125 protein-coding genes, 1 tRNA gene, 8 pseudogenes and 2 riboswitches (2 of these 136 cut by a window edge) are annotated in these 115,343 nt (G+C 34.8%); of the genes and pseudogenes, 26 read left to right on the top strand and 108 right to left on the bottom strand.

Translation table 11 applies throughout. The annotated features are described in order from the left end of the window. Window positions 1–1,061: the 5' portion of a sigma 54-interacting transcriptional regulator gene (locus AC0L8O_RS06265; protein ID WP_473446997.1), read on the bottom strand. 1,012 nt of this gene lie to the left of the window's left edge; only the first 1,061 of its 2,073 coding nucleotides appear in the window; it begins with the start codon at window positions 1,059–1,061; its stop codon lies off the left edge, out of view. 254 nt (window positions 1,062–1,315) lie between these two features. Here AC0L8O_RS06265 and AC0L8O_RS06260 point away from each other — a divergent pair. Next, window positions 1,316–1,534: pseudogene (locus AC0L8O_RS06260) on the top strand (DUF2627 domain-containing protein); the annotation flags it as partial. Between the two features lie 58 nt (window positions 1,535–1,592). Here AC0L8O_RS06260 and AC0L8O_RS06255 read toward each other — a convergent pair. Beyond that, window positions 1,593–2,333 (bottom strand): glycerophosphodiester phosphodiesterase, encoded by a 741-nt coding sequence (locus tag AC0L8O_RS06255; protein ID WP_473446996.1) that lies wholly within the window; start codon window positions 2,331–2,333, stop codon window positions 1,593–1,595. Window positions 2,334–2,570: 237 nt separating this feature from the next. Between AC0L8O_RS06255 and AC0L8O_RS06250 the strand changes: the two genes are divergently transcribed. From AC0L8O_RS06250 to AC0L8O_RS06235, 4 genes are all read left to right on the top strand, one after another. Beyond that, a complete protein-coding gene (locus tag AC0L8O_RS06250) occupies window positions 2,571–2,717 on the top strand; it encodes a YycC family protein (RefSeq protein WP_473446995.1) in 147 nt (48 codons plus the stop codon). A gap of 191 nt (window positions 2,718–2,908) precedes the next feature. Further along, on the top strand, window positions 2,909–3,883 hold the full coding sequence (locus AC0L8O_RS06245; RefSeq protein ID WP_473446994.1) for a beta-ketoacyl-ACP synthase 3: 975 nt from the start codon (window positions 2,909–2,911) through the stop codon (window positions 3,881–3,883). 93 nt (window positions 3,884–3,976) lie between these two features. Then, window positions 3,977–4,195 (top strand): helix-turn-helix domain-containing protein, encoded by a 219-nt coding sequence (locus tag AC0L8O_RS06240; protein WP_034331831.1) that lies wholly within the window; start codon window positions 3,977–3,979, stop codon window positions 4,193–4,195. Window positions 4,196–4,606: 411 nt separating this feature from the next. After that, window positions 4,607–5,038, top strand: a complete 432-nt coding sequence (locus tag AC0L8O_RS06235) for a YkvA family protein (protein WP_473446993.1) — start codon at window positions 4,607–4,609, stop codon at window positions 5,036–5,038. Between the two features lie 182 nt (window positions 5,039–5,220). On the opposite strand, the gene AC0L8O_RS06230 is transcribed toward AC0L8O_RS06235, so the two are convergent. From AC0L8O_RS06230 to AC0L8O_RS06095, 28 genes and pseudogenes are all read right to left on the bottom strand, one after another. Continuing rightward, window positions 5,221–5,541 carry a hypothetical protein gene (locus AC0L8O_RS06230; RefSeq protein ID WP_473446992.1) on the bottom strand — a complete coding sequence of 107 codons (321 nt, stop codon included), beginning with the start codon at window positions 5,539–5,541 and terminating at the stop codon, window positions 5,221–5,223. A 140-nt stretch (window positions 5,542–5,681) separates the two neighbouring features. After that, the gene (gene spo0A, locus AC0L8O_RS06225; RefSeq protein ID WP_026558863.1) at window positions 5,682–6,470 is read right to left on the bottom strand and encodes a sporulation transcription factor Spo0A; all 789 of its coding nucleotides are present in this window, start codon (window positions 6,468–6,470) and stop codon (window positions 5,682–5,684) included. Between the two features lie 322 nt (window positions 6,471–6,792). Then, a complete protein-coding gene (spoIVB, locus tag AC0L8O_RS06220) occupies window positions 6,793–8,070 on the bottom strand; it encodes a SpoIVB peptidase (protein WP_473448702.1) in 1,278 nt (425 codons plus the stop codon). Window positions 8,071–8,361: 291 nt separating this feature from the next. Further along, complete coding sequence (gene recN / locus AC0L8O_RS06215) at window positions 8,362–10,062, bottom strand: DNA repair protein RecN (protein ID WP_473446991.1); 1,701 nt, start codon at window positions 10,060–10,062, stop codon at window positions 8,362–8,364. A gap of 32 nt (window positions 10,063–10,094) precedes the next feature. Then, a complete protein-coding gene (ahrC, locus tag AC0L8O_RS06210; protein WP_026558860.1) occupies window positions 10,095–10,544 on the bottom strand; it encodes a transcriptional regulator AhrC/ArgR in 450 nt (149 codons plus the stop codon). Between the two features lie 222 nt (window positions 10,545–10,766). Continuing rightward, window positions 10,767–11,615 (bottom strand): TlyA family RNA methyltransferase, encoded by an 849-nt coding sequence (locus AC0L8O_RS06205; protein ID WP_473446990.1) that lies wholly within the window; start codon window positions 11,613–11,615, stop codon window positions 10,767–10,769. Beyond that, window positions 11,612–13,514 (bottom strand): annotated as a pseudogene (gene dxs, locus AC0L8O_RS06200) (1-deoxy-D-xylulose-5-phosphate synthase). Before dxs ends, AC0L8O_RS06205 begins: the two are co-directional and overlap by 4 nt. A 327-nt stretch (window positions 13,515–13,841) precedes the next feature. Next, window positions 13,842–14,726, bottom strand: a complete 885-nt coding sequence (locus AC0L8O_RS06195) for a polyprenyl synthetase family protein (RefSeq protein WP_473446989.1) — start codon at window positions 14,724–14,726, stop codon at window positions 13,842–13,844. Continuing rightward, complete coding sequence (locus AC0L8O_RS06190) at window positions 14,723–14,977, bottom strand: exodeoxyribonuclease VII small subunit (RefSeq protein ID WP_026558856.1); 255 nt, start codon at window positions 14,975–14,977, stop codon at window positions 14,723–14,725. The genes AC0L8O_RS06195 and AC0L8O_RS06190 overlap by 4 nt, the downstream gene beginning before the upstream one ends. Next, complete coding sequence (gene xseA, locus AC0L8O_RS06185) at window positions 14,970–16,322, bottom strand: exodeoxyribonuclease VII large subunit (RefSeq protein WP_473446988.1); 1,353 nt, start codon at window positions 16,320–16,322, stop codon at window positions 14,970–14,972. Before xseA ends, AC0L8O_RS06190 begins: the two co-directional genes overlap by 8 nt. A gap of 96 nt (window positions 16,323–16,418) precedes the next feature. Then, window positions 16,419–17,276, bottom strand: coding sequence for a bifunctional 5,10-methylenetetrahydrofolate dehydrogenase/5,10-methenyltetrahydrofolate cyclohydrolase (locus tag AC0L8O_RS06180; RefSeq protein ID WP_473446987.1), 858 nt, complete (start codon window positions 17,274–17,276; stop codon window positions 16,419–16,421). A gap of 24 nt (window positions 17,277–17,300) precedes the next feature. Further along, window positions 17,301–17,687 carry a transcription antitermination factor NusB gene (gene nusB, locus AC0L8O_RS06175; RefSeq protein ID WP_473446986.1) on the bottom strand — a complete coding sequence of 129 codons (387 nt, stop codon included), beginning with the start codon at window positions 17,685–17,687 and terminating at the stop codon, window positions 17,301–17,303. 568 nt (window positions 17,688–18,255) lie between these two features. Further along, the gene (locus tag AC0L8O_RS06170; protein WP_473448700.1) at window positions 18,256–18,639 is read right to left on the bottom strand and encodes an Asp23/Gls24 family envelope stress response protein; all 384 of its coding nucleotides are present in this window, start codon (window positions 18,637–18,639) and stop codon (window positions 18,256–18,258) included. A 48-nt stretch (window positions 18,640–18,687) separates the two neighbouring features. Then, window positions 18,688–20,040: an acetyl-CoA carboxylase biotin carboxylase subunit gene (accC, locus tag AC0L8O_RS06165; RefSeq protein ID WP_473448698.1), complete on the bottom strand. Its 1,353-nt coding sequence runs from the start codon at window positions 20,038–20,040 to the stop codon at window positions 18,688–18,690. A 12-nt stretch (window positions 20,041–20,052) separates the two neighbouring features. Next, on the bottom strand, window positions 20,053–20,556 hold the full coding sequence (gene accB, locus AC0L8O_RS06160) for an acetyl-CoA carboxylase biotin carboxyl carrier protein (RefSeq protein ID WP_473446985.1): 504 nt from the start codon (window positions 20,554–20,556) through the stop codon (window positions 20,053–20,055). Window positions 20,557–20,827: 271 nt separating this feature from the next. Next, window positions 20,828–21,547, bottom strand: coding sequence for a SpoIIIAH-like family protein (locus AC0L8O_RS06155; protein ID WP_473446984.1), 720 nt, complete (start codon window positions 21,545–21,547; stop codon window positions 20,828–20,830). Further along, a complete protein-coding gene (spoIIIAG, locus tag AC0L8O_RS06150) occupies window positions 21,548–22,207 on the bottom strand; it encodes a stage III sporulation protein AG (protein ID WP_473446983.1) in 660 nt (219 codons plus the stop codon). After that, window positions 22,208–22,849: a stage III sporulation protein AF gene (spoIIIAF, locus tag AC0L8O_RS06145; RefSeq protein ID WP_473446982.1), complete on the bottom strand. Its 642-nt coding sequence runs from the start codon at window positions 22,847–22,849 to the stop codon at window positions 22,208–22,210. A gap of 15 nt (window positions 22,850–22,864) precedes the next feature. Further along, the gene (gene spoIIIAE / locus AC0L8O_RS06140; protein ID WP_026558846.1) at window positions 22,865–24,076 is read right to left on the bottom strand and encodes a stage III sporulation protein AE; all 1,212 of its coding nucleotides are present in this window, start codon (window positions 24,074–24,076) and stop codon (window positions 22,865–22,867) included. A 68-nt stretch (window positions 24,077–24,144) separates the two neighbouring features. After that, window positions 24,145–24,543, bottom strand: coding sequence for a stage III sporulation protein AD (spoIIIAD, locus tag AC0L8O_RS06135; protein ID WP_026558845.1), 399 nt, complete (start codon window positions 24,541–24,543; stop codon window positions 24,145–24,147). 7 nt (window positions 24,544–24,550) lie between these two features. Next, the gene (spoIIIAC, locus tag AC0L8O_RS06130; RefSeq protein ID WP_026558844.1) at window positions 24,551–24,757 is read right to left on the bottom strand and encodes a stage III sporulation protein AC; all 207 of its coding nucleotides are present in this window, start codon (window positions 24,755–24,757) and stop codon (window positions 24,551–24,553) included. A gap of 19 nt (window positions 24,758–24,776) precedes the next feature. Continuing rightward, a complete protein-coding gene (spoIIIAB, locus tag AC0L8O_RS06125) occupies window positions 24,777–25,292 on the bottom strand; it encodes a stage III sporulation protein SpoIIIAB (protein WP_473446981.1) in 516 nt (171 codons plus the stop codon). After that, window positions 25,293–26,210: a stage III sporulation protein AA gene (gene spoIIIAA, locus AC0L8O_RS06120; protein WP_473446980.1), complete on the bottom strand. Its 918-nt coding sequence runs from the start codon at window positions 26,208–26,210 to the stop codon at window positions 25,293–25,295. Window positions 26,211–26,315: 105 nt separating this feature from the next. Further along, window positions 26,316–26,597, bottom strand: coding sequence for a YqhV family protein (locus AC0L8O_RS06115; RefSeq protein ID WP_078432638.1), 282 nt, complete (start codon window positions 26,595–26,597; stop codon window positions 26,316–26,318). 199 nt (window positions 26,598–26,796) lie between these two features. Beyond that, on the bottom strand, window positions 26,797–27,354 hold the full coding sequence (efp, locus tag AC0L8O_RS06110) for an elongation factor P (protein ID WP_078432637.1): 558 nt from the start codon (window positions 27,352–27,354) through the stop codon (window positions 26,797–26,799). Window positions 27,355–27,446: 92 nt separating this feature from the next. Beyond that, the gene (locus AC0L8O_RS06105; protein ID WP_473446979.1) at window positions 27,447–28,508 is read right to left on the bottom strand and encodes a M24 family metallopeptidase; all 1,062 of its coding nucleotides are present in this window, start codon (window positions 28,506–28,508) and stop codon (window positions 27,447–27,449) included. Continuing rightward, complete coding sequence (gene aroQ, locus AC0L8O_RS06100; protein ID WP_473446978.1) at window positions 28,505–28,948, bottom strand: type II 3-dehydroquinate dehydratase; 444 nt, start codon at window positions 28,946–28,948, stop codon at window positions 28,505–28,507. The genes AC0L8O_RS06105 and aroQ overlap by 4 nt, the downstream gene beginning before the upstream one ends. Before the next feature lie 233 nt (window positions 28,949–29,181). Continuing rightward, complete coding sequence (locus AC0L8O_RS06095) at window positions 29,182–29,631, bottom strand: YqhR family membrane protein (protein ID WP_473448695.1); 450 nt, start codon at window positions 29,629–29,631, stop codon at window positions 29,182–29,184. A gap of 452 nt (window positions 29,632–30,083) precedes the next feature. On the opposite strand from AC0L8O_RS06095, the gene AC0L8O_RS06090 reads away from it, so the two are divergent. Together AC0L8O_RS06090 and AC0L8O_RS06085 are read left to right on the top strand one after the other, a co-directional pair. Continuing rightward, window positions 30,084–31,031 (top strand): DUF1385 domain-containing protein, encoded by a 948-nt coding sequence (locus tag AC0L8O_RS06090; RefSeq protein WP_264144358.1) that lies wholly within the window; start codon window positions 30,084–30,086, stop codon window positions 31,029–31,031. Window positions 31,032–31,075: 44 nt separating this feature from the next. Continuing rightward, window positions 31,076–31,456, top strand: a complete 381-nt coding sequence (locus AC0L8O_RS06085) for an SA1362 family protein (protein ID WP_026558835.1) — start codon at window positions 31,076–31,078, stop codon at window positions 31,454–31,456. Here the strand turns inward: AC0L8O_RS06085 and AC0L8O_RS06080 are convergent. The 9 genes and pseudogenes from AC0L8O_RS06080 to AC0L8O_RS06040 all read right to left on the bottom strand — a co-directional run bounded on the left by AC0L8O_RS06080 (window position 31,453) and on the right by AC0L8O_RS06040 (window position 42,877). After that, window positions 31,453–32,339 (bottom strand): annotated as a pseudogene (locus AC0L8O_RS06080) (patatin-like phospholipase family protein). The gene AC0L8O_RS06085 and the pseudogene AC0L8O_RS06080 sit on opposite strands and share 4 nt — an antisense overlap. A gap of 159 nt (window positions 32,340–32,498) precedes the next feature. Further along, window positions 32,499–33,399, bottom strand: a pseudogene (nikC, locus tag AC0L8O_RS06075) (nickel transporter permease). An 18-nt stretch (window positions 33,400–33,417) separates the two neighbouring features. Then, window positions 33,418–34,425, bottom strand: a complete 1,008-nt coding sequence (locus tag AC0L8O_RS06070; protein WP_473446977.1) for an ABC transporter permease — start codon at window positions 34,423–34,425, stop codon at window positions 33,418–33,420. Window positions 34,426–34,617: 192 nt separating this feature from the next. Then, entirely contained in the window at window positions 34,618–36,231 is a 1,614-nt protein-coding gene (locus AC0L8O_RS06065) for an ABC transporter substrate-binding protein (RefSeq protein WP_473448693.1), read from the bottom strand. Window positions 36,232–36,276: 45 nt separating this feature from the next. Further along, window positions 36,277–37,244 (bottom strand): annotated as a pseudogene (locus AC0L8O_RS06060) (ABC transporter ATP-binding protein). Next, window positions 37,219–38,172, bottom strand: coding sequence for an ABC transporter ATP-binding protein (locus tag AC0L8O_RS06055; protein WP_473446976.1), 954 nt, complete (start codon window positions 38,170–38,172; stop codon window positions 37,219–37,221). The pseudogene AC0L8O_RS06060 and the gene AC0L8O_RS06055 overlap by 26 nt, the downstream one beginning before the upstream one ends. A gap of 390 nt (window positions 38,173–38,562) precedes the next feature. Then, window positions 38,563–38,985 carry a transcriptional regulator MntR gene (gene mntR, locus AC0L8O_RS06050; RefSeq protein ID WP_026558828.1) on the bottom strand — a complete coding sequence of 141 codons (423 nt, stop codon included), beginning with the start codon at window positions 38,983–38,985 and terminating at the stop codon, window positions 38,563–38,565. Between the two features lie 132 nt (window positions 38,986–39,117). Beyond that, a complete protein-coding gene (locus AC0L8O_RS06045) occupies window positions 39,118–41,676 on the bottom strand; it encodes a vitamin B12-dependent ribonucleotide reductase (RefSeq protein ID WP_473446974.1) in 2,559 nt (852 codons plus the stop codon). A 364-nt stretch (window positions 41,677–42,040) separates the two neighbouring features. Next, window positions 42,041–42,877, bottom strand: coding sequence for a lipoate--protein ligase family protein (locus tag AC0L8O_RS06040; protein ID WP_473446973.1), 837 nt, complete (start codon window positions 42,875–42,877; stop codon window positions 42,041–42,043). A gap of 197 nt (window positions 42,878–43,074) precedes the next feature. On the opposite strand from AC0L8O_RS06040, the gene AC0L8O_RS06035 reads away from it, so the two are divergent. After that, entirely contained in the window at window positions 43,075–43,443 is a 369-nt protein-coding gene (locus AC0L8O_RS06035; RefSeq protein WP_232230085.1) for a rhodanese-like domain-containing protein, read from the top strand. A gap of 200 nt (window positions 43,444–43,643) precedes the next feature. Then, entirely contained in the window at window positions 43,644–44,888 is a 1,245-nt protein-coding gene (locus AC0L8O_RS06030; protein ID WP_473446972.1) for a CNNM domain-containing protein, read from the top strand. A gap of 32 nt (window positions 44,889–44,920) precedes the next feature. Here the strand turns inward: AC0L8O_RS06030 and AC0L8O_RS06025 are convergent, their stop codons facing one another. Continuing rightward, window positions 44,921–45,598 carry a MerR family transcriptional regulator gene (locus AC0L8O_RS06025; protein ID WP_473446971.1) on the bottom strand — a complete coding sequence of 226 codons (678 nt, stop codon included), beginning with the start codon at window positions 45,596–45,598 and terminating at the stop codon, window positions 44,921–44,923. Window positions 45,599–45,839: 241 nt separating this feature from the next. Here AC0L8O_RS06025 and AC0L8O_RS06020 point away from each other — a divergent pair, with 241 nt between their 5' ends. Continuing rightward, window positions 45,840–46,130, top strand: a complete 291-nt coding sequence (locus AC0L8O_RS06020; protein WP_473446970.1) for a hypothetical protein — start codon at window positions 45,840–45,842, stop codon at window positions 46,128–46,130. Continuing rightward, window positions 46,075–46,674 (top strand): methyl-accepting chemotaxis protein, encoded by a 600-nt coding sequence (locus tag AC0L8O_RS06015; RefSeq protein WP_473446969.1) that lies wholly within the window; start codon window positions 46,075–46,077, stop codon window positions 46,672–46,674. The genes AC0L8O_RS06020 and AC0L8O_RS06015 overlap by 56 nt, the downstream gene beginning before the upstream one ends. A gap of 56 nt (window positions 46,675–46,730) precedes the next feature. Here the strand turns inward: AC0L8O_RS06015 and gcvPB are convergent, their stop codons facing one another. The 3 genes from gcvPB to gcvT are packed head-to-tail and all read right to left on the bottom strand — an operon-like array spanning window position 46,731 to window position 50,677. Beyond that, a complete protein-coding gene (gene gcvPB / locus AC0L8O_RS06010) occupies window positions 46,731–48,188 on the bottom strand; it encodes an aminomethyl-transferring glycine dehydrogenase subunit GcvPB (RefSeq protein WP_473446968.1) in 1,458 nt (485 codons plus the stop codon). Further along, window positions 48,181–49,527, bottom strand: coding sequence for an aminomethyl-transferring glycine dehydrogenase subunit GcvPA (gcvPA, locus tag AC0L8O_RS06005; RefSeq protein ID WP_473446967.1), 1,347 nt, complete (start codon window positions 49,525–49,527; stop codon window positions 48,181–48,183). The genes gcvPB and gcvPA overlap by 8 nt, the downstream gene beginning before the upstream one ends. A 49-nt stretch (window positions 49,528–49,576) precedes the next feature. Further along, window positions 49,577–50,677, bottom strand: coding sequence for a glycine cleavage system aminomethyltransferase GcvT (gene gcvT / locus AC0L8O_RS06000; RefSeq protein WP_473446966.1), 1,101 nt, complete (start codon window positions 50,675–50,677; stop codon window positions 49,577–49,579). Window positions 50,678–50,875: 198 nt separating this feature from the next. Further along, window positions 50,876–50,965: riboswitch (glycine riboswitch) on the bottom strand. A gap of 319 nt (window positions 50,966–51,284) precedes the next feature. Between gcvT and AC0L8O_RS05995 the strand changes: the two are divergent. The 4 genes and pseudogenes from AC0L8O_RS05995 to AC0L8O_RS05980 all read left to right on the top strand — a co-directional run bounded on the left by AC0L8O_RS05995 (window position 51,285) and on the right by AC0L8O_RS05980 (window position 54,813). Then, window positions 51,285–52,971: pseudogene (locus tag AC0L8O_RS05995) on the top strand (DEAD/DEAH box helicase). Between the two features lie 15 nt (window positions 52,972–52,986). Continuing rightward, window positions 52,987–53,787, top strand: coding sequence for a YqhG family protein (locus AC0L8O_RS05990; protein ID WP_473446965.1), 801 nt, complete (start codon window positions 52,987–52,989; stop codon window positions 53,785–53,787). Between the two features lie 321 nt (window positions 53,788–54,108). Further along, window positions 54,109–54,193, top strand: a riboswitch (cyclic di-GMP riboswitch). A 33-nt stretch (window positions 54,194–54,226) separates the two neighbouring features. Then, a complete protein-coding gene (locus AC0L8O_RS05985) occupies window positions 54,227–54,376 on the top strand; it encodes an anti-repressor SinI family protein (protein ID WP_473446964.1) in 150 nt (49 codons plus the stop codon). Between the two features lie 101 nt (window positions 54,377–54,477). Then, window positions 54,478–54,813: a helix-turn-helix domain-containing protein gene (locus AC0L8O_RS05980; protein WP_473446963.1), complete on the top strand. Its 336-nt coding sequence runs from the start codon at window positions 54,478–54,480 to the stop codon at window positions 54,811–54,813. A 170-nt stretch (window positions 54,814–54,983) separates the two neighbouring features. On the opposite strand, the gene AC0L8O_RS05975 is transcribed toward AC0L8O_RS05980, so the two are convergent. The 9 genes and pseudogenes from AC0L8O_RS05975 to AC0L8O_RS05935 all read right to left on the bottom strand — a co-directional run bounded on the left by AC0L8O_RS05975 (window position 54,984) and on the right by AC0L8O_RS05935 (window position 60,631). Then, complete coding sequence (locus AC0L8O_RS05975) at window positions 54,984–55,193, bottom strand: hypothetical protein (RefSeq protein WP_473446962.1); 210 nt, start codon at window positions 55,191–55,193, stop codon at window positions 54,984–54,986. 248 nt (window positions 55,194–55,441) lie between these two features. Continuing rightward, window positions 55,442–55,582 carry a DUF5658 family protein gene (locus tag AC0L8O_RS05970; RefSeq protein ID WP_473446961.1) on the bottom strand — a complete coding sequence of 47 codons (141 nt, stop codon included), beginning with the start codon at window positions 55,580–55,582 and terminating at the stop codon, window positions 55,442–55,444. Window positions 55,583–55,866: 284 nt separating this feature from the next. After that, entirely contained in the window at window positions 55,867–56,643 is a 777-nt protein-coding gene (locus tag AC0L8O_RS05965; protein WP_473446960.1) for a class I SAM-dependent methyltransferase, read from the bottom strand. Between the two features lie 133 nt (window positions 56,644–56,776). Then, a complete protein-coding gene (locus tag AC0L8O_RS05960) occupies window positions 56,777–58,573 on the bottom strand; it encodes an ABC transporter ATP-binding protein (protein WP_473446959.1) in 1,797 nt (598 codons plus the stop codon). Between the two features lie 131 nt (window positions 58,574–58,704). Beyond that, a pseudogene (locus AC0L8O_RS05955) lies at window positions 58,705–59,171 on the bottom strand (lasso peptide biosynthesis B2 protein). A 34-nt stretch (window positions 59,172–59,205) separates the two neighbouring features. Next, entirely contained in the window at window positions 59,206–59,493 is a 288-nt protein-coding gene (locus tag AC0L8O_RS05950) for a lasso peptide biosynthesis PqqD family chaperone (RefSeq protein WP_473446958.1), read from the bottom strand. Then, entirely contained in the window at window positions 59,483–60,226 is a 744-nt protein-coding gene (locus AC0L8O_RS05945; RefSeq protein WP_473446957.1) for an aldolase, read from the bottom strand. Before AC0L8O_RS05945 ends, AC0L8O_RS05950 begins: the two co-directional genes overlap by 11 nt. Window positions 60,227–60,288: 62 nt before the next feature. Next, on the bottom strand, window positions 60,289–60,417 hold the full coding sequence (locus AC0L8O_RS05940; RefSeq protein ID WP_473446956.1) for a hypothetical protein: 129 nt from the start codon (window positions 60,415–60,417) through the stop codon (window positions 60,289–60,291). A 67-nt stretch (window positions 60,418–60,484) separates the two neighbouring features. Further along, on the bottom strand, window positions 60,485–60,631 hold the full coding sequence (locus AC0L8O_RS05935; RefSeq protein WP_473446955.1) for a paeninodin family lasso peptide: 147 nt from the start codon (window positions 60,629–60,631) through the stop codon (window positions 60,485–60,487). Window positions 60,632–61,072: 441 nt separating this feature from the next. Between AC0L8O_RS05935 and AC0L8O_RS05930 the strand changes: the two genes are divergently transcribed. After that, window positions 61,073–61,420: a helix-turn-helix domain-containing protein gene (locus AC0L8O_RS05930; RefSeq protein ID WP_473446953.1), complete on the top strand. Its 348-nt coding sequence runs from the start codon at window positions 61,073–61,075 to the stop codon at window positions 61,418–61,420. Window positions 61,421–61,451: 31 nt separating this feature from the next. Beyond that, window positions 61,452–61,595 carry an anti-repressor SinI family protein gene (locus AC0L8O_RS05925; protein WP_473446952.1) on the top strand — a complete coding sequence of 48 codons (144 nt, stop codon included), beginning with the start codon at window positions 61,452–61,454 and terminating at the stop codon, window positions 61,593–61,595. A 225-nt stretch (window positions 61,596–61,820) separates the two neighbouring features. On the opposite strand, the gene AC0L8O_RS05920 is transcribed toward AC0L8O_RS05925, so the two are convergent. The 26 genes from AC0L8O_RS05920 to AC0L8O_RS05795 all read right to left on the bottom strand — a co-directional run bounded on the left by AC0L8O_RS05920 (window position 61,821) and on the right by AC0L8O_RS05795 (window position 85,977). Beyond that, window positions 61,821–62,066, bottom strand: a complete 246-nt coding sequence (locus AC0L8O_RS05920) for a helix-turn-helix domain-containing protein (protein WP_473446951.1) — start codon at window positions 62,064–62,066, stop codon at window positions 61,821–61,823. Window positions 62,067–62,238: 172 nt separating this feature from the next. Then, entirely contained in the window at window positions 62,239–62,394 is a 156-nt protein-coding gene (locus AC0L8O_RS05915) for a paeninodin family lasso peptide (RefSeq protein ID WP_473446950.1), read from the bottom strand. Between the two features lie 5 nt (window positions 62,395–62,399). Next, window positions 62,400–62,921 carry an asparagine synthase-related protein gene (locus tag AC0L8O_RS05910; protein ID WP_473446949.1) on the bottom strand — a complete coding sequence of 174 codons (522 nt, stop codon included), beginning with the start codon at window positions 62,919–62,921 and terminating at the stop codon, window positions 62,400–62,402. A 62-nt stretch (window positions 62,922–62,983) separates the two neighbouring features. After that, complete coding sequence (locus tag AC0L8O_RS05905; protein WP_473446948.1) at window positions 62,984–63,250, bottom strand: hypothetical protein; 267 nt, start codon at window positions 63,248–63,250, stop codon at window positions 62,984–62,986. A 232-nt stretch (window positions 63,251–63,482) separates the two neighbouring features. Then, on the bottom strand, window positions 63,483–64,343 hold the full coding sequence (locus AC0L8O_RS05900; protein ID WP_473446947.1) for an asparagine synthase-related protein: 861 nt from the start codon (window positions 64,341–64,343) through the stop codon (window positions 63,483–63,485). 147 nt (window positions 64,344–64,490) lie between these two features. Beyond that, window positions 64,491–65,861 carry a sugar phosphate nucleotidyltransferase gene (locus AC0L8O_RS05895; RefSeq protein ID WP_473446946.1) on the bottom strand — a complete coding sequence of 457 codons (1,371 nt, stop codon included), beginning with the start codon at window positions 65,859–65,861 and terminating at the stop codon, window positions 64,491–64,493. A 19-nt stretch (window positions 65,862–65,880) separates the two neighbouring features. Continuing rightward, window positions 65,881–67,698, bottom strand: a complete 1,818-nt coding sequence (locus AC0L8O_RS05890; RefSeq protein WP_473446945.1) for an ABC transporter ATP-binding protein — start codon at window positions 67,696–67,698, stop codon at window positions 65,881–65,883. A 27-nt stretch (window positions 67,699–67,725) separates the two neighbouring features. Further along, window positions 67,726–68,874, bottom strand: a complete 1,149-nt coding sequence (locus AC0L8O_RS05885; protein ID WP_473446944.1) for a nucleotidyltransferase domain-containing protein — start codon at window positions 68,872–68,874, stop codon at window positions 67,726–67,728. 78 nt (window positions 68,875–68,952) lie between these two features. Continuing rightward, window positions 68,953–70,137: a glycosyltransferase family 4 protein gene (locus AC0L8O_RS05880; RefSeq protein WP_473446943.1), complete on the bottom strand. Its 1,185-nt coding sequence runs from the start codon at window positions 70,135–70,137 to the stop codon at window positions 68,953–68,955. 25 nt (window positions 70,138–70,162) lie between these two features. Further along, window positions 70,163–70,777: an LbetaH domain-containing protein gene (locus AC0L8O_RS05875; protein ID WP_473446942.1), complete on the bottom strand. Its 615-nt coding sequence runs from the start codon at window positions 70,775–70,777 to the stop codon at window positions 70,163–70,165. Between the two features lie 15 nt (window positions 70,778–70,792). Next, on the bottom strand, window positions 70,793–71,941 hold the full coding sequence (locus tag AC0L8O_RS05870) for a glycosyltransferase family 4 protein (RefSeq protein WP_473446941.1): 1,149 nt from the start codon (window positions 71,939–71,941) through the stop codon (window positions 70,793–70,795). 30 nt (window positions 71,942–71,971) lie between these two features. Beyond that, window positions 71,972–73,279, bottom strand: a complete 1,308-nt coding sequence (locus tag AC0L8O_RS05865) for an oligosaccharide flippase family protein (RefSeq protein WP_473446940.1) — start codon at window positions 73,277–73,279, stop codon at window positions 71,972–71,974. Window positions 73,280–73,310: 31 nt separating this feature from the next. Further along, window positions 73,311–74,174 carry a glycosyltransferase family 2 protein gene (locus tag AC0L8O_RS05860; protein WP_473446939.1) on the bottom strand — a complete coding sequence of 288 codons (864 nt, stop codon included), beginning with the start codon at window positions 74,172–74,174 and terminating at the stop codon, window positions 73,311–73,313. A 17-nt stretch (window positions 74,175–74,191) separates the two neighbouring features. After that, window positions 74,192–74,746: a glycosyltransferase gene (locus tag AC0L8O_RS05855; protein ID WP_473446938.1), complete on the bottom strand. Its 555-nt coding sequence runs from the start codon at window positions 74,744–74,746 to the stop codon at window positions 74,192–74,194. Further along, window positions 74,733–75,362 carry a glycosyltransferase gene (locus AC0L8O_RS05850; protein WP_473446937.1) on the bottom strand — a complete coding sequence of 210 codons (630 nt, stop codon included), beginning with the start codon at window positions 75,360–75,362 and terminating at the stop codon, window positions 74,733–74,735. The genes AC0L8O_RS05855 and AC0L8O_RS05850 overlap by 14 nt, the downstream gene beginning before the upstream one ends. Window positions 75,363–75,411: 49 nt before the next feature. Beyond that, window positions 75,412–76,020 carry a glycosyltransferase family 4 protein gene (locus AC0L8O_RS05845; RefSeq protein ID WP_473448691.1) on the bottom strand — a complete coding sequence of 203 codons (609 nt, stop codon included), beginning with the start codon at window positions 76,018–76,020 and terminating at the stop codon, window positions 75,412–75,414. Continuing rightward, complete coding sequence (locus AC0L8O_RS05840) at window positions 76,020–76,469, bottom strand: hypothetical protein (RefSeq protein WP_473446936.1); 450 nt, start codon at window positions 76,467–76,469, stop codon at window positions 76,020–76,022. The genes AC0L8O_RS05845 and AC0L8O_RS05840 overlap by 1 nt, the downstream gene beginning before the upstream one ends. Window positions 76,470–76,471: 2 nt before the next feature. Next, on the bottom strand, window positions 76,472–77,602 hold the full coding sequence (locus tag AC0L8O_RS05835) for a glycosyltransferase (protein WP_473446935.1): 1,131 nt from the start codon (window positions 77,600–77,602) through the stop codon (window positions 76,472–76,474). Next, window positions 77,599–79,029 carry a hypothetical protein gene (locus tag AC0L8O_RS05830; protein ID WP_473446934.1) on the bottom strand — a complete coding sequence of 477 codons (1,431 nt, stop codon included), beginning with the start codon at window positions 79,027–79,029 and terminating at the stop codon, window positions 77,599–77,601. Before AC0L8O_RS05830 ends, AC0L8O_RS05835 begins: the two co-directional genes overlap by 4 nt. 37 nt (window positions 79,030–79,066) lie before the next feature. After that, entirely contained in the window at window positions 79,067–80,158 is a 1,092-nt protein-coding gene (locus AC0L8O_RS05825) for a glycosyltransferase family 4 protein (protein WP_473446933.1), read from the bottom strand. 77 nt (window positions 80,159–80,235) lie between these two features. After that, a complete protein-coding gene (locus AC0L8O_RS05820; RefSeq protein ID WP_473446932.1) occupies window positions 80,236–81,153 on the bottom strand; it encodes a glycosyltransferase family 2 protein in 918 nt (305 codons plus the stop codon). Window positions 81,154–81,166: 13 nt separating this feature from the next. Next, a complete protein-coding gene (locus tag AC0L8O_RS05815) occupies window positions 81,167–81,856 on the bottom strand; it encodes a sugar transferase (protein ID WP_473448689.1) in 690 nt (229 codons plus the stop codon). Window positions 81,857–81,909: 53 nt separating this feature from the next. Beyond that, the gene (locus AC0L8O_RS05810) at window positions 81,910–83,235 is read right to left on the bottom strand and encodes a UDP-glucose dehydrogenase family protein (RefSeq protein ID WP_473446931.1); all 1,326 of its coding nucleotides are present in this window, start codon (window positions 83,233–83,235) and stop codon (window positions 81,910–81,912) included. 20 nt (window positions 83,236–83,255) lie between these two features. Next, window positions 83,256–84,149, bottom strand: coding sequence for a UTP--glucose-1-phosphate uridylyltransferase GalU (gene galU, locus AC0L8O_RS05805; protein ID WP_473446930.1), 894 nt, complete (start codon window positions 84,147–84,149; stop codon window positions 83,256–83,258). Between the two features lie 396 nt (window positions 84,150–84,545). Further along, window positions 84,546–85,241: a CpsD/CapB family tyrosine-protein kinase gene (locus AC0L8O_RS05800; RefSeq protein ID WP_473446929.1), complete on the bottom strand. Its 696-nt coding sequence runs from the start codon at window positions 85,239–85,241 to the stop codon at window positions 84,546–84,548. Then, the gene (locus tag AC0L8O_RS05795) at window positions 85,219–85,977 is read right to left on the bottom strand and encodes a YveK family protein (protein WP_473446928.1); all 759 of its coding nucleotides are present in this window, start codon (window positions 85,975–85,977) and stop codon (window positions 85,219–85,221) included. The genes AC0L8O_RS05800 and AC0L8O_RS05795 overlap by 23 nt, the downstream gene beginning before the upstream one ends. 434 nt (window positions 85,978–86,411) lie before the next feature. On the opposite strand from AC0L8O_RS05795, the gene AC0L8O_RS05790 reads away from it, so the two are divergent. Beyond that, on the top strand, window positions 86,412–89,201 hold the full coding sequence (locus AC0L8O_RS05790) for a PA14 domain-containing protein (RefSeq protein WP_473446927.1): 2,790 nt from the start codon (window positions 86,412–86,414) through the stop codon (window positions 89,199–89,201). Between the two features lie 87 nt (window positions 89,202–89,288). On the opposite strand, the gene AC0L8O_RS05785 is transcribed toward AC0L8O_RS05790, so the two are convergent. Next, window positions 89,289–89,495, bottom strand: a complete 207-nt coding sequence (locus AC0L8O_RS05785) for a hypothetical protein (protein ID WP_473446925.1) — start codon at window positions 89,493–89,495, stop codon at window positions 89,289–89,291. A 164-nt stretch (window positions 89,496–89,659) separates the two neighbouring features. Here AC0L8O_RS05785 and AC0L8O_RS05780 point away from each other — a divergent pair, with 164 nt between their 5' ends. Next, window positions 89,660–90,010 (top strand): DUF3889 domain-containing protein, encoded by a 351-nt coding sequence (locus AC0L8O_RS05780; protein WP_473446924.1) that lies wholly within the window; start codon window positions 89,660–89,662, stop codon window positions 90,008–90,010. Between the two features lie 10 nt (window positions 90,011–90,020). Here AC0L8O_RS05780 and AC0L8O_RS05775 read toward each other — a convergent pair whose 3' ends face one another. The 10 genes from AC0L8O_RS05775 to comGA are packed head-to-tail and all read right to left on the bottom strand — an operon-like array spanning window position 90,021 to window position 94,760. Beyond that, window positions 90,021–90,215 (bottom strand): YqzE family protein, encoded by a 195-nt coding sequence (locus AC0L8O_RS05775; RefSeq protein WP_026558772.1) that lies wholly within the window; start codon window positions 90,213–90,215, stop codon window positions 90,021–90,023. A gap of 35 nt (window positions 90,216–90,250) precedes the next feature. Then, window positions 90,251–90,766, bottom strand: coding sequence for a shikimate kinase (locus AC0L8O_RS05770; protein WP_473446922.1), 516 nt, complete (start codon window positions 90,764–90,766; stop codon window positions 90,251–90,253). A 41-nt stretch (window positions 90,767–90,807) separates the two neighbouring features. Then, a complete protein-coding gene (comGG, locus tag AC0L8O_RS05765; protein ID WP_473446921.1) occupies window positions 90,808–91,188 on the bottom strand; it encodes a competence type IV pilus minor pilin ComGG in 381 nt (126 codons plus the stop codon). Then, window positions 91,185–91,592, bottom strand: a complete 408-nt coding sequence (gene comGF, locus AC0L8O_RS05760) for a competence type IV pilus minor pilin ComGF (RefSeq protein ID WP_473446920.1) — start codon at window positions 91,590–91,592, stop codon at window positions 91,185–91,187. Before comGF ends, comGG begins: the two co-directional genes overlap by 4 nt. A gap of 19 nt (window positions 91,593–91,611) precedes the next feature. Further along, window positions 91,612–91,959 (bottom strand): competence type IV pilus minor pilin ComGE, encoded by a 348-nt coding sequence (comGE, locus tag AC0L8O_RS05755; RefSeq protein ID WP_473446919.1) that lies wholly within the window; start codon window positions 91,957–91,959, stop codon window positions 91,612–91,614. After that, window positions 91,925–92,371, bottom strand: coding sequence for a competence type IV pilus minor pilin ComGD (comGD, locus tag AC0L8O_RS05750; protein ID WP_473446918.1), 447 nt, complete (start codon window positions 92,369–92,371; stop codon window positions 91,925–91,927). Before comGD ends, comGE begins: the two co-directional genes overlap by 35 nt. Continuing rightward, window positions 92,361–92,663 (bottom strand): competence type IV pilus major pilin ComGC, encoded by a 303-nt coding sequence (comGC, locus tag AC0L8O_RS05745; protein WP_473446917.1) that lies wholly within the window; start codon window positions 92,661–92,663, stop codon window positions 92,361–92,363. Before comGC ends, comGD begins: the two co-directional genes overlap by 11 nt. A gap of 12 nt (window positions 92,664–92,675) precedes the next feature. Then, the gene (locus tag AC0L8O_RS05740) at window positions 92,676–93,035 is read right to left on the bottom strand and encodes a type II secretion system F family protein (RefSeq protein ID WP_473446916.1); all 360 of its coding nucleotides are present in this window, start codon (window positions 93,033–93,035) and stop codon (window positions 92,676–92,678) included. A gap of 8 nt (window positions 93,036–93,043) precedes the next feature. Beyond that, a complete protein-coding gene (locus tag AC0L8O_RS05735; protein ID WP_473446915.1) occupies window positions 93,044–93,706 on the bottom strand; it encodes a type II secretion system F family protein in 663 nt (220 codons plus the stop codon). Then, window positions 93,696–94,760 (bottom strand): competence type IV pilus ATPase ComGA, encoded by a 1,065-nt coding sequence (gene comGA / locus AC0L8O_RS05730; RefSeq protein ID WP_473446914.1) that lies wholly within the window; start codon window positions 94,758–94,760, stop codon window positions 93,696–93,698. Before comGA ends, AC0L8O_RS05735 begins: the two co-directional genes overlap by 11 nt. Before the next feature lie 213 nt (window positions 94,761–94,973). On the opposite strand from comGA, the gene AC0L8O_RS05725 reads away from it, so the two are divergent. Continuing rightward, window positions 94,974–95,045 (top strand) — tRNA-Gln (locus tag AC0L8O_RS05725). Between the two features lie 41 nt (window positions 95,046–95,086). On the opposite strand, the gene AC0L8O_RS05720 is transcribed toward AC0L8O_RS05725, so the two are convergent. Further along, complete coding sequence (locus AC0L8O_RS05720; RefSeq protein ID WP_156931802.1) at window positions 95,087–95,467, bottom strand: Spx/MgsR family RNA polymerase-binding regulatory protein; 381 nt, start codon at window positions 95,465–95,467, stop codon at window positions 95,087–95,089. A gap of 351 nt (window positions 95,468–95,818) precedes the next feature. On the opposite strand from AC0L8O_RS05720, the gene AC0L8O_RS05715 reads away from it, so the two are divergent. Next, on the top strand, window positions 95,819–96,067 hold the full coding sequence (locus AC0L8O_RS05715; RefSeq protein ID WP_026558763.1) for a DUF2626 domain-containing protein: 249 nt from the start codon (window positions 95,819–95,821) through the stop codon (window positions 96,065–96,067). Window positions 96,068–96,112: 45 nt separating this feature from the next. Here the strand turns inward: AC0L8O_RS05715 and AC0L8O_RS05710 are convergent, their stop codons facing one another. Then, the gene (locus AC0L8O_RS05710) at window positions 96,113–96,745 is read right to left on the bottom strand and encodes an MBL fold metallo-hydrolase (protein WP_026558762.1); all 633 of its coding nucleotides are present in this window, start codon (window positions 96,743–96,745) and stop codon (window positions 96,113–96,115) included. A gap of 263 nt (window positions 96,746–97,008) precedes the next feature. Here AC0L8O_RS05710 and AC0L8O_RS05705 point away from each other — a divergent pair, with 263 nt between their 5' ends. Further along, window positions 97,009–97,182: a DUF2759 domain-containing protein gene (locus AC0L8O_RS05705; protein ID WP_026558761.1), complete on the top strand. Its 174-nt coding sequence runs from the start codon at window positions 97,009–97,011 to the stop codon at window positions 97,180–97,182. A gap of 55 nt (window positions 97,183–97,237) precedes the next feature. Here the strand turns inward: AC0L8O_RS05705 and AC0L8O_RS05700 are convergent, their stop codons facing one another. The 6 genes from AC0L8O_RS05700 to AC0L8O_RS05675 all read right to left on the bottom strand — a co-directional run bounded on the left by AC0L8O_RS05700 (window position 97,238) and on the right by AC0L8O_RS05675 (window position 103,489). After that, a complete protein-coding gene (locus AC0L8O_RS05700) occupies window positions 97,238–97,546 on the bottom strand; it encodes an MTH1187 family thiamine-binding protein (protein ID WP_026558760.1) in 309 nt (102 codons plus the stop codon). Window positions 97,547–97,566: 20 nt separating this feature from the next. Next, entirely contained in the window at window positions 97,567–98,688 is a 1,122-nt protein-coding gene (locus tag AC0L8O_RS05695) for a YqgU-like beta propeller domain-containing protein (RefSeq protein WP_473446913.1), read from the bottom strand. Between the two features lie 247 nt (window positions 98,689–98,935). Next, on the bottom strand, window positions 98,936–99,865 hold the full coding sequence (locus AC0L8O_RS05690; RefSeq protein WP_473446912.1) for a M14 family metallopeptidase: 930 nt from the start codon (window positions 99,863–99,865) through the stop codon (window positions 98,936–98,938). 127 nt (window positions 99,866–99,992) lie between these two features. Continuing rightward, a complete protein-coding gene (locus AC0L8O_RS05685) occupies window positions 99,993–101,894 on the bottom strand; it encodes an LTA synthase family protein (protein ID WP_473446911.1) in 1,902 nt (633 codons plus the stop codon). A 346-nt stretch (window positions 101,895–102,240) separates the two neighbouring features. Next, entirely contained in the window at window positions 102,241–103,197 is a 957-nt protein-coding gene (locus AC0L8O_RS05680; protein ID WP_026558757.1) for an ROK family glucokinase, read from the bottom strand. A 97-nt stretch (window positions 103,198–103,294) separates the two neighbouring features. Next, complete coding sequence (locus tag AC0L8O_RS05675) at window positions 103,295–103,489, bottom strand: YqgQ family protein (protein ID WP_026558756.1); 195 nt, start codon at window positions 103,487–103,489, stop codon at window positions 103,295–103,297. Between the two features lie 424 nt (window positions 103,490–103,913). Here AC0L8O_RS05675 and AC0L8O_RS05670 point away from each other — a divergent pair, with 424 nt between their 5' ends. After that, on the top strand, window positions 103,914–105,344 hold the full coding sequence (locus tag AC0L8O_RS05670) for a carbon starvation CstA family protein (RefSeq protein ID WP_473446910.1): 1,431 nt from the start codon (window positions 103,914–103,916) through the stop codon (window positions 105,342–105,344). Window positions 105,345–105,393: 49 nt separating this feature from the next. On the opposite strand, the gene AC0L8O_RS05665 is transcribed toward AC0L8O_RS05670, so the two are convergent. Next, complete coding sequence (locus AC0L8O_RS05665; RefSeq protein WP_034331817.1) at window positions 105,394–106,857, bottom strand: spore germination protein; 1,464 nt, start codon at window positions 106,855–106,857, stop codon at window positions 105,394–105,396. A gap of 150 nt (window positions 106,858–107,007) precedes the next feature. Here AC0L8O_RS05665 and AC0L8O_RS05660 point away from each other — a divergent pair, with 150 nt between their 5' ends. Continuing rightward, complete coding sequence (locus AC0L8O_RS05660) at window positions 107,008–107,877, top strand: hypothetical protein (protein ID WP_026558753.1); 870 nt, start codon at window positions 107,008–107,010, stop codon at window positions 107,875–107,877. On the opposite strand, the gene AC0L8O_RS05655 is transcribed toward AC0L8O_RS05660, so the two are convergent. The 8 genes and pseudogenes from AC0L8O_RS05655 to AC0L8O_RS05620 all read right to left on the bottom strand — a co-directional run bounded on the left by AC0L8O_RS05655 (window position 107,874) and on the right by AC0L8O_RS05620 (window position 113,064). Next, window positions 107,874–108,242 (bottom strand): tetratricopeptide repeat protein, encoded by a 369-nt coding sequence (locus AC0L8O_RS05655; protein ID WP_473448687.1) that lies wholly within the window; start codon window positions 108,240–108,242, stop codon window positions 107,874–107,876. The genes AC0L8O_RS05660 and AC0L8O_RS05655 overlap by 4 nt on opposite strands. 147 nt (window positions 108,243–108,389) lie before the next feature. Then, a pseudogene (locus AC0L8O_RS05650) lies at window positions 108,390–108,670 on the bottom strand (rhomboid family intramembrane serine protease); the annotation flags it as partial. 866 nt (window positions 108,671–109,536) lie between these two features. After that, a complete protein-coding gene (locus AC0L8O_RS05645; protein ID WP_198025669.1) occupies window positions 109,537–109,704 on the bottom strand; it encodes a hypothetical protein in 168 nt (55 codons plus the stop codon). Between the two features lie 55 nt (window positions 109,705–109,759). Continuing rightward, window positions 109,760–110,536, bottom strand: a complete 777-nt coding sequence (locus AC0L8O_RS05640; protein ID WP_473446909.1) for a DUF92 domain-containing protein — start codon at window positions 110,534–110,536, stop codon at window positions 109,760–109,762. Then, window positions 110,537–111,094 carry a 5-formyltetrahydrofolate cyclo-ligase gene (locus tag AC0L8O_RS05635; RefSeq protein WP_473446908.1) on the bottom strand — a complete coding sequence of 186 codons (558 nt, stop codon included), beginning with the start codon at window positions 111,092–111,094 and terminating at the stop codon, window positions 110,537–110,539. It lies immediately after the preceding gene. A 60-nt stretch (window positions 111,095–111,154) separates the two neighbouring features. After that, window positions 111,155–111,304 carry a 50S ribosomal protein L33 gene (gene rpmG, locus AC0L8O_RS05630; protein WP_026558749.1) on the bottom strand — a complete coding sequence of 50 codons (150 nt, stop codon included), beginning with the start codon at window positions 111,302–111,304 and terminating at the stop codon, window positions 111,155–111,157. A 103-nt stretch (window positions 111,305–111,407) separates the two neighbouring features. Then, entirely contained in the window at window positions 111,408–112,607 is a 1,200-nt protein-coding gene (locus tag AC0L8O_RS05625; RefSeq protein WP_473446906.1) for a glycosyltransferase family 4 protein, read from the bottom strand. Next, window positions 112,600–113,064: a hypothetical protein gene (locus tag AC0L8O_RS05620; protein ID WP_026558747.1), complete on the bottom strand. Its 465-nt coding sequence runs from the start codon at window positions 113,062–113,064 to the stop codon at window positions 112,600–112,602. Before AC0L8O_RS05620 ends, AC0L8O_RS05625 begins: the two co-directional genes overlap by 8 nt. A 178-nt stretch (window positions 113,065–113,242) precedes the next feature. Here AC0L8O_RS05620 and AC0L8O_RS05615 point away from each other — a divergent pair, with 178 nt between their 5' ends. Continuing rightward, window positions 113,243–113,602: a hypothetical protein gene (locus AC0L8O_RS05615; RefSeq protein ID WP_026558746.1), complete on the top strand. Its 360-nt coding sequence runs from the start codon at window positions 113,243–113,245 to the stop codon at window positions 113,600–113,602. Further along, window positions 113,599–114,114, top strand: coding sequence for a hypothetical protein (locus tag AC0L8O_RS05610; protein ID WP_473446905.1), 516 nt, complete (start codon window positions 113,599–113,601; stop codon window positions 114,112–114,114). Before AC0L8O_RS05615 ends, AC0L8O_RS05610 begins: the two co-directional genes overlap by 4 nt. 66 nt (window positions 114,115–114,180) lie before the next feature. Here the strand turns inward: AC0L8O_RS05610 and phoU are convergent, their stop codons facing one another. Next, window positions 114,181–114,837 carry a phosphate signaling complex protein PhoU gene (gene phoU, locus AC0L8O_RS05605; protein ID WP_026558744.1) on the bottom strand — a complete coding sequence of 219 codons (657 nt, stop codon included), beginning with the start codon at window positions 114,835–114,837 and terminating at the stop codon, window positions 114,181–114,183. A 118-nt stretch (window positions 114,838–114,955) separates the two neighbouring features. Further along, window positions 114,956–115,343 carry the 3' end of a phosphate ABC transporter ATP-binding protein PstB gene (gene pstB, locus AC0L8O_RS05600; RefSeq protein ID WP_232230083.1) on the bottom strand. It continues 416 nt past the right edge of the window, so 388 of the gene's 804 nt are visible here — the last part of the coding sequence; its start codon lies off the right edge, out of view — the gene reads right to left on this strand; the stop codon is at window positions 114,956–114,958.

Genomic DNA, 115,343 nt, shown 5'->3' with positions numbered 1-115,343 from the left:
TGTCGAGCCCGGTTTAGTTCAGTTGTTAAGGTCTGTATTTCAGACATATCATGAATAACTCCAACACTTCCTTTTAGCTTACCGCTAACAATGACTGGTGCAACATTAACAATTACATCTTTTTTAGCCGGTCCAACTTTCATTCTTGCCCCGCGGACAGCACGCCTCGTTTGTAAAACCCTCATATGCATACTCTCACCCTCTGAAATATCGGCTGTTGCAGGTTTACCTATTACTTGATCTTCAGTTAACCCTGTTAGCCTTGAATATGCACGGTTAATAAGAATTCCTCTACCTTCCTCATCAACAACCGAAATAGCTTCTTCAGAAGATTGAATAATCGCTTCTAGCATCATCTGTATATCTTTTAAATTTGTGACTTCCTCTGCTAAATTTACAACCTCAGTAATATCTTTAAACAACGACAATGCACCTAGCAGATTTCCAGATTCATCAATCATTGGAATTCTCGTTGTAATAATCTTTAAACCATTTTCCAGTACTTGTTCTTGATTTATTTCAACTTCACGGGTTTTTAATGTTCTTCCAAGCTTACTTGATGAGATTACCTTTTTTATATTTAAGCCTATTGCTTTTTCTCGAGGAAAACCGGTGATTTTTTCAGCCATTTTATTAAACAAAATGATTTTTTCGTTAATATCAATAACAATCATTCCATCATTTGTCGAATTAAAGATCGTTTGCTGTTTATACGTTTCTTCTTTTAGCCTTGCAATCAATTCCTCTTTTTCTTCAACAAGCTCAGAAATGATTAGAGCTACAGATCCGGGAATGATCATCATGTCAGAATGCTTTACTTTTTGTAATTTTTGCATCACTTCGTTAGAACCTGTTGCCTCAATAATGATATTGAGGTTAGAATTCACGAACGGTTCCCATTTTGTACTTGTTTGTATGCCTCGCTTTTTTGCATATTCTATCCCTGGCGCTAGCTCATTTTGGTCAATAACAGCAACTACTTTCATTATTGACGTTTCAACCATTCTCTTTAATAGTGCCAAACCAGCTTTACCTGCCCCAACTATCATAACTCGCTGCATAAAAATCTATCCCCTTTGTACACATCGGAATGACCGTACTCTTAAATTCAAACATTTGCAATTTTTTGCACACCTTTATCATATCGCATACGAATGCTACTTGACAAACAAGGAGAAGAAACAGACAATTATTTATAGTTTGAGAAACTTAGCTTGTCGCCAAGTTTTAATTGAGGAAAACCTCAGTTTCCTTATACTATCATCCATAAAATATATATAATTTCTGATCGTATAGAAGAAAGGACGCCTGCTCTATGTCAAGAATCATTGCTCTAATTATTATGGTTATTCCAGGATTATTTGCTGCTTTTGGTATTAAACTTATGCGTGATATGACATTTGGAATTCTTCAGCCTCCTATCCCCTTTTTATGGGTGCAGTTTTTAATAGGACTACTATTCTTTCTTGGCGGTCTTTCATTTGTAGCAGGATTTATTTTTTACAGAGACCGAAAACGAAATAAAGTCCAAAAAAATTTAGCAGAGTTCAAAAATAGAATTCCAATCAACAAAAAGAGTGACCAAAATTTGATCACTCTTTTTGTTGATATTTTTTTCTCTGCTCGACAGCCCTGTCGGGAAAGTCCGTAATGAAAGCGTCACAATCATTTTCCATTAAATCGATCATTATCTTCTCTTCATTGACTGTAAACGGTCTTACGGAAACTTGATGAAGTTTAGAATTCTCAATAATCCCCCGGTTTACAGCGTAATAATGCGGGTGCAGCCCTGAAGCACCAACATCCTTCGCGTATTCCCAAGGCTTATATAGCCCCTCCATATACAATATAGCCGTTTCGATCTCACCTGAAAGCTCCGCACATTTCACTAAGCTATAATGATTAAAAGAGGATATGATCGTCCGTTTTTCAAGATTGAATTTTTGAACTAGTTCAATCGTCCTTTCCTCAATCATAGGATATTCAATTATTCCATTCTTTAATTCAATATTGATTAAAAATGAAGGAAGAGTTTCTACCCATTTTAACACTTCCTCAAGAGTAGGAATTTTGACTTGTCCAGTATATTGTGAAAAGGTATAGCTAGCGTCTAACTTTAGAACGTCTGATAATAACAACTCACCAACAAAACCGGACCCATCTGTTGTTCGATCAACTGTTTCATCGTGAATAACAACAAGTTCACCGTCTTTTGTCATTTGAACATCTAACTCAATACCATCAGCACCAGCTTGATACGCTGCAATAAACGAAGTCATCGTATTTTCAGGGTAAGTACCAGCTGCTCCCCGATGTCCAAAAATCAATGTCATCTTGAATACACCTTCTTTTCATGTAAAAATAAAGTGAGACTCCCATCAGTGGGGTTTTCTTCCTCCCCCACTGATGGTTAGCGAAACTTATCACACTCAAAGCCCCATTCCCTGTGGCTTCACCTGACTTGGACGTCCTGTCCTTCGTCGATTCTTTACGGGCAGTAACTCTCTCGAATTCTGAAGATAGTGTCATACTGCGCTTTAAGAATGGAATAAATGTAGGAGGTTGATCTTATGAGACCATTGCAAATTTCTGCTGAGACAGCTCAGAAGCTGGCCAAATCACTTAATGTTCCTCTCGAACAAATTATGCATATGCCACAGCATATCCTGATTTCAAAGCTTGCTGAACTTAACAAAAGCGAAGAGGAAAAGAAATAATCCTGCAAACCCCTTATTTTTATACTAAAAGTAAGGGGTTTTCTATATATTTCTTCCTCATTTTATTTCCCTTATAACATTCTCCGCACATATCATTTTTTCCTTTTTGACAACAATTATTATCAAAATTAGTACCAAGTAATAGAAATAGATGTTATGATAAGGTTATTAAACCCGATGAGGTGAATCAAATGTTTTCAAAGGCTCGAATAACAGCTATTGGATCTTATGTCCCTGAACGAGTGATAACGAACCATGATTTCGAAAAAATGATCGATACAAATGATGAGTGGATAACAAAGAGAACAGGCATTAAAGAAAGAAGATTCGCAGCAGATAATGAATTTACAAGTGATCTATGTATAAAGGCAATAGAAGATTTAATCAGACGCTACAACAAAGAAATTAGTGATGTTGATTTTATAATTGTAAGTACCATTTCACCGGATTATCAAACACCAAGTGTGGCTTCCTATATACAAGGAAAATTAGGCATTCGAAATGCAGGAGCAATTGATTTAAACGCGGCATGTGCAGGCTTCACCTATGGACTTCATATGGCAAATGCATTAATTACTAGTGGACTTCATAAAAAGGTTCTTGTCATTGGAGCAGAAACCATCTCAAAAATGACAGACTTTTCTGATCGAACCACTTGCATCTTATTTGGAGATGGTGCAGGAGTAGTACTTGTTGAAGAAGAGCAGGAAGGGCATTTCCTTGCCTCCTCTGTTCATTCCGAAGGAGAAAAAGCGATTCACCTTTATAGTACAAATTTATCACACACTATGTTTCAACAAAATCTCGAACATAAAAGCCAACTTGTCCAAAATGGAAGAGAAGTATATAAATGGGCTGTTACAACTGTCCCTAAATATATGAATATCCTGCTTTCAACAACAAACTTGACAATAGACGATATTGATTGGTTTATTCCACATAGTGCGAATTTAAGAATGATCGAATCCATCTGTGAAAAAAGCGGATTTAGTATAGAAAAGACTATTTACAGTATGGTCAATTACGGAAATACATCAGCAGCTTCAATCCCATTATCTCTAGATTTAGGAATTAAAGAAGGACAAATAAAAGTTGGAGATACATTATTACTCTACGGCTTTGGTGGTGGTCTTTCTCATTCCGGTCAGGTTATAAAATGGGGTTAGTTTCAGCAAATCACAAAAAATGTAAAAATACCATATGAAAGTTTCAATATTTTCCTTATTGTGCTATGCTTGACTAGAAGCGAGGTGTCAAATTTGGCAGCATATAAAGCAAAGAAAAGTAATTTAAAAGCACTTTTAACCAAAAGTAACACTGAGCTTGATGTTTTGGCGGCAAATACAAACATTCCACTGGAACAATTACATGGCTATTTAGATAAAAAAGTCATGAACTTGAACAATGCAATGACAGTCTCAAAAGCACTAAATTGTAATATAGAAGACCTTTATGTTTGGAAGGTTGCCGGAGAGTGATTAGATTCACTCTTTTTTTGTAAAACAAAAAGGTCTCCTTATTTCTCAATGTTCTTCTTTATTGACTTGTGTATGGTGTATTTAGTGGTCAGTTGTATCGTATCTAAATTGAATTGAGCATATAATAGTAAATTCCTACAATATAAAAGTTAATTATTATTTTTCATAAACTGCTTCAACATTATTAATATTGGACATCCACAATATACCTTTGTGGATATTAACAACTTACCCTTTACCTCTTATCGATTTGCAAACCTCAATAACACCAAGGGTTTAAAACCACTTCTAAAGAACTCTTTTTTCATCATTTTCTAAATTTATTTACTGATCAACCTATTCTTCAATCTAATTTCTGATAAAATAGCCTTATGTTAGGATCTAAATAAATCTTATTTGAGAGGTAAAATAATGTCTAAAGATGTAAAAACCGAAAACTATTCAAAACATTTTTCAGAACAGTCTTTTTGGAGCAAGCTAAAGAAATTTGGTAAAAAAGCCGGTGTTTCGGTTGTTTATGTGGCACTATTACTTTTTTATACTCTCCAAAAGCCAACAACTCCTGTATGGGCTAAGACGGTTATAATAGGAACATTAGGTTATTTTATACTTCCTGTTGATTTAATCCCTGATTTACTTCCTGGCGGTTATGCTGATGATATGTCAGGATTGTTCGGTGCATTAGTAACTGTCGCTATGTTTATTGATGATGAAGTAAAAGCTAAGGCAAAATATAGAATCAGAATTTGGTTTGGTGACAATGCAGTGTCAGAAACTAATACAGTAGATGATACATTAAATAAAAAAGTTAACAAAGAAGATGCAGAAAATATAGGTAATTGATTCTTCCTTGGCTCTCTAAGGAGCCTTTTTTATTACGAAAATTGATATTTTATAGAGTATTGATTTTCGCCATTTGTAAGGAAGGTCAAATTTGTTACCCCTACACCTTCCTCACACTGAAACAAGTCTTAACCCTGATCTGTGTTACTCGTTATCGATCCAATCGATCTGTTTCCCCTTACCTAAATTATCCTTCCATATTTTTTTGCACATGACATAAATTGGATTAAAAAAAGAACCAATTCATGTCTGTGTTGATCAGTATGATTGATTTTTTTAGATTTATCATTGGAAACAACAGTATATTTCCCTCTCTCTCGTAAATATTTAACACACTGTCGAAAGTGTCCAGATTTGTTGATGTCTGTAATTTTCATTTCTTTTTCTAAATTAACTTGAAACAGTTTCATAGTCTGTACATAACTTGCAAGTGTTTTTCGAGACAGATTTTTTGAATCTCGATACAACATAAAATTATCTAAATGATATTCAATAATAGACATAACAATAGGCCTCCCTTTTTACTGGATTTATCCAATAAATAGGAAGACCTATTATTAAGTGCTTTATAATTTATTCGTTGGTCATCTGTTTCACTATTCCAACTTTAGTAAAGTGCCCTAAACCCTTATACAGCAACAGATTAGCTTGCTTTATGCTCCAAACGTAGCTTATCCGCTACCATCGCAATAAACTCTGAATTTGTCGGTTTCGCTTTTGTCATGCTTACCGTGTAGCCAAAAAGAGATGAGATTGATTCGATGTTTCCACGGCTCCATGCTACTTCAATTGCATGACGAATAGCACGCTCTACTCTGGAAGCAGTTGTATTATATTTTTTCGCAATGTCTGGATACAAAACTTTTGTAATTGAACCTAATAATTCAATATCATTGTAAACCATAGAGATAGCTTCACGTAAATATAAATAACCTTTAATATGTGCAGGAACTCCAATTTCATGGATAATACTTGTAATACTGGCATCTAAGTTTTTTCCTTTAGATTGAGGTTCATTTGTTCTGATAGATGAACTTGATCGTTTAATAATTGGTGCTGCATTACCACTGACTTGACGTATGTGACTTGCCAGCCCTTCCATATCAAATGGTTTTAAAATAAAGTAAGCAGCCCCTAAATCAACAGCTTTCTTTGTCACATCCTCCTGACCAAATGCTGTTAGCATGATAACATTCGGTTGGGGACGATCCATTTGTCTAAGTTTTTCTAAAACACCTAAACCGTCTAAGTGAGGCATAATAATATCTAATACTAATACATCAGGATCTTTGTCTTTTAACATTGTTAAACATTCTTGACCATTATATGCTACACCAAGAACTTCAATATCATCCTGACTTGAAAGATACTCCTCTAATAAACCTATAAGCTCTCGGTTATCATCAACTATACAAACTTTTATTTTTCCCACAAAAACTTCCTCCTCAGTGTTGATTTGCCAATATGTCTGATATCTATACATATGATTACATAATAAATAATTTCGACAATCCTATAAAAAACCCTTTATTTTTTCAAAAAAACTTTAAAAAATGGAGGAAAACTACGACTTTCTTCATTTTACTTCGTTTTTCGACTTAATGCATCATTTGACAATTAACTAAACACATGTATTTGTCGAAAAATCTTTCTCCTTTATTGTACATAAATTTGTCAAAAATGAAAAGGTTAAATTAGGGAGTGCTAAAAAGAAAAAAAACTGTCAAGAAATTAAATTCCTTGACAGTAAGAGTTTAGCTCGCTTTTTGTTCTTGATTTCCATATATATCTATACCTGCTTCATTTAACATCCATTCTATATGAACTCCATAACCTGAAGTTGGATCGTTAACAAAAACATGTGTCACGGCCCCTATTACTTTACCGTTTTGGATAATAGGGCTACCGCTCATTCCTTGAACAATGCCACCTGTTTTATCAAGTAGTCGTTGATCGGTAATCTTTATAACCATCCCTTTTGTTGCTGGGAATTTTTGAGGAACAGAACTAACCACTTCGACTTCAAATTCCTCAACTTTGTCTTGATCAACTACAGTTAAAATTTTTGCTGGTCCTTCTTTCACTTCATTTGATAAGGCAATTGGCATCGCTTTATCCATAACACCATTATTAATACCCTGATTTAATTCACCAAAAATTCCAAAAGGGCTGTTTCTCGTAATATTCCCAATTACTTGGCGATCACTTGAAAATCTTGCTAATTTCTCACCAGGATTACCGTTGCTTCCTTTTTCAATTGAGGTAACTGTAGAACGAACAATTTGTCCATTGTCTACAACAATCGGTTTTTTTGTATCCATATCAGATATAACATGTCCTAATGCACCGTATTTTTTCGACTTAGGGTCATAAAATGTCATTGTTCCAATTCCAGCCGCAGAATCTCGAATATATAATCCAATACGATAGGAATGATCATGTTCGTCTTTAAGAGGATACAATTTGGTCTTTACTTCTACTTGTTCTCTGTTTAAAACTAAGTCAAGAGGTTCTCCGGTTTTTCCAGCTTTTTGAATAAACGGAGTAACATCACTCATCTGTTCAATTTTTTTTCCATTAATATGAGTAATAATGTCTCCTATTTCAACACCTGCTAGTTCACCGGGAGATTTTTTACCGTCAGTTGTAGCAATTTGGTGGTGGCCTACCACCAATACGCCAAGAGTATTTAGTTTTACACCAATTGACTGTCCACCAGGTATAACCTTAAAATCAGGCAAAACCTTTACACCGGCTTTTTTCACAGGAAAGCCTGCAAGATCAAAAACAACTTCACCTTCACCTGCTTCTTTCCCATGTATATCAAGTGTTTTACCATCATTATTTTTTTGAACTGTAAATGCTTCCTCAGAAGGTTGATTAGCATTTACAGGTAAAGAATTGTCAACATTCACTGTTTGAGACTCAAATACTGTTACCGTTTTTGGCATTTTTACATATTCTTGAACTTCTTTTACAAAACCTAAACTCATTATTAACACAAGGAGAAGTACACCAACTAATTTTCTCATTTTATCTGTCTGCAAAAACCTTCACTCTCCTCGCTCCTAACCCACACCATAAAGTCTTTATGGCTACAGTTTTAATGTAGCCTTTTGGAAGCTTATTTATAACTTGAATAACTAGAAAAATGAAGGATTTGTTGCAAGTTTTAGCAGGATTTAACGTATATTCTCTTGAAGATTTTTTAATTTGGCAAAATCCTTTCACATCGTATAGTCTTTTACCGAGTTGGCAATGTTAATCTTGGTAGTAGTTACTTAATAATAAAGAAGCTACCATATAATGATGGTAGCCTCACTTTATCGTTTTGCCGTGTGTGCAAGAGAAAGAAGTTCTTTAGCATGTTCTTTAGATAATTCAGTCACTTCTACACCTGCAATCATACGACCAATTTCTTTAATTTTTTCTTCCTCATTTAGAGGTTTTACACTTGTTTTAGTTCTACCGGCTTTTGTTTCTTTTGCGATATATAAGTGGGTATCTGCCATTGCTGCAACTTGTGGTAAGTGTGTGATACATAATACTTGTGACCCACTTGAGACACGATAAATTTTTTCTGCTATTGCTTGGGCAACCCGCCCGCTTACACCTGTGTCTACTTCATCGAATATTATTGAAGTAATCCCTTGGTGTTGGGAGAAAATACTTTTCATCGCAAGCATAATTCTTGAAAGCTCTCCACCTGATGCTGTTTTACTAAGCGGCTTAAGCGGTTCCCCCGGATTTGTTGATATATAGAATTCGATTTCATCGACACCGTTAGAACTATATTTTAGCTCATGTGACGGTGTACGCCTCTCATCAATATTCACATCAAAGCTTGTTTTTTCCATATACAGTTCTTTTAATTCTTGATGTATTTCATCAATTAATACCTTCGCGTGCTTCTTCCGTATAGCTGAAATGTTTTTTGCTTCAACAGAAAGGTCTTCCAGCACTGACTCAAGTTCTTTTTGCAATTTGGTTAAATGACTATCTTTGTTTTGAATGGTGTCAATTTCTTCTTCGATTTTCGCAGAGTAGGTCAAAATCTCTTCAACTGATTGTCCATATTTACGTTTTAAATGATTAATTTCATTTAAACGACCTTCAACATAGTTTAATCTCTCCGGATCAAATTCCAATGAGTCTAATTCATTCCGAACTTCATATGAGAGATCTTCTATCATATAGAACGCATTTGAAATTGTCTCAGATAATTCTTTTAGTTTTGTATTTATATGACTTACATTTTCAAGATGGCTCATCGCTAGGCCAACCCAGTCCAACCCTCTTTGCTCACCATGCAATGAATTGTAACTGTTGTTTAATGAATCATAGATTTTTTCATAATTTGAAATTTGATGCTTTTCTTCCTGAAGCAGCTCATCTTCTTTAGGTTGTAATTCCGCATTTTCGATTTCTTCAAGTTGAAATTGAAGCAAATCAAGGCGATGAGCCATCTCTTGTTCATTTTCCGAAAGCTGAATGATTTTTCTTTTTAACCCATCATAACGTTGATAAAGCTCTAAATAAGCCATAAGAGCACTTTTGACTTCCTTACCACTATATTGATCTAACAATGATAAGTGATTTTCCTCATTCATTAGCTCTTGGTTATCATGTTGTCCATGAATATCAACTAATAACTGGCCTATCTCTCTTAATACTGCTATAGTCACGAGCTTTCCATTTATTCGACAAATACTTTTTCCTGAGGAACTCATATCTCTGCGGAGAATAATCATACCATCACTCACATCAATGCCAAATTCTTTACAACGTTCATAAACCGGGTGTTGATCCTCATCTAAGAGAAAAAGCGCTTCTAACTCTGCCCGTTTTTCACCATATCGCACAAATTCAGAAGAGCCCCGGGCTCCAGCCAATAAATGAATCGCATCTATAATAATTGATTTACCTGCCCCTGTTTCACCTGTTAAAACAGTTAAACCTTTTTCAAAAGAAACAGTCAAAGATTCAATAATAGCAAAGTTTTTTATTGATAATTCCGCTAACAAACAGAATCCACCTCTTATATTTATTCTTTTAATTAAAGCATATCTAAAAATCTCTGTGTAATGTTCTCGGTATCAAGCGGTGTTCTACATATAATCAGAATCGTATCATCACCACAAATTGTACCTAGTACTTCATCCCAATCAAGATTATCAATTAGTGCTCCGATAGCATTAGCGTTACCTGGCAGTGTTTTCATGACAAGCATATGTCCTGCTGAATCAATTTTTACAAAAGCATCCATAAGCGCCCTTTTCAACTTTTGTAACGGATTAAAACGCTGATCTGCTGGTAAACTATACTTATAACGGCCATCCAACATGGGAACCTTCACCAAGTGAAGCTCTTTTATATCACGAGAAACGGTGGCTTGTGTAACATTAAAGCCCATTCCTTTTAATAAATCAACTAATTCATCTTGTGTTTCAATATCATTATTCGTGATAATTTCACGTATTTTTATATGTCTTTGTCCTTTATTCATCTTAGGCACCCCTTTTTTCATTGCTGCAAACCAATTTATCTCTGTATGTTTATACCTTTTATCTTATATTAAATCCCTTTAATTGTACAGATTTATTCAAACACACACTGAAAAAGTGCATAAAATAAAACATATGAAAGATAATGGATGTAAGACCAAGCCTAAATTTTGCATGAATATACAGACTATTCTTTCATTAAAAAAACAGAAATAGCGATCCTGCTACTCCTGTTTTTCAGTTTGTTTCTTTTCTTTTAATTTTGAATGTGCCTCATCGACAATTTGTCTTTCCGTTTTTTCAAGATAATTTGTCCCTTCCGCTTGACTTCCTTCCCATCTTAAGTGAAGAAGAAACTCGATATTGCCATCCCCGCCTGTAATAGGTGAGTACGAGAGATTATAAACATCGTATCCCTGCTTCAATACAAAAGCCAGCATTTCTTTTAAGACAAATTCATGAACTGAAGGATCTCGAACAATCCCTTTTTTTCCAACGAACTCTTTCCCTGCCTCGAATTGCGGCTTAATTAAAGCAACTACATCACTCTCAGGACATAGAATTGTTTTTAAAACAGGGAAAATTAATCGTAATGATATAAACGAAACATCAATTGATGCAAATTCCGGCATTCCTTCTTGAAAATCAGAAGGTGTTACGTAACGAAAGTTTGTTCTTTCCATTACAACCACACGATCATCTTGACGTAATTTCCATGCTAGTTGATTATAGCCAACATCAAGTGCATATGACAGTTTTGCTCCATTCTGCAGGGCGCAGTCTGTAAATCCTCCTGTAGAAGATCCGATATCAATCATAATTTTATCTTGAACATTAACATTAAATTCATTTATTGCTTTTTCTAATTTTAATCCTCCACGACTAACGTATGGAAGAGTTTGTCCTTTAACTGTTAGTACTAAATCCCGCGATACTTTTTCACCAGGCTTATCAAGCCGCATTTCATTACCGTATACTACACCTGCCATAATAGCACGTTTTGCTTTTTCTCTTGTTTCAAACAATCCATTTTCAACTAGAAGGATATCTAGTCTTTCCTTTTTATTACTCATGATCGTAGGACTCTTTTCTCTTGTTCAGGTAACAATGTCATCAATTTGTCTACAACCTGATCTGTTGTCATTCCTATTTCTTCAAGTAATTTTGAAACACTTCCATGTTCAATAAATTTGTCAGGAATTCCAATACGAGAAATAATCGTTTGAGTGTAATTATGCTCTTGGGCAAATTCAAGGATTGAACTTCCAAATCCTCCTTGTAAAACGGCTTCTTCAATCGTTAAAATTGGAATCTCTTCAGCGAATACTTTATGAAGCATTTTTTCATCTAAAGGTTTAATAAAACGAGCATTCACTACGCGAACAGACTTTCCTTGTTCAGCTAATTTATCTGCTGCTTCCATCGCCATTTCAATTGTTGTTCCAAATGTAAGGATAACTGCATCTCGTCCTTCTTTTAACACTTCCCACGTTCCAATTGGAATCACTTTAAGCTCTTCATCCATAGGTACTCCAATTCCGTTTCCTCTTGCATATCGAAGTGCAATTGGTCCATCCTCATATTTTAATGCAGTATTAACTAAATGTTGACCTTCATTTTCATCTTTTGCCATCATTATGACCATATTTGGTAAATGTCTTAAGAAGGCAATATCAAATACACCTTGATGTGTTTCTCCATCAGCACCTACAAGTCCGGAACGATCAATACCTATAAAAACATTTAAATTTTGGCGGCAAATATCATGAAGCACTTGGTCGTAAGCCCTTTGAAGGAAGGTGGAATAGATCGCCAAGAACGGCTTCATATTTTGCGTTGCTAAACCTGCAGCCATTGTTGTAGCATGCTGCTCAGCAATTCCAACATCAAACATTCGGTCCGGGAATTCTTCTGCGAAAGCTTCAAGTTTAGATCCAACAGGCATTGCCGGTGTAATGGCTACTACACGATTATCTTCCCGTGCCACTTTTTGAACGGTATCACTTACTAATTTACTCCAAGCAGGCCCGATGACCTTTGGTTTTACAAAATCACCTGTTTCAATTTTGTAAGGGCCCGTTCCATGCCAAGTTCCGATTGTATCTGACTCAGCAGGCTTATATCCTTTTCCCTTTTTTGTAATAACATGGAGTAGTACAGGGCACTGATGTTTTTTTGGCGTATTGAAGATTTTCAAACAAATTATCATAATTATGACCATCTACAGGCCCTAAATAAGTAAACCCTAATTCTTCAAAAAAGATTCCAGAGACAAGCATATATTTTAAGCTGTCTTTTACACGCTCAGCTGTTGAAGCAAGCTTTCCGCCCACGGCTGGAATCTTCTTTAATAGATATTCGAGCTCATCTTTTACCCAATGATACTTCCCTGCTGTTCTAAGTCTGCCAAGTACATTATGAAGAGCACCAACGTTCGGCGCTATAGACATTTCATTATCATTCAGGACCACAATAACATCCTTTTGTTCATGTCCAATGTGGTTAAGAGCTTCCAGTGCCATTCCGCCGGTTAATGCACCATCTCCGATTATTGGGATAATATGCTCTTTCGTTTGTTTAATATCTCTTGCAATGACCATCCCCATTGCAGCGGATAATGATGTAGAGCTATGACCGGTTTCCCATACATCATGAGGGCTTTCATCACGCTTCGGAAAACCCGATAACCCTTTATATTGACGTAATGTATCAAAATCACCAGCTCGTCCAGTTAGGATTTTATGTACATACGATTGATGACCAACATCCCAAATAAATTTGTCTTTTGGACTGTTAAATACTTTATGAAGTGCAATCGTTAATTCAACGACACCCAGGTTTGGACCAATATGTCCACCTGTTCCAGATAATTTTTCTATTAGAAATTTTCGAATGTCCGCACTTAATTGTTCAAGTTCATTATTTGATAATTTTTTCAAAAAGCTTGGGTCTTTAATGGATAGAAGATCCAAATGGATCACTCACTTTCAATTCAGTTTACTTCTCTACTCTATACTTTAGTTCTATTATATTCTTATCTATCTATTTTAACGTATAAATCACCAAGGTTAAAATATTTTTAAAACAATTGTTTATGATGACTTTTAGTAAGCAAAAAAAACTTACCATAAAAAAGCACTAATTACAATGTTTTATGTATAACATAACCAAGATCACTATTATATACAAAGATCATTTATACATCTTTTTATATATGGTTTACCCGTCATTACAGGTAAAGAAACAACTAATAAGAAAACCGTCTCCAGATGGAAAACGGTTAGATGTTACATCATAAATTAATGGTCTCTTTTGGCAATTAAATCACAAAACTGTTCCAATAATTCGGTCTTTGTTGATAGGTGCCGAAGCAATTCTTTTGCTTGCTTAATATGATCTTGAAGTTTTTCCTTAGCTCCCTGCATTGAAAGAATGGAAGGATATGTAGTTTTTTCATTAAGCGTATCTGATCCTACAGGCTTCCCAAGCTTATCTTGACTGCCCTCAATATCCAAAATATCATCTCTTATTTGGAACGCAATTCCAATATGATATGAAAATTCTCTTAGTTTTTTAATATCTTCTTCTGGCGCTTCTGCTAAGATTGCTCCAGCAAGAATACTAAAGCCTAATAATTTAGCCGTTTTATTTTCATGGATGTATTGAAGTTCTTCAAGACTTAGACTTTTTGCTTCGCCTTCCATATCTGCAACTTGTCCACCAACCATTCCTTCTGCACCAGCTGCTTTAACAAGTTCGGATACTAGTCTTAACTTATTCTCAGCTTTTACAGCAGGATCATCAACGATCAGAGAAAAACTCTGTGTTAATAAACCATCACCTGCTAAAACGGCAACCGCTTCTCCGAATACTTTATGATTAGTCGGCTTTCCTCTTCTTAAATCATCATCATCCATACAAGGTAAGTCATCATGGACTAATGAGTATGTATGAATCATTTCAATAGCACATGCAGTCGCAATTCCTATGTCCTCAGGCTTTTTATACGTATGAAGTAAAGCCAAAACCAACACTGGTCGTAAGCGCTTCCCACCTGCTTTTAATGAATAAAGCATTGATTCTTTAATTGATTGAGGTGTAGATAAATCATTAATGAATAGCGGCAGAGCTTCTTCTATTTTCTTTTTTCGAGAGATTAGAAAATCGTTCACATTTATTTTCACGATTTTTCTTCCTCCTGAAGCTCAAACGGCTTTAATTCACCATCTTCGCGTAATATATAATCCATCTGTTTTTCAACATGCTGCAGCTTATCATGACAAAGCTTTGAAAGTTCCATACCATTTTGAAAATATTCGATTGCTTTTTCTAACGGAACATCACCTTCTTCAAGCTTTCCAACAATCTCCTCGAGCTGTTGCATGGCCTGTTCGAATGATAATTCTTCATCTTTACTTTGTTTTTCATTACTCATGAATCGTACGCTCCTCTATTCCCTGAACTTCACAATCAAGTTGTCCATCTTTTAATTGCACCTTTAGTACTTGACCTTTAGAAATTTGATTTACGCTTTTGATCAGCTTATCTTCTTGGTAAACCAAGCTATACCCGCGCTCCATAATTTTTAACGGACTTAATGCATTTAGTTTATCAATTGTAGCATGAAATTGCGAATGTTTATGTGTGATGATGGATGACATTTCCCTGTTGAGCTTCTTCAATAAAGTCTCATACGCTTCATTCGAGCGTTTTACTTGATCCTTTGGATGAACTTTTTCAAGTCGGTTTTTAATATATGTATACGTTTCTTTTTTACGAAGGATCACTCTTTCTCCTTCTTTATGCAATCGATCAATTATGTTGTCAAGCTGTTGTTCCTTTTGCAAGTAGAGCTGTTTAGGATATCGAAATGCATAGGAGGTCCTGTAATGATTCAGTTTTTCCCTTTGCACACTCAATTTTTCCGTCATTGCTCTTGTTAATCGGTTCTTTCGTTCTAAAATTCTTTCTAATAATTCTGTAGAATGTGGGACAGCCATCTCTGCAGCACCTGTAGGTGTGGGTGCTCGTAAATCAGCTACAAAATCTGCAATTGTAAAATCTGTTTCATGTCCAACTGCTGAAATGATCGGCACTTGTGAAGAGAATATCTCACGAGCAACTATTTCTTCATTAAATGCCCATAATTCCTCAATTGATCCCCCACCCCGACCAACAATTAACACATCAAGGGTTCCTAATCGGTTTGCCATTTTTATTGCTTTAGCAACAGACGGACCTGCTTGAACACCTTGAACAAGCGCTGGAATTAATATAACCTTAGCCATTGGATATCTTCTATTTATTGTTGTTAAAATATCACGAATCGCCGCTCCAGTTGGAGAAGTGATAACCCCGACTTCATTAGGATATCTTGGAATTGATTTTTTATATTTTTCTTCAAAAAGACCTTCTTGCTGAAGCTTTTTCTTTAATTCTTCATAAGCCAAATAAAGACTGCCGATCCCATCCGGCTGCATCTCTTTAACATATACTTGATATCCGCCACTTTGTTCATATACAGTGATTTCACCACGTAATAGAACCTTCATGCCGTTTCCAGGCTTAAATTTCAAGGACTTATTAGCTCCAGCAAACATCACAGCTTGGATTCTTGCTTTTTCATCTTTTAGCGTAAAGTACATATGTCCCCGACTATGAAGATTAAAATTTGAAATTTCTCCTTTAATCCATATATCAGTCAAATGAGGATCAACATCAAATTTACGTTTTATATATTTTGTAAGTGCTGTAACTGTCACATGCCTAGGTTCACTCATATAATTGCCTCCTTTCCAATCATATAGATCCAAAAAAAGTTAAGGACAGAATGCTAAGCCTCATTCCGCCCTGAACTTTTTTAATTAATAGAAGGCTTATTTGCTTTCCAAGTAATTTTTTGCTGATTGTACAGTATTATGGGCAAGCATTGTGATCGTCATTGGACCTACTCCCCCTGGAACAGGTGTTAAGAAACTAGCAACATCCTTTGCCTCATCAAATACTACATCTCCAACCAATTTCCCAGTATCTAATCGATTTACACCAACATCAATGACGACTGCTCCACGTTTGATTTGGTTCCCTTTAATAAAATTAGCTCGTCCAACAGCTGCAACCAAAATATCCGCTTCTTTTGTAAAAGAAGTTAAATCTTTTGTTTTTGAATGGCAATAAGTAACTGTTGCATGTTCGTTTAACAGTAATTGACCTACTGGTTTACCAACAATATTACTTCTTCCAACTACTACCACATTTTTTCCGGCTATTTCAACACCCACTGATTTGATCATTTCAACAATACCTGCAGGTGTACATGGTAAAAATGTATCTTGCCCAGTCATCATTCTACCGATATTGATTGGGTGGAAGCCATCAACATCTTTTAAAGGTGATATTTTTTCTACAACAGCTGTTTCATTAATATGTCCCGGTAATGGAAGTTGAACTAAAATCCCGTGATATTCATTATTGTTATTATAGCTCTCAATAACATCAAGAAGTTCATTTTCACTTAGAGACTCAGGGAAGTGTTCCAACTTAAATCCAACACCGATTTCTTCAGCAGCTTTTTGCTTTCCTCTGATGTAAGAAACAGATGCAGGGTTATCTCCTACTAAAATAACAACGAGCTTTGGTAGTAATCCCCTTGCCTTAATTTGTTCTACCTCTACCGCCAGCTCACTTCTTTTTGTTTTTGATAATTCTTTACCATCAATGATTGTTGCAGCCATTCCTAATTCCTCCTAAAGTTATCTCTATAGATTTTGTTTAATTTTAGAAAGTACACCATTAACAAACTTACTTGAATGGTCATCACCAAATGCCTTAGCTAATTCAACAGCTTCATCAATCGCTACATTTGCGGGAACATCTTCTGCAAATTTCAGTTCATAAGCAGCCATACGTAATATCGTTTTATCGATATTTGCTAAACGCTCAATTGTCCAGTTAACAAGGTGTGGCGCAATAAGTTCATCCAATTCCTTCTGATGCTCTATTGTTCCGAATACGAGCTGGTTCAAAAATGCGTCTGATCGTTCCTCTTCCAACGCATGCTCAATTGCTTCATTTGGGTCTGTTTGGCTAACATTCACTTGAAATAGTGCCTGCAATGCCTTTTCCCTTGCTGTTCTACGCTTCATTCTATACTTGCTCCTTTAATGTTTAAAAATGTCGAATGTCATAAAGTGATCATACCATATCTAACTAGTAGATTCATTCGTAATTTCATATGTTTTTTGTTATATCCCGAATGAAAAGGCTTTTATCCAAATAAACATTCGTTGTTTGTTTAAATATATCCTATTAACAATATAACCAGTGATAACTATACTATAAACCAATTTAACTAAATACTATGTAAGAACAAAAGCGCAAGCGCCTTGTTGATCAGCCTCGGGCAAATAAGACGCAAAGGAATAGAAAACGTTCTTTGTCTTCAATTCCTTTGTGGCTAGACCCTAGAGGCAGTCAATAACGCGACATCCTGTCGCAATGGCTGCACTTGCACGTCCTGTGCTTCGGGGCTAGGCGCTGGAGCTGGATGTCTCGCACTTATCCACCGTCATTTCCTAGACGATAAGAAAAACTTGGCTTATCGCCAAGTCCTTATGTCGAGTGCCTTAGTTTTTCTTATACTATCTGTTCTTACACAAAAAAGAAACCAAAGGTATAACCCTTGGTTTTCTTGATCATTAGTTTCCTCATTATCTACATTTCTTGATCTACTTCAACATCTTGAGTTTTTGTTTCAAATTGAACACCCACAACGTGAATATTCACTTCATTCACTTCTAATGCTGTCATATTCAATAATGCTTGACGAATATTATCTTGGATTTTTTGAGCAACAGTCGGTATTGATACACCAAAGATCATCACGCAATATACGTCGATAATGATTCCTGCGTCAGTTAAATCAACTTTTACACCTTTACCATGGTTTTTCTTTCCCAGACGTTCTACAACCCCTGCTGCAAAATTGCCTCGCATTGAAGCAACTCCTTCAATTTCAGAAGCAGCAATACCTGCAATCACTTCAATTACTTCCGGAGCAATTTCAACTTTACCTAAACCATTATTCTCAGGATTCATTTCTAATACATTATTTGTCTCTTTCAAGAATCGCACCTCCGTGTATTTTTATGATTCCATCACTTTATGCAGTTCTAAAAATTTTGTATTAAACTCTCCACTAACAAACTTTTCGTGATCAAGAAGTCTCAAATGGAATGGAATTGTAGTAGAAACACCTTCTATCACAAATTCACTTAATGCACGTTTCATTCGAGAGATTGCTTCTTCTCTGGTAGCACCATATGTTATTAGTTTTGCAATCATCGAATCATAATATGGCGGAATTGAATATCCGGGATATGCTGCTGAATCCACTCTTACACCCAAACCTCCCGGAGGTAAGTACATCTCAATTCTTCCTGGAGACGGCATAAAATTCTTTTCTGGATTTTCTGCATTAATACGACACTCAATAGACCAGCCATTAAATGTTACTTCCTCTTGTGATACAGATAATTTCTCACCGGAAGCTACTTTAATTTGCTCTTTAATTAAGTCTATACCCGTTACCATTTCAGTTACTGGATGTTCAACTTGGATTCGTGTATTCATTTCCATAAAATAATATTTCTTATTTACATGGTCAAAAATGAATTCAACTGTTCCTGCACCAGTATATTGAACAGCTTCCGCTGCCTTAACTGCCGCTTCTCCCATTTGCGAACGAATATCCTCGTCAAGAGCTGGTGATGGTGTTTCTTCAATTAATTTTTGAAGTCTACGTTGAATTGAACAATCACGTTCACCTAGATGTATTGTATTACCATGGGTATCAGCTAACACCTGAATCTCTACGTGACGGAAATCTTCAATGTATTTTTCAATATACACTCCAGGATTGCCAAACGCAGTTGCTGCCTCTTGCTGGGTAATTTCGATTCCTTTTATAAGTGCCTGCTCGTCTTGAGCAACACGGATACCTTTACCTCCTCCGCCAGCAGTTGCTTTAATTATAACAGGATATCCCATATCATTGGCTAATTTTTTCGCTTCATCAATATTCTCAATAATTCCTTTTGAGCCCGGGACAATCGGAACACCGGCTTGACGCATCGTTTCCCTTGCAACATCTTTTGTTCCCATTTTCGAAATTGCGTCAGCACTAGGGCCTACGAAGATAATATTGCATTCTTTACAAAGCTCAGCAAAGTCGGCATTTTCTGCTAAAAAGCCGTATCCGGGGTGTATCGCATCACTTTCCGTTAGCTTAGCTACGCTAATAATATTCGTAAAGTTTAAATAGCTGTCTTTTGAAGCTGTTGGCCCAATACAATAAGCTTCGTCAGCTAACTGTACATGCAGGGCTTCTCTGTCAGCTTCTGAAAAAACAGCAACTGTTTCAATATCAAGCTCTTTACATGCTCGGATTATTCGAACAGCAATCTCGCCACGATTGGCTATTAATAATTTCTTAATCATCATTTTAGCTCCTTACTCAGGCTTTACAAGGAATAGAGGTTGACCGTACTCAACAAGTTGTCCATTTTCTGCGAGTATTTCAACAATCTCACCTTTTACTTCTGCTTCGATTTCATTAAAAAGCTTCATCGCTTCTACGATACAAACAACAGAATCATTTGTTACTTTAGAGCCAACTTCAACATAATTTCCTGCCTCCGGAGATGAAGCTGCATAGAATGTCCCAACCATTGGAGACGTAATTTTATGTAAATTTGCAGTATCTACTTTTGACTCCTCTTTCGGTGCGGCCACCTCAAGTGTTGCTGGTTGTGCAGGTACAGCTTGTGTTTCTACCTGCTGCACTTGAACAGCTTCAGCTGGTGGTGCAGCCACTACATTACGTAGAACTGTTTCTACCTCATTTGTTTGTTTTTTCATTTTTATTTTTGAACCATCTTGTTCAAATGTAAATTCATTAATAGAGGAATGATCAATTAATTTAATAATTTCTCTGATTTCCTGGATCTTTAGCATGCTTAAGCACCCCTTTAATTCATGTGACCATGGTAAAACTCATGATCTTTTATTTTATAATCTAGTACTAAAACTTAGTCCCATAATACCATCTTACGATACATAATAGAAGAAATTCAACATTAATTCTTCCCATTTATGAGCAATTCTACAGAAGGAGCGAGAATATTTTTCTTATTGGATGATCTTTTTACATAAAAATTTGAAGAATATGGATAGAACAGGAAAAGGATCAACCCTTTACGGATTGACCCTTCCTATTATACCATCTTTATTGAGCAGGCTCGAAAGTTACAATAACATCTTCCATATTCTCCATTTCATCTCTTACAAGTGTCATGATTTGGTTAGCCGAAGATGCATTATGCTCTTTTGCTTTTACAGTAATTTTCACATTATTCCCATCCGCACGTACAAGTGCATCGTCAAATCCTTTTGATTTAATTAATGTTTCAAGTAGCATTTCCTTTCTTGCTGCATCATTCAATGCTTCCATTTCATCATAAGCGTCGCTTTTCTCTGTTGCAGATGCATCATTACTTGCAACGATCGTTTGTAATTGCTCTTTTAACTCATTTCGTTGATCATCTAATTGCATACGAAGTTCAGTAAATAACTCATCACTTGAAACACTGGAGCTTGAGATAACAGTTCCATCTTCTAACTCTTCAGTCTGTACTTCACCTTCTTCACCAGCTTCAGTACCTTCAGTTTTTTCTGCTGTTTCATCTGTGTCATTAGCTTGGGATTCCTCTGTTGCTTCTGAATCTTCTGTTGATTCAGTAGCTTCAGCATTTTCAGCATCTGTCCCCTCTTCTTTCGCTACCTCCTGACCATCCTCAGTTTTTGCATTTTCACTCACTTTTTGATCGTCACCAGTCATAACAACATTACTTGATCCACCCTCCGGAGAAGTAACATAATATACAGATAATACCACCACTAAACTTAGCATTGTTAATAACCAAACCGTTTGCTTTTTCAACATCATCTATTCATCCTCCTTCATTTTTTTCGATGCTACAGCTACTCGGTGGCTGGGTACTCCCAGCACTCTCGTAACCGATTCTACAATGGTCTGTTTTATGTGAATGTTGTCTGCACCACCGGCAACGACTAAGACACCGCGAATCTCAGGCTTTTTAGTTTGAATGACAATGGGTGCCTCTTTTTCGCCATCTTGGATAATGACAACTTGTTCATCTTTTGAAGAATCCTCTACTTCACGTTTACCACCCTCACGATCTGTCTCTGTAGTTGTTTGGCTCTGCGTGACGGTGTTTTTTTCAACAATCTTCTTTGAGGTGGAATCCACATTTACAACGACATGTACCTCACCAACTCCTGATATTGTTTCTAGCACTTCCTTTAATTGATTCTCATATTCAGCTTCATAATCAGAGATGGAGTCAGTCTTTTCACCATTTGTCTGTTTGAATACCTCAGTTTCTTCATTTGCTGAGGTATTAGCGGATGTTTGGATTGAATTATGTGATTGTTCAGGACTACTTGTAAAAAGATTGCTTACTAGCATAAAGGCAACTCCTAGAACAAACACTAGAATAAAATAATGATATTTTGATGGTTTCTTCGAGTTTGACTGACCAAGAATGGCTTTAAGTTTATCTATAAAGCTTTCTTTATTGCTCATTTAATGACTCCTCCCCCTTTCCAGATCCAATGTGATTTTTTCTTCTTCGACTTCCCAAATTTTTGCTAACGAGGCTGCGATTACTTCTGTATGAATTTTATCTACAGTTTCATTTTTTGTTATGTCTTTAGATGTATCAATATTAACCGGCTCAATAACTTCCACTGTTCCATCCCCTGCTACTTCTGTTGCTTCATTTGGTTTTAAGATTACCTGGATATGTTGCAAATCCTTTTGAGAGGCAATGTCTCCTACATTTTCTGATTCGGAAAGAAGGATTGATTCAATCATCACATCATAGTTTTGCACCAGCTCCTCTTCTGCCATCGTTTTCATTTGGACAGCCATTTGTTCTAAAATATATGCACGTTGTGAGGCTTGTATTTCTTTTTTCTGAAATTCTATTAAATTTTTTCCGTTTTCATCTTCTGAAACCGCTTGAAGATTGAATTCCGCTAGTACGTCATTCATATCTGTAGAAAAAATTTTAAAAATCGGATTGATAATGACAATGATTAACAGTAAACTAATGACCATTTTTGCGTATTTTTGCATAGAGGAATTTGGTAATAAAAGGTCGATAACGACGGCCAGTAAAATAAAAACAATGATATTTGTTATCCATTCTGTTAGAAACGACACTTTATCTCCTCCCTTTTAACGCATCATGATTGTTAAATTACTGGCAGCGATAATAACTGTTAAACTTAAGAAAAACATTAACGACACAATAGCCAATGCAGCAAATATATAAATAACACTTTTACTAATGATGTCTAAACAGGAAATGACAGGTCCACCGCCAAGTGGTTGTAGGATTGCTGCTGCAAACTTATAGATTAATGCAAGAGATAATACTTTAATGGCAGGGAAAGCGACAATAAATAACAGGACCGCTACTCCAAGTACGCCAACCGTGTTTTTCAGTAAAACAGATGCACTGATCACTGTGTCCGTAGCATCTGTAAACATTCTTCCCAGGACAGGAATAAAATTTCCCGTAATAAATTTTGCCGTTCGGATCGTAATTCCGTCTGTTACAGCCGCCGAGGCTCCCTGGACAGATATGACACCTAGAAAAATCGTAAGAAAAGATGCTAATAAACCAATGCTTATATTCCTTAACAAGTTAGCAAGCTGGGTGACTTTATATTGATCTGTTAGTGTGCTTACAATATTCAAAAGGGCAGATAAAAATAATAGCGGCAACACAACATTCTGAATCAATAGACCGCTTGTATTCATAAGAAAAATGATGACAGGATGAAAAAATGCTGCCGAGGCTAGTCCACCTGAAGAAGCCATTAATGCTAATAAAAGTGGAATCAGTGCCAAAATAAAGTTCGTCATAGCATGGATCGCTTCATTTGTATACTCAATGGCCACATGAAAACTATTTAGGGCAATAATGATTAACACCATATAAACCAAAGCATATGCCACTTTGCTTACAGCACTTTGATTGAAAGCATTTTGCAATAACTGCAAAAGCATACTGAAAATTGTTAGTAAAATAAGTGTACCCAGTAATTTTCCATTCGCTATTAATTCATGAAACATAAATTTCAAAAAAGCTTTTATCCATTCTTGAAAAGAAAGTTCTTTTTCACCATTTAGGAATTGAAGAAGACTACCTTTTTGACTTTCAGGTAAAAATCCTCCGTATTTTGTCATTACCTCATCCCAATAGGTTTTGATATCTGAGATTTCGAGATTTTCAACCTGTTCATTAACAAAGGTCTCGGCATTTATTTCCAAATCCGAATTGGCTTCTTCTGATGTTTGCTGTGGAGTCGTGGAGGCTTGTACATTTATCGGGACTACTAGAAAAATAGAAACAAAGAATACGAAAGTAAGTATTTGCCGCATTCACACACCTCCAGCTTATTCAGCTTCTTTCTCTCTTCATTAAAACCACACTTCTTGATAAGAATGAATTATGTTCCTGGTATCATCCCTAGAACCGTCTCAATGATAACCGTTAAAATTGGGATAGCCATGGTAAGAATTAGAATTTTTCCTCCTAATTCAATCTTAGAAGCAATGGCACCTTGTCCTGCGTCTTTTGTAATTTGCGCACCAAACTCTGCTATATAAGCGATGCCGATTATTTTTAGGATTGTTTCAACATAAATCAAATTTACATTGGCATTCAGAGCAATCCGTTCAACCATTCGGACAATTTCATACACTTGATCAATTAAAAAAAGAAAAATCACACATCCAACAAATACAACAAGCATAAATGCAAAAGTAGGTTTTTGCTCCTTCACGATCAGGGCAAGAAAGGTTGCAATTAATCCTAGTCCGACAATTTGGATGATCTCGATAAAAATCGCCCCCTTACCCTTGAAAAAGAAAGACTGATTTAATCTTTTTAAATAAATCATCTACAATAGATGCCACCATAAACAAAATATAGATGAAGCCAATTAATGTGACCCATTGTGCATACTCCTTCTTGCCCATTTGATCTAAAATTGTGTGAAGGAATGCAACGACGATTCCTATCCCCGCAATTTGAAAAATGGTGTTTATATCTACGCCCATTGCGACAACTCCCTTTCACCTACATCAATAAAATGACTAATAACAACCCCGTTAAGACTCCCAAGCTTTTGACCATGCGTTCATATCGGTTTTGTCGATCAATAGCATCTGCTTCTTCTCTTTCTAAATGGGTAAGTGCGAGTCTAATATGCTTTTGCTGTGAAACCCGATCATGCTGACCAAGCGTTTCACCAAATTGTTTTAACACTTCATATTCTCCTTGTTTAAAAGCTGTTAAGCGCCATATCTCCTTTAAACTTTCCTCCCATGCACCCTTTACACTTGTGTGTCCTTTTAATAGCTTCTCAGCAAACTGTTCAAAAAAGCCTGATAATGGCTTCGGAAGCTGTTTTGAAATATTCTGTGTTGCCACAATAAGCGAGGTATGACCATACATAATCTCTGCCTCCAAGGATTGAAGGGCAACTTTTAGCTGACGTAGTTGTCTTGTTCGCTGACTTAAATGCTTTGCTGCCTCAAACCCGGCCCAAGTTGTAGCAATAATGATGAGGAACGCACCCATCCATTTGATCATTTACGACACACTTCCTTCTTTTAGTAAGTGTTTACCTTGATGATTTAGGATTTGCTGGACAGTTCCTGGACCATCTCTTCTTGATAATTCAAGATACCGGTCAAAAACATTTGCCTCTACCAACGATCTGATGCTTGGTCGATTCATTAATTCACTAGCTTTATATCCATGAACAGTAACAAATAACTGAACACCTGCATGTACAGCTTCTAAAACAGCTTCCGCATCTTCAGCAGTACCTATTTCATCAACCACAAGTACGTCCGGACTCATCGATCTGATCAGCATCATCATTCCCTCAGCTTTAGGGCATGCATCAAGGACATCCACTCTATCTCCTAATCTGTGCTGTGGTACCCCCTTAACACTTCCTGCTATTTCAGATCGCTCATCAACAATCCCGACTTTTCTTGAAGGAATATGTTGATAGCCGCTGCTAATTAATCGGGCAAAATCCCGCAACAAAGTGGTTTTTCCAGTTTGTGGTGGACCAATAATAAGGGTATTTAACCACTTTTGATGATAGACATATGAAACAAATGGTTCCGCAATTCCCAGCTTCTCTCTTGCAATTCGAATATTAAAAGATGTAACATCACGTATCACTTTAACTCGTCCATTTTCTGTAATCACCCGACCTGCTAACCCGACACGGTGACCACCCCGAACTGTGATATAGCCCTTTTTCAATTCATCCTCTAATGTATAAATTGAATAATGGCTTAGCTCGTTTAATAGATTGATTGAATCTTCATATGTTGTCATCGATGAGAGAAAAATGGGTTTCCCGGCTATGATGACTTCAACCTTTTTCAGGATACGAATACGAATTTCTTCTACTCGAGACAAACTTGCAGGATGAAGCTTTAAGATTTCTTTTCTTATTGATTCCGGAAGCATTTCTAGCAACTCTTTCATACCGCTTCCTCCTATTAACCTATTCGTTACTTTAATCTATGCATGCTTGACCACATTCATGACATAAAAGCCCGGAGATTTATTGTGAAACATATGGTTATTCCTCTATTTGTAGATTCCAAAGAGGATAAAAAAAACACCTAATCCAATAAATAGCAGTTTTGCATAAGACAGTTGATCGGCAATATGAAAAATCCCTATAGTCATCGTTACAATAAAAATAACCGGACCAACAATTGCCAATAATGAATTAATCGTTACTGCTTTTTTTACATCATTAAAAACCAACATTAAAATTGCAGCTGTTAATTCAATTCCTGCTGATAAAAAACGAAGACCTGCCATTGCGAATACTGTTGAATCAATATGTGAAAATAAACGTTTCATGTTGTCCTCCTAAAAGCATAAGTTTGTACACCATATGCCAAAGATAAGTATTTTAGACAGAAAAGATGGAAGAAGATAAAAACAAAATGAATGAATTTCTATCATGAGGTTTGTTACATGGCTATTTATTTTGGGGATAAAGGAAGAAGGCAATAAAAAAAGATGCTAAAAAAGCAGCATCTTTTTTTCAATAAAATCATTACGCACGTGATACGTAACTACCTTCAGTTGTATTAATAAGTAAACGATCACCTTGGTTAATAAAGAATGGTACTTGTACAGTTAAACCTGTTTCAAGGGTAGCTGGTTTAGAACCGCCTGAAGCTGTATCACCTTTAATACCAGGCTCAGTGTCTGTTACTTCCAACTCAACAGTGTTTGGAAGCTCTACACCGAGTGTTTCTGTACCAAACATCATAATTTGAACTTCCATATTTTCTTTAAGGAATTTCAATTCATACTCAATTTGAGATGATGGTAATTCAATTTGATCATATGTTTCTGTATCCATGAATGCATGCTGATCACCATTTGCATAAAGATATTGCATTCTACGAGTTTCGATTTGAGCTTTCGCTACTTTTTCACCCGCACGAAATGTTTTTTCTTGAACCGCTCCAGTACGTAGATTACGTAATTTTGAACGAACAAATGCAGCACCTTTCCCAGGTTTCACATGTTGGAAATCCATCACACGCCAAATGCCGTTGTCCACCTCAATTGTTAATCCTGTACGAAAATCATTTACTGAAATCATGAAATAGTCCTCCTAAGTTGGTAAATAAATAAGGAAACGTGAGCATTTCACTCATAACCTCATTCTTATATGTAAAGAACATGTCTTCCCTATTATAAAATAATAAGATCTTTTGGCGAATGTGTTAAAGACTCATTACCATTATCCGTAATGACTGTATCGTCTTCAATTCTCACCCCGCCAAGACCAGCTACATAAATACCTGGTTCAACGGTCACAACCATCCCTGGTTCTAGAATTGTATCAGATCTAAAAGATAAAGCAGGCCCTTCATGTACTTCCATTCCAAGACCATGTCCTGTTGAATGACCAAAATACTCACCATAGCCTTTTTCTTTTATGTAATCTCGAGTCAAAGCGTCCGCTTGCTTGCCTGTCATTCCAGGTTTGATACCATTCATTCCGCGCAATTGTGCTTCAAGTACTACAGAGTATATATTTTTCAGTTCATCACTCGGTTCACCAACAGCAAACGTTCTCGTAATGTCTGAGCAGTACCCTTTGTAGTATGCACCAAAATCAAGTGTGACAAAATCACCTTTTTCAATTTCTTTTTCACTTGCTACGCCATGTGGTAATGCGGAACGATACCCTGACGCTACGATGATATCAAAAGATGAAGAAACAGCTTCGTTTTTTCTCATAAAAAATTCGAGCTCATTCGCTACCTCGATCTCCTTTAATCCAGGTTTGACAAAAGTAAGAATATGTTTATACGCAGCATCAGCAATCTCTGCCGCTTCCTTTAATATCTTAAGCTCTGAAGGAGACTTTATCAAGCGTAACTTTTCTACTGCACCTGATACCGGGATAAACTCTGTATTTTTCAAGGCATTTTTATACGCTGTATATGTTTGATATGTAACATGATCTTGCTCAAATCCCAATCTCTTAATTCCCATTTTATCAACTTGAGTTGCAACTTCCTCAACAATAGGACCCGTATGTTGGACAATTTCAAAGCCATCTATCTCTTTTGCCGCTTGTTCTGTATAACGGAAATCTGTGATAAACACAGCTTTCTCTTCAGAAATAACAGCTATTCCAGCTGTTCCTGTAAAACCTGTCATATATCTTCTATTGTAACTACTTGTTATAACAAGCCCTTCAATAGATAACTCTTTAAATCGTTTGCGAATGTTTTCTAATTTCATGTTCTACTGCCTCCTATCTTGTCTTTTAATGCAAGAATGGCTAATTCATACCCTTTAAATCCTAACCCAATAATTTGACCGGCTGTAACGGGAGCTGTCACTGATGTATGGCGGAATTCCTCTCTTGCATGAACATTTGAGATATGGACTTCAATAACTGGAACAGTGATGCTCGCAATTGCATCCCGAATGGCATAACTATAATGTGTAAAAGCACCAGGATTGATCACAATGCCATCATACTGTTCATCCGCTTCATGAATTGCGTCAATTAAATCACCTTCATGATTTGATTGAAAACAAGTCACTTCACAGTTGAGCTTTTCACCAAATGTTAAGAGCTCCTTTTCAAGATCTGTTAATGTATTTGACCCGTAAACTCCTGGTTCACGTACACCTAATCGATTTAAATTCGGTCCATTTATTACTAATACTCTCATATATGATTTTACACCTCTTTTCATAAGCAAGGATGTTGTGCCTAAATGTGATGTGCACTTATATTATTAGATACGTTTTAAATTACATTAGAAAAACTTGGATTGTCGCCAAGTCCTAATAGCGAAAGCCTTAGTTTTTCTTATACTATCATCCTAAATTTATATACTTTTTGATCGTATAAAAAAGAATGTTCATCACATGAACATTCTACCATATCAAGCTATTGATTTCCTTAGCTTTCTAACCTGGTATTGAATTCTTTATAATCAAAGGATATCGAGTATCCGATAAACACCCCGTACAATATATAAAGACATATTGTTGTTACTATAGTTCCACGAGATAGTTCTAGAACAGTTTCTACATTTGGAAAAATTGGATTCAGAACAAAAAATACCAGTGCCCACAATGCGACTCCGTAAGCTAGACCAAGCCATACGCCATCGAAACGTCTTAAGATTGCATAATACACTAATGCTGCTCCAATCGAAATTAATCCTATAATAATAATACTTATCATATTACCAACAACGCCATCTTTCCAATTCCCTAATGCGAACGGTTGTAATATCAGGTTAGGACTTACTTCTGTGAAATTCAAAATGTAAGCTAGATAGGCCAATGCACTCCAAAAAACTCCTCCAATAAATCCAGTTACAATCGACTTCCCCATCACAGACATCGGTTCTTCCTTTTTATTCTGCTCTAAATCTGGTTGATCTTTTTTCTTTTTATCTTCTTCTTTATCTGCCAATTTCCAACACCTCCATTCTTACTATGTCCAATTTTTGCGTATGCATGTTTCCTTATAGATCTTATGGTTAAAATTTACACTTTTTTCACCCCAATCATGTCTAGTAAAAAAAAGCGTGGGTATAATGTTAGTATAGGAATAATTTCCAACAATACGTTTAAACTAAACGTTAGAAAAAGGAAAAATCACGATCATTTGTCCATTATTACCATCCAAATAAACAGTTTAATCGTCCCTTGTAAATTGCTGGCTCTTATAATGTTTATTTCTAAACATCACTGTAGAGGTTTCTTTCTAAATTCTGTATTATAGAGATAATAGCTAAACTCTGATTAAACATTGTTTACTTCCATAATAAGAATTAGATAGGTTGGTGTCACATGGCAAATGAAAAAAAACCTGCATATGGTGGGCAAGCTGTTATCGAAGGCGTTATGTTTGGTGGAAAACACCACTACGTAACAGCCATTCGTCGAACAGATAACTCCATTGATTATTTCCATCTACCTAGGAAAAATCAGAAAACGTTATCTTCTTTGAAAAAGATTCCTTTTTTACGGGGAATTGTCGCGATCATCGAGGCAAGTGCTAATGGGTCTAAGCACTTGAATTTCGCTACTGAGCGCTTTGAAGTTGATCCGGCGGATGACGAGCAGATGATTGAAGAACAAAAGAAAAGTGATTCAAAATTAACAATGTGGCTCGGCATTGCAGCAGTAGGGGTTCTTTCCTTTTTCTTTGGTAAAGTTATCTTTACGCTTTTACCTGTTTTCTTAGCAGAATTTTTCCGTCCCCTTATCTCTTCGGATTTCGGGCAAATTCTCATAGAAGGTGCTTTCAAACTCGCGTTACTTTTAGCATACATATATGCTATCTCATTTACACCTTTGATTAGACGCGTGTTTCAATACCACGGGGCAGAGCATAAAGTAATTAACACATACGAAAACAATCTAGAGTTAACAGTTGAAAATGTTCAAAGCCAATCACGATTACATTACAGATGCGGCAGTAGCTTTATTCTCTTTACTGTCATTGTTGGTGTTTTTGTTTACACACTTGTTCCGACAGATCCATTATGGTTAAGAATCGTAAACCGCTTGGCTTTAATACCTGTCGTACTTGGTATTTCTTTCGAAGTACTACAGCTCACAAATAAGGTTCGCCACATTCCGGTTTTGCGATTTTTAGGGTATCCTGGTTTGTGGTTACAACTCTTAACGACAAAAGAACCTACAAATGACCAAGTTGAAGTAGCAATCGCAAGTTTTAATGAACTTCTTCGGATGGAAAAAGAGACTCAGACATCCGCAGAGCAAATCGTGTAATTTGAGCGTATTTTGATTGGTATCTTTTCTTGGAGGTGGTCAGGATGACTCGTCGTACTAATTGGATCGTCATGGTTATTATTTTATTAGGAGTAATAGGTTTTGTCACAACCCTCGTGTCAGAGCCTCTATGGCTTTTAAAACAAATTGCAATCTATGCAGCAATCGCCGGGTTAATTTACCTTATTTATCGATTAGTTTCTAGAAGAAAAATGGGAAAAGAGCAATCTTCCTATTTAAAAGCTGCGAAACAATCCAAAAGACGTTTTGACGACCGAAGCAATAAAGGTTCAAATGTTCGAAACATATCTCAAGTAAAGAAAACAAAAAAAGCCTCTGCTATTAAAAAGAAAAAGCAACAACCTTCACATTTAACAGTGATTGAAGGAAAGAAAGGAAAAAAGAAAAACCGAGCATTTTTCTAATACGACCATTTTTTAAAAATTCGTTTGTTCGTCTTCGACCTAGCTCTATTAGAGCTAGTTTTTTTTGTTCATTTATTTCGAATTCTGTTGTGACAATGTTTTCAACAGGAATAAACACAATATCTTTTTCATGTCGTTTGGAAATATGTCTGCTATCATGTGCATCTTTCATTGTTTCAAATAGAGCATTAAACATATCAATTGCATTATGAATTTCTTTAGCGGGTCTTTCCTGTTCACTAGAACTCAATTTTATACCTAGAACAGGCCTTTTTTTGACATGTTTACTTTTTTGCTGGAAAAGCCAAATTGGAAAGTTACTAAGTACACCACCGTCAACAAAGATATTAACCCCTTTTGACGTTGTTAGTTTTACAGGTTCAAAAAAATAAGGGAGACTGCAGCTCATTCTCACTGCTTTTGCAACTGAAAAAGATAATGGTTCGATTCCATATTTAAGAAGATCATCAGGCAACACGATTAAACGACCATTTGTTAAATCTGAGGCAACCACTCTTAAACTTCCTACCGGCAAATCCGCAAATGTAGAAATCCCTTTGTTTTTTAACTTTTGACAGATCCACTCTTCCAGTTTGACTCCACGATATAAACCCAAATTCCAATAGAGTGAAATCCATTTTGTAAATGGGAGCGGTAGAAATGATTTTCGGGCATCTAATAACATTTTCAGGTCTAATTCGTCCATCATTTCTAAAATTTCATCACTTTTATAACCAGCCATGACAAACGCACAAATGATAGATCCTGCACTTGTACCTGCAAGACGTTTAAACTCGAACCCGCTCTTTTCAATCGCCTCATATGCTCCAATTAGAGCAAATCCCTTTATTCCGCCACCTGAAAATACTCCATCAATTTGCATATCTCCTCACCTTCCTCCTTTATAGTGTAAGAGATGGGGTGGAAAAATAGACCAATCGAATTATCATTAGAAAGCAATTTGGTTTCGATATTACTTGAAGGAAAAAATAAAAAACTCCCGCAACTTGGAGTTTTTTTAAAATAATAATCTGTAATTTTTCTACTGTTTCATTTTTGGATCCAGAACATCTCGTAATCCATCTCCCATTAAATTAAAACCTAAAACGGTTAGCATAATGGCTAAACCTGGAAAGAACAAGGTCCAAGGAGCCTTGCATAAGGTATTGCTTTGAATCTGATAACATTTTTCCCCATTCCGGATTTGGCGCTTGAGCTCCTAAGCCGAGGAAACCAAGTGCTGCTGCTTCAATAATAGCTGTTGCAATGGCTAATGTCCCCTGCACAATAATTGGTGTCATACTGTTCGGTAAAATATGCCGAAAAAGAATTCTATTGTCCCGCATCCCTATTGCTTTTGCTGCCATTATGTATTCCTCCTGTTTGACACTCAGTACTTTTGATCGTACAAGTCGACCAAAATTCGGAATATTAATGATAGCGATTGCAATTAGTGCATTTTGCAAGGATGGTCCAAGAATAGCTACAACTGCAATAGCTAGCAATATACTAGGAAATGCTAACATAATATCAAATATCCTTGAGATGATTGTATCAACCCATTTTCCGTAATAACCTGCAATAATACCAAGAAACGTACCAATTATCGCAGACCCTAATACTGAAAAGAAACCGACCCATAGAGATATTCTTGCACCGTAAAGAACGCGGGAAAAAATGTCTCTACCAAAATCGTCAGTCCCAAACCAGTGTTCATTAGACGGGGCTAGTAATCGTTTAGACAGTTCTTGGTCTTTAAAACCATATGGAGCAATAATAGGGGCTAGTAATGCCAGGATAAGGAAAAAAATCACAAGTCCTAATCCAACTAAGGCTAATTTATTTTTACAAAAGGTTTGCCACGCCTCTTTCCATGGTGGTGTAACCTGTTCTTCTGCTAACTTATTCAAAGTATGAGGTTTATTTTTCGCAACCTCTGCCATTGATATCCCCCCTTTTCGTTATTGATGATATTTAATTCGCGGATCGATAACGGCATATAATAGATCAACGACTAGATTAATCAAAACAAAAATCGCTGCGATCATTAAAATTCCTGATTGAATAACCGGGTAATCACGGTAACTGATGGCATCATAGAGATAACGTCCAATACCAGGCCACCCGAAGATTGTTTCAGTCAAAATTGCTCCACCTAAAAGGAGACCTGTCTGCAGCCCAATAACTGTTAAAACGGGTATAATGGCATTTTTTAAAGCATGTTTATATACAACCCAAAACATGTTTAATCCTTTTGCTTTCGCAGTGCGGATATAGTCTGATTTCATTACTTCAAGCATGGTAGAACGTGTCATTCTTGCGATAATAGCCATTGGAATGGTAGCAAGGGCAAGGCTGGGAAGAATCAAGTGTTGAATAACCTGTACAAACTGATCTGCTCTACCTTGAAGAAGTGTATCCACCATATAAATATTCGTTATCGCCTCAACAGGATTTCTTACATCTTCCCTTCCTGTTGACGGTAACCATCCTAATTCAATCGAAAACACCCATTGCTCCATTAAACCAAGCCAGAATATAGGCATTGACACACCGATTAATGCTAAAACCATCGCAAGATAATCAAACCAAGAATTTGAAAACCACGCACTGATAATCCCTGCATTGACTCCAATAAAGATCGCAATAATCATCGCTACAAGTGTAAGTTCAATGGTTGCAGCCAGATATGGCCATATTTCCTCATTTATCGGCCCTCTTGTCCGTAATGATGTACCAAGATCACCCGTAAAAAGGGCTTGTAAATAATCGACATATTGGATAAACCATGGTTTATCTAATCCTAATTCTTTTGTTAATGTAGCAATCGCCTCTTTTGTAGCCTTTTGTCCAAGGATGACCTGTGCCGGGTCACCGGGAATTGCCCGAATAATGGCAAACACAACCAATGTCATTCCAAACAAAACAGGTATGAGTGAAAACAGTCGACGAACGGTATAGATCAACATATGCTCACCTCTTTTTTATTAACATGTAGGTTTAGGTATTTTAACGCCCCCTTTTTATAGAGGAGAAAGAAATCAACTAGCTAGACTTAAAGTAATGTTCACATAGGGACTACGTTTACTAGGAGAGAAAAGTATGTCAATGCAATTTTTTCAGGCGATATAAGGGAGACTATGTCTCCCCCTTTAACAACCTTATTTAAATTCAACTTTTGTCAACGCTTCTGAGCCGGTAGGATGTGGGAAGTAATTAACAATATCACTTGTTCCAGCTAATAAAGGTGTAGAGTGAACAAGTGGAACCCAAGGTGCATCTTCATGAATAATTTCTTGTGCCTGCTTATATAATTCATTTCGTTTATCTTGTTCTGTCTCTTTTTGAGCATTTATTAACACATCATGAAGTTCATCATTACTATAGTAAGAATAGTTGTTGCTTCCGATACTATCTTTATCTAAGAGGGTATATAAGAAGTTATCAGGATCACCATTATCACCGGTCCAGCCTAACATGTATGCATCAAATTCCCCTTTTGCTGCTTTTTCCAGGTATGTTGCCCAATCAGCTGACTGAATTTCAGCTTTAACGCCAATTTCCGCAAAAGATGCTTGAATAACCTCCGCAACCTTCATTCCTTCCGGCATATAAGGTCTTGCTACCGGCATAGCCCATAAGTCCATGTCAAATCCGTCTGGATACCCAGCTTCAGCCAACAACTCTTTCGCCTTTTCTAAATCATAAGAATAGTCTTCAATTTCATTGTTATATCCTTCAATTGAAGGCGGCATTGGATTCTTTGCTGCCTCCGCTTTTCCACCATAAAACGCATCAATTATTCCTTGCTTATCAATCGCATAGTTTAACGCTTGGCGGACAAGCTTATTATCAAATGGTGGTCGATTTGTCGTAAAACCTAAGTATCCAACATTCATAGATGGTCGCTCAATTAATTGTAATTGATCATGATTAGTGACGGTCGCTTCATCAGAATTATTCACTCCATCCATTAAATCAATTTCTCCGTTCGTTAAAGCATTTAACCTTGCCGTATTTTCAGGAATAACTCTGAATATTACTTGATTTAACTTTGGGAATCCTTCCATCCAGTAGCTTTCATTTTTTTCCAAAACAATTCGGTCATTCTGCTTCCATTCTACAAATTTAAACGGACCTGTACCGACTGGATTTTTCCTGAAATCATCACCATGTTCCTCAACAGCTGTTGGACTCGCAATGCCAAATGGAGACATGGCTAAATTTTTTAGAAATGGAGCTTGGGGACGGTTAAGTGTAAATTCAACTGTATACTCGTCTAGAGCTTTAACCTCTTTAATGACATGGCCTTCTTCTCCCTTAAATCCGCCGAACATCGTGTAGTAAGGAAAATCGTCTGCATTCCCACTCATCCACCGATTAAAGTTAAATACAACAGCATCCGCATTAAAATCTGTCCCATCATGGAACTTCACACCCTGACGGAGCTTTAAGGTGTAAGTTAATGCATCATCAGACACCTCCCACGATTCGGCAAGGCCAGGATGTAAGGTCGTATCTTGCTCACCATACTCAAGTAGTGTTTCAAAAATATTTTCCGTTACTTTAAAGGTTTCTCCCTCTGTTGTTGTAATAGGATCCAGTGATGTAGAATCCCCTCCACGCCCAAATACCAGTGTGTCTTTTTTGGTTTCCGTATTGTTTGAAGGCTGTTCTTCTCCACCCGTTTCTTGATTTGAATTTCCACTACATCCAACTAGCAGCATGCTTAGTGCTAACAATGAAACTAGTAACCACTTCATATTCTTTTTCATTTCCATTTCATACCCCCATTAATTATTTATCATCAATGCTGCTAGTCAGCGATTGTATAGATGACAAGCAACAAAATGACCAGCAATGTTTTGATCATTAGGTCTAATTGATTTACAAATGTCCATACCTTCTGTACACCGTGTATGAAAGGCACATCCTGAAGGCGGATTTGAAGGACTTGGCATTTCTCCCGATAAAGGAACGTTATGACGAATAACATCAGGATCAGCAATTGGAACTGCAGACAACAGTGCTTTTGTATATGGATGCATAGCCTTTTTATAAAGTTCCTCACTATCTGCTAATTCAATCAATCTACCTAAATACATCACTCCTACCCTGTCACTTATATGACGAACAACACCAAGGTCATGTGCAATAAAAATATAGGTAAGTTGGAATTCTACCTGAATATCTCTCATCAGGTTTAATACTTGAGCCTGAATTGATACATCCAAAGCTGAAACAGGCTCATCCGCAATAATTAATTTTGGTTTTGTCATAAGGGCCCTTGCTATCCCAATTCTTTGTCGTTGTCCACCGCTAAACTGGTGTGGATACCTTCTAGCATGGTGACTACTCAAGCCGACAATTTCCAACATCTCATTTACCCTTTTCTTTCTTTCCTCCTTTGTCCCTATTCGATGGACAATCAATGGCTCTTCCAAAATTTTTTCAATCGAGTGTCTTGGATTTAAGGAGGCATACGGATCTTGAAAAACCATTTGGATATCTCTCCGTACCTTTCTTAATTCATTTTTTGTCATTTTCGTAATCTCTTTATCTTCAAATACAATCCTTCCATCACTTGCCTCTATTAATCTCATTAGGAGACAGCCAGTAGTTGATTTCCCGCAGCCACTTTCTCCAACAATGCCTAAAGTCTCTCCTTTTTTCACATAGAAGGATAGATCATCAACTGCCCTCACTTCTCCCGTTTGTTTCCCTAGTAATCCATTATTGATCGGGAAGTTTTTTTCAATCCCTCAACTTGAAGAAGAAATTCTGTCATTTTTATCAACCTCCCCACTCTTTTTATGCAAAAAGCACCGCACATTATGTCCTTCCTTCATCATTTTATATAAGCTTGGCACTTCTTCTAGGCATTCACCATATGCATCGTCACATCGCGGGGCAAAACGACATCCTTGATGTGAACTGCCATGACTCTGAATTTGGCCAGGTATACTATATAAGCGTTTTATTTTCCCTCTTATATCAGGGATGGATTTTATTAACCCCTTGGTATATGGGTGCTTAGGATCCTTTAAAATAGTCTTAACATCACCTTGTTCAACAATTTGGCCTGAATACATGACAAGTACCCGATCACAAATCTCTGCAACTACACCCAAATCATGTGTGATGAAAATAATCGAGGTATTCATGTTTGTATTTAGTTCTTTCATAAGTGTTAAAATTTGCGCTTGAATCGTAACATCAAGAGCTGTCGTGGGCTCGTCTGCTATTAAGACACGGGGATTACAAGCCATCGCCATAGCGATCATCACTCTTTGTCGCATTCCGCCGGATAGTTGGTGCGGATACTCTTTTATTATTTCTTCTACTCTAGGAATTCCTACTAATTTCAACAATTCAATTGCTTTCGTTTTGGCTCCCTTTTTTGTTACATCAGTATGTAATCGAAGTACTTCTGTTAATTGATTTCCAATTGAAAACAAAGGATTTAACGAGGTCATTGGTTCTTGGAAAATCATTGATATTTGATTTCCTCTAATCTTTCTCATCTTTTTCTCGTTTAGCTTGATCAAATTTTTTCCCTCAAACAAAATTTCACCATTTTCGATCAACCCTGGAGGACTTGGAATTAACCCCATTGCGGCTAATGATGTTACACTCTTTCCACTACCAGACTCTCCGACAATCCCTACTATTTCTCCCTTGTATAAATCAAAACTAATATCCTTTACAGCCGGCACTACCTTTTTTTCAGATCTAAATGATACACTTAAATTTTTTATTTGAGTATTGGTTGTTTACTCAATTTCTCACCACCATTATTTTATTAAAATGATAAACTATTAAAATATAATGAAAGTACTGAATATTATTGCATAATACAGTTATGCTCATTGTCATAATCGGTCGTTTACACATAAGTTTCGTTCGACAATGATTTCACCCCATTGTTTAACGCATTAAAGCTGACGCATATTAAAGGGTTAAATTCTATCATTCTAGTATTGAATATGAGACTTGCATATTTTTCTGTATACTTTTTATCAAAATAATAATCAATATAATTTCCTTCTTGGTTCGACTATATAAAAAAAGCGATGGGTCGTAGTGGTTCTACTTCCCATCGCTTTTTATGATTCTTCATTATTCTTTTGTATTTTACGCAGAGTATTGACTCTTTCTTCATTTTCCTCAAAGTACTGAACTAAGTCTCCAATTCGGTCAATAGCATTCCAACTTAAATGATGTTCAATCCCTTCCACATCATCGTAAATCTTATCTTGATCAACACCGATTATTTGAAGAAATTGCTCCAAAAGTTCATGTCGATAAACTAAACGCTTACCTGTTTTCTTCCCTTTATTTGTTAAAACGAGACCTCGATATTTTTCGTATATGAGGTATTCATCTTTATCAAGTTTTTGAACCATCTTTGTAACAGAGGAGGGATGTACGGCCAATGCTTCGGCTATATCGGAAACTCGAGCATATCCTTTGTCTTCAATAAGTAAATAAATCTGTTCTATATAATCTTCCATACTTGGTGTTGGCATGTTGGTCCCTCCATATTCGCCGAACTTTTTAACGACATCATTACAATTTTACATGAGTTTGTTAATCATGACAAGTTATGGTTGTATTGCAGGAAAGAAAAGGACCTGACATTGTCAGATCCTTTAAACAGATTACAATCCACACTTTAATTGTGCGCCACAGCTCGTACATGTATTACAGCCGCCCAAATCTTCAACTGTACCTTCACGACAAACCGGGCAAGTATTACCAACTTCATTCCCAATCGTTACATCTGTTGAACGAAGATCATTGATTGTATCAACAAGAACCACTTTCCCTTTTTCCTTTGGTTCTACTTCTTCATTTTCATCAAATGTATTTTCTTCAGCTTTTAGTGTCAAAACTTGTGTATCACGGCTACCGTCTACATAGACTGTACCGCCTTTTGCTCCACCTTTGTACAGGCGCTCATACACTTTTTCTACCTGATCAACAGAATAGCCCTTTGGAGCATTAACTGTTTTACTAATAGAACTATCAATCCAACGTTGGATGACACATTGTACATCTGCATGTGCCTCAGGAGCTAATTCCATTGCGGATACAAACCATGACGGTAGGTTGTTTGCATCTGCTTCTGGATGTTGATCTAGATATTCCTGCACAATATCTGCCTTTACTTCAATAAATTTACCAAGTCTTCCACTACGGAAGTACGAGAATGAGAAGTAAGGTTCAAGTCCTGTTGCAACACCAACCATTGTCCCTGTGGATCCCGTAGGAGCAACAGTTAATAGATGTGAGTTACGGATTCCGTACTCTTTTACACCTTCTAGAATATCTGCAGGCATTTTCTGCATGAATCCTGTTTGGGTAAATGCTTCACGAAGGCGATTTGTTTCTGCATCTTCTTCTCCAACTAGGAACGGGAAGCTTCCTTTTTCCTTCGCTAATTCAATTGATGCACGGTATGCTGTTGTAGCAATTGTTTCAAAGACCTTATCAACTAATACATTTCCTTCTTCAGAACCATATTCTGTTTCACAGTAAATAAGAAGATCATGTAAGCCCATTACACCTAGTCCAACACGACGTTCGCCAAGTGCCTGGTGTTTGTTTTCAGGTAAGAAATACGGAGTTGCGTCAATGACGTTATCCTGCATTCTCACGCCAACTTCAACTGTTTTACGAAGCTTATCAAAGTCAACTGTTTTTGTTTCTTTATTCGCCATTTCAGCAAGGTTTACTGCTGCTAAGTTACAGACAGAATATGGTGCAAGTGGTTGTTCCCCACATGGATTTGTTGCAACAACTTGTTGACCATATGCCTTGGCATTTGTCATGTCGTTTGCATTATCAATAAAGAAAATTCCCGGCTCTGCTGAATATGTTGCACAGATGTTGATTAGATTCCAAAGTTCTTTTGCTTTAATTTTACGGTACGTACGTACTTTATAGCCTTGTTTTTTCCACTCACGTACATCCCCAACTTTGTGCCAGTTTTCATTGTATTCATTCATTTCCTTTTCATTATAGCTTTCTACATCAGGGAAACGAAGTTCATATTCAGCATCATTTTCTACTGCATCCATAAAATCTTTTGTTAACGTAACAGAAATATTCGCACCTGTTAAGAACTCAGAGTTGTGAACACTGTAAGTACCGCCAGTACGCAGCTTTAATTCAGCATCTTTTATAATTTTTTCACTAAATCCACCTGTTCCTGGAATTTGCTTGTAATTAATTATTCCTTGGTACATATCAATTTCCTGTTGTGTAAGTGGTGTGAACTTTAATTTATCCTGCGCATATTTTTTAATCGCTTCATCATTGGTGTTTTCAATAAGGAAACGTAGAATTCTAGGGTTTTGCATTTTTGAAATAATGAACTCAATAATATCTGGATGCCAGTCGGCAAGCATGATCATTTGTGCTCCACGTCTTGAGCCGCCCTGCTCAACCAGATGAGTTAATTTCGCAATATCATCCAACCATGATACAGAGCCTGATGATTTTCCGTTTACACCTTTTGCTAATGTGTTACGAGGGCGTAATGTTGATCCGTTCGTTCCTACACCGCCACCGCGACTCATGATCTCCATTACCTGTTTACGATGCTCAGAGATCCCTTCGCGTGAATCCTTCACAAATGGCATAACATAGCAGTTAAAATAAGTTACTTCTGTTCCAGCACCTGCACCATATAACACACGTCCTGCCGGAATAAAGTTTAAGTTAACAAGCTCTTGATAAAACTTTTCGAACCATTCTTGACGTTTTTCTTCTGTTTTCTCAACCGATGCTAATCCTGTTGCATTACGTTTTGCGATTTGTTCGTAAAAGATTTCAAGTGGTTTTTCAATGACATCTAACGAGCGTTTTACGATCCCTGTCTCCACTTCCTCAGGTTTATCTAATGAGTGCCTGTATTCTTCATCAACTAGCACATTTGCTGTTTTTGCTTCCCAATCAATACTCTTGATAAAGCCAAGCCCTCTTGCCGGGAATTTAGGGTCTTCCTTGATCGTTAAAACAACAAAGTCTCCTTCAGATAACGTAATTTTTTCCGTGTCTTTAAATGTGTAACGATCAAGCATAACAAGTCTCGAAACACCTTTATGTGTTAATTTCATATCGTTAGTAATAGGATGAACCTGCGGAAATGCAGAAATATCTTTGTTAAGCTTCTCCACATCAACGCTCATCTTTTGCTCAGTAACAACTGTCATTGTAACAACTCCTCTATCTATCTTTCTTGTAAATCTCCTGATTTAATTTATCATATACAACCCTACAATTCAATATATAGTGTTTACTTTTTGACGAATAATACTATATATAGTTTAAAGGTCAACTATTTCTCTTTTTGTCAAATGGAAAACTTATTAAAAAAAGAAGCTTTAACGAGATTTGTGATGGTTTTGACTCGTAAAAGGGGAATTTTGAAGAATTTTGTCACTTGCATCTATTTGAATGTATTAAAAACCTTTGAAATCAACGTTTTTAAATTAGACAGATAAAAAATTTCTTTCGTCAAATTTCTACAAACCTACCCTGCTAGAAGAAAATAGACGTAATCCTAAGATCACGTCTCTATCTTTTGAAATTCCATTCATCACTTTCATATTTATTTTTCGCAAGTTGATTTACATACTCTAGTTCTTCATCTGTTAACTTATAAGGCTCAAGGTCAATATCTAAACCTTTTTCAAAACCTTTCTTAAAAGCGTTTTTTGCTTCTTCAATCGTAACCGGTTCTTTTCTAAGACTATTCGTTGCAACTGCCTTGTTTTTGAATGCTCTTTGCATTCTTTCTTTTACACGATCGTTTGGATATTTAAATAAATTAAAAAGCAAATCCTCATCTAGATCCAGCAAAATTGATCCGTGTTGTAAGATAACCCCTTTTTGTCGGGTTTGAGCACTCCCTGCAACTTTACGCCCTTCAACAACAAGCTCATACCAGGAGGGAGCATCAAAGCAAACAGCTGACCTAGGTGATTTAAGACCTGCTTTCTCTTCATCAGTACGAGGAATAGCGAAGTACGCTTCAAGACCGAGATTTTTAAACCCTTCCAAAACTCCTTCTGAAATCACCCGATAAGCCTCTGTTACTGTCTTGGGCATTTCTGGGTGTTCCTCTGATACAATGACACTGTATGTAAGTTCTTGATCATGAAGAACTCCTCTACCCCCTGTTGGTCTCCTCACGAAGCCTAAACCATATCTTTTCACCGCTTCTAAATCTATTTCTTTTTCAACTTTTTGAAAGTAACCAATTGAAAGTGTTGCTGGATTCCAGCCATAAAATCGAATGGTAGGTGGAATCTTGCCTTCGCTATGCCATTCTAAAAGTGCTTCATCCAATGCCATATTAAATGCTGGAGAGCAGTTTCCAGAATCAATATATCTCCATACTTCTTTCGCCATGTTGTAACCCTCTTTGTTATTTTTTTTACATCCTAAGTCTAGCAGAAGTTTATTTGGAAGAAAATAATAATGCATACAACCTGATGACAATTTTCATAAGCTCTTATATAATAATAGAGGTCTGTATATTGAGTTCTTATGAGCTTACAATGATATAACCTATAAAAAAGGGGTCGAGGATATTGACAACATCAACCATTTTACTAATCATCGTAGCAGTTGCCCTGATTGCCTACATTACGTTTAATTTTTTCTATCAACGAAAAATTATGAAGCAACTTACAGAAGAAGAATTCCGTGCAGGCTATCGTAAAGCACAATTAATCGATGTTCGTGAGCCGAACGAGTTTGAAGGTGGACATATTTTAGGTGCTCGAAATATACCGCTTTCTCAGTTACGTCAACGCTACAAAGAAATCCGTCCTGACCAACCAGTTTACTTCTATTGCCAAAATACGGTACGAAGTGGCCGGGCTGCACAAATGTTAAAGCGAAAAGGCTATCATAACCTCCATTGTCTTAAAGGCGGTTTTAAAGGATGGACAGGGAAAGTAAAGAAAAAATAACTAAATAATGTATACAGGAAGCAACTACAACCTCATCTTCTTTCGTGTGGGTGAACTTGGGAGTTGCTTTTTCCTTTTCTTGAATTCATTTTTCTGTTCAAAATTTATAACATGTATCACATTTATCGACTTCAAAACCAAAAATAAGGTAAGATAAGAGATAGAAATAAAAATGTATTAGTTGTTGGAGGAATCAAGTCTTGATTATTGCCATAGTGTTTTTTCTATTGATGTCGTTTTTCTTATCCGGCAGTGAAACAGCACTTACTGCTGTAAACAAAATGAAATTAAAATCAAAAGCGGAAAACAATGATAAGAAATCACAAAAATTACTGAATTTCGTCTCAAAACCTGATGAAATTATCACAGGTATCTTAATTGGAAACAACATAGCTAACATCATGTTGCCGACCCTTGTTACAGTCATTGCAATTGAATATGGTATTAGTGTAGGTGTTGCTACAGGGATCTTAACGGTTGTGCTGATTATTTTTGCAGAAGTTTTGCCAAAGTCTATCGCTGCCACTTTCGCGGATAAGATCGCGTATATGGTTTTCCCGGTCATTCGTATCATCATTTTCATTTTAAAGCCATTAATTTTTCTCCTATCACGATTTACAAGAATGGTTATTAATATCCTCTCAAAAGAAGAAGGCAAAACCGCTTCAATTTCAAGAGAAGAACTGATTACAATGGTAAATATCGCTACATCTGAAGGAATCCTGCAAACAGATGAAACGAAACGGATTAAAGGTGCAATTGATTTCTATGATCTGGATGTTCGTGACGCACTAAAAGTACCAAGAACCGAAATTCAAGGGATTGCATCAGGTTCTACCTATGAAGAAACGAGAGATATTGTATTAGAAGGCCGTCATACACGATATCCGGTATATAAAGAAAGCATGGATGAAATCATCGGTGTTCTGCATGCTAAATCATTGTTAAATTGGTCTTTAGAGCCTCAAAAAAAACTGGAAGACTTTATGGATGATGATCCACTCTTTGTTTTTGAATTTCACTCGATCGAAACTGTATTCAAATTAATGCTAAAAAAGCAAAGACACTTAGCCATTGTTCTTGATGAATATGGTGGAACAAAAGGGATTATAAGCCATGAGGATATAATTGAGGCGATGATTGGTCAAGAAATTAAAGATGAAACAGATCAGGATGAAGAGATCCTAATTGAAGAAATAACAGACGATCATATTATATGTAATGGAAAACTGGCATTAAGACGTTTAAATGAAGTTTTCAAAACGAAGATCCCTGAACAGGAGGACATTGTGTCAGGATTTCTTCTGAAAGAATTAGGACACTTTCCTGTTGAAGGAGAATCCTACGATTACGAGAATCTGCACTTTATTATCATGAATGTTGAAGACAATAAGCTAAAACGAATTAAAATCGAGAAAAAGGTAGAAATGCCTGAACATACATAAAAAAGGTCGCGATTTAAAGCGACCTTTTTCATTTATCTGGCAAAGCTTAATATTTGTTTTATAAATCCTAATCCGGATTTATCTTGCTTCATTTTCTCTTGCTTGTATTGATGATCTCTTACAAATGCCAAGAATCGCTCTTCACGCTCATCTGTTTTTCGTTGTGCTATTTCTCTTTCCTGATGAACTTCTTCTTTAAAAGACTCCCTTTCCGCCTCAGCTGTCACCTCTAAACTTGTAATCATATCTTGAAGATCTGAAAATTCAATCCGTGCTACCTCTGTTTGTAATTTAGCTGTTTCACTGATTTTCTCTGAAACCGATGAAATCACATTTTTCTCAAGCAAATCAAGTCGTTCATCCATCTCAAATACAAACTGAACTTGTTTGGATTCAATAAATGAAGTGATTTTTGACAGAGTTGCTTTCAGCTCAGCAACATCAGCCTGATCCAAGCTTTCTTGAGCTGGTGAACTTACGGATTGCTGCTGCAGAAGTTGTTTAATCGTCTCATTATCTAAATTTCTATCTTTATACGCTTTAATCTTTTGGAAAAATTCAATGTTCTCTCCAGTAAATAACCGCATATTCTTTTCATCTCTTTTTATGGTGATAAGTTCACAAAAGTCTTCCTCCCACTGTTTTAACACAAATGCTTTTTCGCCGATTAATGCGGCCGCTTTTGAAATCGTTATATATTTTGCTGCCAACCTGAACACCAACCTTTGTCTATTTTCTTAATACTACTAGTTCTACTAATCATGTACTCAATTCCTCCCTCTCGACAAAGGTTCTAAAAACTAGCCATAATGTTTGCAGATTAACATTATTTCGGCATGAATTGTATGTTTAAGACAATGTACGACTGCCTTACAACTATCTGTGAATATTGTATAAGAAGAAAGTTAATATAAAATAGGGTATTATGTATGATGTAGAAGATTACAATGAATGGAGAAATATGAAATGATCAACAAAATAGATTCTTTAGAAAGCTTAATTAAGATAATCCCTGTTATAAAAGCAGCCGTTCCAGCTGATTTATCCATAGCAGTTTGTGATTTAGAGCAATTCCTTTCTTATCATCCAGGGGAACAAATCAACCTCAATATTAAGATCGGACAAAAAATAAATCCCGAAGAACCACTATCTATCGCAATCCGCGAGAAGAAGCGATTACAAGCCGATGTTCCTGCTGAATTCTATGGTTTTGAATTTACAGGTACAGCTCTCCCCTTTTGATGTTCACAATAACGTAATCGGAGGGATTGCTGTCCAAATTCGAAAGCAAACAGAATTAAAGAATATAGCTGAACAAATCGGACAAGCACTTTCTAAAGCGAACGATCAAATGAAAACTGTTGCTGAAGGTTCTCATATCCTCGCGAAGTATATACAAGAACTAATCATACAATCCACACAAGCTGGAGATAATGTAAAAGAGACTGATGTCGTATTAGCCATGATTAAGAAGGTTGCTGATCAAACAAATCTGCTTGGGCTAAATGCAGCAATAGAAGCAGCACGTGCAGGTGAAAAAGGAAAAGGATTTGAAGTTGTAGCAAATGAAATTAGAAAGTTTTCCAGAGAAACCGTTTCTTCTACCCAAAAGGTCAATGAAATTACGGGACAAATCCAAAAGGTAACAAAGCAAATGGCAGACTCAATTAAGGAAATGGATAAGATCGGTAGTGATCAAGCAACATCCATGCAGCAAATTTCCAACTCAGTAATAGAAATTGAACACCTTTCAAAACGTCTGAATGAATATGCACATAAATTATAATGACTTGAAAAACATTACAAAAAATGACCTACAAACAAAGTAGGTCATTTTCACGTTTATCGCTGATATTTTAAGATTGGCTTTCTTGCTGCCGTTGTTTCGTCCAATCTCTTTACAACAGTTGTGTGCGGTGCTTCCTGCACAACTTCTGGTGTTTCTTCTGCTTCTTTTGCGATCTGAATCATTGCATCAACAAATGCATCAAGCGTTTCCTTTGATTCTGTTTCGGTTGGTTCGATCATGATACACTCCTCAACGTTTAACGGGAAATAAATCGTTGGAGGATGATAACCAAAGTCAAGTAACCTCTTTGCAATATCAAGTGTGCGAACACCTAATTTCTTCTGACGTCTACCTGATAAAACAAACTCATGTTTACAATGTTGATTAAATGGGAGATCATAATATGGTGCGAGACGGCGCATCATATAGTTGGCATTTAACACAGCATATTCTGTTACAGCCTTTAAGCCGTCAGGACCCATTGTACGGATATACGTATATGCTCGGACATTGATCCCGAAGTTCCCGTAGAATGGCTTCACACGACCTATCGAATTAGGTCGGTTGTAATCAAAATGATAACCTTCTTCTGTTTTTATTAATACAGGCTTCGGTAAATACGGGATTAAATCAGCTTTCACACCTACCGGACCAGAACCAGGACCACCGCCACCATGAGGACCAGTAAATGTTTTATGAAGATTAAGGTGAACAACGTCAAATCCCATATCACCTGGTCTCGCTTTACTTAAAACAGCATTTAAGTTAGCTCCATCATAATAAAGCTTACCGCCGGCATCATGAACAATTTGAGCCATTTCCAAAATATGTGCTTCAAATAATCCCAACGTATTTGGATTTGTTAACATTAAAGCAGCTGTTTGATCATCAACTACACGGCGTAAATCCTTCAAATCCACTAATCCATTTTCGTCTGACTTAACTGTAATTGTCTCAAAACCTGCTACTGTAGCAGATGCTGGATTTGTACCATGTGCTGAGTCAGGAACAATGACCTTTGTTCTTTTCGTATCATTGTTTGCTTCATGATAGGCACGAATCATCATAAGACCAGTCCACTCCCCATGAGCACCTGCCGCAGGTTGAAGAGTAACTTCGTCCATTCCCGTAATTTCTTTTAAATGCTCCTGTAGATCAAATAGCAACTCCATTGCTCCCTGTACTGTTGACTCGTCCTGTAGAGGGTGGATATGTGCAAGACCTGCAATACGCGCAACATTTTCATTGATTTTCGGGTTATATTTCATCGTGCATGAACCTAATGGGTAAAAACCGGAATCAACTCCATGGTTCCGCTTCGATAAAGCTGTGTAATGTCTCATAATATCCAGCTCTGACACCTCAGGGAGCAATGCCTCTTCTGTACGAATATAATCAGCAGGAATTAGTTCATCTAATGACAATTCATCGACTTCAAGCTCTGGTAAGCTATACCCAATACGTCCTTCTTTGCTTAATTCAAAGATTAATGCTTGATCTTGATTACTCATTGTCATCCCCCAATTCCTTCACAAGTGTGTCAATTTCGTCTTTTGTTCGCAGCTCTGTCACCGCAATCAGCATATGATTTTCAAAAACTGGATCTACTTTTCCTAAATCATAACCACCTATGATGCCCTTTTCTAAAAGCTGTTTGTTGACCTCTGAAATAGGTTTAGAAAGCTTTATAACAAACTCATTAAAGATTGGTTGATCGAACGGAATCTCTAAACCCGCTTTTAAACAGGCTCTTTTTGCATAGTTGGCTTTTTGGATATTTTGAATCGCCATTTCCTTAACACCCTTTTTCCCTAAAGCTGTCATAGCTACAGAGGCAGCAAGAGCGTTTAATGCTTGATTTGAGCAAATATTAGAAGTCGCTTTATCTCGTCGAATATGCTGTTCACGTGCTTGAAGTGTTAAAACAAACCCGCGTTTTCCGTTTTCATCTGTTGTTTGACCAACAAGTCGCCCTGGAACTTTACGTAGTAATTTCGTTGTTACAGCAAAATAACCGCAATGTGGTCCTCCAAATGCTGTAGGAATTCCAAATGGCTGCGCATCACCTGCAACAATATCAGCACCAAACGCTCCCGGAGGTGTTAATGCACCTAAAGCAAGAGGGTTTGATGAAACAATAAACATACTTTTACCAGTATGTGCAACCGGCTCAATCTCTTTTAATGGCTCAATTGAACCAAAAAAGTTTGGATATTGAACTAAAACCGCTGCTACATCCTCATCCATTTCTTGCTTTAATGCCTCTATATCTGTTACACCGTTTTTAACAGGAACCTCGATCACTTCAATATATTGGCCTGCTGCATATGTCTTTACCACATCACGTGTTTCCGGATTAACAGCCTTCGAAATAAGGACTTTCTTCTTTTTGGTTTGTCCTGCTGCTAGCATTGCTGCTTCAGCCAACGCTGTTCCACCATCATACATGGATGAGTTCGCCACATCCATTCCGGTTAGCTCACAAATCATCGTTTGAAATTCAAAGATTGCCTGTAGTTCCCCTTGAGAAATCTCAGGTTGATAAGGAGTATATGCCGTGTAAAATTCCGAGCGGGATATCACATGGTCAACAATAATTGGCATGTAATGATCATAAACTCCTGCACCTAGGAATGAAGCATTCTTGCGTAAATCATTATTTTTTGCTGCAAGTTGTGATAATTCTTTAAGGAGCTCTGTTTCAGATTTTGCTTGTTTAATCTTATACTCTCCCTTAAAACGAACACTCTCAGGAATATCCTGAAAAAGCTCATCTACTGTTTGAACACCAATTGCTTGAAGCATTTCCTGCTTGTCTTGCTCTGTCATTGGTAGGTAACGATGATTCATAGCTAAAAATCTCCTCTCAGATTCCATTCGGATATATAAGTTAGCGTCATTATTTGGATCTTTTATAAAAAGGTGTAGCAACCACTTTAGCCTTTAAGCGTTTTTTCCTAATTTGCACTTCGATTTCTGTACCTAGTTGTGTAAATTCAGATTTTAGTAGAGCTAAACCAATATTCTTCTTTAAAGTCGGGGATTGAGTTCCTGTTGTAACAACACCTATTAATTCTCCACCTGCAAAAACCTCATAGCCATGGCGTGGAATCCCTTTTTCCAACAACTCAATTCCAATTAACTTACGAGCTGTTCCCTTTTCCTTTTGTTTCGTTAAAACGGCTTTTCCGTTAAACTCTGCTTCTTTGTTCGTTTTCACCGCAAATCCAATACCCGCTTCTATAGGAGTTATATCTTTTGATAGCTCTTGACCATACAAAGGTAACGCTGCTTCAAAACGTAATGTATCTCTGGCACCAAGTCCACATGGAATAACCCCTTTACTTTTACCGGCCTCAAGGATGTTTTCCCATAACGTTACAGCATCATTTGAATCACAATATAACTCAAACCCATCCTCACCTGTATAACCTGTTCTTGAAATTAGCACATCAACACCAGCAATTTTTATGCCATTCTTAAACTTAAAGAACTTGATCTCAGATAAATCTGTATCCGTTAATGTTTGGAGAACCTCTTCAGCCACTGGTCCTTGCAGAGCAAGAAGAGCATATTCTTCCGATTTGTTTACAATTGAGACATTCCCATTCTTATTGGATACTAGCCACTTCAGATCTTTTTCAATGTTCGAAGCATTAATCACAAGTAAATAATCATTTTCCGCTCTTTTATAGATAAGTAAATCGTCCACTGTTCCGCCATCTTCATAGCACATAGCTGTATATTGAGCGCCTCCAGACTTAAGTAGAGACACATCATTTGTTACAACCTTTTGTAAAAAAGCTAAACTATCTTCCCCTCGAACCTCGACCTCTCCCATATGTGATACGTCAAATAACCCTGCTTTTGTTCGAACTGCTTCATGTTCATCCTTAATAGAAGTAAATTGAACAGGTAAATCCCAGCCTCCAAAATCAATTGTCTTGGCACCATACTCTTTATAAAGATCGAATAAAGGTGTTCGATGTAGTTCTGACATGTGGACTACTCCTTCCGTTTTTAAAAAATGCATCAAAAAAAGGACATAGAACTCCCATTTACATATGGAAGTCTCTGTCCTTTTTACCTGAAAGTTTACCTTATGGATGATGATGACTAAAAAAAGACATACTACCACCTCATACGGCTTTCCCCTTTGGTAGTTTACGTGAACTCACGCAAACACTCTCCAGAGTCGCGTCAAATAAGAGTCTTTTTGCCTGAGAGATTCACAATTGTTTGCTCCTTCGGCGCTATAATTAGCTATAGTCTCTCCCCTTATTCTCATCCGCACATATTTTGTTTTTGTGTTGGTTATACTACTAAAACTTGAATTATGACATTTGACATTTTAAACATTTGCATTTCATAGCGAATGAAAGCGTTAAGCTGACTGAAAGATATGAAAATGATGAACTTTCTTACTAACATCCTACCATGTGAGCAGACTTTCGACAATCATTTTTTATCTTAACATTAAAATTATTTTCAAGTTAAATGTTCGGTTTTTATCGATTAAATTATATTTTTATATTGTTTTTCACATATTACAAGAAAAATCGTGAACATTCTAAATAAGTAATTATCACGAAAGGACTGTCTTTACAATGAATATAAAGACGAACTTCGATTCTTCCTGGCAGAATGGGTTTCTAGAAAAATTAGAAAATGATGGTCCGTGGGCAAATTGGGAGCTGTACAAGCTTGCCTATGAAGTACAAAAAAATACACAAGTACCATCATTTGAAGGTTTACAAGCTCCAAAGCACTTGCCACACTTTACACCCCTACCTCATCAGTTGGAGGTAGCACAACGAGTAGTGGAAAACATGAATGGAAAAGCGATCCTTGCTGATGAAGTTGGTTTAGGGAAAACAATTGAAGCAGGTCTCATTTTAAAAGAATATATGATTCGGGGACTGGTCAAAAAAGTACTCATTCTCGTCCCGGCATCACTTGTTTCACAATGGGCCCGTGAATTAAATGAAAAATTTTTTATCCCTGCGGTAGAACAAAAGAAAAGCTATGTGTGGGAAGCATGTGATGTTGTTGTTTCGTCTATTGATACAGCTAAAAGAAGCCCACACCGAGACATTGTCTATAACCAGAACTATGATTTAGTCATTATTGATGAGGCACACAAGCTAAAAAATAATAAAACAAAAAACTATGAATTTGTTCAAAATTTAAAGAAGAAATATTGTTTACTATTAACAGCAACACCTGTTCAGAATAGAGTAGAAGAAATTTTCAACTTAGTATCTTTATTAAAGCCGGGTCATCTAGGGAACGAAGCCTATTTTTCAGATGTTTTTTCTGCGAAGGAGCGTTCAATCGAAGACCATGAGCAATTACGTGAGCTCATTAATAAGGTTATGATCCGAAATCGACGCGGTGACACAGGTATTGATTGGCCAAAGCGTAATGTTGAAACAGTACCGATTGAATTTTCTGAAACGGAACAACATCTATATGACACAATCACTGCTCTAAAGTCATCTTCACAATATGCTGCAAATACCTTCTCTATCATGACCCTACAGCGGGAAGCCTTGCAGTAGCCGCGAAGCTGTCTATATGACGTTAAAAAAAATGCTTGATCGGCCCGATGAAGAGGAACCAGCCCTCGCTAATGAAGTGATCAAAGATATTATGATGGCCATTGACGGTGTTACTCAAAACTCGAAAGCATTAAAGGTAGTAGAGTTGATTAAGCAACTGGATGATAAAGTCATTATTTTCACCGAATATCGTGCAACACAATTTTATTTACAGTGGTTTCTTCAGCAGCACGGCATTACGTCTGTTCCTTTTCGTGGCGGCTTTAAAAGAGGAAAAAAAGATTGGATGAAGGAACTCTTTAAAAATCGTGTTCAGGTACTAATTGCAACAGAAGCCGGTGGTGAAGGAATCAACCTTCAATTTTGTCATAATATTATCAATTATGATTTACCATGGAACCCAATGCGATTAGAACAACGAATTGGCCGTATTCACCGTTTAGGACAAGAACAAGACGTTAACATATACAATATGGCAACCAAAAACACGGTTGAAGAACATATATTAACTCTTTTATATGACAAAATACATTTATTTGAAAAAGTCATTGGTGACCTTGATGAAATTCTCACTCGATTAGAAATAAAAAACTTTGAAGAACATATACAAGACATTATGTATCATTCAAAAAATGACAGAGAAATGAAAATTAAAATGGAGAATTTAACATCTATTCTTGATTATGCACAAGCTTCACAAGAACAACGTAAAGCAGCAAGCGGAGATAAGTAGAAAGGCGGCTAAAGTATGCAGCAAGAGCAAATTCATCACTTTTTAGAAAGTTTTTTCACATCCAACTCCTGTGAAGTTCTTGAAAACAAAGAAGGATATATAACCGTACAACTTACAATTGAAATGGATAAGCTGTTAATGAACAGACCTTTTTACTGGCATTACCTTGAAAAAACAAACGGGGTCCCAAACCCAATGAAGCTTACGCTCATCACAGACCAGAATCGTGCACCAAAAGACCTGAAAGGTGAGGTTATGCATTTTGGAGCCCCTCGCCTTCACCAAATTTTTCAATCAACAAAAGAGTTAGGAAGCTATATCAGACTTTTTGAGTACGTCAAACCACATGGAGGAAATGTTCCCCTCCACCCCTGGATCGGAGTCAATATTATGGTTTCCTATCAATGTGATATGAAGAAAGATCAACTCTATTCCATCGGGTTACACTTAGTAAGTGGAGTGCTAGTCGAAAACTTCCAAGAAAAACTAGAAAATTTGGACTTAACACCAAAAATTCCAGACCTTTGCTTTACCATGACACCACTCATAAAGCCGCAAAGCGGGTTAAAACGGATTGAACAATTCATTTTACAAGATATTCACAATCATGATCATACCTGGGCAGACAAAGCACGGGAAAGATGGAACAAAGATTTAGAACTATTAAATCATTTTTACGAAGATCTTGAAGAAAAACCCGAATGCTACGAAGTTGAAAAACAAGCATTACAAGAATTGTATGAACCACAAATTCATATTTCCATTCAAAATGGCGGCATCTTTTATTTGACTCCCGGAGGAATTTTAAACTCCTAAGTAATGATACAAGTTACTTAGGAGAAACCCAAATGATGAAAAAAGAATTTTCGTTCGACAAAATTAATTTTTATCATTTCTTAACTTTATTAATTTTTTGTAAATCCCACCTAGGAAAAACCTATAAAAACTATCCTTCACTCTTACATTTGTAAATTCATTGTAAAAATTACAGATAAATGAAAAAAATTTATTTCGTCGACAAAGTTCTGCAGACAATGATAACAGTTCTTTTTTATAATAGACATTGTCAATAGTTAAATAGTTATACATAAATGAAGGACCTTAGAAATATACTATTAACAATTGATGCCAACTTAATCAGTACAAAGGCAAACCTATTGAAAAGTAGGGACGCAAAGTCACGGGTCTTCAGGTTGACAACTAAGACGGCTGGGCTGCCTGAAATACAGATTAGTATTTTAGGAGGAAAAGAATAATGAGAATAATTGAAGGAATCACACACGATGGGCAGCTAGATCAAGAATGGGTTGAGCTCATACTAGAAGCACTTGAACTAGGAATCAGTGTAGAGGAGATAAAAGAGTTCTTATCCAAAAAGTCAAATGCCGTTTTAAAATCATCATAATAGTATTAAGTGATTGTAAATTTTTTTGTTTTTGTGTTCTGCATATAAAACAAACCCTTCTTTATATGTTATAATGGCTTCATTAAGGAAGGTGACTTGACGTGATTGGTCCGAGAATAAAAAAATATCGCACACAAAAAAATCTATCACTGTCTGAACTAGCAGAACGAGCAGGAGTCGCAAAATCCTACCTAAGTTCGATTGAGCGAAATCTCCAGTCAAATCCTTCTGTGCAATTTTTAGAAAAGGTCTCATCTGTTCTTGGTGTATCAGTAAACACTCTTCTAAATGAACAAAACGCAACCGATCCAGAAGAGCTCGATTTAGAATGGACAAAACTGGTACAGGATGCAATGAAATCAGGTGTATCAAAGGAACAGTTTAAAGAGTTTTTGGAATTTAATAAGTGGAGATTACAGAATGAAAATGATAAATAAAGCATGATCGGCAGCTTTGATGGCTGCTGGTTGTGCTTTTTGTTTTGTGTATAATTTCACAGTTTATCCTATCATCTTTATTTCGCGGAAATATAACATAGTTACAGTGGATTTCTAAGAGATCAAATGGCGCGAATAATAATTTCCTGTTATCCATTTTCAAATTATCTTTAAACTTTGTAAGAGATCGTTGATTTGGGGCTTAATATGGAATCGTTTAGCTTTTGATAGTTATTGAATTGGGATATTTTATTTCCATTACTAGCAACAATTGCTTTCATATTGGTTAAGTCGTGACTACATGTTGGACATAACCAATCCCCAACTCGGCAACTGCTATAAGAGAAATGATAACAGCGATTACAAAGTTTTTTGTACATTGGTAACTCTCCTATCTAATTCGAATATATATTCGTTATAACGAACAATTGATTTTAAAAGCCACTCTACATACACTCTTCTTAGATAATGTTATTAAACGAAGTAATTATCCAATAAGCATGTAAGAACATCAAAAAAGTATAAATAGAAGCTCCTATAAATGAGATTGTTTTTATTCCAACATTATCAGGGATTTTTTGATAGTAGCAAAGTGTAACAAGCAGAATTGATAAAAAAGTTTTAATTATTATAAAAAAACTGGTTCTGCTTCATAAATTATTCTCATTAATACATTGGCTTCCTCAATAAGATTTAGTTTGAGACCGATGTACGTGAGAATACCGTCTACAAAATTAAGCCCTGATAAATAATAGCAAATTCTTATCACAAAGTTATCTCCTTTGTCTTTATATAAAGAACATTACATATTATCTTCTTCTCTCTATTACTCAAAAAGTCTATTCCCTTTTCTAATTTAAAACGATTATCTCGGTGTTCAAAAATTGAAAGGCAAAAAATATAATTGCATGACTACTTCCTAAACCAGCACTCATATATTTATTCGTAATTTTATATTGCCATAGATCTTTCTGAGGAAACAATTCACTGCGTTCATATAAACTTTAGGGAGGAATAGTGCACCGAAATATTTACTAATATACTAAAAAACAGCTATTTCTGTGTTCTAATAAAAATACTATTTTGTGGTAATGGATTTTTTACTAATTGACTATTTTTATCAAAAACTGGTGATACATAATCACCCTGGGTATAATTACCCAATCCATTATACTTAAATGCTACCGATGTATCCCTAAAAGAATATTGAGTGTAATGCACTGTCAATAATCCTTTTTCTTTTATTAACCCATTTAGTTCAATAACCTGCTTTTCAAACTTTTCAAATGGATAAATCTTTTTAATAGAACTGATGCCTTTTGCTGCAATGTAATGTGGCTTTCTCTGCAAAACTGCCATACAAAAAACAGCATCAAATGGTCCATGTTTTTGAATTTCACTATAACTGGAATGTACAAACGTAATCTTATCATCTACTGGAAGCTTTCTACATATTGCAATACTACGCTTGTTAATATCTGCTCCTACAATGTGAGCATTTGGAAAATAACTACGTAGAGTTAAAACTTCTTCACCGGTTGAGCATCCAAAAGAAAGTATCTTTAAGTCTTTTTGGTTGCCAAAATAGTCTCTACATGCTGAAAAAATTTTAGGATATCGATCCATACACGTTAGAGGTGTTGTTTGATGCACATTTTTAGAATCTAATACCTGCAATAGAAGAATGGAACGAAATTCGGTATCGCCAAAAAATCTTTTTATGTTTTTGGCTGCATTCCAACCAAAAGACAGGGTTGTTATACAAAACTTTATAATTGGATTCTTAGATGACTTATATTCTTTTACTACATGCTTTGCAGCTCCAATCATTTGTAAAACCACCTTTCGTATTATCTTACTCATTACCCTGGATTTAGCCCTTTCAATTGAATAATAATTAGTCCTAAAAAACTATTTTAATATTATAATTCATGATTTTAGAGTTTATTAAGATCTTGTGAATCTATCCGATTACTTCTAGTTGTTTTCCTAACAACTTTCCAAAAACATTTTCCTTATCCTTTGCAAGTTCATGAAAATCACCTTTTTGAAGAATTCTACCTTCCTCCAACACTATTACTTGGTCAGCATTACGAATCGTTGATAATCGATGTGCAATAACAATAATTGTCATTTTTCCTTTTAGGCGTTCAATTGCTTCTTGAACTTTCGCTTCATTTTCGGTATCCAAAGCGCTTGTCGCTTCATCTAAAATTAGAACAGATGGTTGACGTAATATCGCACGTGCTAATACAATTCTTTGACGTTCTCCACCAGAAAGCCTTATCCCTCTGTCTCCAATCAAGGTATCAAGTCCGTTTGGTAACTTTTTCACAAAATCTACTGCTGCAAATTCTAGTGCTCCCCATAATTCATCTTCACTTGCATTCTCTTTGACTATAAGTAAATTGTCTCTAATGCTTCCATTAAAAAGATAAGGATCTTGTGGAACATATCCAATAGATTTTCTAAATGTTAGTAAGTTATTTTTTGTAAGTGGTAACCCATCAACCAAGACCTCACCTTTTTCGGGTTTAATAAGTCCCATAATCAAATCTATTAAAGTACTCTTTCCTGAGCCCGAATGACCGACAATTGCTGTCATACGGTTAGCAGGAATTTCCATTGTTATATTATCTAGGGTATATCCTAAAGATTCATGTTGATAACGAAAAGTTACATGTTGACACTCGATACCAGCATTTATTACTTTGGGATTTATACTTTCATTATGTACTGTTTTAATTTCCTGCGAACTCTTAGAGTCATTTAACCAGTCATACAATAACCTAAATGACGGCAACAATGTACTAATGCTCTGGAGACTTGATTGTATACTAGAGATTTTAGGCCATAACCTTGAAAAAATGATTAATATAAGCGTAAAATCAGTTGGAGTTGCTTTAAACAGCACTATTGAGAAATAAAGAAAGATAGCAATTAAACACCCAGAGACGACTTTATAGATAACCTGCGTAAGAGTATTTAAACTAGTATATTCAATACCAATTTTTTCAATTCTCAAACATAAATCTCGAAACCACTTACTATGAGTGTTTTCTAAGGAATTACTTTTAATCTCTTTAATCCCATTAAAATGATTTGTGATCGTAGCATAATACTCTTCAGATATTTTGGTCGTTTCCTGTCCAATTTTATTGGACTTTTTGACAAAACCTCGTGAAAAGAATGCAAGTATTGCACCAAACCCCAATATAGTAATGGTTAATGAAGGTGAAAGCCATAACGCTATAATAATTTGTATAAAAGAAAAAATCAAAGTAGACAGAAGTTGTTGTATTACATTTATACCGCTTAAGACTCGGGTAGTTTCTAAAGTCAAAAGGTTAATAATATCTGATCTTCTTTTTTTTAGGAAAAACTCCCAATTTGAATCAAGAAGTTGTGTATAAACTTGCTCTCTAAGTTTTCTTATATATGATTGTTGGATTTTAGTAATATTAATTAGTGTTTTCCTCTGAAAAACACTGTGTAAAGTTATATAAAGAATAAATATAGTTAAACTTATAGATAAACTAAGTTGAAAAGGGAATTGTTGTAATTGATTTGTTACCCAAACAATTATTGGTGGATCATTTTGGTTTGTACTAATAAGACCAGTTAAACTAATTAGTGGGATAACCATAAATATTCCAATACTTTCCGTTAAGCTTAAGACAATGTTTGAATTAAAATTAAAATATAACTTTCTTCCAGCGGTTGAATGCATATCTTTTACAAAATATAAAATGACCCTCATAAAAACCCTCCTTAAGATACACCTCCATCTAACTTATACTCTTTCTCCCAAAAAAAGTAACTTAACTATGTACTAAGTTTAGAGAAGATAAACTAGGTTTGAGAGATAATTTTCAACTTTATTTACCTAAATCATCTGCTCAACATTTTGTTTTTGTTCATTACCTTTGCAAACGAATAAACAATTGTGAATTTTTCCATTCCTTCAGAACCAGTTAAAATAACCCTTCCACTACGAAGCCAGGCATGAGCGATCATCTTACCTTCATCGTTTCTTGCAGTTCCTAAATACAAGGTACTTTCAATACCTCTTCGTTCAAGCATTTTCATACCTGCTATAGCCTGAACGAGGCATTTACTCTCCCAAGGAGTATGTTTACTAACGCTTGATATGCATTTTGAGATTTGGATGAATAATTCAGTATTTTTATCATCTAATTCACGTGAAGTTTCAGAAATCCTTTTGCCTAAAGATGGGGCTATTTTATGGAAATCTTTTTTTTGAGGAGAAAAGCCCAAGCAAGGTAAAAGAACGTTTCAATTATTAATAACTTTTCTTTATTACTCAATCCAATAATTCTCACTACTCTTCTCACAATCTCATACCCCTTCCAAATAAATATCTCCCAATGACTAAGAGATTTGAACGAGTTCCTCTTCTAATAAAACCTCTAGGAAAGAGATTACCTGGCTTTTACATTCTTCAAATTCTACATCGTATCGTTCAACTAATACGGACACAAGTTGATTCACAGATATTTTCTCCTCTATTAGATCCCAAATCTCACCACCAACTTCCCCCAAATTAAAGTATTTTCCTTTCTCTACACTTAACATCACTTTCTCCCCCGCCATATCGCTAACGATATTTCCAGGTACCTGATTAATGTATTGTTCCATTATGATAACTTTAGCTTTCATAACTATACTCCTCTCTATTAATAGAAGTTAAGACCATTGATGTTAACTCCTCTGCTGTAAATTTAGAGTTTGGACGTCTTAGACGATATGTACCTATCTTGTTAATCATTTTTGAAGATAGATTAAAGTGCCATTCCCTCAAACCAAGCGGTTCAATAAAAAAATTCCGATATGTATGGGTGTAGAAAATATGAAACCTTTCCATATTCTCTATTAACTCAATGTTTGGTTCAGCTATTTTATTTATTGTAAGTTCAAAAATTCCTGCTAATGGCAGTGGCTCATTTAAAAATTGAGAAGGAACTGGAACCGCAAACTTTTTTTCCCGATCAAACAATGGCAGATAATCTGATGAATCCATTCCAAATTTATTTAGACTATTATCCCATAATTTTTGTTGTGGATAAGCTGGATGAACGACAGGTGAATCATTAGAAGATAACGAAACAGCAATTACATCATCACTTAATAACTGATAATCTTTTTGTAAAAACGCTCTTGCTAACGTAGATTTACCCACACCTGACTCTCCAACAAAAGCATACGCCTTTCCATTTATAGCAATTGCACTTCCATGTAATGGTAAGATTTTACGTTGTTGTAATATTGCGCCCATACAAGTTCCTAGAATATACAATCTAATTTGATCTAGATCTGTGACATCCAATGGAGAATATAATATCTCATTTCCATCTTCAATTGAGAAGATACATAGTCCATTAATTTGAAACATGATTTGGCTTTGATTGCCAAAAAACTCTTTACACTCCTTTGATCGATGCTTCCACTTATCTTTTAAATCTCTTTTTTTATTTTTATATCAACTTTATTTAAATTTCCACCTGATCTCATTAATTCAGGCAACGGGCAATCACTTTCAATATATAGACCAAAAGCTTGGTAGAAATAATCTGATGTATTCATATTGGCTCCTTTTATAAAGTAAATGTATAAACCCTTTTACATTTTTGTAAGAGGGTTTATCATCCTATCAGCTAGGATTTACAATACAATGTGGATTATGTTGTTGAGCTGGTGTATCACAAGCTTTACCCGGCTCTCCAGTGTTACCCATTCCATGAGTCATATTAATATCCAAAACTTCAAGAGAAGGATTCTTCCAAACTTTCTTAATCATATCATCACCTCCTTTCGATAAATTTAATTATTGTACTTTATAATAAAAATCAAACAGTAGTTAAGGTTCTACAGAACAAAGTGTTCCTTATAAAGAACAAATATATAATTCAATATACCTAAAAGTAAAATTACTGTCAATATACATCAAATAATTTATCACATTAAAAACAAATTATTAAGGGTTCTGTAATATATTATACTCTCAAGTCACGAGATTATTTTTAAATATATAAATAACCAAATTGCGTAATTAAAAACAAATACATTATTAACATTTGAAAAAAATCTCAAATTAGTTATTTACCACCCAAAAAGGTTGTTTTCTTTCTATTTACTCTCTATATCTACTGTTCTCTTGTTTTACTTAAACTTTATTAAGAACAAATCGTTTTGTATAATGAACTCACGAAGTTATCTTAGACGTATGAAGGGGATCGTGATGATTGGTTTACGCATAAAGGAGTTGAGAGAAAAACATGGATATTCAATTAACGAACTTGCAGAGATAGCTGGAGTTTCTAAGTCCTATTTAAGTTATTTAGAGAGAGATCTACAAAAAAATCCTTCCTTAAAGTTTTTAAGCAAAATCGCTTCAGCATTAGATATAGATGTTGAGGAGTTATTAGCTCCACCATCTACCGAAGCAGCTCAGCTAGCTACTGATGTTCTTGATCAAGAATGGAAATATTTATTACATACAGCCATAGAAGAAGGTATGAGTAAGGAGGACTTTAGAAGATTTAAGGAATTTCTAACATTTCAGAGATGGACAAAAGATAAAGAGTAAATTTATAAATTATATGAGGAGGAAACAACAAATGAATAAATTGTCTGACCAACAAGAGCATGAACCATTAGATGAAGAATGGGTAAAATTAATAACAGAAGCAAAAAACATTGGAATTTCTCCTGATGAGATACAACAGTACCTTCATCATGTTTCCTCTTCTAATGGAAAATAAATTTTATTAATAACAGCTAATTTCTTTATAATTAAGTTACAATTATTAGTCCATTCTCTGAGGTGTTTTTTTATGGTTTTAATACCATATCGTCTAAATAATATATTTAAAGGTAATTAAGATCTATTGAGGAGACGAAGTGGACAAACAATTAATGATAAGAAGTCTTATCAAAGATCCTCCTATTTTAATGCGCCACCCAAGTGTCCTCAACCATCTTTTCCTTTACTCCTTTTTTGGCTTATCATGTTTCCGAGTGGCTATTTCTTCTTCAATATGATCGCCTATTAAATAATCAACACTTGAATCTAAAGGAGAAACTATTTTTTCTAAAAATTGCAATGAAGGGTTATTCTGTAAGCCACGATCTAAGTTACTTAAATAAGATTTTGAAACACCAGCTTCTTTTGCAAGTTTTGTGATTGAATATCCTTTTTTAACCCTTAAATATCTTATTCTATCCCCTATCATGAAGATAACGCCTCCAAACAACAGCTAATTATTGCTCCAGTTATGAATTTATTCTCATTAGTACTTCTTATTATCATTATGGTAATATATTAGAATTTAAACAAAAAAATCCCTATAAAAGCATATAAGGATTTTTTCCCATCAATAACTTCCAAAAAACCTATTTTATCTGTTAACTAGTCCGACCAATTAAAGGCTGACCTGCTTCATTTACAGGAATCTGATTGCTATCACCGAAATCATTATCGAATCTATCGTAATCAGTTCCACCCATTGTTTTACTTACGTCAAGTACTTCAAGTGATGGTTTACTCCATGTTTTTTTCATAAATCTCACCTCCTTTCAAAAAATCTATTTATAAATCTATAGAAGATAATGCAGCGCATTAAAAGACTGAAATCTGACATGGTATAATTTTGTGTGCTATTTTTCTTCTGTGTTATTTCATATACTAGAATAGATAAATCATTATTTATATAAGACATAATTCTGTTATTTTTCAATAGTTCATTCACTTCTTGAACTATTGAATCCCAATTAGGCCTAATCCGATACATCCAATCAGCCGCTTGTACACCTCTTGTTGTTTGATTTAATCTTATTTCATCAGGAAGAATGCCTTTAGTAGCTCTTCTAATAAGTGCACGATCAAATCCATTCTGAACATATTGATCCTCCGGTAAAGACAGACAAAATTGAACAACTCTTATATCATTTGTTGGATCACGTTTCCATAGAGAATGTTTCAGAGATAGCTTTGAATTAAGGGTATTACCAGAATTCCAAGGTTGAATAGTGTCAAACAGTAACTTTCTTTGCTCAAACAAGTCTGATGTTTCAAACCATCCATTCACACTGATTCCGTAATTACTTAGCTTCGTATAAATCCCCGTATGCTCAGCAAACTCCTTATTAATTAGTTGAAAAGAATGAGCTTGTTTATTTTGATATCTTTTTTCTTCACAAGTGGTAATTGTTTTTTCACTAGATGGGTAAATAATTTCTTTCTATTTCCACCAACATTTTTACAATATAATTCTAATTCTCTATAAAAACGAAACAACTTAAATCTTTTTAAAAGTAATCCGTAATAATGGATGGCAGAACCCCATGAAATAGTAAAGTTCCCCCGATCTCCATTTAACAATATTCCTATATCCTTTTCTCTCGCTTTCTCAAACATCCCTTTCAACCAAAAAGAATTTTCAAGAAACTTATAGGGCATCTCCATGATATCTAATATTTCATTAATCTCAGAGAAAGAACTTTTTCCTTCAAAATCATAATAATGATCTGAAATTCCTCCGACATATTGAACAGTCTTTTTTATTAAGGGTCTTTCATCAGCTATTAAATAGGTAGGAGTATAATCAATAAAATCAGCTGGTGGGATATAACTAAATGTATGTAATATTTTATTTTTTTCTAAGTTGTTTCACTGCACAACCAACAACTGATCCAGAATCTAGCCCTCCACTCAACTGGGCACCTACATTACGAAAAGTACGTAATCTGGAATTAACTGCTTTTTGAAACACTTCTTGAAACGCTTCAACATATTCCTCATTATCCCTTAATTTTAGTTTCTTTTCAGGAATGTAGGAGCCATATTTCTTGATAGTTATTGAATCTGTCTTAACTGAAATACTATGAAACGGCGGAAGTTGAAAAATACTTCGATAAGGAGTTGTAGATGCATCGACAGTATCTGTTGTTCCACTAATCGCCAGAAACTCAGCTACCCATTCCTCATTTAGTTCCTTTTCTATAACTGGCAACGATAGTAATGGGTCAATTGTTGTACAGAAAATAAACCTAGAATAATCATGATAATAATATAAAGTTCGATATCCAGATGGGTCTCTAGCTCCAAAAAGCTTCTGTTCTTTTTCATCCCAGATCATAAAGGCATAATCACCTATTAAATACTTCGTACAATCTTCTTTCCATTTAAGATATGAAAGTATAATTAATTGACTATCAGGTAGATCTCTTTCTTCTTTCTTTACAAAAAGCCTATCACATAATTCCTCCCGATTATCAAGGATTACATCTGCTGTTATACCTATCTTTCTTTCACTATCGAAATATGGAAGGATCTCACCAATCGATTCGGGAGTGATCCATTGTACATGACAACCTAAAAAAATTGAATGATTACTCCACGTTCTGATATCATCTGCAGGAAATTTATGAAGCTTCTTCATCATCTTACTGCTATGCTCTCTATTTACTGGCTCATGATTCAAATGTAATATTCCTGCAATTGCACTCATCTTGTTCTCCTTATCTATCGAACGATTATAAAATAAAGGAAGTTCTTAATAAAGAACTAAATCGCACATTCTTTTGTTCTTCATTAAGAATTTATCACATCTTTATTTGTGATACAATCATTCTTTTGGATTATTCTCCCTGATTAACTACAACGCGATTTTTACAAAGCTTTCAATTTCATCCCAATCCATTGCAATCCGTATTGTGTCTTCCTCAATTAACTCACTTCCTGTTTGAACCTCAATGATTTCCATATGACTTGTTGCTCGCAAGGAATGTTTTGCAGCCAGAGGTATATGGATAACATTCCCAGCACGAACATGACGAATTTGGTCGTTTAGTACTAATACACCTTCTCCTTTTACAATGGTCCATACTTCACTTCGCTTGTAATGAATTTGATAACTAAGGTTTTTCCCCGCACTTACACCAATTCTTTTCGTTAGTACCTCATTTCCTTCCTCATACTTCGTATGGTCCAAAACTCGGTACCAACCCCACCTTCTTTCTTCAAACATTGGACGTTCATCCAGATCCTTCACCATTTCTTTTACCTTGGGACTCATTTCCTTATCTGCTACAAGAATTCCATCAGGGCTAGCAGCAACTATCACATTATCAACACCAATTAAAGTAACCGGTATATCTAATTCATTTATAATATGAGAATTCTCTACGTCGTCACTTTTAGAACCTCTTCCGTTTACAAAGGAGCTCATTTCTTCTGTTAGTGTATTCCAAGTCCCTAAATCCTTCCAATATCCATCATACGATAAAGTCACTATTTGACTTGCTTGTTCAACTACCTCATAGTCAAAACTATTTTTAGGAAGTAAATGGTACTGTTTTTGTAATTCCTCGTATTGAATGGGAAAACCTTTTTCCTTGAGGATATTAATGATATATCCTAATCGGAAAGCAAACACACCACAATTCCATAGAGCGTTATTTTCTATTAGACTCTTTGCAAGTTTTTCATCAGGTTTTTCTGTAAAAGAATCCACCATCATATATTGACTTTCTATTTTATTACTTGGAACAATATACCCATATTTCTCTGAAGGATAAGTTGGCTTGACACCTATTAATGCCAATTCTGCTTCTGTTTGCAGAAGAATATTCTCCATCTCTTTCACTTTTTCGAAAAATCTGTCATCCACATATGGATCCACCGGAAGCATCCCAACTACTTCATTAAGGCTACAATCTTTTTTTGAGTATAAATAAACTGCCGCTAGGGCAATTGCCGGAAAGGTATCACGTCGATCTGGTTCAATGACAATTTCTACATTTGAGTTCAATTGATTATAAATCATATCAACTTGAGACTTACTAGTTGCAATAATGGAAGATTTGTCTAGATTATTTTTCTCTAACTGGCTCCACACACGTTGAACCATCGATTCCTGCTTCCCGTTCTCATTTGTTAACACTCTCAAAAATTGCTTCGAACGTGCGTCATTAGATAAAGGCCAAAGTCTTTTGCCTGATCCACCTGAAAGTAAGACTAATTTCATTTATTTACCTCCCAAATTATTAACCAATAGATTTTGTTTGTACTAACTCCTGACTTGATAGCATTTTTTTAAATGCTCCTTTTGTTTGTGACAAAACGTCGTATGCTCCTTGTTGAATAACCTTTCCTTCATTTAGAACGACAACCTGGTCAGCATTTCGGATAGTTGAAAGGCGATGGGCGATAATAATTATGGTCATCTTCCCTTTCAGTCGATCAATCGCTTCTTTTATTTTCAATTCATTTTCACTATCAAGTGCACTTGTTGCTTCATCTAATACTAGGATCGTCGGATTCCTCAAAATAGCACGAGCCAAAACGATTCGTTGACGTTCTCCACCGGATAACTTTATACCTCTGTCACCAATTATAGTATCGAGTCCATCTGGTAGCTTGTGAATCACAGGTTCAGCGGCTGCAAACCTTAATGCTTCCCACAATTCATTTTCTGTTGCATTTTCTTTTACCATTAATAAGTTTTCACGAACACTTGCATGATAAAGAAATGGATCCTGGGAAACATAACTTATTGAATTTCTATACAAAAGTAAATTTTCATTTGACAATGGTCTCCCATCTAGATAAACATTTCCGTCATCTGGTTTTAAAAGGCCCATTATAATATCAACCAAAGTTGTTTTCCCCGCACCAGATCGACCAACAATTGCTGTAGTAGCATTGATAGGAAGCTTCATATTTATGTCTGATAAAGCGCATGTATCAGGATGATAACGGAAGGATATATTTCTACACTCTATTTCCTTTTCCACAGTTTGAGAATTATCTATTCCTTCCATATAATGTTTATTTTTCTCACTTTCAAACTCCTTCATTTCATTACTCTCATTCTGTATATTCACGACACGGTCGAACGCGGGAAACATGGAGACTATTTGCTCAATACTACTTTGAATGGCAGATAATTTTGGCCATAATCTAGAAAAAATTAATACGACAAGCACCATTTTTTCCGGAGCGATATTTAATACGGAGATAGATAGATATACAATAAAGACGATTAAAAAGCCCGCACCTACTCGATAAAACAACTTGGAGGTTGAGCTTAATTTGACCAATTCTATAATATTGTTTTGAATATTGTTAGTTAATTGACTAAACCAATTTAAATAATATGTTTCCAGGCTATTACTCTTCATATCCTTTATTCCATTAAATTGTTCCGTAACACCACCAAAATAATCATTCATTAAAGAAGATGTTTCGCCCCCAAGAGTTTTAGACTTTTTCACCAACTTCTTTAAGAAAAAACTGAGTAGAACACCGCTTAAGAGAACAATTAACGTTAATGATGGAGAAAGTAAAAATGCTAAAAATACTTGAACTGAAGTAAAAAAAATAACACTAATGAGTGAAAGGATACTATATGTTCCGGCACCAACTTTTGATATTTCAGTTGTTAGAATATAATTAAAATCTGATTTACGTTTTGATAAGAAAAATTCCCATTTTGCACCAATTAAAGATTGATAAGCATCAAGTCGCAAATACCGGATAAATGACTGTTGAATCGAACTATTAATAATTGTCTGAGTTCTTTGGAGTAATGCTTGACCAGCTATAAGAATAAAATAAATGATAAGTATTGTGGATAAATTCAATTGAAACGATACATTATCTAACCAATTAAACAATACAGATATTGGGAAAACACTATCAATCGAAAGATCAATTAATCCTATCAAGGCAAGCATCGGAACCAATAAATAGATGCCTATTCCCTCTAAACTGCTAATTAAAATTGTTAGGAACATACTGAGATATAGCTTAAATCCTGTGAATTCCTGAAGCTTTTTTAGGAAGAAAAGAATATTGTTCATATACACCACCCAAATAACTATTTGATTTTATGAAGTTCTTCTCAATAACCATAATATTGGTCTTAAAGGCAGATATAAAAAATGCAATTGCTTTGGTAAAGGCAGGTACTGTGCATCCCATGAATTGGCCCTAAATTTCCTAGATACATAAAAAACTTTTTGTGAGAAGGGTTTTATATCAAACAAATAACGTTTTCCTTGTTCTTCCCATTTTTTTGTTTGCGGATGATCTATGTTTATTTCATTGTAGATAAAACCGAACGCTTCTTTTGCTAACCGTGTTTCTCGATTACTAAAAGAATTATTAGGTGAAAAGTCATACTGAAACAATAATGATGACAAGTAGGACGCTTGTTGATATAAGTGTAACGCATGGTGTTTTCGAATTAACTCACTTGAAACATTGACTTTCTTTTTTAACTCGATAATGTCAGTAAGCCAACGCAAACGAAACCAGCCATGCCTTGCACCATGAGTGATTAAATAGTAGAAAAGACTTTCATTCCCAAGACATTGAATAGGGGTTTCTGTTACTGCATTTATCTCCTGTCTTGAATCCCACAGTTGATCAAAACTTGGCTCACTACTAGGACCTGGATGAAGACGCCAATGAACTTCAATTTCTGTCTTTGTCACAATATTAAAGAATTCGATATGATGATTACGAACTTGCCAATCTTTTAATTTACGAGGAGGTTCATAAGCAATTTCATAACCTAGTGAATGAAGGATCTTTGTAACATTCGGTAATTCATCAAACTCAATTAAAATATCCAAATCACTAGATGTTCTTGAGGAAAGATCGCCGTATATTTGATAAGACAATATAGGACCTTTAAGAATGAGCATTCGAATTTGACTATCACTTAATGCTTTATTAATTCTCTCCATCTCCCCAGCTAGTTTCAACATATTCATCGTATTACTAACATAGACGTGATGAAGTTGTTTTTTTACATATTCAGGAACAAAATCATAATCTTCTTCGGTAATTGTTTTAAAAATAGCTGGGTGAACTCGGTGGTGATACACGGATTTCAAAAACAAGTCCCAATTTATTATATTTATCTCCTCCTTGTATAAAGGAAGAAATGTTTCGTCGCGTTCTGAGTGTAGGAAATATAGCATTAATTGAAATTCCTTACTCGTAACCGTCAAGTCTACTGTTGATACCATCAATTTCACCTCACTTCAATGAAATTTACTTCTCAAATTTGTTCATTCAAAAAAATAGTATAAAAAAACCTGAATTTCCTATTCCACTTGAGAAATCGAAAATGTTTTTAATGAATTTTTGCTTTGTTTTTGTTTTGTGTTGTTTTCACGGAACTTTATAGTACATTGATCTATAAAATCCTTAAATTCACTTCTGAATCTTTCTGGAGAGAATTTTAATGCATGTTCTCTACAATGCTTAGGGTTTATTGACAAATTTTCAAACCGATCAACTGCCGATTTTATCGATTGCGGTGTTTGCTCATAAAAAAATAAGCCAGTAGGATTTACTGACTCGTTGTAGCCTCGAACAGTTTCCCGAGACCCACCTTTTCCAAAAGCAATAACTGGAGTACCACACGCCTGAGCCTCTAATGGAGTGATCCCAAAATCCTCCTCTGCTGCAAAAAGAAACCCTTTGGCTCTTTGCATGTGATCTTTTAATACATCAAAAGATTGATAACCCAATAGTGTTACATTAGCGCCAGCCTTCGCTTTAATTTTATTAAAATCCGGACCTTCGCCAATGACAATAAGCTTCTTATCTGGCATTAATGAAAATGCCTCGACAATCGTATCAATTTTCTTATAAGGAACCATTCTTGAAGCAGTTAAATAAAATTCTTCCTTTTCTTCATGATAAGTAAAGCCTGAAACATCAACTGGTGGATAGATTGTTTCAGATTCTCTTCTATATACCTTCCAAATTCTTCTTCCAATAAAGTCAGAATTAGACATAAAAAAATCTACACCATTTGCCGTACGATAATCCCAATTACGTACTTGGTGCAGAATAAATCTTGTTATGAGTCCCTTTAATCCCTTATCCATCCCAGCTTCTTTTAAATATTGATGCTGTAAATCCCAAGCATACCGTATTGGGGAATGAACATAAGAAATATGAATTTGATCAGGCCCTGTAATAACGCCTTTTGCCACTGCATATGAGCTAGAAATGATTAAATCGTATTGCGACAAATCAAGTTGTTCAATTGCTAACGGCATTAACGGGAGATAGTTTCGATATTTACTCTTGGAAAAAGGAAGTTTCTGAATGAATGTTGTGTTTACTTTTTTGTTCATAATGAACTTCCGATCTTTTTCTTCTAAGTATTCTACAGTGCTGAATAAATCTGCGTCAGGATATATTTTTAGAATTTCTTCTAACACTTTTTCTGCACCGTTGTATACGACTAGCCAGTCGTGGATGATGGCAATTTTCAATACAACACCCCCATAATTATTTTTCTCATTGATTAACTACTTTTTTCTTGTATTTTATTTGTGATGGATTGCCTACAATTAAGACATTATCTTCATCAAATGTTTTGTTTAATACACACCCTAAACCTATAATGTTATTTTTGGATATTATTACCCCTGGAGCAACAAGGACATGTGCAGCTATATATACATTTGAATCAATTCTTATGGATTTAGGGACAAGATTATATTTTCCATTTAATTTTTCATGTGTCCAAAATTCAGAAGATCTACCTGCAATAATGACGCTATCATCAATATAGATGCCTCCACTTGCGTCAAAAAAGTGTCTACTCATAATTCCTGTTTTTTTACCTACACGTAGTTCTCTATGCCATCCCTTTTCTTTATATAAAGGAGCAACTATGTAATTGAAATTCAACATGTAGCTTTCTTTATCAAACTCTATTAATCTTAACCCCTTAAATATATTAAAATGTCCAATCCTTACATTATCTCTTAAAATAAGTTCTTGAGTGTCTATAAAAGATAATCCTATTTTTACATTTGAACCAATATTCCATTTAAAAACTTTCTTATAAAAATAAATTTTAAGCTTATTAGGCAATAGAATACTAATTATTAATAATATTTTTCTCATAAAATACACCTTAACCTATATTGTTTTAACTAAAATATTTTCAGAGCTGATATCCTCTAGTAAATCTAGATATGGGGAGGAATAATTATTTTCTTGTTCAAAAACCAATTTTTTCTTCACATCTTTTATAGTACTCGCTAGAGCAGTTGAGTCAGAAAATTTCGTCACAAACACATTATTCATCATTCCTTCCCATTCCGGTAATCCTCCAACATTTGTTACGATAACTGGCTTACCATAACTTCTTGCCTCTGGAACTACCAAACCAGCAGCTTCAAACCAAATAGAAGGAACAACTACCATATCACAATTTGTATAATAATCACCCACTTCGGTTCCTTTTACATGTCCTGCAAATTTAACAAAGTTTTCCAATTTGTTAGATACAACTAGTTTTCTAAGTTCAGCTTCATACCAGCCACTCCCAACTATTGTGCACTCTACATTAATATTCTCTTGAAGCAATATAGAGATTGCACGAATTAAATATTGAACACCTTTATTATAAGTTAGTCTACCAACGTATAACATTTTTAAAGTTCCTGAATCATTATCTACAGTAATTGGACCAAGATCTTTAAGGTTTCCTAAGGTTATATCAAAGATCTTTATCTTTTCAGGATTAATCTTCTCAATTTCTAAAATATCCTTCATTGCTTTAGTTGCCACATAAACTTTATTAGATTTTGCAATAACAGAATGTATATCTTTACTTTTATTAAGGATATTATAAGTATCCTTCAATGACTTAGTTGATCCACATTGTTTAAAATACCAACTAAATAGACATAAAGAATTAGTTGCCTTAAAACACATTTGATCCTTACCTCTTAACAGCCTCGTTCCCGCTGGACAGGTAACATTATGAACAAGTGAGTATATCTTATATTTCGACAAAATCCCTTTTACTATATCTGTTGTAGCAGCTCCAACATGCCACAAAATAACATCGGGATTATATTTTCTTAATGCAAATTCCCAATTTCTATCTATTAAAAATATATCTAGATTTACATCTCCTCCCCAATTATCAGCGTTGTTATACTCTAAACAAGCAATAGAGGTCATATTACCATTTCCCATAATCTTCTTAGAAAGATCATATACAAATCGTTCCTTGCCTCCGCCACTATTAAAATAATCTACAATTTGGAGAATCTTCAATAATACACACCTCACAGTTCTGTTATTATCCTAACCCCTTAATACGGTTACTCTTCTAATGTTTTTCACAATAAATCTAAATAAAGAAATAAAAGAATCTATATACAAGTGAAATAATGGAACTAAATGTAAACCAATCTTTGAACCTACATAAATATTTACTATCCACCTAGTAATAGAAGCTGTTACAACACCTAAAGCAGCTGCAGAACCTCCTAATGTATTAAAAAGGGTTAGAGTTATTATTAATCCACTTATAAGGCTTATTATTTCAGAGATTGTAACAGTATTAAATTTTGCCTCTGTTGAAAGAAAGTTAATTACAACATTATTGCAAATAGAAAAGGGTACTCCTAATAAAAGTATAATAGTAAGTATCACAGAGTCTGAAAACTCATCTCCATACACAAACGGAATAGCAAAAGGTAAAGTAGTACCAACAAGAATACTTATTAGTAAGGTCCCATAAAAAAGAACTCCATGCATTTTCTCTACATATTTTGTTCTAGGCTCTAGTTCTAAATCCATTAATTTTGGCATTAAATATACATTCAAAGCCCCATTTACTACTGAAGTAATCATCCGCTGAATACTAACTGCTATAGTATATAGCCCTAAAATATATGGACTTAAAAACAAAGATATTATTAATTGATCAAACTGACCTCCAACATTTTGCGTTAGGGAAACTCCATAGACTTGTATTCCTTTCTTGAATAGAGATCTTGTATTTTTAACAATATTTATAAATGTAAGTTTTATATACTTAAACAAAAACATAAGAGGGAATAAGCAGATTAAAACGTTAATAATGCTAATAACTATTATATAGTTATGCACGTTATACTTCCCAACTACTAAGAGTGTGATTATTGTTAATAAAATACTAATAGGAGTAAGTACTCTTATTAACATAACCAATTTAAATTTATTCAATGCTTGTAAGCTTCCAATTAATCCGTTAGATATAACCGCAAAAGGAAGTGTCAATAATGATATTTGAGCTAGTAATAATATTTCACTTGAGTGACCAGAGAATAAGAATGGAAAAAACAAAAAACCCATTAATAAACCAAAGGGTCCGATAAACAAATTTATTAATAAATATGCTGTAAATATGCTTCCTTGTTCTTCACTCTTCTTTTTTCCTAGATACGTTAGAGCACCTGGTAGGCCAAAAGTAAAAAGCAAAATAAATAAATCCGTCCACCTTGTTGCAATCATCAATTGCCCTCTTCCATATGCTCCCAAAAATCTAGCACTCAAAATTCCAGTAAATAGATTTATAACTATTATAAATATATTTACCGACAAACTAGTTAAGAACAATTTCTTCATGATCTAAGCTCCTGTATTTATAAAATAGGATTTAAATATTCTCATTTTTCAGCTGTACTTTTGTATAGTTTCGTAAATATTTATAGTCATTGATAAACGCTATATTTCCTTTTAGCCATGCTCTTAAAAAGGGGAATATAGTTCTTTTGTTTTTAAAGTATAGTTTTGCACTTGCAGCAAAGCCGAGAAATTGAAAGCAAATTGCTTTTTTATAATTAACATTTGCTATTAAAGAATCAAATAAATTAGTGTAAATGTGATATTGTTGATGACTTACATCATAATAATTATGATCCTCATCATGGATTGCTTTTGCATCAGGTTCAAATAATAATTTAACTGAATGACTTCTCCATAAAGCACCCATAAATTTATCTTCTGATGTTCTAATTCTTTCATTCCATGGTAATGCAGTAACTAGATCTCTAGGATACATTATAAATGCACTAATTAAAAAGCTAGGATCTTCCCCTTTTTTTACTTTTCTACCATATCCAATTGATCGGATTAAAACAGGCTCACTCCAATCATTATCCCAACTTACACTGCCAGCAATTACCTTCCAACCATCTACTTTCTTATATAATTCGTATAGCTTTAAAATGGAATCTGGATATACATAAACATCGTCATCAATGCTAACGATTATTGGAGCATTTGCGACACTAGCACAGAAATTTCTTGCCGCTGCCGCATTTTTTCCACTATGATCTCTAATTACTACAAAATCATACTTCTGGCAAATATTATAAACAAGACTTTTCAATTCTTGATCACTAGAATCACAAACTATTACATCAAACAATAAATATTCTCTTGCTTTTTCCAAAGCATCTAAACATTTCTGTAATTTATGTGGTCTATTTCTAGTTGGTATAACTACATTTATTTCCAATTCCTTCGCCTCCGAACTTATATTCTTAATAAAATATTTTCTACTTGTGAGATTGTATTATGAATCTCGAAAGATTTAAGGAATCTCTTATAACCATTGATAGATAACTTTTTATAAAGATCTTCGTTTATTATCAAACATTCTATTTTCTCCGATAAATGATTTACATTCCCTGGTTCATAAATAATACCTGAAACTCCATTTTCTATAATCTCTAAAGGTCCACCTATACCTGATGCAATTACTGGCTTTTTTGCAGCCATCCCTTCTATAATAACTCTCCCAAATGGCTCTTCTCTCGTAGAAGCGTGCACTATTAAATCCATTTCTTTAATCAGCTCTTGTACATTATTCCTATGACCTAAAAACTCAATGTATTTACAATTATTAGCAAGTTCTAATAAATGGCTTTTATAGACTTTATCGTCTACCTTATCAAATAATACATCTCCAATTATAAAAAACCTTGCTTTTGGAAATTTTGAATGTAGTTGTTTTGCTGCTTTAATAAAAATATCCTGCCCTTTCCACTTGGCTATTTGACCTATAATAGCAACTTTAAACTCTTTCATTTAGAGGTACCTCTTCAATTGGGAGCATGCCATTATATACTACATTTACATTTTTTTTGCTTATAAATTGTTTTGCCACAGCTTTTGAAATACAAATGATATCATCAGTAAATTGTGAGAATACTATAAATAATTTCTTGTTTATGCCATCGTCAAGGATATCCCTTACATGCCATACAACTTTTTTAAATAATAACTTTCCTGCCACAACGCCAATAAAATGTGCTTTCATAGAATTTGTATAAACTACATTTACATTACTTTTCTTAGTAAATATTAAAAGCTTTACAATTGGTATTATCATATACATTGGAGTTAGTATTTGAGATATAAATTTTTGATCTCTGTTATACCTGAGCAATTTTGTAGAAAATGGTACCACTGTTACTTCGATCCCCTCTATTTCTCTAACTATTTCAACTAATTCCCCTTCTTCAAAACATACAAATAAAGGCTCGAATTTATTTTTGTTTATAAAAGTTAAAATATCTAACAGGCTTCTTTCGGCACCTCCAATTATTGAGGTATGGTTAATAAACATAACTTTAATTCTTTGTTTTTCTTTCATTGGATCTATCCTTTCAAGGTTTCTAATAATTTGATCCTGTGATGCCATAGGCAGTTTTCATTTACCCATTTATAGCCGTTTTCTCCCAAAGTCTTAGTCAAATTTTGATCATAAAAAAAGAAGATATTGTTTTTACAATTTCTTCAACATTTAATGAATCTATTAAAAAGCCTGTTTCACCTTGAAGAACAGCATCTGGAACTCCACCATTATTACCACCAATAACTGGAAGTCTATGGATACCCGCCTCAAGAAAGACAATTCCGTAACCCTCCACATCACCCGTTTCTTTTATTTCCCTATTTAACATAATAAATAAGTCTGCAACAGAGTAAAGTGTTTCTAATTCACCCCGTTCGATATTACCAACAAATGTAACGTAATTCTCTAAATTCCCCTCTTTAACCATCATTTCCAGATTTCCCCTTTCAGGGCCATTACCACAAACAATATATTTTATATCCTTATTTGTTTTAATAATCTCCTTTAATGATTCAATAACCATATCATGACCTTTTCGTTTTACTAATCTACCCACAGTAATTAAAACAAACTTACCTTTTAAATTATATTTATTAATGGTTTCTATCTTATTAAAATCCAAAGAAGGGTTAGTTTTTGGGATTCCTGGATGAATGACAGTTATACGATTTTGGTCAAATCCTGATTCTTTTACAACAGATTTCGTGTAATTGCTGTTACATATTATTTTTGATGCGTGTTGAAGAATTTTTTTAGCAGTTGGTATTTTAATGGATTTACTTTTGATTCAAGGAAATCTAATCCATGAATATAGGGATAATATCTGATTCTAAATAGCGTTTTTAAGATCGGACCAATAAGACCTACCGGCATTACATTTCCAAAATGTATCTCTTCTATTCTATGTTTTTTAGTTATCCTGATTACTGAAAAACACAATAATATCAATTGGGCTAATTGGAAAAGTAGCGGTATACTACTAGTAACATTTGTCCTGTAAATCTTAAATTCTTGATCTTTGTCAAATGGAAGATATTTTTTTTCACCAACTCTATTTGATGTCAAAACAAAGGTATCTTTTGCATCTAAGTGAGAAACTATTCCATAAACATAATTTTGGATTCCTCCACTTTCTGGAGGAAAATCAACAGATATAAATAAGCGTTTAGTCATCTTTACACTACTCTCACATCAGTTTTATTATTTATAATTTCCTCTAATTCCTTATTAACGTTCACACCCATCTGGGTATTAGAGAATAACTGTACCGCTCTTAGTCTCCCTTTTTCACCTATCCCTTTCAAATCACCTTGCTTTATCATTTCTTCTATTTTTACGGCAATCATTTCAGGGCTTTCTTGTTCTAGTAACGTACCAGTCAATCCAGTTTCGACAATTTCTACAGAGCCGGGTGATTTTACAGCTATTAGTGGCTTACTATGTAACATTGCTTCAACCATTACAATACCAAATGGTTCCCCCTTTGCTGTATGTACATAAATATCCATCGCATCATAATAAGGCGCAACATCAAGTTTGTTACCTGTTGTAATAACATGTTGATTCAAATTTTTTTCCTCTATTAATTGGTTTACTTTTCCCTCAAATTTGTTATCTAGATTGTATAAATTTCCTCCAACTAATAATACCTTTACCTTATAATGTTTCTTAAGCAGAATTTCTAATGCTTCAATTAGTAAATCCTGCCTCTTCCAACTTTGAATTCTACCAACATTCCCCAGAAGAATTGTATCTTCATCAATTCCTAAATCTTTTCTAATCTCTATACGTTTTTGATTATTTGGTGAATGCTTTTGTATATCCACACCTGGAAAACTGCAGAATACAGGTTTATTTGTTAACTTTTGTTGTGCAATCTTTGCTATTGTAGAAGATGAGCCAATCTTATTAGAAGGTAAAATATTACTTAATTTATCTAGTATATTTGGAGGATCTGGCACTCCATGCTGCCACCAGCAAATTGGTATTCCTGCAATATAACTAGGAATTGAGCTGAATATCTGAGCTTTTGTCATCCAATTTAAAACCAAATCTGGCTTATTATCCTTCGATATTTTATAAAATCTATTCATCCACACAAATAAACCTAAAACATTTCTCATCTTTTTATTCTTTAACAATATGGTTTTAATCTCTAATTTCTCAATCGAATCTTTAAGCTTTCCTTCCTGCATAAAAAGTACTTCTATTTCATTTTTTTGTTTAAGGACTTTAACTAGTTCGTAGAGCATAGACTCCGCCCCGCCTCCAAGTTCACCAACCGGAGAAACTATTAATATTTTCAATTAATATCACCTACTTTTTTATAAATCTTTATAAAATTCATGTGAGACCAGCCCACAAATAACCAAATAAGGAGTGATGTTAGGTAAAATCCTCCATTTATCCATTGCCCTAAACAAGCAATAAGAATGCCTAATATACATTGAATCTCTATTGTATTATCTCTATTTGTTATTTTAATAATATTTATTAATGTACTAACAATTATAATAGAATAGAGTATACCTCCTATACCAACTCCAACGAACATATTAGAAATATCCACTTCTGTTGTCATACCTGATGATGCATTTATTTTGCTAGCCGCATTTGTAATAGATCCTATTCCATGTCCGATTGGATTTGAGAATACTGAAAGTATTCCATCAACAAACCTATTAATATGTCCAACACCTGTATCTTCCTCTGATAGTGGGTCTATTAGTCCAGAAATCATATGTTCTATTGCAGGTGCAGCAGTACCGAACCAACTGGGATTGACTTTAGGTAATAGCAACCAAATTAGACTAACTAAACCGAAAGAAATTATTGATGATACTATCTTTCCTACTATTGTTTTTCTTTTTACAAATAAAACCATCCAAATAGCAAGAACGATAAAAAAGATAACAGTTCTGGAACTTGCGAAAATAATTGAAGAAAACGTCACTACTGCTACCAGTAAATGTAAAAATCTAAAATTAGAATTAGAGATTGTATATGTAAAAGAAATCATAAAAGAAATTACACAAAAATATACAAACTCCTGCGCACTTGGGAACGTACCAAAAGATCTTACTGTACCCTCAGCTAAATATAATGCTGCATATCCTGAAATTTCAACCCACTGTTCTTCAAATGGAAGTAGGCCATGAAAAGACTGATATAATCCATACACTGCAATAAAGAAGCCAAGAACCTCGATTGTAAAGAATATTTTATTAATATCCGTTCTACGAATTCTATAAAACGCCAAGAAATACCACAACCAAGGAATCAGTATATAAATGGATGCTGTCATTCCTGTTAATATACTTCCAGAAAATGGGTTAAACACCTGCAAAGCACAATATATAAACATTGTAACGAACAACACACTAGGTTTATCATTTTTAAGTTGATTATTTTTTTCTTCCCAAAATAACATTAAAGTTAAAAAAATCGTTATAGCAGGTCCCAAAATCAAGAGTGGATCAAAAGAACTCCAACCCGCAATAGGAATTAAAGCTCTTCTCAAAAATCCCATAATAGCTAAATAAATTATTAATAAGGTTACTACTCCCTCTCTATTTTTTAACGTTAAAGCTATTAAGAACAAAAAAAGTGATACAAATATAAGTAATCTTATATTATTTGAATCAATGGAAAATATTCCAATGAACAAGGTGCAGCTTAGTGGAATCAAAACTGAGATTATACTTAACAGATTCTTATTAAATGATAGAGTCACTTATCACTCAACTCCAAACTTACTAAATAATTTAGTTCTATATATATTGTTTATAGCATCCTCTAAACAATTCATATGTTCTGTCCCAGGTAATCTTTTCTGAGCGTTTTCTTACTTCACTCGCCATATCTTTCCTTAGAACATCATTAAGTAAAATTTGCTCTAGTGCTATCTTTAAATTCTTACTATCTCTTTCAATGGTGAATCCAGTAACTCCATTTTCTGCTACAATATCAGATATTCCTACTTTTGTCATAACCACAGGTAACCCACATGCCCCTGCCTCAAGTGCAGCAATGCTAAAAGTTTCATATAAACTAGGTAATACAAATACATCTGAGACCTTATAAAAAATAGAAGGATCTTCATGAAACCCTTGAAAAATAACATTTTTCGCAATTTCATTACTTAATCCACTCATAATAGTCTTTTTATCACCTTTACCAACCACTAAAACTTTCATATTTTTACTAGGATAACAATTTAATAGCTCTCCGAATGCATCGAGTAATATTCGTAATCCTTTTCTTGACCAATCACCACCTATAAAAGAAAACACAATAGCACTTTCTGGGATTCCTAGGTGTATTCTTAATTTTTTCTTTTCCTCAATTGTTATTGGTTTATAAGTCTTAGTATCGACACCATTGTAGATAACAACTATATTTTCTTCCTTATAATTGAATTGTTCTAGTAATTCTTTTTTTACATGTTCAGATACTGCAACTAGAACTGGTATTTGTTTAGGTCTATAACAAATACCCTCCATAAATAGAGCTAACTTACCATGTAAATAACTATTTATCTTATGTAAAAAGGAGGTAGAGTGTTTATATCTTTCACTAAATCCAAGGCTTTTATAAGCTCTATGGCAAAAATGCACTGTGGACATGTCCACACGATTTAATACTATTGCTCCAGTTGTATGCACAAAATCAAATCTTTTAAATAACAATATTAAACTTACTATTAAAGTAAATAAAACACTTCTTATAAAGGCTGGTCTTTGAGGTATTGGAATTTTCATAAATTTAACATTGTCTATCTCTCCTGAAAATTCTGTTGCAATTACTGTAATATCATAATCTTTACTTGCTCTCTTAATGACTTCCAGTAAATGTAATTCCATTCCACCTTTATTGTTTACATGATGAGCTACAATTGCTAACTTTTTTTCATGTTTGCACCTCCGTCCTACAGTATTATTTATATTTTTATTATCTTATTCAACCTGAATCTAGTGGTAAAATTTATCTTGAATTTTTTAGTAATATTTTCATTCTTTCTTAATAATCTTAACACCTGAATTAATCCTGGCTTTTCTGATGTCCCTACTAATAAACACCATAGAATATAAATAAATATTCTAGTTGGAGATTTAAAAAAGTCCATTAAAATTAGGGTTTCATTGTATACTGAATGGTAAAAAGCAACTTCATTAAAAGTACCTCTTGCATCTAAGTCAAAGCGCTGAGCAGGATAATGATTTACTGCTACTTCAGGGTCATAAACTAGCCTCCAACCCTTTTTCTTTACATTTAAACTAAAAGCCATATCATTATGAACTTGTGCTCCATTGCCTAGTAATCTCTCGTCAAATGTAAGACCCTTTATTGCTTCTCTTCTATAGCTCATATTTGCTCCTTTTAGGACATCAACGTCTCTTGCAGAACCATATCCTAAATGATGATTTCCAATAACCCGACCAAACCATTGTACTCTACCAACTACTTCCTTTTGACCCTCTTCTCTTTTGTCTCCATGATGTACCCAATCACGACCACCAACGCCACCTATTCTTTCTGACTTGTTAAAATTCTCCACAATTTTTTCCAACCAATGCACGTGTGGAATGGTATCATCGTCAAGGATACTAAGTATATCCCCAACTGAACTTTGAAGTCCTTTGTTTAAAGCAGCAACTTGACCAGGCTTTTCAACAATCACAGGTATTATAGTTAAATTTGTTTTGTAGTGTTTAATAAAATGAAGTGTTTCTCTATCGGTATTTCGAACTACAACGATAACCTCATCCGGCAGTTTTGTTTGTTTACTTACACCATCTAAACATCGACTTAAGTCCTTTGTACGTTTGAAGGTAGGAATAATGACTGAAGTTATCATACGAATCCTCCCCTTAGTAAGCATCCTTAGTTCCTAGCAATGCTGGTATTGTTTTCAAAATCAGTTTAATATCTACAATCATGCTTCTTTCACGAATGTACTTAAGATCAAGTTCTACCCATTCTTCAAAACCAATATTACTTCTACCACTTACCTGCCAATAACAGGTTAAACCTGGTATTACTTGTAATCTTTGATGCTCATAATTAGAATATAACTCTACCTCACTTGGTAGTGGCGGCCTAGGTCCTACCAAGCTCATTTCACCTTTTAACACATTGAATAGCTGAGGCAGTTCATCAATACTTGTTTTTCTTATAAATTTACCGATTTTTGTAATACGTGGGTCATTTTTCATTTTAAACACCGGACCAGTAGCCTCATTTTTTTCTAATAACATTTCTTTTAAATCTTCCGCATTAGATACCATTGATCTAAATTTATACATATTAAACGTTTTTCCACCCTTACCAACTCTAGTTTGCTTAAAAAATATAGGTCCTCTTCTATCTTCAAATTTAATTAAAATAGCTACTAATAAAAAAATAATGCCTAAAATTATTAAACCTAGACATGAACATACAATGTCTAGGCTACGCTTCATTATTATATAGTGTTTATTTTCCTTGGGAATCACTTGAGTAAAAGCTGTTTCTTGATATTCTCGTACTAAAGAATTTTCCTCTGAAACCGGCAACGAAATTCACCATCTTTCCACTAATCTTAAACTGGGAGAAAATTCGTGTTGTTCCTTATTTAAGAGAGAACTTCTCTTTTTGGTATACTGTAATGCGGTCTTCCAATTGACTTATATTCAATATTTCCTTTAGCCATTTCGAGGGGATCAAAACAATTTCTTCCATCAATAACAACCGGTCTTTTCATTTGATGAAATGACCTAGCTTTTATAGACCTGATTTGTTCCCATTCTGTTAATATAATAATTGCATCAACACCAGTTAATGTTCCTTCAGGGGTATCACTATAATTCACCTCTTTAGGTAGAACCTCCTTAGCCTTTTCTATTGCAACTGGATCATACGCTATTACCTCTGCACCATCATTGATCAGTTTTGTAATAACTGACAGTGAAGGTGCCTCACGAATATCATCTGTATTAGGTTTGAATGCTAGCCCAAGTACCCCCACTTTTAACTCTGTAAATGAAGAATATACTTCTCTTAATTTTTCTAGTACCAGTACTTGTTGCTTCTTATTAACATTGATGACACCTTTTAATAATTCGAAATCATAATGAACGTTTCCAGCAATTTGCATTAGTGCTTTGGTATCCTTTGGAAAGCAAGATCCACCATATCCTATACCTGCTTTTAAGAATTGAGGCCCAATTCGGGGATCTAATCCCATACCTATTGCAACTTCTTCCACATTTGCATTTACACGTTCGCAAATATTAGATATTTCGTTAATAAAACTTATCTTCGTTGCAAGGAATGCATTTGATGCATATTTAATCATTTCAGCGCTTTCTATTGTTGTATGAAAAATAGGTGTTCCAAATGGTTCGTTTATTCTTTCTATTACTCTCGCAGCATATTCACTTTCAGAACCAACTACAATTCTATCTCCATGAAATGAATCATGGATTGCTGATCCCTCTCTTAAAAATTCTGGGTTTGATATTATATCAACTTTTACATCCATTAAAAGGTTTTCAGTTATTAGCTGTTTAATTTTATGATTTGTTCCTACTGGTACTGTGCTTTTTGTCACAACAATTGTATCCATTGTTATATTCTTAGCAATAGAAATAGCTACTTCTTCTATAAATGCTAAATTGGCAGAACCATCTTCTTTTTCTGGAGTACCTACAGCTATGTAAATGACCTCTGCCTGATAAAAACCTTCTCTGTGATCTGTAGTAAAGAATAATCGATTTTCACTCATATTCTTCTTCATTAGATCACTAAGTCCCGGCTCATAAATCGGCGAAATACCTTTGTTCATTTTTTTCACTTTTTCTTCATCAATGTCTATACATGTAACGATATGCCCTATCTCAGAAAGACTAACACCAGATACAAGACCAACATATCCTGTTCCTACGACTGATATCTTCAAACTTTTGCCTCCTATGAAGGTTACTTTAAGAGTGATTGTTCAACAGGCTGGGGTAATAAGTTTCTCATGATTTGTTCAACATCTTTACCGATTTTTCCATTATTTAGTGCAAACTCTATTGTTGTTTTAATAAAACCTAGAATTTCACCTACATCATGACGTGTTCCTTCAAAATCGTATGCAAAAACACGTTGATATTTATTTAATTGTTGAATCGCATCTGTTAACTGGATTTCTCCACCAGCACCAATTTCTTGTTTATCTAAATATTTAAAAACTTCAGGGGTGAAAATATATCTACCCATAATGGCGAGGTTTGAAGGTGCAGTTCCTGGCGCAGGCTTTTCAACAAAATCATTTACTTGATAACGACGTCCATCGTTTGAAATTGGAGAAATAATTCCGTAACGAGAAGTATCTTCATCTGCAACATGTTGGACACCAATAATTGAAGATTGAGTTTCCTCATACTCATTAATCAATTGTCTTAAACAAGGAGTATCACTTTGAACAATATCATCACCTAACAACACCGCAAATGGTTCATCTCCAATAAAGTTTCGTGCACACCATACAGCATGGCCTAACCCTTTAGGCTCTTTTTGTCTGATATAATGGATGTCTGCCAGATTAGATGAATGCTGAACACGTTCAAGCAGATCATATTTCCCTTTTTCCTCAAGATTACGTTCCAACTCTGAGGAAGCATCAAAGTGATCTTCAATTGCTCGCTTACCCTTCCCTGTTACAATAATGATATCCTCTATACCTGATGCTACTGCCTCTTCCACTATGTATTGTATTGTTGGTTTATCCACGATTGGTAACATTTCTTTAGGTAAAGCTTTTGTTGCGGGTAAAAAACGTGTGCCCAATCCAGCTGCTGGTATAATCGCTTTTCTTACCTTTTTCATTCTTACATCCTCCTTTTTATTTATAGCTAGATAGCTAGATAAAAAGGACCATATAGATCTTTCTTATCTAACCATCTAATAGATTAAATAGGGCATTTAACCCCTCCTCACATCATACTCTTGCAGACAAGCGCTAAGGTTTATCGAGTAAAAAAACCCACAGCATGACCGAGTGCCTCTATTGATAAAGGTTAAGAGACATCACCATATTCTTTATTAAGAACATTTATGTAAAAAAATTATATGATAACTATTTTATAACCATTAAATTATTCTTAATAAAGAACAGATAAATACAGATTATTTTTCTTTTTTTATCAGATAAACTTATATACAAGTTTCAAACATGTGAGAACGATACCACGTTAATCATAGTGGTTATAAAATTAAACTCTACTAAACTTTTTTTCGTTTTTTTCTTTTATTTCTAACAGCACCATTCAGCACAGCACCAAGAAAATGAGCTTTTGTATTTAATAACATATCTCTGGCTGTTTCGATTGTTTCAGCATTATTACCATCACTTTTAATAACCAATAATACACTATCACAAATATTTGAAAGAATAATGGAATCTGCTACAGTTAAGGTCGGTGGAGAATCAAAGATTATTAAGTCATAGTTCTCTCTTACTTGTGAAATAAACACTTCCATTTTCTGTGATCCTAATAATTCTGATGGTTTTGATGGTATTTGCCCACTTGTTAAAATATCTAGATTAGTCAAATTACTCTGTTGAATACACTCTGCTATGGAAATACGCTCACTTAAAATATCTGAAAGCCCTATGTTGTTACTTAGCATAAGAGAGTTATGAACAGTTGGTTCCCTTAGGTCCGTATCAATGAGAAGAACCTTTTTTCCAACTTCTGAGAACGCTATTGCTAAATTTATTGCAATGGTTGTTTTCCCCTCTAATTCTTCACTAGAGGTTATGACTAATGTTTTTAATCCTTTTTCATTCAATTTTGGCTGCAAATTTGCACGCATGGCATGATATTGCTCTTGAATAATTGACTTCGGGTTTAAATGGACTAGTAAATTATTATTTTTTTTGCTACTCTTTCGATCACTTAGCTGTTGACGCTGCATAAACTGTACCCCTCTCCTCCAAAGATTGGATAAAAGATTGTGGTAAACGATCTTTCTCAACTACTGAAGAGATAACGCCAATTACCTCTATATCTAATCTCTCTATGTCTTCCTTTGAACGAATCGTTGTGTCAAGAAATTCAAACAATAGAACAAGTCCTATACCCACAAATGCTCCTAATGCAATTGCTATAGCTACATTGACCTTTATGTTAGGACTTACTGGATCATTATTTGACTTTGCCTCATTTAAAATACTAATATTATCAACTTGCATTAATTGAGGTAGTTTTTCTTTGAATGTTTGGATAGTTGTATTTGCAATTTCTGCTGCTCTTTCTGGATTAACATCTGTAGCAATTAAAGTAACAACCTGTGAGGAATCGGAATTTGCTACTTGTAATCTAGTACTTAGTTGTTCTGGTGTCATTGACAATCCTAAATTATCAACTACTTCTTGAAGGATGACTGGATTTTTAAGGATAACACTATAAGTATTAATCACTTCCAGATTTGACTTTATGTCAAGTTCACTTACATCTACAACTTTTTCCTGACCATCAGTAACTGTTTTTTTATTTACAAGAAATTGAGAGCTTGCTTCATATAAAGGTGTTACTGTGTAATATGTATATACACCACTAACTACTCCTGCCCCTAACGAAACGATTAAAATTAAAACAAGTTTTCTTTTTAAAGCAAACATGATTTCCTTAAAAGATTTTATTCCCTCCATTAAATTTCCTCCTTTTAGTTAAGAAACAAACCGTTCTCTATAAAGAATATATCATCATTCTACAATTTTATAAAGAACAAGTCGATAGTTTTTTTTGTCGATAAGTAGGTTTTTTTGAAGTTTCAGGCATTTTTACCCATATATTTTCACTAGATTTTCTAGTAATAAAGTTGGTAGCGCTAACATTTGATAAGTGAGGCACATTTATATTTTCAAAATGAGAAATTAATTTCTATTTACCAAAAAGTACTAGAACTTTTAATCTTTAAGGGAATAAAATGAATTATATAGGATTTCACATTTTTATTTACGGAGGAGATTATGATAAAAAGAAAAAGATATGTTTTTTTATTTTTTATAGTGGCGGTATCGATTATTAGTAGTCTCTTCCTCATCCTCCAAAATTGGATTGACGAAGGGGTTCGAATAAAAACATGAATTTTAATGAGATTTATGAGACCAATCCAATCAATGTTCTTAACAACCAACCCTATGAAAATTGGCAGCAACAAAATCTATTATTTGGACAATATTCCTATTATAAAACACCATGGCGAAGTTATATGGACACATGGGATGCTTCTCAATACTTGAATGTTCAAGGAATAAATTTTAATGTAAGTGAGAGAGAAGCTGCTGCTACTGCAAAAGTCTTGGCTGTAGCTGGAATACGTTCAGCTAGAATTGAAGTTCCTTGGCATCATATGAATTACGAAGACCCAACTACCATGACTGAGCAAAATAAAAAGAAATTAACAACTATTTTAACAGCACTTAAAAATAACGGAATAAGACCACTAATTCTTTTGAATGGTAACTCCGGGGCACCAAATCCCCTTATCAATAACGAAGTCCAGTTAGTAACTCCCGCCAAAAAGGGGGATAAAACTATACAAGTTGATAATACCTCATCAATCTTAACAGGATACACTGGCCTAAGGAATGACGGAAGATATCATACAGCATTTCCATTAGTAACCGAATGTAATTCAGAAACTGGTATCTGTCAGTTATCAGCTCCATTAAATACAGATCATGAGGCAGGAAACCTGCAATTAACAACCTTGAAGTACCAGCCTATTGGAGGAGCGAATACGGAAGAAACTGTAGAAGGTTGGATTCATTATATTAAGGAAGTTAGTCAAAGTGCAAAAGAAATACTGGGAGGTAATAATTTTGATCTGGAGGTTTGGAATGAGCTTTCCTTCGGAAGTCACTTTTTAAATTTGGATAATTATTATGAACCCAAGATTGAAAAAGAATCTATCGTATATAAAGGTATCGACTACGGAACGAATAGTTACCAAGCATTTTTACCTATTACAATTGATGTTATTGGAAAAGACCCTGATTACAAGGGCGTAAGAATTATCAATGGCTTTTCCAATCAAAGACCTTGGGATAATGGAGAAGAATTATTAGATGGGCAAACAGGTTTTAGTCGTCATTATTATACTGGATACGAACCACTTTCAGAAATTAATCCTAACAATTTAAGATATCCTAAAAATGCTCCAGTTAATGCAGTGGGATTAATGGATGGTCAACGTAATCCGAACGATTGGAACACTGTTGAACCCGGAACATTTTATGTGCCAAATCTTACAGCCGATTCACCTGAAAAATGGTTTACAGGAAATATTATAGAAAACATAGTTCGAGATATTCAACCAGCACCAAGCCAATGGGACAGTCATTACAGATACAGCCATAATGGTAATGGCAAACACGCTGAAGTCTGGATGACAGAAACCAATTGGTACCGACAGAACTATTTAAATAAGCTGGCTAAAGAATTAAATGTATCGATTACCGATCCTTCATTAAATGAGCTCGAGCAATCCTTAGCAACTAAGGCCCTTCTTCGTATTTACAGTTTTTATTCCAATAAAGGAATTGAGACAGTGAATATATATGCTGCGAAATCTGGTGATCATCAATTTAGTGTTATTCCTGAAGAATTTTTCAAAGCACTAAATAATAATAACGGTGAATTAACTCCTGAAATAGAAAAACTTGCAGGTCCACAGGTAGAAGCGATGAAAAATGTAACAAATATAATGCAACAAGGAGAGCCTATAGAATCTCCACGAAAATTACGGGTAATTGATATTCAAGTACCAAATCCAATTCTCCAATTCAAAGGAGATGGAACTGAAGCACATCCAGATGTATTCAATGTTCATGACTTAGCTGTCTTACCAACTCAATTAAGTAATAACAAATTTGCCATTGGCTATTACGTTGCAACACAGCATTTTACAAAAGCCTATCAAGAAGAATATTCTGCCACTGATCCTCGCCGCTATGATATGCGAGACCAATACTTTGAAGTCACCTTAAAAAATATAAAGGGAAAGGGTGCAAATATTTCAGTATATGATCCAATTATTAATGAAAACATTCCGGTTACAGTGACAAAACGAACATCTAATACAATCTCCATCAAAATGGCGGCTGTAGATTATCCTAGGTATTTAATGATTGAAGAAAATCAAGCTGGAGCACAAATTATTGATCCACAAATGAATGGAGATACTTTAAGTTTCACAAGTAAAACTAACGGAAAAGCTAAAATTACATGGGGACCTTACCAAAATAGAACAACAGGAAAATGGAATGTAAAATATTATAATAAAAACAATAATATCAGTGAAACTGATACTTCAAAATGGGAAGGTTTTGTTGAGGAAACGACTACTAAATCTATCGATTATGAGGACGATTGGAACCCTACAGGTACTGACAATTTCTCTGTTGCCTGGACTGGTAAAATAAACCCAAACTATAGTGAGGTTTATTATTTTAATGGTCCTCAATATAAAACAGATATGAGAGTTTATATTAATAATGAGCTAATATATAACTCGCGTGGCCCAGGAAATGGGTTTGATGCGCCAATAAATCAAGGATCAAAACAACTTGAGGCAGGTAAAGAATATGATGTAAAAGTATTATTTTCAACTAATAATCGTACTGCTCACCCAGCAAAATTATACTGGTGGAGTGCCAGTCAACCTAAAGAAATCGTTCCACCTATTCCTGATGGGACAGCCGAAAAAATTATAAATGTTAAAAAGAATCAAAATGTAAGGATTAATATTCCACAAGGTTTAGGTTATAAAGAGGGATATAAAATAACTATTATAGATAAAAATGGGATAACTAATTCATACCCTCAATGGGAATATGATACCAAGGCTGTAAATTGGGATAATAATTAACATTTTCATTATGACAAAAAGGTCGTCATAAGACGACCTTTTTACAACTTATTTTTCCGGAATAACGTTGGAAGCAGGATTATGGAATCACTCTCCGCCACCACCATCTCCAAATCCATCTGAAGAATCATCATGATCCCTCTTACCATGAGAATCTCCAATAACCTGCGGTGGAATGAAAGTAGAGTTTTCCTTCCGTTCCTTTGTATGATCTTTTGCTTTTCTACTAATTACCGATGCACCAACAATAATTAGGCATGTAATAAAGATGATTAATAAGATTAATCCTGTCATTAACGAATCCCCCTATTACCATGATAAACATAATTAAGTTTGTCATCAATTCCTTGTATAGATGTTTAACTTTGCTAGTCCATTTTGTCTAAAAATGATGTCTTTCCATCATGTATGAATTTTTTTCCATTGGTAAAAATAATTCATAAGGATGGTGTTCATAGGTGAAGAAGTGGATAGTTTTGCTTACTGTTTTATTCGGATTAACAGCGGTTCAGGTTTCATTTTCTCCTGAGGTTCATGCTGTTTCTCAAAAAACTTGGGAAGATGTGGCGGTAAAAGAGACGAAAAAAAGGTATCCGATGTCACAGGTTTTGTTTTCACAGAAAATTTGGGACAAAAAGAAAAAGATATTACGGTTAAACAATACAGATTTACGTTGCGCGAAGGAATGCAGGACTTTGCTGTATACACAACAATTACGTTTGATTCAGAGACTGGCGAAATTAAGAAAATTCAAGTTATCCCTGAGGCGTAAAAAAGCTGACAAAATTTATTGTCAGCTTTTTTGTTAACTTTTATTAATTAGTGATTCTTCTTTTTATTCATTAGAAGTTTAAGGGCGAACGGCAACACACCGAACCATCGGTTACTATAATACGATGTTGATAAATCCTGGTGTTTTCGTTCTTCTTTTTGCAGTTTTCTTGTTTCTTTTGGGGTATCCATGTATTTTACCAGTTGCTGTGTTACATATTTTACATAATCGTTTGTAGACAAGGTAAAAACACCTCATTATATTTTGGTTTCTACCTCTATCTATTTCCAATTTCGCTTTCTTTTAGTCGTTCTTTAATTTCCTTCACAATCACTTCAATATTTTTATGGTCTGTCTCAATTAGTAGTGAACAGTCGTTGTAGAAGCTTTCACGAGACTTATAAAGTTGATATAGCTCGTCCTTCGATTTTTTGCTTGCTAATGGACGGTTCTGATCTGAGTGTACTCGATCATAAATAGTATTAAGATCAGCGTGTAACATGACGATGTGACCATGTTCTTTCATCCAGGCTCTATTTTCTTCTTTTATTACGATGCCTCCACCTGTTGTAATAATGATATTCTCAGTTGGTAGCTCTTTTAGCATTTTCGTTTCTTCAAGTCGAAAATAATGTTCACCTTGTTGTTCAAACATATCTTTAATACTTTTGTTTAATTTCTTAATGATCTCCTGGTCTGTGTCCAGGACTGGAAGATTCAGTTCAGCTGCCAGTTTTTCTCCTACAGTTGTCTTTCCCGCTCCCATAAAACCTGTTAAATAAATTGCTTTCAACACTTGGTCCTCCATGTTTTCTTTCTACAATACCATATTTCTTAATATTCAGACCAGAATATCATTTCATTTTTTGATTTATCGAATTTGTAAGATGCTGTGTATTCTTTCGGTCCTTTCGTGCTGCATGTTAATTGAACCTCATATATCACATTATCACTTGTTGTTACATCATAAGAAAAAGAACCATTACTTGTATGAAAAATACCGCTGGATTGATCAACAGTATTCCCACTCTTTAATTCCTGTAAAGATTTCTTCACGGCTACATTCATCAAATTCTCCAGGATATAATATTGCTTTGTTTCTTCATAAAACGTCTTTTCACTGATTAAGATTGTTGAAATATGGGCTACGATTAGTAAACAGAATAATGCAATGACCATAATGCTTGGAAGGATAAATCCTTTTTGACTCCTCATATTTCAACCAATTCCTTATAAGAACGAAAAATATGTGTATACCTTTTTCCAGCTTCACTAACAACGGCTAATTCAAATCCTGAGTCATTTTGTCTAAATGTAGCCGTTTTAACTTTTAGTAACATAATTTCATGACCTAATCCCCCTACCTGTCTTCGAATTAGATTTTTGTATTTATTTATACTAATCTGTTGACCGTGTTTATTCTTAAAGGTAATGTTGGTTTCGTTGACGACAACATCACTTGATTCTTTGATTTCTTTATGAAGTTGAATAACAAACAATTCCCATTCAAATGGTTTCAAGTCCTTAGGATGCTGAGACTGAGAAACTAGAAAATGAAAGACGATCGTGACCGTGGATATGATGAAGATGTAAATAAAAAATGTAAGTAACAAATTCAATATCGTATACCCCCGTTCATTATGAAACAAGCAGGCAAACTGACTTTGTTTTTTTATAGTGGTTTTCCCATTCCAAACAGGCCTTTTGATCAGACATATCCTCCTTCCATGTGAGGTGATATGCCACATTGTCCTTCATAATCGTCTCGTTTACTTTTTCAGTATTTTGAAAAGATACACCTTGGACCTTTTCATGTAATAATTTTATGGCTGTTAAAGACTGCCTATTATTAGCTCTTTCTTGTGTAAGTAAAACAAGATGAGGGATGAAAACCGTGATGATTAGTAGCCAAATGCTAAAGGCTGTCATGGTTTCAGCTAATGCAAATCCTCTACAATTTTTGAATATCGAAACGTCCCTTTCCAAGATAATAAACCACCTTATACGTTTGGTTTTTATATGAAATATGAATTGTCCCCCCTTTTCGGATTGATCCGTTAGCATTAAAGACAACTCGATTTGAAAAGTTAGTAGCTTGTATGGTTATTTCGTTATTGTATTCTCTCTGGAGCAGTGGCAAGGTTATCCTATTTTCTCCGACAGTGTATCTATATTCGGTAGGTACAAAAAGGATGGTTGTTGCTTGTTTATTTACTATCGCGTATTGTTGAGCATACATCATATCTTTTTCAAATTGATGTAAGAATGTATCAATTACCTTTTGATTGTATATTGGTACAATATTGATGATTAAAACAAAGCTCATTATACTGACAATAAATAATACTAAAATCGATTCAATTAAGGTAAAACCATTTTTTTCATACTCATGACCCAACCTCAGAAACCTCACCATTTGAAGATATGATAACGTCGTTTCCGTTTGGACAAACCGGGAGTTCGCGGAGATAGCCATTATCTTTTAAATCTTGCATTGTGGGGATTTCCTGATTATCAATATGATAGGAGGTAGCTTGTGCTTGGACCATATTAATTAGTCCCTCACATCCTTTCTTTTGAATCCCTTGATTATGTTTCGTGACATTTGGAATCGTAATAAGCAGTAAAACAGAGATCACGAGCAAAACGATCAGCATTTCAATTAATGTAAATCCTTTTTCCTTTTTCATTATTAGACCCTCCTATAAACTTTCCATCATTTTATACATCGGCAGTAGCATCGATAAGTACACGAACAAGATGATTACTCCAACAAATCCGTAAATAACCGGTTGGATAATGGTCATCATTTTAATGGTTGATTGCTCAAGTTTTTCGATAATGAGTTGGCTGTAAGTATAAAGCTCTCTTGAAAGTTGACCATTTGCTTGGCCATGTAAAATCACTAATGACAGCTCTTTCTCATAAAAACCCCGATTCTCAATAATTGTGTGTAATTGATCTCCAGCACTTAACCGATTGATTAAGTATGCCCCCTCGACTTTAAAGAAAGGTAAAATATCTTGATTCTGAAAAACTTTCAAACTCTCAAAAGTTGACATTCCTCCTTTTAACAAATTACTAAGCTGTAAAGAAAAAAATAACTATTGAAAATAGTAAAAAACCTTTTTATAATTGGAATTTTTATGACTAGCAGCATTCGTTCCTCAACTGGCATTTTTCGAAAGAAAAAATAGAAATAACTGAGTAAACAAACGAATAAACCTGCCGCAAAAAAGCTACACCATTTCAGAGCTGTAAAGGATACAATGAGGAAAAGGGAGAAAAAGCTTGCTTCAATATTCATCGATTGATACAGTTGTTCAAACTGAGGACTTATAATAAAGTGAACAATGGATAAGATGATGCCAACAGTGATTATTAGAAATATCGGGTATCGTAATAGCTTTGCTAGCTTTTCCATTTGGGTAATCTTCTTTTGCAAAATATCACTACATTCCCGTAAGGAAAATTCCAAATCACCATGTTGCTCTGCAAAATAAAGATAGCTGATCACATCACGATGGAAATGTAGCTGACTTAATGCTAGACGAAGTGAAACACCGGATGAAAGCTTTTTTAAACATTGAAGTAAATCCACTTTTTTAAAACCATGTTCATTTAGAGAGATAAAGTTTAATGCTTCATTTAATGTATACCCTTTGTCTAATAAATCACTTAATCTTTTTAAGATCATTGTTTGATCATGTAATGTCCATTTTTTATTCTTCATGATGAAATACCCATCGATCATACGAATTCGGATATAGATACCCTAATGCTATTCCCTTCTTAATCACATCCTTAAGTGTTGGATAATGGTATTGGCTTACTTCTCCCTGCGCCTCCTTAATAACAGCAGAAAGATTTCTTCCATATAGTAATTCATAAATACTTAATCGTCTTTTCTGCCTAAGTTTTTTACAGAAGGGAGAACAATGACCCTCGCAAAACGGGCATTTTAATTGAACTAATCTTTGTGCTGACACCGCTATTAATGTTTGTTCGATTTCCGAGAGGCTCACATCAAATTCTAATAACCGGTATATCGCTCCTTTTGCATCTCTTGTGTGCATTGTTGAGAGAACCAAATGTCCGGTTAGGCTTGCCCTTATTGCAATTTGCGCTGTCTCTCGATCTCTTATTTCTCCAACCATAATCATGTCGGGATCATGTCTTAATATTGCTTTTAATCCAGCCGCATAAGTAATTCCTGCTTTTTCGTTAACTTGAACTTGCAGTACCTCCTCACTTTTTGTTTCAACTGGATCTTCAAGGGTGATAATATTACGGTTAAAATGTCGCTTTGCATAGTGGATGAGTGAATACAAGGTTGTCGTTTTGCCTGAACCAGTCGGACCGAAAATCATTAATCCATGAGAGTGATTTAAAATAGACAACAGTTTTTTTGTTGTGGAAGGAAACAAAGATAAGTGAGTAATTGGCGGAATTTTTTCTTGAGGCAGGATCCTTATCACAAGACTTTCTTCATGAATAGTAGGTAGTGTTGAAAGTCTTAGATGAACATTGATATTCGTTGTTGAAAGTGATAAGGCACCATTTTGCGGTCTTCTTCTTTCTCCAATATCCATTGATGCAAGAAATTTCAAATGCGAGATTATACGATCACAAATTTGTTTTTTCATTGAGTGTTTTTCAATTAACTCATCGTCAACTCGGAACTGAATAAGGGTTTCATGTTCCCTTGGTATGATATGTATATCTGAGGCTCGTAATGCACAGGCTTCCTCAATAATACGCTCACTAATTTGTTCAATGGATTGCAACCTATTTTTCTCCTTTCCTTAAGATAAAATCATTGTACAAAACTTTCAAGTAAACTGCACATGAGCAAAATTTCGTTTTGGTTTAAATATGGCTATTTATTTTTTAGATTTAATAGAGGAAAATCTGTTTTTTTCTATCTTATTTTGAATAGAAAATGGAAAATTACACATAATATAATTGTACATATGAACAAGCTAAATAAAAGAAATTATTGGGCTATAGCCAAGCGGTAAGGCAACGGACTTTGACTCCGTCATGCGTTGGTTCAAATCCAGCTAGCCCAGCTTAAGAAAAGACGTCTACTTAAACAAGCAGACGTCTTTTTCTATGATACTGACCGTTGTACCTCCTTCTTTTTCACAACCTTACTTAGTTCATGAAGGTTATATCCGATAATTAATTGTTGACCGTCAGTAATAATAGGACGGCGAAGTAACTTAGGGTCCTGATTTATAAGTTTGAGTAATTCAGATAGGGTAAGTTCATTAACATCAATTTCTAGATCTTTGTATGTTTGGCTTCTTGTTGCTAAGATTTCATCTATTCCTTCTGTTGTAAGTCTTAGCAAATCTTTTAGTTCATCAATTGTCGGCGGATCACGGAAAAGATGTCGTTCTTGAAAGTCAATATTTTGAGCTTTTAACAAGTGTTTCGCTTTTCTGCATGATGTACAACTTGGATAGCTGTAAAATGTTAGATGTTTCACAATACATCCTCCTCGGGTATATATTATTGATTTACTATTCGTTCCTAGATCATCATTACATCAATTGTACAATATTTGTATAACTTACGTACAGTAATTTACTTCATTTTAAACCAAACAATGTTACACATCTATATTTTCTTTTTAGATTGTGAATACTAGGTTGTAAACGCTATTTACAATTATATGAAGGGTACATTATAATGATTAGAGTGGTGGACTTGTATGGTCATACTAATATTTGTCAAAAGCTAACATATGAAGATGATTTTTTATGCACTTTTAGGATCAGATTTTTGTCGTTATGACTCATTTTCAAGCCTAGGCAAAGTCAACAAAGGAGGGATACATATGGATCGTATGTTCCGGGTATTAGGTTTCTGGACAGGAATCTTCGCTGTTATGTTTTATCTTGGTGACATGAAGACTACTTCCTTACTCTTTTTCGGACAAACCGGATTTTTTGTCTTCTTATCTTACTTAAAATTATCCGAGCGTATGTACATTTACATTTTTGGTGCTTACCTCACGATCTTCTTTGTCGGATTTACGTACTGGACAACATTTATGATGATTCCAGGACAAAATATGGGACATTAATTTCATCAAAAAACAGGCAGCGAATTGGCTGCCTGTTTTTTGATATTAAAATCCATTTAAGAAAGGATTGGTTTCCATTTCCTGTTCAATACTTGTATCAGGTCCGTGTCCTGATAATACAATAGTTTCTTCAGGTAAGATAAGAAGTTTATTATGAATACTCTTTATTAATTGTTCATGATTCCCGCCTGGTAAATCAGTTCGTCCGATACTGCCTGCAAAAAGTGCATCGCCTGAGAACACAACGTCAGCTTCTTTCGCATAATAGGAAACACTTCCTGGTGAATGTCCAGGTGTTTCATATACTTCGAGAACAAAGCTGCCTATTTCTAACCGGCCTTCACCTTTTATCAATTCATCAGGTTCTGACACTGACACTGCTCCGGCCATGAATAATTGTGATCCGTTTTTTGAAGGATCAGAGAGCCAATCTTTTTCATTTTTATGTACATAAACCGGAATATTCCATTGCTTTCGAACATCATCTACAGCACCTATATGATCAAAATGAGCATGTGTAAGAAGAATGGCGATTGGTTTCAATTGTTGTTGTTGAAGAATACTAATTAATTTATTTCCATCCCCGCCCGGATCAATGATTAAGCATTCCTTTTGTTCATTTGAGTAAAGATAACAATTCGTTTGTAACGGTCCTAACGGAAGTTGTCTCCATTTCATTTTATAATCCTCCAATTTCCACAGTTAATTTTATTGTACACTATTCTATCAAATCTTGATAATCAGACAAATGCTTAAGATTAGCTAAGACTGGTTATGATAATAAGACAATGGATTGTATTTGACAGATATGGAAAATAAGCTCGACAAACGCTATGAAACCGATTAAAATATTAGAAGGACTTGTTATTTTGTATATTTAAGTTTATGAAAAATCAAACATGATTTTACGAAAATGATCTACATAGTAAGGGGGCTTTTTAATGGGCTTAGTTATTATCTTCGCACTTGTAACCATTCTTGCGATCTTCGGATTTATTCGTTCACTAAAAGACAAGAACCTTCTTGGTGCATTCTTTGCATTTGGTACATTAGCTGTATTCGGCTGGTTTGCTGTCATGACATTTATCCATCACGGCTTTCCGACTGCGCATTAACAAGAAATGCAAACCCCTTAGCTGCGGCTAAGGGGTTTTTTACTTTCACTCATTATTATAAATGTTTTTCAACACTTTCCAATTTGCCTTCCATCGTTGTTTTTTTATCTCTCCGATCGTCAATTCTAATATTTGTTGCAACCCTTTGAATTCCTTTTTGAAATGGTGCCTCATGAATGGCTGATATTACTTGAAAAAGTATAGGAAGTTCTCCCTCAATTATGGTATTCATTGGTGTTAATTTATATTTAATTTTTCCTTCTTCTTCATATTTTTTTAAAATGTGTTGAATATCAGCAACATATTCACTAACACTTGGTGTAGTGGTTCCTACAGGAATGACCGTTACATCTACTATTGCCATAAAAAATTCGTCCTTTCAACTCAGTTTAGGGTAATGAGTTCTTCTACCGACTGATTATTTAGATCTAAAATCTTTTCAAATCTTGGGCCATATAGAGCAAATTCTCCATTAGGTGAAAGTTTCATTTGAAAATTCTCGATGCTTTCAAAGATGACCTTCTTCTCCGTTGTATCAGGTGAGAATGAAACAAGAGTAAAATCATTTTTTTCTTCATTTACTTCAAATATATAAAATAAGTTTTCTTCCTTGTCCAAATCATGATACGGAATAGACCAATCCGAATATAGAGCAACCAATCTTGTAGACATCTCTGCTAATTTCTCCTGATTATCACTATCATAAAAACGGACAACGGCTGTCCCATTTTCATCAATTAATTCAATTGTTGTTATGAGATTAGGAAAATTTGTATTTGCTACAACTTGTTCAGATAGTAACGTCTCTGTATGGTCTTTTAGATTATACATATACAATGGTGCAGTCAATGAAGGTTCTTCCTGATCCCATTTTATATAGGAGACATGATTATTATTAATCCATTGGATAAAAGGAATGTCTACAGGATTTTCCATGATCAGATCATTATGTACATCAATGATTTTTGTAGAATATGACCAGTCCTCATTAAAACTTGTGACAAAAAGCTGATCAGGATTAACTTGATTCCATGTAAATGAAAGTTCATATGATTCAATCTCTGTTTGATACTGGATATCACCCTCACGATTAAGAAAAAGCAATTCCGCCTCATAGCTAGATGGACTTGTTTGGACAAAGAACAAACTATTGTCCTCATTTGCCTTCATTTGAACAATTGGATCTTCAGATTTGTAAAATAATTTAGTATCCCCTGTATATAAGTTGTATGTATGAACTTCAGAGCCTTCAGCATTATTTACAATATATAGAACTGTTTCATCATCCAACCAATCAGCAACAGAATGAAATAATTCCTCTTTAATGTCCAATTGCAGGTTCATTTTCTTTTCTTCAGGTTGGTTTTCCGATTCTTTTTCTTCTTGAATGATTCTCTCTCTGCTAGGTTGTTGTTCTTGGTTATTCTCCTGTTGATGAGATGGAATACATCCTGATAAAAAAAGCTGGATTAACAACATGATGGAAAATAAATTTGTTAATCTCATCAACATTTTCTCACCTTGCTCTCCTAAAAATCAATTATCATTCTTGTCCTAATAAACTATACGTTTGAATATAGAAGATGTTTCATTTTTTCTCCATTCATTTCACAAAAAAGTGGTGAGCATACCTCATTTAAAGTAACATACTTTTTATTTAAAAAGCTATGTCAATCCTCGTAATTTCATCTTAAATTTTATATTTTTTTTGAAAGAAGAGTGGCAAAGTTGATAAAAATACCACTCTAAGACTTCACATATAAAGTGCTGAATAAAAGATTCCTTTACTTTTTTTATAGATTTCATCAAACTGATCAAATGGAAGAGGGTTTACGCCATTTCCTAGTTCAATTGTAAAACCTGGCTTTCTCCATTTATTCACATACCAATCTCTAAATCCAGCATGACTGTCAATATCTCGCACAGCTTTATATCCACTTAGCTTTTCGAATTCTCTTACAATGTGTTCAGCTTCCTCTGGTTCCTTACGTAAATATCCCCAGTAAATTTCTTCCCCTTGTGTGTGAAATGCCAGGACGCGATCAAAATTCGCCTTTTCTACTAATTCTGCAAGAGCAATTGCTTCTGGCTCGGTAAGAGGAGCATCTCCTGGATAGTCCCGTGGAGCAGGAGCTTTTGGTATTTTCCGCTGTTTCTCGATCTCCCAATTAACCGGGTATTGATTATTCAAATCTATCCCTCTAATATTGGCTTTCCATTGTGAAAAATCAATACTTAAGTCATTCATCTGCAAAAGTGCTGCTTCATACTCAGTTACATCAGGAATCCCATTTAAAACAAGATCAACTCCATCAGGATTTACCATTGGAACAAATGATAGTGACGTGTTTTGATAAAGTGCGATCATATCCTGTTCTTTATCGGATGAGTTTTTACTTACTAATTCAAGATACTCATGTAACCAATGCATCATAATACTTGTCGTAATCCACTCATTGGCATGAAAGGATCCATTCATATGAATTTTCTTAGGTCCATTTCCGATCATGACCTCCATAATTGGTTTACCTAAAACACTATAACCAATAATATTTCGTTTAATAAAAGGATACATATTTTCTAGTTTAGCAAGATCATCATACAATTCATTCGAACTATAGGGCTTTTTTGTATGAAGAAGGTTCCCATCAAAGTCTTCCGTATTTTTTAGAATGGTCATCATCAAACCTCCATTACTTCATTACTTACTATAGCCTATGATTGATTTAAGCAATTGTTGTTTTAATCTTATCTAATTATCAATAAATGAAATAAAAAGGACTGACTTTGAATAAGTCAGTCCTAAAGTATCATTCCTCTTTAGACTCAGCAGCCTCTGTTTCGCCTACTTCTGTAGCGTTATCTCCGTAAAAACGGAGTAAATCTCCATAGATCACTTCATCAGAATAATTCAATTCTTGTTTTGCTTTTTCCATATATGGTTCACAAACAGATTGATCTGTCGGCTCACCGGTTTCTTTATCATAACAGAAACCTTTCGTGTAAATATTATTCTCTGTGATAAAGCTTCCATCCCTAAGGACCGTAAATGATAATTTATCTTCAGAAAAAACATCAGTACCAAATTGAATTTGATCGCTGGCGTCGATACCAAGTAAGCTCATGATTGTTGGACGGATATCAATTTGTCCTGCAACCTTTGTAAAAGTTTGAGGTTCTTTATCAGTAACACCCGGTATATGAACAATAAATGGAACACGTTGTAATTGAATGGACTCAAATGGCGTAATTTCTTTTCCAAGGAATTTCTCCATCGCCACATTGTGATTTTCTGATATTCCATAATGATCACCATATAAAATGATAATTGAATTTTCATATACATCTGTTTTCTTTAGTTCTTCGAAAAAACGTTTGACAGATTCATCCATATAGCGAACTGTCGGGATATACTGGTTTAATGTTTTACTGTTTGAATCAAATTCGTCAATTAATCGATCTTCTTCCCCTAGTTCAAATGGAAAGTGATTCGTTAGAGTGATTAATCTCGTATAAAATGGTTGTGGTAATTCATCCATGTGCTGAACAGATTGTTCGAAGAAATCAATATCTTTTAATCCCCAGCCAATTGAATTTTCTTCTGTGACTTCATAATCATTCACATCGAAGAAACGATCATATCCGAACGCTTGATACATTAAATCACGATTCCAAAAACTTTTATTGTTTGCATGGAGTATCGATGAGTAATATCCATGTTCTTTTAAAATTTCAGGTGTAGCAGTATACTCGTTATTACTATTTGTGAAGAAGACAGCTCCTCTTCCTAATGGATATAAAGAATTATCCACTAAAAATTCCGAGTCAGATGTTTTACCTTGACCCGTTTGGTGGTAAAAATTCTCAAAGTAATAGCTTTCATTGATTAAGTCGTTTAAGAACGGAGTAATCTCTTCTCCATTTAATTGCTCATTAATAACAAAGCTTTGTAAGGATTCAAGTGATAATAATATTACATTTCGATCTTTTGCAATTCCGAAAAGATCCTCTTGTGGCTCTTTACGATTCGCATTCACATAGTTCTCAATCTCAGTTAAGCTGTCACTATCTGCTAAGGCGCGTTGGGCAGACGTTTTAGATTGAAGGACAGCATCATAGATATGGAAGTTAAATACACTTATATTTTTCACAAGCATTTCGCGGTCAAATGAACGTGTTAAAAGCTGCGGGCGTTCCGCTTCAGCTAATCCTAAATTAAAGAAAAAAACGGAGGCAACTAAAAGAAAGTAAGCTGATTTTTCTTTTTTGGTCAAAACCGATAAAGTTCTAAACGCTGGTTTTCTTAATAACCAATATAGAATGACAATATCAACAAACATTAAAATATCTGTTGGTAAAAATAGGTTTGTAATGCTACTTCCTAAATCTCCCATGTTGCTTGTCTGAAATAATACCGGTATTGTTAAGAAATCATTAAAAAATCGATAGAAGACCATATTCGCAAGTAAAAGTACTGTTACAAAGATACTTGCTCCAAAGATATAACGGTTTCTATTCTTTTCTTTCAAGAACAACCCAAACCCGAATAGTAATAATAAAAAGCTTAATGGGTTTATAAACAAAATAAACTCTTGTGTGAAATTTTCAATTTTAATATCGAAGCTAGTTTTATAGACAATATACGTTTTTATCCAAAGAAATAATGTTGCTAAAAGTAAAAATGAGATTTTCGAAAAAGATTTCTTGCGCACAGCTACTACCTCCTCATCCCATAGGACAGACACGCTTATCTCTTTTATATTTTCCAATTATTAGGTTAAGTGTTGCACACTAAAACATATCTTAATACTTTCTTTACAAAAAATCAATGCTTTTTAATATTGTCATTACAATAGCCTGATAGAATTATAATGTTTAGCATATTCTCTATACCCTACTATTAGACGTTTCAAAACCTAAAAAGTTTCGTTTGTATATAAAGTTTAAAGATTCTGAAAAATGAATGTCATAAATTCGCCCTAATCTCTAAAAGGATATGAAGAAATGGAAAAGGAGCATCATCAACTGAAGCTCCTTTTTACTATTACCTATTTACATTTAATTATTTAAAAGTTTTGTTTTTACTAACCAAGCTCCACCAATCACACCTGCATCATTTCCAAGTGTTGCCACTGAAATAGAAGCTGCCTGAGCCACACGCGGGAAAGCAAATCGTTTAAAGTAGTGATCCACTTTTGAAATGAGAAGATCTCCTGCTTTAGACACTCCGCCACCAATAACAATCTTTTCTGGATTAAGTCCATTAGAAATATTAGCTAAGACTAGACCAAGTTGGAAAGTAACGTAATCTATTACTTCCTCGGCAAGTGCATCACCTTGCTCAACAGCGTCAAAAACATCTTTTGAGCTTAAATCTAAATTTTTTCGCAAAATACTTTCTTCATCTGAAGATTTTAGTTTTTCTTTTGCGATTCTGACTATACCAGTTGCCGAAGCAATTGTCTCAATACAGCCCGTTTTTCCACAACCACATAAAGCTCCACCATCAGGAACAACCGTAATATGTCCGATTTCTCCACCTGCACCGTTTATACCGTGTATAACTTCTCCATTGGAGATAAGCCCTCCACCTACACCAGTACCAAGTGTTACACATATTAAATCTTTAGCTCCATCTCCTGCTCCCTTCCACATTTCACCAAGTGCAGCAATATTGGCATCATTGTCGATAACAGCAGGCAACCCTGTTTCCAGTTCAATATGATCACGAAGTGGGAAATTCTCCCAACCAAGATTTGGCGTTTCATAAATAAGACCTTTTTCTAAATTAACCGGGCCGGGTGCTCCCATTCCTATTCCACCAAGCTTTGCCTTTGTTAGTCCCATTTCTTCAAGTTTTGTATCAATTGCTTTGGCAATATCTGTTGTAATGGTTTTACCTGTTTTATCAGTTGGAATTTCCCATTTTTCAACAATTTCACCGTAATAATTAATGAATGCCATTTTAATTGTTGTTCCGCCTAAATCAATACCTACTAACCATTGTTCATTCATTTCCATCACCTTTTCCTACTATTATATATAGATTCTCTAGCAAACGTTTTCACGTTTCATTTTGGAATGTTACTCTCATTAAAATTGATCTTTTTTTCTACCGTTTCAATCTTTGGATTTCTTGTCTAAGAAGAAGGATAGCCATTTGGTAAACGTTTGGTTCGATAAGACCAGATTGATACAATTGCTTAACTTCATCCTCCATAAGCTCTAAATCAGCTATACGGTCACCTATGTATATGATCGTGCCGAACTTTTTCAACAGTTGTTGTACATCATATATGGTATTCACATGATCACCTACTTTAATCTTAGAAAAACACGACTTACCGCCAAAAGGTGCATGAAGTCGCTATCTTTTCTTATACTGTAATCCTTTAATACGGGTAAACTTTCTTAAAGTATAAAAAATCACTTTTACACTATTAATTTAGTACTACTATAAAGTATAAAGAAAAACAACGAAGCGTCAAGAAAACGTTTAAAAATATACTTGTTAATGGATGAATATATTTTTCTAATTTTTCGTTTATAATATTTCGATATATCAAAAAACTTCATGATCCATACAAAGGCCAACTTTCGACATCAATAAAATTAAGTATCTATTAATTTTTCTGAATAATTTATTTTTTCTAAAAAATATATTGAATTTTGATAAATACAAGTTTAAAATAATGTTACTATTACAACGTGAATCGTGAGGAGGAACATAAATGGCTACATTCCTATTATCAGTCGTACTATTAATTGCAGGTTATTTCATATATTCAAAAGTGGTTGAGAGAGTTTTTGGAATAGATGACGCCCGGATCACACCTGCCTTTACAAAAACAGATGGCCTGGATTATATGCCAATGAGCTGGTGGAAAGCTTCCTTGATTCAACTTTTAAATATCGCAGGGCTTGGACCTATCTTCGGAGCCATTATGGGGGCTTTATATGGTCCTGTTGCATTTATTTGGATCGTAATTGGCTGTTTATTTGCAGGGGCTGTACATGATTATTTTTCCGGGATGCTTTCAATTAAACATGGTGGAGAGCAATATCCTACACTGGTTGGCCGGTATTTAGGAAAAACGGTAAAAACAGTTATTAATATTGTTTCAATCATTCTGATGATATTAGTTGCAGCTGCGTTTACAGCAGGCCCAGCACAATTAGTTGAACAGCTTACTCCTTTAAGCTATTCATCTTCATTATTGCTTATCTTTGTTTATTTTGTTTTAGCTGCTGTACTTCCAATTAACAAATTGATTGGAAAGATCTATCCTATTTTTGGTTTCATTTTAATTATTATGGCTGTGTCAATTGGCTTTGCCTTATTTTTTATGGATCATTCGATACCTAATCTTACTTTCGAAAATCTGCATCCTGGCGAAATTCCTGTTTGGCCTCTTTTAATGGTTACAATATCTTGTGGTGCAATATCTGGCTTTCACAGTACACAAAGTCCGATTTTGGCCCGTACACTTAAGAAAGAAAGTGATGGCAGAAAAGTTTTCTTCGGTGCAATGGTTGCTGAAGGAATTATCGCGTTAATATGGGCTGCCGCTGGAATGACTTTCTTTGGAGGTACCGACGGGCTTCAAGGAGCATTAGCAGAGGGTGGAACAGCTGGGGTTGTCAATGAAATCAGCAAAACAACGTTAGGACAATTTGGAGGAATATTAGCAATTTTAGGGGTTATCATTTTACCTATTACAACAGGTGACACAGCTTTACGTTCATCACGAATGATGCTTGTCGAATTAGTATGTAAGTTCGGTAATTTTGATTCAAAAATAAAAACTGCTCTTATGACGATTCCAGTAGTGGTTCCAACTTATTTATTAACTCAAATGGATTACACATTTTTATGGCGTTATGTTGGGTGGACAAACCAGGTTGTTGCAACAGTTATGTTATGGACAGCCGCCATGTTTTTATTGAAAAACGGGAAGTTTCATTGGATATCCACTGTTCCCGCATTCTTTATGACAGCTGTTACAGGATCTTATATCTTTTATGCACCGGAAGGGTTCCAACTTTCTTATCAAACTTCAATGATTTGTGGTGCATTCATCTTTATAGCTGTATTTATCTGGTTCTTAATTCAATTGAAACGTCATAAAAGTAATCCTATTCCTATTGAAAAAGCAGCTTAAACAAAAAGGCAGGCTCATTATATTTGAGCCTTGCCTTTTGTGATTTAAGTTACCTGTCCGGATCCTGGGGATGCAAGAACGGTGGTCTTCTGTTTTTCAACGGCATTGGTGCGCGAAATAATACATCTCGCATTGCCCGATAGTTAAAAGGAATAAACGGATATAAATAAGGTACATTAAAGGATTTCATACGTGAGAGCATAATGACCCACCCTGTAATTCCTACAACAAAACCAATTACACCCAACCAAGCAGTAAAAATTAATAAAATGATCCGATATATTCTATTAGCCAGACCTAATTCATAACTAGGAGTTGCAAATGTACCTATCGCAGCAATGGCCAAATACAAAATAACTTCATTAGTAAGCAACCCTACCTCAACGGCTACTTGACCAACCATTAGGGCTGCCACTAATCCCAATGCAGTAGCTAAGGATGATGGTGTATGTATAGCAGCCATCCTCAGGATATCTATTCCTAATTCAATTAGCAAAAATTGTACAAGTAATGGGACCTGCCCTGCATCCTCTATCCCGATATACTTTATATTATCCGGCAGTAGTTCCTGATGTTTCGCTAATAAATACCAAAGGGGCAAAATGAAAATTGATGCCCATACGGCAATAAATCGAACAATTCGCAAATAAGCCCCTACTATTGGTTTGTTTCGATATTCCTCAGCATGCTGTAAATGATGCCAGAATGTTGTAGGAGTGATAAGGGCACTTGGCGAACCATCAACAAAAACAATGACATGACCTTCATAAAGATGGGCTGCCGCAGTATCAGGTCTTTCTGTATATCTCACAACAGGATACGGATTTAAATGCCTACCTGAAATAAATTCTTCTATTGTTTTTTCACCCATTGGAAGACCATCTGTGTCAATTGCCTGCAAAGAATTCTTTAGGTCTTCAACATGCGATAAATCCGCGATATCTTCTAAATAACAAACAACCACATCTGTTTTTGATCGTCGTCCCACCTGTAAATATTCCATTCTTAATGACCGGTCTCTTACCCGTCTCCTAGTTAAGGCTGTATTAAATACAATTGTTTCGACATATCCATCTCTTGATCCACGAACAACACGTTCCATATCTGGCTCTTGAGGACCTCGTACAGGATATGTTCGGGCATCAATAAAGATAATTTGATCAATCCCATCGACAACAAGAGCTGTTGGACCTGCTAAAACTGTTTGCACAACAGTATTTAAATCATCTGTTTTATCAATTTCAACATAAGGAATATACGTTTTTAGTAATTTTTCCAGTGTATGTTCTTCAATTTGTTCCGGTGTCAGCTCGGATAAATATCTCATTAAGTAATGAAGAATATCATCCTTAACAAACCCATCGACCATGAATAAAGCCATTTCACGCCCGCCATACTCAACATCTAATTGAATCACGTCAAAGCTTTTTTTAACTCCAAGACGTTCGCTTAAATAAGCTGTATTTTCTTGTAAACTTTTTGTCGCTATTTTTTTATCAACTTCATAAGACATTTGTTTACTCCATTTCGTTTCACTATTTGTTACTCATCATTGACGGAAATTTGGTAAAACATACCTGTATATTTTCTTTCCTGCTTGTACTCATATATTCATACATTTGCACATACAATTTAGCAACCTGTCTTTCCCGGAGTGATTGAAATGAAGAAAAAATGGATATTATTGATCCTTCTTGCCTTATGTACATCTATGTTTCTATATTTTTTCAAAGGACAAAATGCACGTGAGAGTATTATTTTTTTCCCGATAACTGATACCGTTTCATTTACAAAAGCTTCTACTCTATTACAATTTGTTGACAAGAAAGATGATGATGAGTACATGATCGAATGGGACGTAACATCTATTACTGATAAACAAGCCTTTCTAAGACAAGACTTATCTCTTCTCTTTTCAGATGGGAAACTTGTAAAAACTTTATCAGAATGGGAGGACCAAAGCCAAAAGCTGGCACAGTTCAATAAAGTAAGCGGAGAAGACAGCAGCCACTACGAAGCGATAAGTTTGCATTACGGTGAAGTCCACTTGAATGAAGATGAAATAAGAAGTGTTCAAAAAATGTCCACTGACCATTTGTATGTCATTGATTCAGAGTTTACCAAACTCTTTTCATTTAAAACACCTCAAACAGAAGAAGAAAAAGAGTGGAAGGATATCCTAGATAAAGTAGCCGAACAACATTTAGAATTTAGTTGGAATGAATTACTTCAACATTTCAACATTGATAAAAATCGATACAATTCAATTCCCTTCGTTGAGCTTGCTCATTACCAAAACCGTCCATTACCGGGATTTTCCGAAGAAAAAACTCAAGAGGTAATTGGCAGTTTGTGGGAAGGTCTATATAAAAATTACTTTTTAGGTCTAAAAACAAAAGAAGGAAAGATCATTGAACCAATTGGCAGCACAATGCCTCTCCTTCTTTTCGCAAAAGATCGTTCTCATTTAGTTGTCATCATTCAATCTGAAGATGGAACACCTTTTAAGTTCATTCAAGATATCAACAATTAGCGAGTCAATTCATCTTTCAAAGCTTGATATTTTTTATTATCCGGATCATATTTTAATGCTTTTGTGACTTCTTCAATCGCTTGATCACTATTTTGCTGATTAGCGTATAAAAGAGCTAAATTATAATGGGCTTGATGGTAGCTGTCATCAACTTTAATGATACGTTCCAGATAATCGATTGCTTCATCATACTTTTGCAATTGGATGGCCGCTACCGAAGCTAAAAATAGGACATCATTTGAGTTATGATTATCCGAAATAGATTTACTAAGGTATTGATAAGCTTCTTCAAACTTCTCATTTTGAATAAGCTCTTGACCTTGTAATGCAATATAGTCAGGATATTGCTCCTTTGCTTGGCTCATTCCATATTGAAACAACCCAAAAATGAGCACAACTGTGCCAACAATCCCAATTAGTCTAATCAACAGTTTTTTCTGATGTGGTAGCTGTACAATTAGCGCAGCTAAAAAGCCGCCAATTAATCCCCCAATATGACCTGCATTATCAATATTAGGAATGACAAACCCTAAGGCTAAATTAATCCCCACAACGATTAATAAGTTAGAGCCCATTGTTCTAAAAAAACTTTCCGATTGTATACAGCAAGGTATAACAAAGCCCCAAAACACCCAAAAATAGCTCCTGAGGCTCCTGCTGATAGAAATGGACTAAATGCAAAGCTGACAATTGAACCTGAAACACCTGCAACTAAATAAATGAACAGGAATTTCCATTTTCCATATGCACGTTCTACAGCTGGTCCTATGTAAAACAAAGCAAAGCTATTCATAAGTAAATGTAAAAAACCAATATGTAAAAGAATTGGTGAAACAAAACGCCACCATTCTCCTTCATAGATAAGAGGATTAAACTTAGCACCATACTGTATTAATGTTTCAGTATTTGTGCTTCCACCATTAAACTCTAATATAAGAAACATTACAATCTGGATCGCTAAAAATATGTTAGTGAAGAATGGTTTCCCATTTTGAAATAACTTTCTTTCAGCATCCCTCATTTCTTTCTGATGAGTAATAACCTTTTTTCGTATAGACTGAATATCTTCCACATTTATCTCTTTCTCGGAGAGTATGTTTTCGACGTCTAATTGAATTGACATAGCTTGTTGAATCTTTTCTATACTTTCTTCAAGATTATCATTTCTTATCATCATGGAAGTAATATCAATATTCCCTTTACGTCCCCCGCTATATCCTTTTACAAAGACATCAGGATAATCGTCAACCGGCGCTAAAGGTGAAAAGTAAATATTTAAAACTGTTATTGGTCCTCTTACTCCATTTCTTACTAGTTGTTCAAATCGCCTGCCTGCTTGTTCAATATCTACTGCAAGTGTATTTCCCCAGTCAACATCAGCTCTTCTTAATCGAATAATAGAATATTGCTTTTTTCGATAAGGCTGTAGGACCATTTCATTTCCATCCTGTGATATTGCTAAAATCGAATAATTTTGGTCAACAACTAATTGTTCAACCAATGACCAATAGACAAAATCCTGTTCAAACGCCATATCATCCGCTCCGTTATTTTTTCTTCATTATATCAATTCCCTAATTTGATTAAAAAGAAAACTGCTCCATGTTAATAACACGTAAAAAGCTGACATCTATATAAACGTCAGCTTACAATGAAAACTTAATGGAATGCCCGATTAACAAAGCGATCACGGATAAAGGGTATTCTCATTGATAAATTAATAAAGTATCTTCGCAGCTGCTGGTTACCTAGCACAAAATTCACAATGCGGTATCGATAACGATAAATCGCAAATGAACCAGCTAAAAGCACAATTAGTCGTCTCATCTTCATCCCTCCTATTTATATCTTTAGTAGGAGATGCAATTTTTATCCTTTTTATCTATAGAATAAGTAAGGATAAACATGTTGAAATGACAATGGATAAGATATTGACCGCATCATTATCCAAAAAAGAAAATGTATTTGTTTTACGCCCAAGTTGTTGACAATGTATTTTCTTTTCAGTTACCTTATGGCAAACTCTGCATGTATATTTAACCTGAACGGTTTGACCTAATATCGTATCAATAATATTTCCTAGGAAACCAAATATAAAAATGACTAAAAGATTCTTAATTGATAAGTCAAACAATAAAGCGGCTAGCGCACCGATTAAACACGAGCCCACTAAAGCTGCACATGTACCTAATAATGAAACAGCACCTGACGTACCGCGTTCCACTTTTCTATATGTTAATAACATTCTAGGTTGACCTTTGCTTAATGTTCCGATTTCGGATGCCCAAGTATCTGAATTAGCCGCAGCTAATGAAATACTGAACAACACTGTATAAATAATAGAGTTACTAGGATCAAATATCGAAATCATCGTTATAAAAGCTGGCACTCCGCCATTTGCAAAAACTTGAATAATATCCCGCTCATTATGTTTTTTTACCATATCATGTAAAGAGTCTTTTTGTTTTGATTTTATGTTCCCCCACATATTAGATGTGACAAAGAAACACCCTAGTAAAAGGATACCCTTCCATGAAAAGCCAACGTAAATGACTGAGCCAACAATCATAGCTCCAATCATCCCACTTTTTGTTAAGGTTTTTGATTTCCATGCAGCAACCGACAGAAAAATAATAAAAAGGATACCCAACACCATCATTTACTTTTCTACTCCTAGTTCTGTAATTATTCCATCGACAGGTACATCGTGTAATTCTCTTGGTAAACGTTTAAATAGTTGACAGGAAAATGCCAATGAAAGAGTATCACCGTGATATTTCTCTAAGTAACGATCATAATAACCGCCGCCAAATCCAATACGATATCCTTCTTGATCAAAGCATAGACCTGGAACAATCATGAGATCAATCTCTTTAGGCTTTACAGGTATCGTTTTGCTTACAATGGGCTCCCTTAATCCAAAAAACACTGTCTCTAATTGAAAAAATGATTCAATTCTGCGAAATGTCATTGTATTTGATTTTGGATCACACTTAGGAACTACAACATTTTTTCTTTCTTTCCAGGCTTCTTCAATGATGTTTTTTGTATCAACTTCTCTTCCTCGAGAAATTGTTACAGCAATCGTTTTTGCCTTGTTCCATTTGCTATATGTAAATAAGTGTCTATGTATGTCGGCACAGCCCTTTATGAAAGTATCAGAGTGTAGTTCCTCTAATTGTTTTTTAACCATTTCTCTTAATTGGCTCTTTTCCAATTGAGGAGCCTCCTTTTACAGGAAATAAACAAAAAACAGTAGGAATAAATATCCTACTGCTTACTTTGTTTCACGGTGTACTGTCATTTTTTTCTCTCTTGAGCAATATTTTTTAAGCTCAAGACGATCTGGATTATTACGTTTATTCTTTTTAGAAATATAGTTACGTTCGCCACAATCAGTGCAAGCTAATGTAATATTTACACGCATGTTTCTTTCCCTCCAAACTTAAAAAAACTATAAAACAAATCAGACTTTAATATAATACCATTATTAATAAACAAATTCCACATGTATTTTATTATTTTTAATTTTAAAAGAAATTTCTGTTGCTTACAACTTTGTTATACATGGAAATTGTTATTCTTATAATAGATAACCATTGATATTCAGCGATCATCGCCTGGTAGCCCCGCAGAGCCACAGCCTCCACATCTTTTGGGTGTTGAAGGCATTTATGTAACCTTTCAGCTAATTGAACACTGGAAATCCCTTCTAACAATATCCCGCGGTTGTCTTTTACTATTTCCTTTAACCCACCTGTTTTAAAGGCTAAAACTGGTTTTGAAGCCGCCAAACCCTCTAATGCAACAATACCAAAAGGCTCATACAAGCTTGGAATCACGACGATTTCACACTTAGATAGTAATGTATTTCGTTCTATTTCATTTAGAAAGCCAACAAATATGACTTTTGAATCTAATTTATATAATTTTGAGATTCTTTTTAGTTCATTTTCATATGGTCCGCTTCCTGCTAACACAAGTTTTAAGGTTGGATACTGTCGGTGTATCTGTGAAAACGCCTCGATTAAAATATGGAATCCCTTTTCTTTCACCAGTCTCCCTATTCCTAATAAAATTGGTTCTGTCAAAAATGGAAACCTTTTTAAAGCTTCATCTTTACTTAGCATCTTTTTCAAATTTTCCAAAATAATGCCGTTCGGTATGACGGATATAGAGTTTTGTCTATTTGGTTTGCGTATTAACAAAATGTCTTTCATATATTCACTACATACTATGATATGGTCAGAATATTGCAGTAACTGATCTTCATACTCTATTATTTGAGGAATAACTTTCCCATTATTAAATTGTTTTCGTTCTCGTTCAGTCGAATGAATTGTCGAGACGAAGGGTATTCCCAGCATCTTTTTAATCTGACAAGCAGTTGTCGCAAAAAACCAATCATGAACATGAACAAGATCAAATTGTATATGGAGGTCTTGTAGAATAAATTGAGTAAATCGAAAATTAAGATTTCGAAAATAATCAGGTAAGCTCGCCGAATCCTCTTGCCAAGGAATCATACGAAATATATGAATTCCATCATTAAATGAATATGATTCCTTCCCTGTGTGAGAGATTGTCATAACTATAATTGTCAGATTTTCCTCTTTGCATGATTGTACAAGGTCATTTACGTGTCTTCCAAGCCCTCCTATCAACTGATCACCAAATTCAGTTGTAAGATGAAGGACAGTTGATACATGTTTGGTTCCTAATTTATTCATATACCGTGTACCCGGAGAAAGCAGTAAACCAACTATTTTTATTTTTCGTTATTACTTGCTTCCAATCTTGATTCTTAGATTCTAAATGGTTAGTAGAAACAATAACTGATGCTGATTTTTTTATTGTAATTGTTTCATTTTGTGAATTAACTACACCTAACTCACAATAATATTTTCCATTTACTAAAGAGCTAAGCTCAATTATTCCATTACTTCCTGTAACATTCATTGTTAATCGTTCTTTATTCTTTATTACTCTAACTAAATTAACCTTACATATTAAATCCCGAAAGTCTTCATTTAGAATGTCTGTAAGAAGTTTTTGAGTTGAGGAGATAATGTTCCATGAGATGATAATGTGGTTTGGATATGGAATAATTTCAATATAATCGACAGAAATAGATGCCTGTTTACGTATAATATATTGTTCGACATCATCATAAGATCGAGAGCTCATATAGTACCTCTTCTTTCGTCATCATGTTCTCTTTATCTTAACATGATTAAAATATTACGGTTACATGTTTAAAAAAGAAATATCGTCAAAAAACTACAATTTCTACAAAATATCACTTCATTCAAATGAAGATTTATGATATAAAGGTAGAGGGAAATAATCTAAGAAGGTGAAAAATATGACTATTATGATTATCATTTTGTTTATTATAAGCATTGCGCTTATCGGTGTATCTTTCTTCCAACGCGACAATGTAAAAGAACTTGAACAGGAATTGGACCATCTTCAATTGTCTGCTATGCAAGAGATCTATAAGCTTAAAAAGAAAATGCGAATTGTGGAAGAAGAGTTATTACAAAATGACGCACCCTTAAAAGAACAAAACAACTCGATCCAAGAAGAGGAAAAAGGAAACCCTACCCGTATACTTGCTAAGTATCGACAAGGAATGTCTATTGAAGCTATCGCATTATCAGAAGCAACTACTGTAAAAGAAGTAAAATTAATTGTTGAACAGAATGAGAGGGTATTAACATGAGTAAGACAGGCTTTCAGGCATTTGCAGCAGGTATGATCGTAGCAACCTCTGTACTTGGTGGAACCTATCTGTTTTCAGGTGATCAACATACAGAGGCCGACGCTGAACAAAAAGAGCTCTCCGAAAAGGAAGTTGAAGAATTCTTAACCAGCAACCAGCAAACAGCCATTTCAATTGATGAATATGAGGAATTATTAGCTACAAAAAATGCTGAAGTAACCGAAAAGGCAACTGAAGAAACTCCTAAAGAAGAAACAACTGAAAATGCAGAAGCTACAAAAGAAGCTGAAGAAAAGAAAGAAGAAGTCATAAAATATAAAGTAACAATAAAGGCTGGTATGACGACAAGTGAAGTTTCTGATCTTCTAGAACAAAATGCGATTATTTCTGACTCCTTTGAATTTGATCAGTACTTAATCAAAAATAATTATCATACCCAAGTGCAGTTAGGAACTTTTGAGGTTCAAAAAGGCATGACTTTCAAACAGCTTGCTGAAGCAATTACTAGATAAAAGCTAAGAAGAACATCTTCTTAGCTTTTTTTATTTTGGATCAAAAACCACTTTATATTTTTCTTATTAACTATTTAGGTCATATCTTTGACCTTTAATAAGATACATGATACTTTCAGAAATATTTGTTGCATGATCGGCCGTTCTTTCGATATAACGACAAATAAAGGAAAGCTGAGTTAATTGTTGAAGATGATCTTTTTTCTCCATCAGGTGAAGGATATCCTTAATCGTTTCACCATAAAGGTCATCAACCTGGTCGTCCATATCAGCTACCTCTTTTGCTAATACAAGATCTTCTTCATTAAACGCCTTAATAGAAAGTGATAACATTTTTGTTGCTATTTCATGCATCTTTCTGATGTTATGAATTGGTTTAACTAACGGCTCGTCCCCAATTCGAATTGTAGATTTTGCAATATTTACAGCAAAGTCTGCCATTCTTTCAATATCACTGGAAATTTTAATGGCTACGATGACTCTACGTAAATCTGTTGCAACAGGTTGTTGTTTGGCGATTAAAAGAATCGCCAAATCATTAATTTCTTCGTCCAGATCATCAACTCTATAATCATCTTCAATTATTTGTAACGCTTCTTCAATATCTTGATTTTCAAGTGCATTTATTGACTTTGTTAAGGCAACTTCTGTTAAACTACCTAATTCAATTAATTTATCTCTTAAATTTTTTAAATCAAAATCAAATTTCTCTCTGACACCCATATTCATTACCTCCTATATACATACAGTTATATATTCCCCAAACTGTACGATCATAAAACTACGAAGAACTTATTAAAACAAAATAGTCGTGCACCTTCTAAAATGCACGACATTTTGTTTAGCCAAATCGACCTGTTATATAATCCTCTGTTCTATTATCTGTCGGATTTGAAAAGATTTTATCGGTCACATCAAATTCAACTACTTCTCCATTTAGGAAAAACGCTGTTTTATCTGAAATACGTGCAGCTTGTTGCATGTTGTGTGTAACAATGATTATACTATAATCTTTTTTCAAATCTTGAATTAATTCCTCTACCTTAAGAGTTGATATTGGATCAAGAGCTGAAGTAGGTTCATCCATTAATATAACATCTGGTTCGATTGCTAAACAGCGAGCAATACATAAACGTTGTTGCTGCCCTCCCGAAAGCCCATATGCATTTTCTTTTAATCGATCTTTCACTTCATCCCAGATTGCTGCTCCACGTAAACTTCTCTCAACA

Source organism: Metabacillus sp. KJ11-3 (assembly GCF_055808295.1).
The sequence above is the reverse complement of the archived record's forward strand: the minus strand, read 5'-3'. Positions and strand labels throughout refer to the sequence as shown.

Bases quoted from the DNA above. Each gene is read 5' to 3' on its own strand.
- AC0L8O_RS06255 (WP_473446996.1), bottom strand. From the start codon at position 2,333: ATGACATTGATTTTTGGACATCGGGGAGCAGCTGGTACTTACCCTGAA.
- AC0L8O_RS06250 (WP_473446995.1), top strand. From the start codon at position 2,571: ATGAGACCATTGCAAATTTCTGCTGAGACAGCTCAGAAGCTGGCCAAA.
- AC0L8O_RS06245 (WP_473446994.1), top strand. From the start codon at position 2,909: ATGTTTTCAAAGGCTCGAATAACAGCTATTGGATCTTATGTCCCTGAA.
- AC0L8O_RS06235 (WP_473446993.1), top strand. From the start codon at position 4,607: ATGTCTAAAGATGTAAAAACCGAAAACTATTCAAAACATTTTTCAGAA.
- AC0L8O_RS06230 (WP_473446992.1), bottom strand. From the start codon at position 5,541: ATGTCTATTATTGAATATCATTTAGATAATTTTATGTTGTATCGAGAT.
- spoIVB (WP_473448702.1), bottom strand. From the start codon at position 8,070: ATGAGAAAATTAGTTGGTGTACTTCTCCTTGTGTTAATAATGAGTTTA.
- ahrC (WP_026558860.1), bottom strand. From the start codon at position 10,544: ATGAATAAAGGACAAAGACATATAAAAATACGTGAAATTATCACGAAT.
- AC0L8O_RS06205 (WP_473446990.1), bottom strand. From the start codon at position 11,615: ATGAGTAATAAAAAGGAAAGACTAGATATCCTTCTAGTTGAAAATGGA.
- AC0L8O_RS06190 (WP_026558856.1), bottom strand. From the start codon at position 14,977: ATGAGTAATGAAAAACAAAGTAAAGATGAAGAATTATCATTCGAACAG.
- xseA (WP_473446988.1), bottom strand. From the start codon at position 16,322: ATGAGTGAACCTAGGCATGTGACAGTTACAGCACTTACAAAATATATA.
- AC0L8O_RS06180 (WP_473446987.1), bottom strand. From the start codon at position 17,276: ATGGCTGCAACAATCATTGATGGTAAAGAATTATCAAAAACAAAAAGA.
- nusB (WP_473446986.1), bottom strand. From the start codon at position 17,687: ATGAAGCGTAGAACAGCAAGGGAAAAGGCATTGCAGGCACTATTTCAA.
- AC0L8O_RS06170 (WP_473448700.1), bottom strand. From the start codon at position 18,639: ATGAATCCTGAGAATAATGGTTTAGGTAAAGTTGAAATTGCTCCGGAA.
- accC (WP_473448698.1), bottom strand. From the start codon at position 20,040: ATGATTAAGAAATTATTAATAGCCAATCGTGGCGAGATTGCTGTTCGA.
- accB (WP_473446985.1), bottom strand. From the start codon at position 20,556: ATGCTAAAGATCCAGGAAATCAGAGAAATTATTAAATTAATTGATCAT.
- AC0L8O_RS06155 (WP_473446984.1), bottom strand. From the start codon at position 21,547: ATGATGTTGAAAAAGCAAACGGTTTGGTTATTAACAATGCTAAGTTTA.
- spoIIIAG (WP_473446983.1), bottom strand. From the start codon at position 22,207: ATGAGCAATAAAGAAAGCTTTATAGATAAACTTAAAGCCATTCTTGGT.
- spoIIIAE (WP_026558846.1), bottom strand. From the start codon at position 24,076: ATGCGGCAAATACTTACTTTCGTATTCTTTGTTTCTATTTTTCTAGTA.
- spoIIIAC (WP_026558844.1), bottom strand. From the start codon at position 24,757: ATGGGCGTAGATATAAACACCATTTTTCAAATTGCGGGGATAGGAATC.
- spoIIIAB (WP_473446981.1), bottom strand. From the start codon at position 25,292: ATGATCAAATGGATGGGTGCGTTCCTCATCATTATTGCTACAACTTGG.
- spoIIIAA (WP_473446980.1), bottom strand. From the start codon at position 26,210: ATGAAAGAGTTGCTAGAAATGCTTCCGGAATCAATAAGAAAAGAAATC.
- AC0L8O_RS06115 (WP_078432638.1), bottom strand. From the start codon at position 26,597: ATGAAACGTTTATTTTCACATATTGATTCAACAGTATTCGCAATGGCA.
- efp (WP_078432637.1), bottom strand. From the start codon at position 27,354: ATGATTTCAGTAAATGATTTTCGTACAGGATTAACAATTGAGGTGGAC.
- AC0L8O_RS06105 (WP_473446979.1), bottom strand. From the start codon at position 28,508: ATGAAATTAGAAAACATTCGCAAACGATTTAAAGAGTTATCTATTGAA.
- aroQ (WP_473446978.1), bottom strand. From the start codon at position 28,948: ATGAGAGTATTAGTAATAAATGGACCGAATTTAAATCGATTAGGTGTA.
- AC0L8O_RS06095 (WP_473448695.1), bottom strand. From the start codon at position 29,631: ATGTCTGTGATGGGGAAGTCGATTGTAACTGGATTTATTGGAGGAGTT.
- AC0L8O_RS06090 (WP_264144358.1), top strand. From the start codon at position 30,084: ATGGCAAATGAAAAAAAACCTGCATATGGTGGGCAAGCTGTTATCGAA.
- AC0L8O_RS06085 (WP_026558835.1), top strand. From the start codon at position 31,076: ATGACTCGTCGTACTAATTGGATCGTCATGGTTATTATTTTATTAGGA.
- AC0L8O_RS06070 (WP_473446977.1), bottom strand. From the start codon at position 34,425: ATGTTGATCTATACCGTTCGTCGACTGTTTTCACTCATACCTGTTTTG.
- AC0L8O_RS06065 (WP_473448693.1), bottom strand. From the start codon at position 36,231: ATGAAAAAGAATATGAAGTGGTTACTAGTTTCATTGTTAGCACTAAGC.
- mntR (WP_026558828.1), bottom strand. From the start codon at position 38,985: ATGCCAACACCAAGTATGGAAGATTATATAGAACAGATTTATTTACTT.
- AC0L8O_RS06045 (WP_473446974.1), bottom strand. From the start codon at position 41,676: ATGACAGTTGTTACTGAGCAAAAGATGAGCGTTGATGTGGAGAAGCTT.
- AC0L8O_RS06040 (WP_473446973.1), bottom strand. From the start codon at position 42,877: ATGGCGAAAGAAGTATGGAGATATATTGATTCTGGAAACTGCTCTCCA.
- AC0L8O_RS06020 (WP_473446970.1), top strand. From the start codon at position 45,840: ATGGAGAAATATGAAATGATCAACAAAATAGATTCTTTAGAAAGCTTA.
- AC0L8O_RS06015 (WP_473446969.1), top strand. From the start codon at position 46,075: ATGTTCCTGCTGAATTCTATGGTTTTGAATTTACAGGTACAGCTCTCC.
- gcvPB (WP_473446968.1), bottom strand. From the start codon at position 48,188: ATGAGTAATCAAGATCAAGCATTAATCTTTGAATTAAGCAAAGAAGGA.
- gcvPA (WP_473446967.1), bottom strand. From the start codon at position 49,527: ATGAATCATCGTTACCTACCAATGACAGAGCAAGACAAGCAGGAAATG.
- gcvT (WP_473446966.1), bottom strand. From the start codon at position 50,677: ATGTCAGAACTACATCGAACACCTTTATTCGATCTTTATAAAGAGTAT.
- AC0L8O_RS05990 (WP_473446965.1), top strand. From the start codon at position 52,987: ATGCAGCAAGAGCAAATTCATCACTTTTTAGAAAGTTTTTTCACATCC.
- AC0L8O_RS05985 (WP_473446964.1), top strand. From the start codon at position 54,227: ATGAGAATAATTGAAGGAATCACACACGATGGGCAGCTAGATCAAGAA.
- AC0L8O_RS05975 (WP_473446962.1), bottom strand. From the start codon at position 55,193: ATGTACAAAAAACTTTGTAATCGCTGTTATCATTTCTCTTATAGCAGT.
- AC0L8O_RS05965 (WP_473446960.1), bottom strand. From the start codon at position 56,643: ATGATTGGAGCTGCAAAGCATGTAGTAAAAGAATATAAGTCATCTAAG.
- AC0L8O_RS05960 (WP_473446959.1), bottom strand. From the start codon at position 58,573: ATGAGGGTCATTTTATATTTTGTAAAAGATATGCATTCAACCGCTGGA.
- AC0L8O_RS05950 (WP_473446958.1), bottom strand. From the start codon at position 59,493: ATGAAAGCTAAAGTTATCATAATGGAACAATACATTAATCAGGTACCT.
- AC0L8O_RS05945 (WP_473446957.1), bottom strand. From the start codon at position 60,226: ATGTTTCAAATTAATGGACTATGTATCTTCTCAATTGAAGATGGAAAT.
- AC0L8O_RS05940 (WP_473446956.1), bottom strand. From the start codon at position 60,417: ATGAATACATCAGATTATTTCTACCAAGCTTTTGGTCTATATATTGAA.
- AC0L8O_RS05935 (WP_473446955.1), bottom strand. From the start codon at position 60,631: ATGATTAAGAAAGTTTGGAAGAATCCTTCTCTTGAAGTTTTGGATATT.
- AC0L8O_RS05930 (WP_473446953.1), top strand. From the start codon at position 61,073: ATGATTGGTTTACGCATAAAGGAGTTGAGAGAAAAACATGGATATTCA.
- AC0L8O_RS05925 (WP_473446952.1), top strand. From the start codon at position 61,452: ATGAATAAATTGTCTGACCAACAAGAGCATGAACCATTAGATGAAGAA.
- AC0L8O_RS05920 (WP_473446951.1), bottom strand. From the start codon at position 62,066: ATGATAGGGGATAGAATAAGATATTTAAGGGTTAAAAAAGGATATTCA.
- AC0L8O_RS05915 (WP_473446950.1), bottom strand. From the start codon at position 62,394: ATGAAAAAAACATGGAGTAAACCATCACTTGAAGTACTTGACGTAAGT.
- AC0L8O_RS05905 (WP_473446948.1), bottom strand. From the start codon at position 63,250: ATGTTTGAGAAAGCGAGAGAAAAGGATATAGGAATATTGTTAAATGGA.
- AC0L8O_RS05900 (WP_473446947.1), bottom strand. From the start codon at position 64,343: ATGAGTGCAATTGCAGGAATATTACATTTGAATCATGAGCCAGTAAAT.
- AC0L8O_RS05895 (WP_473446946.1), bottom strand. From the start codon at position 65,861: ATGAAATTAGTCTTACTTTCAGGTGGATCAGGCAAAAGACTTTGGCCT.
- AC0L8O_RS05890 (WP_473446945.1), bottom strand. From the start codon at position 67,698: ATGAACAATATTCTTTTCTTCCTAAAAAAGCTTCAGGAATTCACAGGA.
- AC0L8O_RS05885 (WP_473446944.1), bottom strand. From the start codon at position 68,874: ATGGTATCAACAGTAGACTTGACGGTTACGAGTAAGGAATTTCAATTA.
- AC0L8O_RS05875 (WP_473446942.1), bottom strand. From the start codon at position 70,777: ATGAGAAAAATATTATTAATAATTAGTATTCTATTGCCTAATAAGCTT.
- AC0L8O_RS05865 (WP_473446940.1), bottom strand. From the start codon at position 73,279: ATGAAGAAATTGTTCTTAACTAGTTTGTCGGTAAATATATTTATAATA.
- AC0L8O_RS05855 (WP_473446938.1), bottom strand. From the start codon at position 74,746: ATGAAAGAGTTTAAAGTTGCTATTATAGGTCAAATAGCCAAGTGGAAA.
- AC0L8O_RS05850 (WP_473446937.1), bottom strand. From the start codon at position 75,362: ATGGCATCACAGGATCAAATTATTAGAAACCTTGAAAGGATAGATCCA.
- AC0L8O_RS05840 (WP_473446936.1), bottom strand. From the start codon at position 76,469: ATGACTAAACGCTTATTTATATCTGTTGATTTTCCTCCAGAAAGTGGA.
- AC0L8O_RS05825 (WP_473446933.1), bottom strand. From the start codon at position 80,158: ATGGAATTACATTTACTGGAAGTCATTAAGAGAGCAAGTAAAGATTAT.
- AC0L8O_RS05820 (WP_473446932.1), bottom strand. From the start codon at position 81,153: ATGATAACTTCAGTCATTATTCCTACCTTCAAACGTACAAAGGACTTA.
- galU (WP_473446930.1), bottom strand. From the start codon at position 84,149: ATGAAAAAGGTAAGAAAAGCGATTATACCAGCAGCTGGATTGGGCACA.
- AC0L8O_RS05800 (WP_473446929.1), bottom strand. From the start codon at position 85,241: ATGCAGCGTCAACAGCTAAGTGATCGAAAGAGTAGCAAAAAAAATAAT.
- AC0L8O_RS05795 (WP_473446928.1), bottom strand. From the start codon at position 85,977: ATGGAGGGAATAAAATCTTTTAAGGAAATCATGTTTGCTTTAAAAAGA.
- AC0L8O_RS05790 (WP_473446927.1), top strand. From the start codon at position 86,412: ATGAATTTTAATGAGATTTATGAGACCAATCCAATCAATGTTCTTAAC.
- AC0L8O_RS05785 (WP_473446925.1), bottom strand. From the start codon at position 89,495: ATGACAGGATTAATCTTATTAATCATCTTTATTACATGCCTAATTATT.
- comGG (WP_473446921.1), bottom strand. From the start codon at position 91,188: ATGAGGAGTCAAAAAGGATTTATCCTTCCAAGCATTATGGTCATTGCA.
- comGC (WP_473446917.1), bottom strand. From the start codon at position 92,663: ATGAAAAAGGAAAAAGGATTTACATTAATTGAAATGCTGATCGTTTTG.
- AC0L8O_RS05740 (WP_473446916.1), bottom strand. From the start codon at position 93,035: ATGTCAACTTTTGAGAGTTTGAAAGTTTTTCAGAATCAAGATATTTTA.
- AC0L8O_RS05735 (WP_473446915.1), bottom strand. From the start codon at position 93,706: ATGAAGAATAAAAAATGGACATTACATGATCAAACAATGATCTTAAAA.
- AC0L8O_RS05715 (WP_026558763.1), top strand. From the start codon at position 95,819: ATGGATCGTATGTTCCGGGTATTAGGTTTCTGGACAGGAATCTTCGCT.
- AC0L8O_RS05710 (WP_026558762.1), bottom strand. From the start codon at position 96,745: ATGAAATGGAGACAACTTCCGTTAGGACCGTTACAAACGAATTGTTAT.
- AC0L8O_RS05705 (WP_026558761.1), top strand. From the start codon at position 97,009: ATGGGCTTAGTTATTATCTTCGCACTTGTAACCATTCTTGCGATCTTC.
- AC0L8O_RS05700 (WP_026558760.1), bottom strand. From the start codon at position 97,546: ATGGCAATAGTAGATGTAACGGTCATTCCTGTAGGAACCACTACACCA.
- AC0L8O_RS05695 (WP_473446913.1), bottom strand. From the start codon at position 98,688: ATGAGATTAACAAATTTATTTTCCATCATGTTGTTAATCCAGCTTTTT.
- AC0L8O_RS05690 (WP_473446912.1), bottom strand. From the start codon at position 99,865: ATGATGACCATTCTAAAAAATACGGAAGACTTTGATGGGAACCTTCTT.
- AC0L8O_RS05680 (WP_026558757.1), bottom strand. From the start codon at position 103,197: ATGAATGAACAATGGTTAGTAGGTATTGATTTAGGCGGAACAACAATT.
- AC0L8O_RS05670 (WP_473446910.1), top strand. From the start codon at position 103,914: ATGGCTACATTCCTATTATCAGTCGTACTATTAATTGCAGGTTATTTC.
- AC0L8O_RS05665 (WP_034331817.1), bottom strand. From the start codon at position 106,857: ATGTCTTATGAAGTTGATAAAAAAATAGCGACAAAAAGTTTACAAGAA.
- AC0L8O_RS05660 (WP_026558753.1), top strand. From the start codon at position 107,008: ATGAAGAAAAAATGGATATTATTGATCCTTCTTGCCTTATGTACATCT.
- AC0L8O_RS05655 (WP_473448687.1), bottom strand. From the start codon at position 108,242: ATGAGCCAAGCAAAGGAGCAATATCCTGACTATATTGCATTACAAGGT.
- AC0L8O_RS05645 (WP_198025669.1), bottom strand. From the start codon at position 109,704: ATGAGACGACTAATTGTGCTTTTAGCTGGTTCATTTGCGATTTATCGT.
- AC0L8O_RS05640 (WP_473446909.1), bottom strand. From the start codon at position 110,536: ATGATGGTGTTGGGTATCCTTTTTATTATTTTTCTGTCGGTTGCTGCA.
- rpmG (WP_026558749.1), bottom strand. From the start codon at position 111,304: ATGCGTGTAAATATTACATTAGCTTGCACTGATTGTGGCGAACGTAAC.
- AC0L8O_RS05625 (WP_473446906.1), bottom strand. From the start codon at position 112,607: ATGAATAAATTAGGAACCAAACATGTATCAACTGTCCTTCATCTTACA.
- AC0L8O_RS05620 (WP_026558747.1), bottom strand. From the start codon at position 113,064: ATGAGCTCTCGATCTTATGATGATGTCGAACAATATATTATACGTAAA.
- AC0L8O_RS05615 (WP_026558746.1), top strand. From the start codon at position 113,243: ATGACTATTATGATTATCATTTTGTTTATTATAAGCATTGCGCTTATC.
- AC0L8O_RS05610 (WP_473446905.1), top strand. From the start codon at position 113,599: ATGAGTAAGACAGGCTTTCAGGCATTTGCAGCAGGTATGATCGTAGCA.
- phoU (WP_026558744.1), bottom strand. From the start codon at position 114,837: ATGGGTGTCAGAGAGAAATTTGATTTTGATTTAAAAAATTTAAGAGAT.